Source organism: Microbacterium sp., assembly GCF_031178445.1.
Lineage (GTDB): Bacteria > Actinomycetota > Actinomycetes > Actinomycetales > Microbacteriaceae > Microbacterium.
Window position 1 is genome coordinate 331237 of sequence record NZ_JAPSIY010000001.1, and the last position, 115343, is coordinate 446579.

Annotated in this window: 105 protein-coding genes and 3 tRNA genes (1 of these 108 running past the window's edge); 49 read left to right on the top strand and 59 right to left on the bottom strand. The window is 68.7% G+C overall.

What is annotated here, in order from left to right:
* A partial coding sequence (locus tag RIN43_RS01610) for a chaplin family protein (RefSeq protein ID WP_309127121.1) occupies positions 1–665 on the top strand: 665 nt, incomplete at its 5' end.
* Between the two features lie 65 nt (positions 666–730).
* Here the strand turns inward: RIN43_RS01610 and rplI are convergent.
* The 9 genes from rplI to RIN43_RS01655 form a co-directional block, all read right to left on the bottom strand.
* On the bottom strand, positions 731–1183 hold the full coding sequence (gene rplI / locus RIN43_RS01615; protein ID WP_309127122.1) for a 50S ribosomal protein L9: 453 nt from the start codon (positions 1181–1183) through the stop codon (positions 731–733).
* 12 nt (positions 1184–1195) lie between these two features.
* Entirely contained in the window at positions 1196–1450 is a 255-nt protein-coding gene (gene rpsR, locus RIN43_RS01620) for a 30S ribosomal protein S18 (RefSeq protein WP_045257356.1), read from the bottom strand.
* A gap of 49 nt (positions 1451–1499) precedes the next feature.
* Entirely contained in the window at positions 1500–1991 is a 492-nt protein-coding gene (locus tag RIN43_RS01625; RefSeq protein WP_309127123.1) for a single-stranded DNA-binding protein, read from the bottom strand.
* A 5-nt stretch (positions 1992–1996) separates the two neighbouring features.
* On the bottom strand, positions 1997–2362 hold the full coding sequence (rpsF, locus tag RIN43_RS01630) for a 30S ribosomal protein S6 (protein WP_222446529.1): 366 nt from the start codon (positions 2360–2362) through the stop codon (positions 1997–1999).
* 491 nt (positions 2363–2853) lie between these two features.
* Positions 2854–4182 (bottom strand): DUF6716 putative glycosyltransferase, encoded by a 1329-nt coding sequence (locus tag RIN43_RS01635; protein ID WP_309127124.1) that lies wholly within the window; start codon positions 4180–4182, stop codon positions 2854–2856.
* Entirely contained in the window at positions 4179–5051 is an 873-nt protein-coding gene (locus tag RIN43_RS01640) for an N-acetylneuraminate synthase family protein (RefSeq protein WP_309127125.1), read from the bottom strand. The genes RIN43_RS01635 and RIN43_RS01640 overlap by 4 nt, the downstream gene beginning before the upstream one ends.
* Before the next feature lie 139 nt (positions 5052–5190).
* Positions 5191–6552, bottom strand: a complete 1362-nt coding sequence (locus RIN43_RS01645; protein WP_309127126.1) for an acylneuraminate cytidylyltransferase — start codon at positions 6550–6552, stop codon at positions 5191–5193.
* Entirely contained in the window at positions 6549–7904 is a 1356-nt protein-coding gene (locus tag RIN43_RS01650) for a polysialyltransferase family glycosyltransferase (protein WP_309127127.1), read from the bottom strand. The genes RIN43_RS01645 and RIN43_RS01650 overlap by 4 nt, the downstream gene beginning before the upstream one ends.
* A complete protein-coding gene (locus RIN43_RS01655; protein ID WP_309127128.1) occupies positions 7901–8878 on the bottom strand; it encodes a glycosyltransferase family 2 protein in 978 nt (325 codons plus the stop codon). Before RIN43_RS01655 ends, RIN43_RS01650 begins: the two co-directional genes overlap by 4 nt.
* 220 nt (positions 8879–9098) lie before the next feature.
* Here RIN43_RS01655 and RIN43_RS01660 point away from each other — a divergent pair, with 220 nt between their 5' ends.
* Together RIN43_RS01660 and RIN43_RS01665 are read left to right on the top strand one after the other, a co-directional pair.
* Positions 9099–10061, top strand: a complete 963-nt coding sequence (locus tag RIN43_RS01660; RefSeq protein ID WP_309127129.1) for a hypothetical protein — start codon at positions 9099–9101, stop codon at positions 10059–10061.
* Positions 10058–11269, top strand: coding sequence for a hypothetical protein (locus RIN43_RS01665; protein ID WP_309127130.1), 1212 nt, complete (start codon positions 10058–10060; stop codon positions 11267–11269). Before RIN43_RS01660 ends, RIN43_RS01665 begins: the two co-directional genes overlap by 4 nt.
* 80 nt (positions 11270–11349) lie before the next feature.
* Here the strand turns inward: RIN43_RS01665 and RIN43_RS01670 are convergent, their stop codons facing one another.
* Entirely contained in the window at positions 11350–19149 is a 7800-nt protein-coding gene (locus RIN43_RS01670; protein ID WP_309127131.1) for a GEVED domain-containing protein, read from the bottom strand.
* Positions 19150–19388: 239 nt separating this feature from the next.
* Here RIN43_RS01670 and RIN43_RS01675 point away from each other — a divergent pair, with 239 nt between their 5' ends.
* Together RIN43_RS01675 and RIN43_RS01680 are read left to right on the top strand one after the other, a co-directional pair.
* Positions 19389–22127 carry a LuxR C-terminal-related transcriptional regulator gene (locus RIN43_RS01675; protein ID WP_309127132.1) on the top strand — a complete coding sequence of 913 codons (2739 nt, stop codon included), beginning with the start codon at positions 19389–19391 and terminating at the stop codon, positions 22125–22127.
* A 115-nt stretch (positions 22128–22242) separates the two neighbouring features.
* The gene (locus RIN43_RS01680) at positions 22243–23277 is read left to right on the top strand and encodes an NAD(P)-dependent alcohol dehydrogenase (RefSeq protein ID WP_309127133.1); all 1035 of its coding nucleotides are present in this window, start codon (positions 22243–22245) and stop codon (positions 23275–23277) included.
* A gap of 6 nt (positions 23278–23283) precedes the next feature.
* On the opposite strand, the gene RIN43_RS01685 is transcribed toward RIN43_RS01680, so the two are convergent.
* Both RIN43_RS01685 and RIN43_RS01690 read right to left on the bottom strand, forming a co-directional pair.
* Complete coding sequence (locus tag RIN43_RS01685; RefSeq protein WP_309127134.1) at positions 23284–24741, bottom strand: CCA tRNA nucleotidyltransferase; 1458 nt, start codon at positions 24739–24741, stop codon at positions 23284–23286.
* A gap of 53 nt (positions 24742–24794) precedes the next feature.
* Positions 24795–25349 carry a small multidrug efflux protein gene (locus tag RIN43_RS01690; protein WP_309127135.1) on the bottom strand — a complete coding sequence of 185 codons (555 nt, stop codon included), beginning with the start codon at positions 25347–25349 and terminating at the stop codon, positions 24795–24797.
* 166 nt (positions 25350–25515) lie between these two features.
* Between RIN43_RS01690 and RIN43_RS01695 the strand changes: the two genes are divergently transcribed.
* Positions 25516–26691: a histidine kinase gene (locus tag RIN43_RS01695; protein WP_309127136.1), complete on the top strand. Its 1176-nt coding sequence runs from the start codon at positions 25516–25518 to the stop codon at positions 26689–26691.
* Positions 26688–27290, top strand: coding sequence for a response regulator transcription factor (locus RIN43_RS01700; protein ID WP_309127137.1), 603 nt, complete (start codon positions 26688–26690; stop codon positions 27288–27290). The genes RIN43_RS01695 and RIN43_RS01700 overlap by 4 nt, the downstream gene beginning before the upstream one ends.
* A 12-nt stretch (positions 27291–27302) precedes the next feature.
* Here RIN43_RS01700 and RIN43_RS01705 read toward each other — a convergent pair whose 3' ends face one another.
* A complete protein-coding gene (locus RIN43_RS01705; protein ID WP_309127138.1) occupies positions 27303–27911 on the bottom strand; it encodes a TetR/AcrR family transcriptional regulator in 609 nt (202 codons plus the stop codon).
* 76 nt (positions 27912–27987) lie between these two features.
* Between RIN43_RS01705 and RIN43_RS01710 the strand changes: the two genes are divergently transcribed.
* Entirely contained in the window at positions 27988–29208 is a 1221-nt protein-coding gene (locus RIN43_RS01710) for an NAD(P)/FAD-dependent oxidoreductase (protein WP_309127139.1), read from the top strand.
* Between the two features lie 30 nt (positions 29209–29238).
* Positions 29239–29712, top strand: coding sequence for an ASCH domain-containing protein (locus RIN43_RS01715; RefSeq protein WP_309127140.1), 474 nt, complete (start codon positions 29239–29241; stop codon positions 29710–29712).
* On the opposite strand, the gene RIN43_RS01720 is transcribed toward RIN43_RS01715, so the two are convergent.
* Complete coding sequence (locus tag RIN43_RS01720) at positions 29709–30764, bottom strand: LLM class flavin-dependent oxidoreductase (RefSeq protein ID WP_309127141.1); 1056 nt, start codon at positions 30762–30764, stop codon at positions 29709–29711. The two genes, RIN43_RS01715 and RIN43_RS01720, sit on opposite strands and share 4 nt — an antisense overlap.
* Positions 30765–30793: 29 nt before the next feature.
* A complete protein-coding gene (locus tag RIN43_RS01725) occupies positions 30794–32308 on the bottom strand; it encodes a methyltransferase (protein ID WP_309127142.1) in 1515 nt (504 codons plus the stop codon).
* Positions 32309–32396: 88 nt separating this feature from the next.
* Between RIN43_RS01725 and RIN43_RS01730 the strand changes: the two genes are divergently transcribed.
* The 3 genes from RIN43_RS01730 (at position 32397) to trxA (ending at position 35934) form a co-directional block, all read left to right on the top strand.
* Positions 32397–34487, top strand: a complete 2091-nt coding sequence (locus tag RIN43_RS01730) for a DUF6049 family protein (protein ID WP_309127143.1) — start codon at positions 32397–32399, stop codon at positions 34485–34487.
* Positions 34488–34574: 87 nt separating this feature from the next.
* Positions 34575–35549 carry a thioredoxin-disulfide reductase gene (gene trxB / locus RIN43_RS01735; RefSeq protein ID WP_309127144.1) on the top strand — a complete coding sequence of 325 codons (975 nt, stop codon included), beginning with the start codon at positions 34575–34577 and terminating at the stop codon, positions 35547–35549.
* 61 nt (positions 35550–35610) lie between these two features.
* A complete protein-coding gene (gene trxA, locus RIN43_RS01740) occupies positions 35611–35934 on the top strand; it encodes a thioredoxin (protein ID WP_309127145.1) in 324 nt (107 codons plus the stop codon).
* An 81-nt stretch (positions 35935–36015) separates the two neighbouring features.
* Here trxA and RIN43_RS01745 read toward each other — a convergent pair whose 3' ends face one another.
* The 10 genes from RIN43_RS01745 to rpmH all read right to left on the bottom strand — a co-directional run bounded on the left by RIN43_RS01745 (position 36016) and on the right by rpmH (position 44483).
* Positions 36016–36348 (bottom strand): tryptophan synthase subunit alpha, encoded by a 333-nt coding sequence (locus RIN43_RS01745; protein ID WP_309127146.1) that lies wholly within the window; start codon positions 36346–36348, stop codon positions 36016–36018.
* Positions 36349–36357: 9 nt separating this feature from the next.
* Complete coding sequence (locus RIN43_RS01750) at positions 36358–37797, bottom strand: sugar porter family MFS transporter (RefSeq protein WP_309127147.1); 1440 nt, start codon at positions 37795–37797, stop codon at positions 36358–36360.
* Positions 37798–37861: 64 nt separating this feature from the next.
* Positions 37862–38848 (bottom strand): ParB/RepB/Spo0J family partition protein, encoded by a 987-nt coding sequence (locus RIN43_RS01755; protein WP_309127148.1) that lies wholly within the window; start codon positions 38846–38848, stop codon positions 37862–37864.
* On the bottom strand, positions 38848–39729 hold the full coding sequence (locus RIN43_RS01760) for a ParA family protein (protein ID WP_309127149.1): 882 nt from the start codon (positions 39727–39729) through the stop codon (positions 38848–38850). The genes RIN43_RS01755 and RIN43_RS01760 overlap by 1 nt, the downstream gene beginning before the upstream one ends.
* Before the next feature lie 1608 nt (positions 39730–41337).
* Positions 41338–41964 (bottom strand): 16S rRNA (guanine(527)-N(7))-methyltransferase RsmG, encoded by a 627-nt coding sequence (gene rsmG / locus RIN43_RS01765; protein ID WP_309127150.1) that lies wholly within the window; start codon positions 41962–41964, stop codon positions 41338–41340.
* Positions 41965–42059: 95 nt separating this feature from the next.
* On the bottom strand, positions 42060–42554 hold the full coding sequence (locus tag RIN43_RS01770; RefSeq protein ID WP_309127151.1) for a R3H domain-containing nucleic acid-binding protein: 495 nt from the start codon (positions 42552–42554) through the stop codon (positions 42060–42062).
* Positions 42554–43624 carry a membrane protein insertase YidC gene (gene yidC, locus RIN43_RS01775; protein ID WP_309127152.1) on the bottom strand — a complete coding sequence of 357 codons (1071 nt, stop codon included), beginning with the start codon at positions 43622–43624 and terminating at the stop codon, positions 42554–42556. The genes RIN43_RS01770 and yidC overlap by 1 nt, the downstream gene beginning before the upstream one ends.
* Positions 43625–43627: 3 nt before the next feature.
* Positions 43628–43978: a membrane protein insertion efficiency factor YidD gene (gene yidD / locus RIN43_RS01780; RefSeq protein WP_309127153.1), complete on the bottom strand. Its 351-nt coding sequence runs from the start codon at positions 43976–43978 to the stop codon at positions 43628–43630.
* Complete coding sequence (rnpA, locus tag RIN43_RS01785) at positions 43975–44325, bottom strand: ribonuclease P protein component (protein WP_309127154.1); 351 nt, start codon at positions 44323–44325, stop codon at positions 43975–43977. Before rnpA ends, yidD begins: the two co-directional genes overlap by 4 nt.
* 20 nt (positions 44326–44345) lie before the next feature.
* Complete coding sequence (gene rpmH / locus RIN43_RS01790; protein ID WP_022879826.1) at positions 44346–44483, bottom strand: 50S ribosomal protein L34; 138 nt, start codon at positions 44481–44483, stop codon at positions 44346–44348.
* Positions 44484–44812: 329 nt separating this feature from the next.
* Here rpmH and dnaA point away from each other — a divergent pair, with 329 nt between their 5' ends.
* The 14 genes from dnaA to RIN43_RS01860 all read left to right on the top strand — a co-directional run bounded on the left by dnaA (position 44813) and on the right by RIN43_RS01860 (position 61418).
* Complete coding sequence (dnaA, locus tag RIN43_RS01795) at positions 44813–46210, top strand: chromosomal replication initiator protein DnaA (RefSeq protein ID WP_309127155.1); 1398 nt, start codon at positions 44813–44815, stop codon at positions 46208–46210.
* 468 nt (positions 46211–46678) lie between these two features.
* Positions 46679–47821, top strand: a complete 1143-nt coding sequence (dnaN, locus tag RIN43_RS01800) for a DNA polymerase III subunit beta (protein WP_309127156.1) — start codon at positions 46679–46681, stop codon at positions 47819–47821.
* Positions 47822–47882: 61 nt separating this feature from the next.
* Positions 47883–49100, top strand: a complete 1218-nt coding sequence (recF, locus tag RIN43_RS01805; RefSeq protein WP_309127157.1) for a DNA replication/repair protein RecF — start codon at positions 47883–47885, stop codon at positions 49098–49100.
* On the top strand, positions 49078–49563 hold the full coding sequence (locus RIN43_RS01810) for a DciA family protein (protein ID WP_309127158.1): 486 nt from the start codon (positions 49078–49080) through the stop codon (positions 49561–49563). The genes recF and RIN43_RS01810 overlap by 23 nt, the downstream gene beginning before the upstream one ends.
* Before the next feature lie 117 nt (positions 49564–49680).
* Positions 49681–51750 (top strand): DNA topoisomerase (ATP-hydrolyzing) subunit B, encoded by a 2070-nt coding sequence (gyrB, locus tag RIN43_RS01815; protein ID WP_375163691.1) that lies wholly within the window; start codon positions 49681–49683, stop codon positions 51748–51750.
* 192 nt (positions 51751–51942) lie between these two features.
* Positions 51943–54477, top strand: a complete 2535-nt coding sequence (gene gyrA, locus RIN43_RS01820; RefSeq protein WP_309127159.1) for a DNA gyrase subunit A — start codon at positions 51943–51945, stop codon at positions 54475–54477.
* A 21-nt stretch (positions 54478–54498) separates the two neighbouring features.
* Positions 54499–54903, top strand: coding sequence for a DUF3566 domain-containing protein (locus RIN43_RS01825; RefSeq protein ID WP_309127160.1), 405 nt, complete (start codon positions 54499–54501; stop codon positions 54901–54903).
* 138 nt (positions 54904–55041) lie between these two features.
* Complete coding sequence (locus tag RIN43_RS01830) at positions 55042–57507, top strand: PEP/pyruvate-binding domain-containing protein (protein WP_309127161.1); 2466 nt, start codon at positions 55042–55044, stop codon at positions 57505–57507.
* A complete protein-coding gene (locus RIN43_RS01835) occupies positions 57500–58126 on the top strand; it encodes a TetR/AcrR family transcriptional regulator (protein ID WP_309127162.1) in 627 nt (208 codons plus the stop codon). The genes RIN43_RS01830 and RIN43_RS01835 overlap by 8 nt, the downstream gene beginning before the upstream one ends.
* 69 nt (positions 58127–58195) lie before the next feature.
* Positions 58196–59644, top strand: coding sequence for a sensor histidine kinase (locus RIN43_RS01840; RefSeq protein ID WP_309127163.1), 1449 nt, complete (start codon positions 58196–58198; stop codon positions 59642–59644).
* A complete protein-coding gene (locus tag RIN43_RS01845; protein ID WP_309127164.1) occupies positions 59632–60318 on the top strand; it encodes a response regulator transcription factor in 687 nt (228 codons plus the stop codon). The genes RIN43_RS01840 and RIN43_RS01845 overlap by 13 nt, the downstream gene beginning before the upstream one ends.
* A complete protein-coding gene (locus RIN43_RS01850; protein ID WP_309127165.1) occupies positions 60315–61112 on the top strand; it encodes a DUF4097 family beta strand repeat-containing protein in 798 nt (265 codons plus the stop codon). The genes RIN43_RS01845 and RIN43_RS01850 overlap by 4 nt, the downstream gene beginning before the upstream one ends.
* A gap of 119 nt (positions 61113–61231) precedes the next feature.
* Positions 61232–61305, top strand: a tRNA-Ile gene (locus RIN43_RS01855).
* Positions 61306–61342: 37 nt separating this feature from the next.
* Positions 61343–61418: transfer RNA gene (locus RIN43_RS01860), tRNA-Ala, on the top strand.
* Between the two features lie 68 nt (positions 61419–61486).
* Here RIN43_RS01860 and RIN43_RS01865 read toward each other — a convergent pair.
* Positions 61487–62560 (bottom strand): 3-deoxy-7-phosphoheptulonate synthase, encoded by a 1074-nt coding sequence (locus RIN43_RS01865; protein WP_309127166.1) that lies wholly within the window; start codon positions 62558–62560, stop codon positions 61487–61489.
* 275 nt (positions 62561–62835) lie between these two features.
* Here RIN43_RS01865 and RIN43_RS01870 point away from each other — a divergent pair, with 275 nt between their 5' ends.
* Both RIN43_RS01870 and RIN43_RS01875 read left to right on the top strand, forming a co-directional pair.
* Entirely contained in the window at positions 62836–63768 is a 933-nt protein-coding gene (locus RIN43_RS01870) for an AraC family transcriptional regulator (RefSeq protein ID WP_309127167.1), read from the top strand.
* Between the two features lie 109 nt (positions 63769–63877).
* Positions 63878–64234, top strand: a complete 357-nt coding sequence (locus RIN43_RS01875) for a hypothetical protein (protein ID WP_309127168.1) — start codon at positions 63878–63880, stop codon at positions 64232–64234.
* A gap of 26 nt (positions 64235–64260) precedes the next feature.
* On the opposite strand, the gene RIN43_RS01880 is transcribed toward RIN43_RS01875, so the two are convergent.
* Positions 64261–64713, bottom strand: a complete 453-nt coding sequence (locus RIN43_RS01880) for a DUF1801 domain-containing protein (protein ID WP_309127169.1) — start codon at positions 64711–64713, stop codon at positions 64261–64263.
* Positions 64714–64818: 105 nt separating this feature from the next.
* Here RIN43_RS01880 and RIN43_RS01885 point away from each other — a divergent pair, with 105 nt between their 5' ends.
* Both RIN43_RS01885 and RIN43_RS01890 read left to right on the top strand, forming a co-directional pair.
* Positions 64819–65241, top strand: coding sequence for an NUDIX domain-containing protein (locus RIN43_RS01885; RefSeq protein ID WP_309127170.1), 423 nt, complete (start codon positions 64819–64821; stop codon positions 65239–65241).
* A 21-nt stretch (positions 65242–65262) separates the two neighbouring features.
* Positions 65263–66450, top strand: coding sequence for an amidohydrolase family protein (locus RIN43_RS01890; RefSeq protein ID WP_309127171.1), 1188 nt, complete (start codon positions 65263–65265; stop codon positions 66448–66450).
* A 9-nt stretch (positions 66451–66459) separates the two neighbouring features.
* Here RIN43_RS01890 and RIN43_RS01895 read toward each other — a convergent pair whose 3' ends face one another.
* Together RIN43_RS01895 and RIN43_RS01900 are read right to left on the bottom strand one after the other, a co-directional pair.
* Entirely contained in the window at positions 66460–66942 is a 483-nt protein-coding gene (locus RIN43_RS01895) for a YbaK/EbsC family protein (protein ID WP_309127172.1), read from the bottom strand.
* A gap of 2 nt (positions 66943–66944) precedes the next feature.
* Positions 66945–67433 carry a DNA helicase gene (locus tag RIN43_RS01900; protein WP_309127173.1) on the bottom strand — a complete coding sequence of 163 codons (489 nt, stop codon included), beginning with the start codon at positions 67431–67433 and terminating at the stop codon, positions 66945–66947.
* A gap of 137 nt (positions 67434–67570) precedes the next feature.
* Here RIN43_RS01900 and RIN43_RS01905 point away from each other — a divergent pair, with 137 nt between their 5' ends.
* The gene (locus RIN43_RS01905) at positions 67571–68128 is read left to right on the top strand and encodes a peptidylprolyl isomerase (RefSeq protein ID WP_309127174.1); all 558 of its coding nucleotides are present in this window, start codon (positions 67571–67573) and stop codon (positions 68126–68128) included.
* A gap of 59 nt (positions 68129–68187) precedes the next feature.
* Complete coding sequence (locus tag RIN43_RS01910) at positions 68188–69072, top strand: rhomboid family intramembrane serine protease (protein WP_309127175.1); 885 nt, start codon at positions 68188–68190, stop codon at positions 69070–69072.
* A gap of 148 nt (positions 69073–69220) precedes the next feature.
* On the opposite strand, the gene RIN43_RS01915 is transcribed toward RIN43_RS01910, so the two are convergent.
* A complete protein-coding gene (locus RIN43_RS01915; RefSeq protein WP_309127176.1) occupies positions 69221–69463 on the bottom strand; it encodes a cell division protein CrgA in 243 nt (80 codons plus the stop codon).
* Positions 69464–69500: 37 nt separating this feature from the next.
* On the opposite strand from RIN43_RS01915, the gene RIN43_RS01920 reads away from it, so the two are divergent.
* The 3 genes from RIN43_RS01920 to RIN43_RS01930 are packed head-to-tail and all read left to right on the top strand — an operon-like array spanning position 69501 to position 71065.
* Positions 69501–70286, top strand: a complete 786-nt coding sequence (locus tag RIN43_RS01920; RefSeq protein ID WP_309127177.1) for a class E sortase — start codon at positions 69501–69503, stop codon at positions 70284–70286.
* 9 nt (positions 70287–70295) lie between these two features.
* Entirely contained in the window at positions 70296–70451 is a 156-nt protein-coding gene (locus RIN43_RS01925; RefSeq protein WP_309127178.1) for a hypothetical protein, read from the top strand.
* On the top strand, positions 70448–71065 hold the full coding sequence (locus RIN43_RS01930) for an aminodeoxychorismate/anthranilate synthase component II (RefSeq protein ID WP_309127179.1): 618 nt from the start codon (positions 70448–70450) through the stop codon (positions 71063–71065). Before RIN43_RS01925 ends, RIN43_RS01930 begins: the two co-directional genes overlap by 4 nt.
* Here the strand turns inward: RIN43_RS01930 and pknB are convergent.
* From pknB to RIN43_RS01965, 7 genes are all read right to left on the bottom strand, one after another.
* On the bottom strand, positions 71047–72753 hold the full coding sequence (pknB, locus tag RIN43_RS01935) for a Stk1 family PASTA domain-containing Ser/Thr kinase (RefSeq protein ID WP_309127180.1): 1707 nt from the start codon (positions 72751–72753) through the stop codon (positions 71047–71049). The genes RIN43_RS01930 and pknB overlap by 19 nt on opposite strands.
* Before the next feature lie 61 nt (positions 72754–72814).
* On the bottom strand, positions 72815–74569 hold the full coding sequence (locus RIN43_RS01940; protein ID WP_309127181.1) for a protein kinase: 1755 nt from the start codon (positions 74567–74569) through the stop codon (positions 72815–72817).
* Positions 74566–76020: a penicillin-binding transpeptidase domain-containing protein gene (locus tag RIN43_RS01945; RefSeq protein WP_309127182.1), complete on the bottom strand. Its 1455-nt coding sequence runs from the start codon at positions 76018–76020 to the stop codon at positions 74566–74568. The genes RIN43_RS01940 and RIN43_RS01945 overlap by 4 nt, the downstream gene beginning before the upstream one ends.
* Positions 76017–77399 carry an FtsW/RodA/SpoVE family cell cycle protein gene (locus tag RIN43_RS01950; protein WP_309127183.1) on the bottom strand — a complete coding sequence of 461 codons (1383 nt, stop codon included), beginning with the start codon at positions 77397–77399 and terminating at the stop codon, positions 76017–76019. The genes RIN43_RS01945 and RIN43_RS01950 overlap by 4 nt, the downstream gene beginning before the upstream one ends.
* Entirely contained in the window at positions 77396–78703 is a 1308-nt protein-coding gene (locus RIN43_RS01955; RefSeq protein WP_309127184.1) for a protein phosphatase 2C domain-containing protein, read from the bottom strand. Before RIN43_RS01955 ends, RIN43_RS01950 begins: the two co-directional genes overlap by 4 nt.
* Positions 78704–78719: 16 nt before the next feature.
* Entirely contained in the window at positions 78720–79211 is a 492-nt protein-coding gene (locus RIN43_RS01960) for an FHA domain-containing protein (RefSeq protein WP_309127185.1), read from the bottom strand.
* Complete coding sequence (locus tag RIN43_RS01965) at positions 79208–79891, bottom strand: DUF3662 and FHA domain-containing protein (protein WP_309127186.1); 684 nt, start codon at positions 79889–79891, stop codon at positions 79208–79210. The genes RIN43_RS01960 and RIN43_RS01965 overlap by 4 nt, the downstream gene beginning before the upstream one ends.
* Before the next feature lie 299 nt (positions 79892–80190).
* On the opposite strand from RIN43_RS01965, the gene RIN43_RS01970 reads away from it, so the two are divergent.
* A tRNA-Leu gene (locus tag RIN43_RS01970) sits at positions 80191–80274 on the top strand.
* A 54-nt stretch (positions 80275–80328) separates the two neighbouring features.
* Here RIN43_RS01970 and RIN43_RS01975 read toward each other — a convergent pair.
* The 3 genes from RIN43_RS01975 to RIN43_RS01985 all read right to left on the bottom strand — a co-directional run bounded on the left by RIN43_RS01975 (position 80329) and on the right by RIN43_RS01985 (position 81813).
* Entirely contained in the window at positions 80329–81015 is a 687-nt protein-coding gene (locus tag RIN43_RS01975; RefSeq protein ID WP_309127187.1) for a cation transporter, read from the bottom strand.
* Positions 81012–81371 carry a metalloregulator ArsR/SmtB family transcription factor gene (locus tag RIN43_RS01980; protein ID WP_309127188.1) on the bottom strand — a complete coding sequence of 120 codons (360 nt, stop codon included), beginning with the start codon at positions 81369–81371 and terminating at the stop codon, positions 81012–81014. The genes RIN43_RS01975 and RIN43_RS01980 overlap by 4 nt, the downstream gene beginning before the upstream one ends.
* Positions 81372–81435: 64 nt before the next feature.
* Positions 81436–81813, bottom strand: coding sequence for a hypothetical protein (locus tag RIN43_RS01985; protein ID WP_309127189.1), 378 nt, complete (start codon positions 81811–81813; stop codon positions 81436–81438).
* A gap of 172 nt (positions 81814–81985) precedes the next feature.
* Between RIN43_RS01985 and RIN43_RS01990 the strand changes: the two genes are divergently transcribed.
* The 4 genes from RIN43_RS01990 to RIN43_RS02005 all read left to right on the top strand — a co-directional run bounded on the left by RIN43_RS01990 (position 81986) and on the right by RIN43_RS02005 (position 84962).
* Complete coding sequence (locus tag RIN43_RS01990) at positions 81986–82912, top strand: LuxR C-terminal-related transcriptional regulator (RefSeq protein WP_309127190.1); 927 nt, start codon at positions 81986–81988, stop codon at positions 82910–82912.
* 114 nt (positions 82913–83026) lie between these two features.
* Positions 83027–83434: a GntR family transcriptional regulator gene (locus RIN43_RS01995; protein WP_309127191.1), complete on the top strand. Its 408-nt coding sequence runs from the start codon at positions 83027–83029 to the stop codon at positions 83432–83434.
* Positions 83431–84141 (top strand): ABC transporter ATP-binding protein, encoded by a 711-nt coding sequence (locus RIN43_RS02000; protein ID WP_309127192.1) that lies wholly within the window; start codon positions 83431–83433, stop codon positions 84139–84141. Before RIN43_RS01995 ends, RIN43_RS02000 begins: the two co-directional genes overlap by 4 nt.
* Positions 84138–84962 (top strand): hypothetical protein, encoded by an 825-nt coding sequence (locus RIN43_RS02005; RefSeq protein ID WP_309127193.1) that lies wholly within the window; start codon positions 84138–84140, stop codon positions 84960–84962. Before RIN43_RS02000 ends, RIN43_RS02005 begins: the two co-directional genes overlap by 4 nt.
* 32 nt (positions 84963–84994) lie before the next feature.
* Here RIN43_RS02005 and RIN43_RS02010 read toward each other — a convergent pair whose 3' ends face one another.
* The 3 genes from RIN43_RS02010 to RIN43_RS02020 form a co-directional block, all read right to left on the bottom strand.
* Complete coding sequence (locus RIN43_RS02010) at positions 84995–85816, bottom strand: shikimate 5-dehydrogenase (RefSeq protein WP_309127194.1); 822 nt, start codon at positions 85814–85816, stop codon at positions 84995–84997.
* A gap of 44 nt (positions 85817–85860) precedes the next feature.
* Positions 85861–86922 (bottom strand): YbdK family carboxylate-amine ligase, encoded by a 1062-nt coding sequence (locus RIN43_RS02015; RefSeq protein ID WP_309127195.1) that lies wholly within the window; start codon positions 86920–86922, stop codon positions 85861–85863.
* A gap of 163 nt (positions 86923–87085) precedes the next feature.
* On the bottom strand, positions 87086–87292 hold the full coding sequence (locus RIN43_RS02020; protein WP_375163692.1) for a CsbD family protein: 207 nt from the start codon (positions 87290–87292) through the stop codon (positions 87086–87088).
* Positions 87293–88001: 709 nt separating this feature from the next.
* Here RIN43_RS02020 and RIN43_RS02025 point away from each other — a divergent pair.
* The gene (locus tag RIN43_RS02025; RefSeq protein WP_136034351.1) at positions 88002–88208 is read left to right on the top strand and encodes a cold-shock protein; all 207 of its coding nucleotides are present in this window, start codon (positions 88002–88004) and stop codon (positions 88206–88208) included.
* Between the two features lie 150 nt (positions 88209–88358).
* Here the strand turns inward: RIN43_RS02025 and RIN43_RS02030 are convergent, their stop codons facing one another.
* The 3 genes from RIN43_RS02030 to RIN43_RS02040 all read right to left on the bottom strand — a co-directional run bounded on the left by RIN43_RS02030 (position 88359) and on the right by RIN43_RS02040 (position 91139).
* A complete protein-coding gene (locus tag RIN43_RS02030) occupies positions 88359–89027 on the bottom strand; it encodes an HAD hydrolase-like protein (protein WP_309127196.1) in 669 nt (222 codons plus the stop codon).
* A gap of 183 nt (positions 89028–89210) precedes the next feature.
* Entirely contained in the window at positions 89211–89906 is a 696-nt protein-coding gene (gene nucS, locus RIN43_RS02035; protein WP_309127197.1) for an endonuclease NucS, read from the bottom strand.
* Positions 89907–89915: 9 nt separating this feature from the next.
* Entirely contained in the window at positions 89916–91139 is a 1224-nt protein-coding gene (locus RIN43_RS02040) for an MFS transporter (RefSeq protein WP_309127198.1), read from the bottom strand.
* Positions 91140–91198: 59 nt separating this feature from the next.
* Between RIN43_RS02040 and RIN43_RS02045 the strand changes: the two genes are divergently transcribed.
* Entirely contained in the window at positions 91199–92296 is a 1098-nt protein-coding gene (locus RIN43_RS02045) for a LacI family DNA-binding transcriptional regulator (RefSeq protein WP_309127199.1), read from the top strand.
* Here RIN43_RS02045 and RIN43_RS02050 read toward each other — a convergent pair.
* Positions 92284–93786 (bottom strand): hypothetical protein, encoded by a 1503-nt coding sequence (locus RIN43_RS02050; RefSeq protein WP_309127200.1) that lies wholly within the window; start codon positions 93784–93786, stop codon positions 92284–92286. The two genes, RIN43_RS02045 and RIN43_RS02050, sit on opposite strands and share 13 nt — an antisense overlap.
* A 99-nt stretch (positions 93787–93885) precedes the next feature.
* Here RIN43_RS02050 and RIN43_RS02055 point away from each other — a divergent pair, with 99 nt between their 5' ends.
* From RIN43_RS02055 to mnhG, 6 genes are read left to right on the top strand one after another with little or no spacing between them, the layout of a single operon-like run.
* Entirely contained in the window at positions 93886–96816 is a 2931-nt protein-coding gene (locus tag RIN43_RS02055; RefSeq protein WP_309127201.1) for a Na+/H+ antiporter subunit A, read from the top strand.
* Positions 96816–97391, top strand: coding sequence for a Na(+)/H(+) antiporter subunit C (locus RIN43_RS02060; protein ID WP_309127202.1), 576 nt, complete (start codon positions 96816–96818; stop codon positions 97389–97391). The genes RIN43_RS02055 and RIN43_RS02060 overlap by 1 nt, the downstream gene beginning before the upstream one ends.
* Positions 97388–98944 carry a Na+/H+ antiporter subunit D gene (locus tag RIN43_RS02065; RefSeq protein WP_309127203.1) on the top strand — a complete coding sequence of 519 codons (1557 nt, stop codon included), beginning with the start codon at positions 97388–97390 and terminating at the stop codon, positions 98942–98944. The genes RIN43_RS02060 and RIN43_RS02065 overlap by 4 nt, the downstream gene beginning before the upstream one ends.
* Positions 98941–99546, top strand: coding sequence for a Na+/H+ antiporter subunit E (locus RIN43_RS02070; RefSeq protein ID WP_309127204.1), 606 nt, complete (start codon positions 98941–98943; stop codon positions 99544–99546). The genes RIN43_RS02065 and RIN43_RS02070 overlap by 4 nt, the downstream gene beginning before the upstream one ends.
* Positions 99547–99554: 8 nt before the next feature.
* Positions 99555–99812 carry a monovalent cation/H+ antiporter complex subunit F gene (locus RIN43_RS02075; RefSeq protein WP_375163697.1) on the top strand — a complete coding sequence of 86 codons (258 nt, stop codon included), beginning with the start codon at positions 99555–99557 and terminating at the stop codon, positions 99810–99812.
* Positions 99809–100207: a monovalent cation/H(+) antiporter subunit G gene (gene mnhG, locus RIN43_RS02080; RefSeq protein ID WP_309127206.1), complete on the top strand. Its 399-nt coding sequence runs from the start codon at positions 99809–99811 to the stop codon at positions 100205–100207. The genes RIN43_RS02075 and mnhG overlap by 4 nt, the downstream gene beginning before the upstream one ends.
* Position 100208: 1 nt before the next feature.
* Here mnhG and RIN43_RS02085 read toward each other — a convergent pair whose 3' ends face one another.
* From RIN43_RS02085 to argG, 6 genes are all read right to left on the bottom strand, one after another.
* Entirely contained in the window at positions 100209–100970 is a 762-nt protein-coding gene (locus RIN43_RS02085; RefSeq protein WP_309127207.1) for an alpha/beta hydrolase, read from the bottom strand.
* A 55-nt stretch (positions 100971–101025) separates the two neighbouring features.
* Entirely contained in the window at positions 101026–103722 is a 2697-nt protein-coding gene (locus RIN43_RS02090; RefSeq protein WP_309127208.1) for a penicillin acylase family protein, read from the bottom strand.
* 111 nt (positions 103723–103833) lie between these two features.
* Positions 103834–105672, bottom strand: coding sequence for a YhgE/Pip domain-containing protein (locus RIN43_RS02095; RefSeq protein WP_309127209.1), 1839 nt, complete (start codon positions 105670–105672; stop codon positions 103834–103836).
* Positions 105672–106412, bottom strand: coding sequence for a hypothetical protein (locus RIN43_RS02100; protein ID WP_309127210.1), 741 nt, complete (start codon positions 106410–106412; stop codon positions 105672–105674). The genes RIN43_RS02095 and RIN43_RS02100 overlap by 1 nt, the downstream gene beginning before the upstream one ends.
* Positions 106409–107035: a helix-turn-helix domain-containing protein gene (locus tag RIN43_RS02105; RefSeq protein WP_309127211.1), complete on the bottom strand. Its 627-nt coding sequence runs from the start codon at positions 107033–107035 to the stop codon at positions 106409–106411. Before RIN43_RS02105 ends, RIN43_RS02100 begins: the two co-directional genes overlap by 4 nt.
* 118 nt (positions 107036–107153) lie before the next feature.
* Positions 107154–108596 (bottom strand): argininosuccinate synthase, encoded by a 1443-nt coding sequence (gene argG, locus RIN43_RS02110; protein WP_309127212.1) that lies wholly within the window; start codon positions 108594–108596, stop codon positions 107154–107156.
* A 154-nt stretch (positions 108597–108750) separates the two neighbouring features.
* Between argG and RIN43_RS02115 the strand changes: the two genes are divergently transcribed.
* The gene (locus tag RIN43_RS02115) at positions 108751–110304 is read left to right on the top strand and encodes an FAD-dependent oxidoreductase (protein WP_309127213.1); all 1554 of its coding nucleotides are present in this window, start codon (positions 108751–108753) and stop codon (positions 110302–110304) included.
* Here RIN43_RS02115 and RIN43_RS02120 read toward each other — a convergent pair.
* The 6 genes in view from RIN43_RS02120 to RIN43_RS02145 are tightly spaced (at most 12 nt apart) and all read right to left on the bottom strand, a layout consistent with a single transcriptional unit that may run on beyond the window.
* A complete protein-coding gene (locus RIN43_RS02120) occupies positions 110289–111419 on the bottom strand; it encodes a hypothetical protein (protein ID WP_309127214.1) in 1131 nt (376 codons plus the stop codon). The two genes, RIN43_RS02115 and RIN43_RS02120, sit on opposite strands and share 16 nt — an antisense overlap.
* On the bottom strand, positions 111413–112192 hold the full coding sequence (locus tag RIN43_RS02125) for a hypothetical protein (protein WP_309127215.1): 780 nt from the start codon (positions 112190–112192) through the stop codon (positions 111413–111415). The genes RIN43_RS02120 and RIN43_RS02125 overlap by 7 nt, the downstream gene beginning before the upstream one ends.
* Entirely contained in the window at positions 112189–113220 is a 1032-nt protein-coding gene (locus tag RIN43_RS02130) for a VWA domain-containing protein (RefSeq protein ID WP_309127216.1), read from the bottom strand. The genes RIN43_RS02125 and RIN43_RS02130 overlap by 4 nt, the downstream gene beginning before the upstream one ends.
* Positions 113217–114203 carry a VWA domain-containing protein gene (locus RIN43_RS02135; RefSeq protein ID WP_309127217.1) on the bottom strand — a complete coding sequence of 329 codons (987 nt, stop codon included), beginning with the start codon at positions 114201–114203 and terminating at the stop codon, positions 113217–113219. The genes RIN43_RS02130 and RIN43_RS02135 overlap by 4 nt, the downstream gene beginning before the upstream one ends.
* A gap of 12 nt (positions 114204–114215) precedes the next feature.
* Entirely contained in the window at positions 114216–114704 is a 489-nt protein-coding gene (locus tag RIN43_RS02140) for a hypothetical protein (protein ID WP_309127218.1), read from the bottom strand.
* On the bottom strand, positions 114691–115343 hold the 3' portion of the coding sequence (locus RIN43_RS02145; RefSeq protein WP_309127219.1) for a DUF58 domain-containing protein. The gene runs 211 nt beyond the window's last position; 653 of the gene's 864 nt are visible here — the last part of the coding sequence; its start codon lies off the right edge, out of view — the gene reads right to left on this strand; it ends in the stop codon at positions 114691–114693. The genes RIN43_RS02140 and RIN43_RS02145 overlap by 14 nt, the downstream gene beginning before the upstream one ends.

Here is a 115343-nt window from a genome sequence, read left to right on the forward strand (position 1 = left end):
ACGCCATCACCGTCATCGGAGACAGCACAGCCAAGAACACCAGCGGCAACACGACGAATGCACCCGCATCCACCGAGACCAACGCGCACACCGACGGAACCAACTCGCTCCTCGGAGGCACCCAGGTCCTCGCACCCATCACCGCACCGGTCAACGTCTCAGGCAACGCCATCACCGTCATCGGAGACAGCACAGCCAAGAACACCAGCGGCAACACGACGAATGCACCCGCATCCACCGAGACCAACGCGCACACCGACGGAACCAACTCGCTCCTCGGAGGCACCCAGGTGCTGCTGCCGATCACCGCACCGATCACCATATCGGGTAACGCGATCTCGGTGATCGGTGACAGCACGACCACCGGTCCTGGCACTGTTCCTGGCACCGATCCGGGCGCGGACCCCGGTACCGACCCGGGCACGGACCCCGGAACCGACCCCGGAACCGACCCCGGAACCGACCCCGGTACCGACCCCGGAACCGACCCGGGCACGGACCCTGGAACCGACCGGCATCCGACGATGATGTCGCGCACGTCCACGACAGGCAGCGGAACGCTGGCTGCGACGGGTGCGACGTTCGACCCGGCTGCGCTGGCGCTGGCCGCCGTGCTGCTGGCGTTCGGGGGCGTGCTGCTTCGCCGCCGAACGCGTCGGAGCTGATCCGCTGATACAAGCGGAAAGCCCCGGATCAAACGATCCGGGGCTTTCCGACAGGCGCGCGAGAGTTACTTTGCGGCGATCACCTGGAGGGTGATCACGGCGGTGACGTCGTCGTGCAGACGGACGGTCGCCTCGTGCTCGCCGACCGACTTGATCGGAGCGGCGAAGTGCACCTTGCGCTTGTCGATGGAGCCCAGGCCCTCAGCGGCGACGGCGTCGGCCACGTCGGCCGTCTTCACCGAGCCGAACAGGCGACCCTCGGCGCCGGCCTTGACGGCCAGGCGCACCTTGGTGCCCTCGAGCTTGTTCTTCAGAGCCGTGGCCTCATCGAGGTCGTGGATCGCGCGAGCCTTGCGGGCGGCCTGAATCGACTCGACCTGCTTGGCGCCACCGCGGGTCCATGCGACCGCGTAGCCCTGGGGGATGAGGTAGTTGCGGGCGTACCCGTTCTTGACCTCGATGACGTCACCGGCGCTTCCGAGCCCGGCGACCTCGTTCGTGAGAATCAGCTTTGCCATTGTCGGTACCCCTTAGCGGCCAGCGCCGGCGTAGGGCAGGAGAGCCATCTCGCGAGCGTTCTTGATCGCACGGGCGATCAGACGCTGCTCCTGCACGGAGACACCGGTGATACGACGGGCGCGGATCTTGCCGCGCTCCGAGATGAACTTGCGAAGCGTGGCGACGTCCTTGTAATCAATGACGCCGACCCGGATCGACTTCGCGGGAGCGGTGGGCTTGCCACCCTTCCGCGGCTTGCGGCGGTCGCCGCTCGACTTTCCAGCCATGAGTTTTCCTTAAGAGATGAGGTCGGATGCTGATGGCATCCGGAATTCCTTAGAACGGGGTGTCGTCGCCGAAGCTGCCCGGAGCACTCCAGGCGTCAGCGCTCAAGGAGCCGGGGGTCGACCACGGCTCATCAGAGACCTGCTGCTGCTGCGGGCGCGACTGCCCACCGCCGCTCGATGCGGCCCGCGTGACCTGTGCCGTCGCGTATCGCAGCGACGGACCGATCTCGTCAACCTCCAGCTCGATCGCCGTGCGGTTGTTGCCTTCGCGGTCCTGGTAGGAGCGCTGACGCAGACGGCCCTGCGCGATGACGCGCATGCCCTTCGTCAGCGAGCCCGCCACGTGCTCGGCGAACTCACGCCACACCGACGCGCGGAGGAACAGCGCTTCGCCGTCCTTCCACTCGTTGGCCTGGCGGTCGAACGTGCGCGGCGTCGAAGCGATGGTGAAGTTCGCCACCGGCAGGCCGTTCTGCGTGTAACGCAGCTCGGGATCTGCGGTGAGGTTGCCCACCACGGTGATGACGGTTTCGCCGGCCATGAGCCTTAGGCCTTCGCGACCTTGGGCTTGCGGGCGGCCTTCTCAGCAGCGCGCTTGGCCTCGGCGGCGACCATGGCCTGTGCCTCTTCGGCACGGAGGACCTTGGTGCGGAACACGAGTTCGCTCAGCTTCAGCTGGCGGTCGAGCTCCTGGGTGGCCTCGCTCGTCGCGGTGAAGTTGACGACGGCGTAGATGCCCTCGTTCTTCTTGTTGATCTCGTAGGCGAAACGGCGCTTGCCCCAGATGTCGACCTTGTCGATCGAGCCACCATCGTTAGTGATGACCTTCAGGAACTTGTCGAGGTTGGGGGCAACCTGGCGCTCGTCCAGCTCGGGGGTCAGAATGACCATGAGCTCGTACTGGTGCGTCACTTACCCACCTCCTTCGGACTAGAACGGCTCCCGGGACTTTCCCGGAAGCAGGAGGGTGTGTGCACGTCGTCCGCCCCGAGCGGATGCCGGAGGGCAGACAACCTGAACAGTCTAGCGGAGATCCGGGCGTGTCGCGAACGACGACGCCGCCACCCCCGCTCGCCGTCCTGTCCGCCACCCGTGCGCTGGTTTCCGCCGGGTGAATTTCTCGGAACGCTCTTGTATTCCAATATATTGCGCGTCAGGATGAGAGCGCGCTCCGGCGCATCTCCCCAACCACGGGCTACCGCCCAGCTAACGAAGGAATGAAAATGGACGCGATTCTCGGCCTCGTCTCCGGTCTGCTCAGCACCATCCTCGGCCTCCTCGGCGGTCTCGGCCTCTGAGCCGGTCGCAGCCGGAGATGCACCGCATCCCGGCTCCCTGAAGAACTCAGCACGAAGCGAAGCCCTGTGGGACGCCACAGGGCTTCGTCGTGTTCGGGGCGAGTCTCAGTCGCGGACGGAGGAGCCCGCGAGCCGTCGCCCGACCGGCTCCGCCAGCGGGCTCGGGGCGAGCGTGAACTCCTCGGATGCCGTCGACGCGGAGGCTCGGCCACGGCGGCGCTTGACCGCGATGAGCGCCGCCACTACCGGGGCGCCGAGGGCGTGGGCGAGTGCGCCGACGGCGGTGCGGTCCTCAGCGCCGAGCACGCTCTTGCGGTGCCAGGCCGCGTGCAGCGCCCCGCCACGCGGGCGCGGCACAGTACGGGCCGGCAGCATCCCGCGTCGACGCAGGGCGACGAGTCTGCGGGTCTGCTCCCACCAGGTCGACTCGCGACGGTCATGGAAGTAGTTGGCCGCCGCCCAGCGCGGATCGGGATGCCGGAAGCGGCGGGTCACGACGTCGTCCGCGCTGCCGAGCAGCCCGCTGCCCTCGAACACCTGGTTCAGCAGCTCGGGACGCACCCCGAACTCGTCGAGCGCGATGACAGGCACTCCGGCGGCCAGCGCTTCGACGGCGGCCGTCGAGCTCACCGTCACGAGCCCCTCCGCAGTCGCCAGTGCCTCTGACATCGGGGCGAAGGAGAAGACGAGGTTCTCCGGCGCGTGATCGAGCAGCTCGGAGTAGCCGTCGCGCTCCTGATGCGCCTCCACCTCGCCGGGCCGCGAGCGCAGCTTGATCACCACTCGCCGCGAGGGGTCGGCGACCGCCGCCAGGCGGAGGATCTCGGCGATGCGCCGTCGCTCTTCACGATCACCGGGAACGAGCGCCTGAGCGGCGAACACGAGATCGGTGCCCCCGGGGCGCTCCGCACCGCCGACCGCGAACGGCAGCGTCGCGAGTGCGACCGGCACCGTCACGCCCAGTGCCCGGCCGAGACGCGAGTACGCAGCCACCTCACGACGCGAATGCACCACGAGCAGGTCGCTGTAGCGGCGGTACTCCAGGGCGCCGCGCAGCGCCGGCACCGACATGCCCGGAAGTCCCGTCACGACGACGGGCCGGTGCGCAAGCCTGTCGATCTCCCGCGAGAGCAGCCTGACGAACGGCGCGCGCCCCGCCAGCACCACCACGTCGGGGCGGTCGCGCGCCAGCCAGTCGGCGACATCCGCGAAGGCGATGCGCGTCACCGATCGCGGGTGCTCCGCGAACCGGGTGCCCGCGACCGCGGCATCCTTCTGAGCATCACTGACGGTCAGCGGGGTGCGCACGAGCAGCAGGTGCTGGCTGACCTCGTCGACCCTGTCGACGAGGTGCGCCGCCCACTTCACGAAGGAGTCGGCATCGCCGACGACGACCACTCGCAGCCGCCGCGGCCTGCTGCCCGGGTAGGTCATGCCCCCACCCGGCGCAGTTTGGCCATCGGCGCGAGCTCACCGGGATAGACGCGCTTCACGCCGTCGCCCAGTGCCTCTTCGATCACCCGGATGTCGCGCACCAGGCGCTCCAGCCCGCCGGGCTCCAGGGAGGCGGCGTGATCGGAGCCCCACATGGCCCGGTCGAGGGTGATGTGCCGCTCGACGGCCACGGCGCCGAGTGCGACGGCGGCGAGCGAGATCTGCAGGCCGCGCTCGTGACCCGAGTACCCGACCGGCACACCGGCGTATCGATCGCGCAGCGCCGGGATCATCTTGAGGTTCGCCTCGCCCGCCTCCATCGGATACGTCGAGGTCGCGTGCATGAGGATCGTACGATCGGTGCCGAGCGCGTCGAGAGCGCGGTCGATCTGCTCGATCGTCGACATCCCGGTCGACAGGATGACGGGCTTGCCGGTCTCACGCAGGGCCTGCAGCAGCTCCGTGTCGGTGAGGCTCGCCGAGGCGACCTTGTGCGCGACGACGTTCAGGTCTTCGAGGAACTCGATGCTCGGCAGGTCCCACGGAGAGGCGAACCAGTGCAGGCCCGCCATGGTGGCGTAGTCGCCGATCTCGATGTACTGATCGCGGTCGAACTCGACGCGATGACGGTACTCGAGGTAGGTCATGGTGCCCCAGGGCGTCTCTCGGGGCACGTCGCGCATGTGCTCGGGAGTCGCGATCTCGGGTGTGCGCTTCTGGAACTTCACGGCATCCGCACCCGCTGCGCAGGCGACGTCGATGAGCTGCTTGGCGATCTCGGCGTCACCGTTGTGGTTCAAGCCGATCTCGGCGATGACATAGGTGGGGCGGCCTCCGCCGACCACTCGTTCTCCGATGCTGACGGTCATGATGACGCTCCGTTCGTGCGGGTACCGCTCTGGTTCTCCGGTCGTTCTTCCCGGTCTACGCGCGCGAGATGAACCGCCGGAGGCGATCGGGTGACGCCTCGCGGAAGCACGTCGGAACGCACGTGCGGGGCCCGGTGTGTCAGCGCGGGAGCATCCGCTCGATGACCTCGCGCACGGCGCCTTCGCCGCCGCGCCGGGCGAGCACCACGCGGGCGGCGGCCTTCACCGCCGGATGCGCATTCGCGACCGCGATCGGCCAGCCGACGAGCTCGAGAGCGCCGAGGTCGTTCACGTCATTGCCGACATAGGCGATGTCGGCGAGCGGGATGCCGTTCTCACCCGCCCACGCGGCGAGCGCCGCCGCCTTGTCGTCGATGCCGTGCAGCACCGGCACCCGCAGCTTCTCGGCGCGCCGGGCGACCACCGGGTTCTGCTCGGTCGACAGGACGAGCATCGGGATTCCCGCTCGGCGCATCCGTGAGACGCCCATGCCGTCCTCCCTGCTGACGCGCACCGATTCACGGCCGTCGCTGTCGACCGTGGCGCTGTCGTCGGTGTGCACGCCGTCGAAATCGGTCACCAGCGCCGCGGCGGCGATGCGGCCCCCCTCGGCGGCGAACAACGGCGCGATCGCACCAGCGAGACGCAGCTGGTGCTCATCGTCGATCTCGATCGCAGACGACTCGGGCACCTCGACGATGCCGACCAGCCCGAAGAACCGGTGCTGGAAGCGCCGGAACCCCGCGGCCGAGAACGCGTAGAACGCGCCGGTCTCGAGGTAGTGGGGTTCGCGGTCCTGCCTTCGCTGGCGCCGCGCGGCGTCGTGGTTGATCGAGTCAGCCCGCCCGTCGGCATCCCTGCGCCAGAGGAAGCCGTAGGTCTCGTGCGCCGAGAAGACGCTGTCGAAGCGGCCCTCCGCGATGTGCGCCACGGCTTCCGCGATGCCGGCGCTCGGCACGAACGGCGAGGTGGCCTGCACGAACACGACGACGCCCACCCTGACGCCGTCAGCCTCGAGGGCGTCCAGTGCGTGCAGCAGCGCACTCTCGGACGAGGCCGTGTCGCCGGCGATCTCAGCCGGGCGTGCGACCACCCTGGCACCCGCGGCCTCAGCGACCGCGGCGATCGCCGCATCGTCGGTGCTCACCACCACGAGATCCACACCGGATGCCGCCGACGCCGCACGCACAGCCCGCTCGACGAGCGGCATTCCGCCCACCCGGCGCAGGTTCTTTCCTGGTACGCCCTTCGAACCTCCGCGTGCGGGGATGATCGCGACGTTCAGTTCGCGCGCCCGCCGTTGCGCGCTGCTGTTCTCCGCAGCATCCACCCTCGCGCGGCTGTTCTCCACAGCCTCCGCCCTCGCGCGGCTGTTCTCCACAGCCTCCGCCCTCGCGCTGCTGTTCTCGTCGCGCGCTGCGTCGATTCGCGCAGCGCGTGCAGAATTCTGCAGCGCGGAAAGCCGCCCACCGGCGAGATTCTCGTCGCGGATATCGGTCATCGGCCTGTCGCCGCCTTCCACACTCGACGCGCCCGCCGCCGCGCGCCCGCGGCCGTGAGACGCAGCTCCTCCAGGCGGCCCACTCCCCCGGCCGGTTCGATGATGCGCTGCAGCGGCGTCGCAGAGGGGGCGCCGGGCAGATCGAGAGCGCGCAGCCGCGCAGCCGGCACGTAGCGCTCCCGTTCCTCTGCGCTCAGTGTGCCGAGCAGCTCGACCGCGCGGGGCCGCAGCTGCCCCACGATCTCGGGCTGCATGGCGTAGCCGACGGTGTCGATGAGCTGCTGCATCCGACCGGGTTCCCGCCAGTCGTCGCGGGTCATGGCGTCCACGATCGTGGCAGGGATCCGGTTGCTGTTCTCGTACGGGGTCAATCGCGCCAGCACATCCGCGGTGCCGACGGCGTGGATGCGCGTGCCGAACAGCGTGTGTGCGGTGGGCAGCGCCGTCGAGAAGCCGGCGACCATGTCGCTCGCCCCGAGCCGGCGGGCGACATGCTCAGCGGGCTGGTCGCCGGTGTAGGTCGCGAAGGCCACACCTCTTCGCATCGCTCTGGCGGCGAGCGCTTCCGTGAGCCCAGGCGGCGCCGACGGATGCGGCTTGAAGACCACCCGCTCGGCACCGGCATCCGCGGCGCCATCGATCATCGCGGCCTGCATCTCGTGCTCCTCCTGAGTGGTGACCAGCCCGAGCGCTGCGAGGTACTGGCCGATCACGACGGCGGTGCGGAGGTCGTCTTCGCCCAGCCTGTCGAGCTCGGCGTCGGGCGCGGCATCCCCGACCTCGCCGAGCACGGCGCCGAACGCCGGCACCGGCACCGCGACTCGGCTGGCCCCCGTCTCGACGAAGACGAGTGGCTCGGCACCGGGCACGACATCGGGGTACACCACGCGCGCGACGCGCTCGGTGAGCTGCCGCGGCAGCCGGCTGCGAATAGGCGAGTAGGTCATCAGGCCGTCGCCGATCACGCCGAGCCGGGCACTGCGGAACACCTGCATCAGCGTGCGGGAGGGCGCCACCTGCGGCGACTGCACGAACAGTTCGATGTCGGCGTCGCCGAGGGCCCACGCCCTGCGGAGCAGCCGCTCGATCATCGGGAGGTCCTGCTCGTCGGGCTCCCACGTGGTGGGGTGCTTCGGGTCGATGAGGGGGTTCAGCGGCTCGGCCTCGTCGAAGCGAGCCCTCAGCGTCGCAAAGCGGGCGGCCGACGCGAGATCGATCGCGGTCTCCGGCACGGCGGCCGTGTTCATCGGCACCAGGATGCGCCGAGAGGCCTCACCGAGCAGCCCGGCGTCCAGAGCAGCCGCGGCGGTCATCAGCCCGTAGCCGCTGTGCAGGGCGAACAGCTGGATCACGTGCGGTCCGCCTCTCTCAGCACCCTGGCCAGCACCCGCCGCCGCGGTCCGCCGATCTTCGTGATCGCTGCGGCCGCCTGATCCCGCGGAAGTCGGGCGAGCAGCGAGCGGATTCCGGCGCGCAGCTCACGGCGCACGGCGGGATGCATGCGGCGAGCGCGCACGAGGTGGTGAGAGCTCAGGGCAAGCACCGTGAACGCGGCCTTCGGCAGCATTCGTTCGGCCTCGGGGTCGGCTTCAACGAGGTCGAGCACCTCGCCAAGGGCACGGGTGAAGTGCAGCTGCCGCCGATCGAGCGTCTTCGACAGCGAATCGGCCAGCCCTCGCCGGTAGAGGATGTGCGGCGCATCCACCACCGCGAAGGATGCCGCCTCCAGGTGCAGGCGCCAGACCCACGGCCGGTCCTCCGCGGTGAACAGCCCGTCTCGGAACCCGGCGAGACCCGCGTCGAGCACCCGACGGTGCAGCAGGCCGGCCCACGCGTAGGGGTAGTCGACCATGCTGCGGTCGTCGGCGGGCAGGATCGCGTCCCGCGGGGCGGCGGCCACGCCGCGGCACGTGAACGGCGCCCGTACCAGCCGGCGCTCCGCGCCCTTCACGGTGACATGGTCGGTGCGCACGAAATCGCAGCGCAGCTCACGCAGCGCCCCGGCCAGCACCTGGAGTCGGCCCGGCTGCATCCAGTCGTCGCCGTCCAGGAAGCAGAACGTCTCGCCTTCGACCCGGGCGAGACCCTGATTGCGGGCCGTGGCGAGCCCCCGCGGCCGCGGGTTGACGATCACCTCGGCGTTGTCGAAGCGCTCTGCGTACCGGCGCATGATCTCGCCGGTGTCGTCGCGGGAGCCGTCGTCGATCGCGACCAGCTTGAGCGCGGCTGCGTCGTCGAACTGCCGGGTGAGCGTTTCGAGCGTCGTGCCGATGAACCGGCCTGCGTCCTTCGCCGGCACGATCACGGTCACGAGCGGGGCGGTCACCGAGTCATCGTGCAGTGCCTCGTTTACGCGGCGGCGACGTCGGGATGAACAGCGGGTGACGAGGCCTTCGCCTGCGGCGCTGAACCACGAAGGTCACCGAAGACCACGTCGTCGGCGGCAACAGCGTGGTCTTTCGTGAACAACGTGGTCGTTCGTGCCGGCATGCTTCGCGGCGCAGCGCCCTCCGCGTCGCGTCAGCGGGCGCGGGTAGCGTGGGTGCATGAAGTGGATCGCCGACCCGTCCGCGGGGTCGTGGCTGCGTGAGCGGCTGGATGACAGGCACGAGACGATGCACGGTGTGGTCCCCCGGGGGTTCCCCGCGTACGCGCGGGTGTTCCATCCGGCATCCGTCCGGTCACTGCCCGGTCGGGCCGTGCCGAGCTGGGACGAGCTCGATCGGATGCCGGATGCCGACCGCGACGCCCTGTTCGGGCAGTACGTCGACGAGCCTGCAACCTGGGCCGAGACCGCCGCGGCGTACGGCACCGTGCTGCATCCGCAGGCGCAGTGGGGTCGGATCGTGCGCACGCCCGCCGGGGGCGACTGGCGCAGCCGGGTCGCGCCGGACGGGCGGCAGTTCGACGCACCCGTCGAGGGCGAGATGGAGCCGAGGCTGCTCGCGGCGATCGCGCGCCATCTCGTCGCTCACACCTCGACGCCGGATGCCGGGTGCGCGGCGGTCTGGGAGGGCTGGGGCGGACTGACCGGCTACCTGGGCCACCCCGCCACCCCTGCCGTCATGAGCGACGACCCGGCGCACCTCGAGATGCTGCAGCGCAGCATGCACGATCCCTTCAACAACGCGTTCCGAAAGCCGACCTGGCAACCAGGGATCCTCCCGGACGAGGTCTCCAACGGCCGGCGACTGGAGCTTCCCGACCGCGCTTACGTGCTGTTCTCGGCCGCGCCGTCGGCGTTCGCCGATCCCGATTGGACCCTCTATGCCCCGTGGCGCGACGTCGAGTCCGAACGACAGGGCTTCCCGCCTTCGGCACATCATCCGAGCATTCTGTGGCCGGCCGATCGAGCCTGGGTGCTCGTGAGTGAGATCGACTTCGACTCCACGGTGATCGCGGGCTCGCCAGCGCTCGTAGCCGCGATCTGCGCGGACCCGGACATCGAAGCGCTCCCGCTGCCCGAGAACGCATGCCTGACCTGGGATGCCGACGAGGTGAACCGATGACCGTCCCCAGCGAGACGCCGCGCTATCCGTTCGACACACGCCCCTTGACGGATGCCGTGGATTCGCGAGCGGTGTCGGAGTTCTGGCGCCAGATCAAGGCGAAGCATCCGACGTCGATCGGCAGCGTGATCGCCTGGGTCGTCCTGGGCATGGTCGGCGTCGTCGTCGTGGTGCCCGTGCTCGGCAGCGCCGTCTTCGGCATCATCCTCGGCACCACCGGCGGCGGACACGGACCGCTCGGTGCGGCGTTCAGCCTGCCGCTGATCCTGATCGCCGTCGGCCTGGGTGTCGGCATCCCGCTGTCGGTGGTCACCTCGCGCCGCAGGCGCCTCTCCACCTACCGGATCGCGCGCTTCGCCCAGGCCAACGGCATGGCCTACGAGCATCGGGTGGACGCCCCCGGGCTGCCGGGCGTGATCTTCCAGAACGGATCGGCCCGCACGTCGACGGCACTGGTGCGCGGCTTCCAGCCGCGGTTCGTCGAGTTCGGCAATTACCAGTACACGACCGGCTCGGGGAAGAACCGCACGACCCACCATTGGGGCTACGTGGCCGTGCGCCTCGACGTGCCGCTGCCGAACATCGTGCTCGACGCGCTGGGCAACAACGGCCTGGGCAGTAACCTTCCGGCTTCGTTCTCGCGCGATCAGCGCCTGTCGCTCGAGGGCGACTTCGACCGCTACTTCACGCTGTACTGCCCGCGCGGGTACGAGGCCGACGCGCTGTACCTGTTCACCCCCGACATCATGGCGCGGTTCATCGACCATGCCGCGCAGCTCGACGTCGAGATCGTCGACGACTGGATGTTCCTCTACATGCAGCGCCCCGCCTCGACGACCGACCCCGCGACCTGGGCGTGGCTGTTCGGGGCCGTCGGCGCCCTGATGACGAAGTTCGATCAGTGGGCGCGGTGGCGCGACGAACGGCTGCGGGCTGCGCAGGCTGAGGGGTCCGCGGGCCCCGCGGCCGTGAGCGCAGGAGCAGCTTCCGCGGCCGATTCAACCGGTGCCACCGCACCCGTCCCACCGGCACCTTTGCCCTTCGCGCCTCCCGCGGGGATGGTCGTTCCGCCGCCGGGTGTGGCTCCTCCGGGCCGGCGGCTGAAGAAGGGCGTCTCCTGGGTGACGATCGTGGTGTTCATCGTCGTCTTCCTCTTCGCCGTCGTCCCGCAGCTCTTCGGCGGACTCCTCAGCCTGTTCCTGCGCTGAGCGCAGTCGGCGATGCCCTCCCGTCCGGGTGGGACGGGAGGGCATCATGCGACCTGCGGCTCAGTCGCTCAGATCACCGTTCAGACCAGCTCGCGCCGACGCCTGCTGACGACGGCCAGCAGTCCACCGCCGAGCATCAGTGCGAGTGCCGCGAGGAGCATCGACCAGTTGGCCTCCGCACCCGTCGTCGCGAGCGGCGGCGGGGGCGTGATCTCGTGCGTGGTGCACAGCGGGCTGTCCGGAGCGCAGACCGGGTCGGTCCCGGTGACGGCGAGGACGTTGCCGAGCACGTGGTCGCCCTGCTCGTCGTACGCCTTCGGCGCGACGATGTAGCGCACCGTCACGACCTCACCGGTGGCGACCGCGCCGGTGATCCGGATGGTGTCGCCCTCGAGGACCGCTTCGACGCTCTGGTCTGACGGAATCGGGCCGAGCAGGAGCTCAGCGTCATCCAGCACGCCCGCCATGTGGTCGGTGTAGTCAACCGGTACGGCCGCGGCACCCGCGTTGGTTCCGACGTTGCGGAACGTCAGCGTGTACTCGACGTTCTGGTCGTGGTCGATGGCCGTGCCGGATGCCGGGTCGGCCGACTTCGAGACGACCACATTCGAGACGTAGTTGATCGTGCAGTCGGGACGCTCCCCGTCCGTCGGAGCGCACTCGGTCGGGGGCTCCTCGCCCGCGCCGACCAGGAAGTTGCCCAGCTGGTCGTCTCCGCGCTCTCCGTCGGCGTTCACGGTGACCGTGTACGTGACGGTGACCTCCTGGCCAGCGGCCAGGGTTCCGGTGACGCTGAAGCGTCCGTCCACGATCTCCGACACCGTCAGGGCGGCGTCGGACGCGGCCGGTGCGGCCGTGACCGTCGCATCGTCCAGGACCATCGTGAGCACGTCGTCACGGGCGACGTCCACGTCGGCCTCGCCGGTGTTGGCGAAGTGCAGCGTGTACGTCATCTCGTCGCCGGAGCGCACGGTCGTGCCGGATGCGGGGTCGACGGTCTTCCAGTCGTCGAGCTCGCCCAGCGGGTGGGTGGTGCTCGGCGGCACGAACGGGTCGCACTCGGTGTCGCCTTCGGCGCACTCGAACGGGGGCACATCCGAAGCCAGGACGTTCGAGGCGATGTTGTCGCCGCGGTCGCCGTCGGGCCGGATCGTGGCCTGGTAGGTCACCGTCACCGTCTCGCCTGCCGCAAGCTCACCTGTCACCCGCAGGGTGCCGGCGTCGGCGTCGAGCTCGAGGCCGATGTCGTCGCGGTCCGCCACCGGAGCGCTGGTGATCTCGGCGTCGTCGAGCACACCCGACAGGTCGTCCGTCGAGTCCAGCGGACCCGGCGCCTGTCCGTCGTTCGTCCACGACAGGGTGTAGGTCACGACGTCGCCGGCCTGAAGCGCCTCACCGGATGCCGGGTCGGACGTCTTCGACGGGGTGATGCTCGGCAGCAGGATCTCCACCTCGGCGGGCGGAGCGCACGGCACGCCCTGAGCGCAAACCGGGCTGGCGACGTTCACCAGGTCGTGGTCACCGAGATTGGTGACGGTGACGCTGTAGGTGATCTCCATCGACTCGCCGACGGCGAGGGCGCCCGACCAGGTGAGCATCGGCGAGGCGAAGTCCGGCATCGGAGCCACGGACCCGTCCGATGCCACCGCGATCGCATCGCCGTTGTAGGCGGCGTCGTCGAGCACGTCGGTCAGGTCGTCGGACACACGCGCCGGCTGCCCGGTGGTGTACGCGGCATCGCCGTCGTTCGTCACGGTCACCGTGTAGGTGATGGTGTCGCCCGTCTGCACATCCTCGACCACGTCGGCGGTCTTGGTCACCGAGAAGTGGCGGATCGGGTTCTCCGTCTCCTCACATCCTCCCGGCGGGCAGCTGCCGTCGGCGTTGCTGAGCACGTTGCCCAGCGTGTGATCGGCCTGATCGTCGTAGGCGTTCACCGTCACGGAGTAGCTGACGGTCCGCACCTCGCCGACCGGCACCTCTCCGGTCACCGTGAGCCGGTTGCCGTCGACCTGCGCCTCGAGACCGTCGTCGACGATCGGGCGATCGGTCATCAGAGCATCGTCCAGCACACCGGAGAGGTCATCGAGGGCATCGACGGTCGCCGGGGCCTGCCCGACGTTCTCGAAGGTGAGCGTGTAGGTGACGACCTGTCCGGCCTCCACGGCGGTTCCGTCCGCCGGGTCGACGGTTTTGGTCATCTCCAGAGCCGCAGCCGGCACCCGTGCGAAGTCGCACGCCTCGTCGGGGTCGAGGGCATCCTCGGCCGGGACGCACACGGTGTTCAGCAGGATCTGGTCGCCGTCCGGCGAGTTCGCGTCATAGATCACGGTGTAGCTGATCTCGGCGCTCTCGTCGACGCCGAGCGGACCGCTCCAGGTCAGCTCCGCGGCATCCTCGTCGTACGAGGCACCCGAGGCGGGGAGGGTGATCTCGCCGAAGGCGCCGTCGTCGAGGACCTCCGAGAGATCGTCGGTCACGCGCGCCGGCGCGTCCGCCGTGAAGACGCCGGGGCCTTCGTTGCGAACGGTGATCGTGTAGGTGACGACCTCGCCGTCCGCCGGCAGATCGGTCCGGTCGGCGGCCTTTTCGACCGTCAGCTTCGGCAGCTCGCCCTCATCGGATGCGCAGGCCTCGCCGGTCACCGGGTCGATGCCTTCATCCGTCGCGGGGTCGCACGTGGGCACCTCGGTCGGCGGGTCGCCGGGTGTCGGCGGCACGTTCGGCTCCCAGGCCACGTTGCGCACCGTGCCGTCACCGCCACCCCTCAGGGTGACCGAGTACTCGATCGTCACCGTCTCGCCGGCGGCGAGCTCTCCGGACCACGACAGGAACGTGTCCGGCACGAAGCCCACCGCGCCTGCGTCCGCGCCGTCGATCGTCGCGGTCGCGTCCCTGTTGTACTCGGCATCGTCGAGCACGCCGGCCAGGTCGTCGAACACGACGGCGGGGTCCGCCTCGGTGTAGTCGGCCGTTCCGGTGTTCTCGGCGGTGAGCGTGTAGGTGATCGTGTCACCGGGGCGCGAGTCCGCGCTGAAGTCCGACGTCTTCGTGATCGCCATCTCGCGATCGATCACGTCTGCAGCGTAGTCCTCGACCTCGCCGGCCGCTGCGGCGCCGGTGGGCAGCGGGGCCGCCACCTCGCCGGGGAACAGCCGGAAGCGGGCGAAGGTGTCCTTCAGCGTCGTCCCCGCAGGGAAGGTCAGCTCGTACTCGGCGGTGCCGCTGTCGGCGGGAACCGCCACGGTGACGAGTTCGCCGGAGTCGAAGGTGCCGTTGCCGTCGAGGTCGATCCAGCCGGCCAGGGTCGCGATCGCGTCCGTCGTGTTCGTCGCGCTCACGGTCACGGTCGTCTCGTCACCCTGGGTGACCACGATCTCGTCGGCGACGCCGTCCTCGTCGGCGATGCCGGACTCGTCATCGGCATCGGCCGACGGCGAGGCGACGCCTTCCTCCTCGATGTCGATGCTCGAACCGAGCATCAGCGGAGCGCTGTCCGTGGCCTCGTCGAAGCCGAGGACCTGGTGTCGCGAACCGTCGTTCGCGATGGACGTGCCGTACGTGTCGGGTGCGTCGCCGAAGTCCTCACACGGCTGACCGAAGTTGTCGAACGCGGTGCGATCCGCACCGGTGCGTCCTTCGATCGAGAAGGTGAAGCGGTCGACGTTCTCGAGCGCCGCGAGGAAGTCGTCCTCGGACGGTGCCGCGCCGAACGGGCCGGTGTTGTTGTTGAACTGGGTGTGCCACTGCGCGGCCTCCAGCGGAACGATCACTCGGGTCCACTGCGTGGAGTCGACGATCTGGTCGCGGAAGTTGTACCAGTAGTGCGCACCGTTCGCGCCCACGATGCCGACGTAGACGTCATAGGACACGCCGGTGTCGTTGCGGTAGTCGAACTGGATGTTCTCGCCTGCGGATGCGGAGTAGTCCGTCGCGTAGCCGCTTGCCACCAGCGGCGGCGTCCAGAGCTCGGTCCAGTTTCCGTCGAGGTCGTCCTCGATGATCGCGCCACCGGGGTTGCCGGCCGTCGCGCTCCACTCCACGGGGCGCGGCTGCATCACGACGCTCGTGCCGCGTGCGGTGGTCGCCGCGCGCCATCCGCCGTTGTCCTCGTCGAAGGTCGTCAGCGCCGAGCAGCTGAGGAAGATCGGCGCGCCCTGCACGAAGGTCGTCGCGTAATCCTCGACCTCACCCCCGGCCGCGGCACCCGTCGGCAGCGGCGTCGCCACCGCACCGGGGAACAGACGGAACCGCGCGAAGCCGTCTCCGCCTGCGGTCGGCGCCGGGAAGGTCAGCTCGTACTCCGCGGTGCCGGTCTCAGCCGGCACCGCGATGCTGGCCAGCTCGCCGGCGTCGAAGGTGCCGCTGCCGTCGAGGTCGATCCAGCCCGCGAGGGTCGCCGCCTCAGCGGTGTCGTTCGTCGCCGTGACGGTGACGGCGGTCTCCTCGCCCGCGGTCACCTTGATGTCGTCCGTGACGCCGTCCTCGTCGGCCAGGCGGTTCTCGTCGTCGCCGAGCGCGTCGTCCGACGGCTGCCCATTGGCGTCGAAGTCGATCAGCGAGCCGAGCGTCAAACCCGGGGCGATCTCGTGCTGCGCCCCGCCACTCTCGAGCAGTGTGCCGTAGCTGTCGGGGGCGTCCCCGAAGTCGGAGCACGCGGGCGGCTGCACGGAGTAGTCGCCGTCGCCGTCGAATCCGAACCCGGAGCCGTTGCCTCCGTGCCAGTCCACCTCGAACGAGCTCTCGCCCTCGATGACGAACTGGAACCGGGAGCCCTCCGCGCTCTCGCGTCCGGAGCCGGTGAACGTCACGGCGCCCGCGGTCTCCGTGATGGTGACCAGGCTGCCCTTGCTGACGGCGTACCCCGCCAGGTCGGAGGCGTTGAACGTCGCGGTCTCGCGGTTGCTCGGGATTCCGTCGAGGTCGTTCACGGTGAAGACGGCGTTCACCTCGATCGGCGTCGACGTTCCCGCCTCGAAGAACTCGTAGCGGAACGAGGCATCGTTGACGATCTGCCATTGCGCGTCATCGCGGTCGATGATTCCGGGAATCGTTCCGGAGCCCATGCCGTTGGGCGGGAGCTGACCGGCATTCGCCCGGCCGTCCACCAGCGTGATGACCATGTCGACTGCAACGCCGTCGACGACGGCCACCTCACCGAACCGTGTGGTGCTGCCGACGCCTCCGGTGCCCGTCTTGCTCACGACGCTGTTGAAGGTGAATGCATAATGCGGGGTGTCATCCGCCACGCAGGAGTCGGGCGCGATCAGTCGCGTGACGAGGGCACGGTAGTCCTCGACCTCGCCGTCGGCCGCAGCGCCGATGGGGTCGGCGATGGATTCTGCATCCGTCGAGTACCGCACGCGCACGAACGTCTCGATGCTCGCCGGGTTCGTGCCCCGCGAGAACGTGATGTCGTTCGACCCGGACGTCACAGGCTGCGCGTTCGCCACCCGCTCGCCCTCGTCGAGGAAGTCACCGTCCCCGTTCCAATCCACCCAGACGCTCGCGAAACCGTCGGCGGACACCTCGACCTCGAGGGTGTTCTCCACCGGCTGCTGCGAATTCGGGTCCAGTCCCGTGCGCAGCGTCGGCACCGCGTAGGCGAGGTCCGGGTTGAACTCCACGCCGTCCTCGTCGGCCTCGGCGTTGTCGTCATCGCCGACGGCGGTCGCGCTGGGCTGGCCATCATCCTCGGGGTCGATGCTCGCTCCGAGCATGACCGGCGCGGTGTGGGAGTCCTCGTCGTAGCCGAGAATGCCGTGGCGGGCGCCGTCGCCGTTCAGCGTGGTGCCGTACGTCGCCGGAGCGTCGCCGAAGTCCAGCAGGATCGACGAGGCCGAGCAGCGCGCGCCGTCGTTCGAGTTCGATGCCGGTCCCTGGGCGAACACCTCTGCGCTCACGTCGCCGACGTCGATGCGGTAGATGGTACCCGTCGGATTGTTCGACGCGTAGAGGTAGCCGTTGGCGTCGGCGTACACCGCGCCGAACGTCCACGTTCCGGTGCCGAGGCCCAGCGTGCCGACGACCGCGCGCACGCCGGTGGCGCGATCGAAGCGGATCAGCGAAGCCTCTCCGGTGGTGCTCTGACCGACCGAGTAGAGGTAATCTCCGGCTCCGGGGACATAGGCCCAGTCGGCGCCGGCATTGGCCAGCCCGGCCGGCACGACGCTCGTGCCGCTGTCGACCACGGTCATGTACGTGGAGGAGCCGGGCTCGAGGTCGATCCTGTTCCAGGTCGTTCCGTTGAGAACCCAGTACTGGCCGTCGGCATCGACGTCACCGACCACCGAGCCGTTGACGGAACCGGTCGGGGTGCCGAGCGACGTCACCGTGCCATCCGCAGCGACGCGGACGATGCCGGTGGCCCCAGCGGTGAGGTCCCACCCGTACACGTAGTCGTCGAGGACGTTGTAGCCGATGGCATTGATCTGACGGCCCTCGATGGTGTTGGCCGTCTCGTACGCCCCGGTGACCATGTTCACGTTCTGGACGAGCGTGGGGCCGGTGGGGTACTGGAACAGCAGACCACCCGCTCCGGACGTGCAGGTGAACGCCGGCGGCACGAAGAACTCGACGGTGGAGGTGGCGGGAAGGTCGATGCCGCTCTCGCCGGTGATGTTGTCTGCGCCGTTCGTGTAAGCGCCAGCCGTGTTAGATGTCACGGGCACGGTGATCGTGCAGGACTCGCTGCCGGCGGCAAGCGTGCCGTTCGCGACAGCGATCGAGTCGGAACCGGCGGCCGCGGTGACGTCGGCCACGCAGGTGCCGCCGACGGTGGAAGGCGACGCGACCGTGAGGCCTTCGGGCAACTCGTCGGTGAAGCCCCAGCCGTTCTTCGCGGCGAGCTCGCTGGTGTTCGTCACGGTGAGCGTGAGGGTGGACACGCCACCGACCGGCACGCGCGCGGGCGCGAAGCTCTTGTCGAGCTGCGGCGTGACGTCGAGGATGCGGATGTTGTCGAAGGCGGCGTCGTTGCCGATGCCGCTGCCGTTCGCGTTGACCATGCGGATTCCGAGGGAGGAACCGTCGAAGAGGACCGAGCCGTTCGAAGTGTAGGTGCCGACGCTGATGTCGGTCGCTCCGACACCGCCGACCGTCGGCGCGGGAACGGCCTGTCCGGACGTGCAGGCGTTGATCTGCCCGCCCACGGGAGTCGCAGCGCCGCCCTCCGAGAGGAACGAGAACTGATAGCGCGGCGGGGAGACGGCACAGTTCTTCGCCGCCGCGTCGACGCTGAAGGTGAGGAAGCGACCGGACGCACTCGTCAGCGGGATCGGGTTCACGGTCTCGAACTCGCTCTGGTTCACGCCAGGGTTGTTCTCGGTGTAGGCGGATACCGCGTCGTTGGCCTCAGCCGCGTTGCCGCCATGCACGCCCAGCGCGTACGCCAGCTGACGCAGGTTGGCCGAGCTGACCGGCGAGCCGCAGTTGCCCAGTGTCGTGTAGGGGATGCCGAAGTTGACGATGACGCCATTGCAGGCCGTGAGCCAGGACGCGGCCGCTGTGTAGGTGTGACCGTCGACGCTCTCATAGTCGTCGAGCACCACGGGCGCGGTGCCGTCGGTGTTCTCGAAGTCCTCCTCGAAGAGGACGACCGGGTCTCCGGGGACCCCCGGGTTGCCGGGAGCGTTGGCCAGGGCCAGCTCACCGGCGCTCTTCGCGCTCTGACGGGCGAGGGGGGAGTCCGCCGCCTGCGCCGTCGCCGCCCAAGGAGCGGAGGCGGCCGCCGCCGGTGCGGCGGCGGCGATGCCCGTGCTCGTGACGAGGAGCGCGGTCACGAAGCCTGACGTGAGTCGGCGGCGCATCGTGGCGCCACCGTCGACGCGGCGACGCGGCGAGCGTCCTTTCGCGATGCGAGCACTCTTCAAGCTGGACATCCGACCCCCTCAGGTACAGCACGAATGCGCGCGGAAGCTGCAGCTGCCGCAACGTGTCACCTCAATATGTATCGGCTGTGAAGGCGCTGCGCAGGCGAAGGTACGGAAACTCACCCCCTTTTTCACCCCTAGCGCTCGGGTGAAGCCAACACCGCGGGCGTGTGCTTGACTGGCGTGGGGACGCATCGGCGGATATGGGGCACGGACCGCCGATCGGATCACGCATACTTGACGGGCCAGTGACTCAGGACACAGATCGACGACGCACCGTAGCGTCCCCCGAGGCGGCACAGGCGTTCGCCCTGCTCGACGGGCGAACCATCGCTCCCGTGCGGCCGCTGCGCTTCGGCGTTCCGCGGGTCTCCCCGCACCTGCTTCACCGTGAGCGGCTGTTCGCGAGACTGTGCGCGGACGAGGAGGCACCGCTGACCGTCGTGCAAGCAGGGTCGGGCTTCGGCAAGACCTCGCTGCTCGCTGATTGGGCGCGCCGACGCTCTCCCGTTCTGCCGACAGTCTGGGTGACGGCGGACGCATCCGTACGCGACGCTCTGGCATTCTGGCGCGAGGCCCTGCATGGACTCGCACGCGCGGGCCTTCTCACCGGAACGGGACTGGAAGACCTCGATGTCCGCGGTGACATCGCGGACACGCTGATGTCGTCGCTGCGTCGTGGCCTTGCATCGATCGACCTGCCGGTGACCCTGGTCATCGACGGCTTCGAGCGGCTCGCCGGCACCGCCCTCGAACGCGACCTCATCGAACTGTTGACCCGCACCGACAACCTGCACCTCGTGGTCGCGACGCATGTCGCGTCCGAACTGACCAGCGTGACGACCGCCGCACGCCTCGACACCGTCACCATCGACGCCTCCGCACTGCGCTTCAGCGGTGAGGAGGTCCGCCGTCTCGCCGACCGCCTCGGCGTCGATGCTTCGGCCGGAGAGCTGGAGGAACTTCGCGAAGAGCTCGACGGATGGCCGTTCGGCATCCGCGCGGTACTCGAGAGTCGACGCCGGGAGGAGTCGGCCACGCTCGGCGAAGCGCAGCACGCGCTCTTCGGCGTGCCATCGGGTGCGCGCAGGCGCCTGGACACCGGCTCCGCCCACCGCCATCTGCTCGCCTCGCTCGATGGGATCGCCGGCCTGGAATCGTTGGCCCCGACCGCGGTGCTCGATTCGTTCACGATGGAGCAGGCGGCGGCGATGGGCGCAGAGCTTGACGGCCACCCGATACTAACCGAGCTCGAGTCCCGCGGCCTGGGAACGTGGCATCCCGATGCCGATCCCGACGAGTACCGGCTGCACCCCGTGCTGCGTCGCGCCCTGCGAGAACGCCTGGATCGCGAGCCCGAGTCGACCAGGACGGCATACGAGCGTCTCGCCGGGTGGCACGTCGACCGCGGTGATTTCGCCCAGGCCTTCGAAGCCGCCATCCGGGCGGGCGACTGGTCGCTGGCAACTCGGTGCGTGCGCTCGGACCTCTTCGAGATCCTCGTGCGGCTCCGCCTGCATCCGGATCTTCTCGACGTTGTGCCGCGCCCGGTGCTGCGTCGGGAGCCACTGCTGATGCTCGTGCACGGCATCGCCCGTTACGGAAGCGGCAACCAGGCCAGAGGGGTGCGCACGCTCCTGGCGGCTGTGGCGGCGTGCGAGAAGCAGCGCGTCGTGACGCGCGGAGCGCCGTCACCGGATCAGGTGTGGGTGCAGGGGGTCCTCACGATCGCCCTGCGGCTGGCAGGGCGATATGAGACGGTGCCGGCTGCTGTTCGGCGCTTCTCGCGGATGCTCGATGCGGTGGACGACCCGAACGGGCACCTCGATGCGGCGATGCCGCTGTTCCGCACGCAGACCGTCATCACACTCGGCTTCATCGACCGACTGACCGAGGCCGAGCAGGTCGCCCTGAGCACGCTGCACGAGCATCATCGGATGTCGCCGCTTCAGCAGGCGAACCTGCACGGGCTGATCGCTCTCACCCACGCCCGCCGTGGCGACCTGAGACGGGCGAGCGCCGCTCTCGAGACACTGCAGGAGCTCGGCAAGCCTCAGCAGTTCGACGAGAGCTTCTTCGCCGTGAGCTCCCACATCGCCGCCGCCTGGGTCGCCCTCGAGAACTTCGATCCAGACGCCGCCGCCGAGCGACTCGGGCTGTCGGACCGCCATTGGCCGACGATGGAGTACTGGCCGTTCGTGCTCGAGGCGCGGACGCACATCGCGTGGCAGCGCCACGGAGCGCATGCGGCTCTCCTGCTGCTGCGAGAGGGACGCGCTGAAAAGCGGTCCAAGGTGCCGATCGGCGACGCCATGGGGATGCTGCTCACAGCGCTCGAAGCCGAACTCCTCATGGCCGCCGGTCTCGGCGCCGAGGCCTCGGCTCTGATGACGCCGAACCGTCTGCGCCGATCGCCGCGGATGACGATCCCCAAGAGCCGCTCGCTGCTGCTCGGCGGCAACTGGGACCAGGCGGCAGGGCTGGCCGACCGGAATGCGCTCAGCGAAGCCCAGCCATGGACCGGCAGCGTCGACCTTCTGCTGATTTCGGCTTCCGCCAACCTTCGAGCGGGCGATCGAGATGCCGCCCAGCAGCGCTTCGATCAGGCGGCCTCCCTCGCCGCACGCATGTCGATCCGCACGCCCTTCGCCGCCATGCCCCGTGAAGACCTGCTGGCGCTGGGAGACGCACACCGGGAACTCACGGAGCAGATCTCGTCCCGTCCCGCACGCTACGCCGAGCCAGGGATCGCCATCCTCCTCTCCAAAAGGGAACAACTCGCCCTCGCCGAACTGGCCAGCGACAGGACGCTGGCCGAGATCGCGCAGCGGCTCTCGGTTTCGCCCAACACGCTCAAGTCGCAACTGCGCTCGGTGTATCGCAAGCTCGGCGTCGGAGGACGTCAGGAAGCCGTGCAGGCCGCGCGCCGGTCGGGGCTGCTGTTCATGTCGGGCGACGAACGCTCCGGGCGCGACTCAGGCCGGTAAGCATGCACCACCGCCTCCGCCCTCACAAGGGGTTGGCGATCCGCGCACGGCGAGAGAAGGCTGGGCAGCGGGCGGTCGCGCTCGGCGGACGCCCCTGATTCCAGGAGGATGCACGATGAAGGCCATCCAGTACCGCACCGTCGGCGAAGGACCGGAGCTCGTGGAGATCGACACTCCTGAGCCGGGGCCGGGGCAGATCCGTCTGAAGGTCACGGCCGCCGGTCTCTGCCACTCGGACTGGTTCGTCATGGGCCTGCCCGCCGAGCAGTACACCTACGGCCTTCCGCTCACTCTCGGGCACGAAGGAGTCGGGGTCGCTGAGAAGCTCGGCGACGGTGTGGAGGGCATCGAGCTCGGCGCCACCTATGCGATCTACGGCCCGTGGGGATGCGGCCAATGCCACGCATGCGCGCAGGGCGCCGAGAACTACTGCGCCAGGGCCGAGGAGCTGGGAATCCACCCTCCCGGTCTCGGCGCTCCGGGGGCGATGGCGGAGTACGTGATCGTCGACGACGCCCGTCACCTGACGCCCCTCGGCGACCTGGATCCGGTGGAGACCGTGTCGCTCACCGATGCCGGACTCACGCCGTATCACGCGATCATGTCGTCGAAGGACAAGCTCTTCGCCGGCTCCACGGCGGTGGTGATCGGCACCGGAGGTCTCGGACATGTCGGCATCCAGGTGCTGCGGGCCGTCTCGCCCGCCACGGTGATCGCGCTCGACATCACGGAGGAGAAGCTGGCACTCGCCCGCGAGGTCGGCGCGCATCACGCTCTCATGTCCGACGAGTCGGCGATCGGCGAGATCCGGAGGCTCACCGGCGGCCGCGGCGCCGAGGCCGTCTTCGACTTCACCGGCGTGCAGCCCACACTCGACATCGCGCGCCAGGTCGTGGCGACCGACGGCGACATCCAGATCGTCGGAATCGGCGGCGGCCTGCTGCCGACGGGGTTCTTCTCGACTCCGTTCGGGGCATCGGTGCGCGCGCCGTACTGGGGCACCCGAAGCGAGCTGATGGAGGTGCTGGCGCTGGCACGCACCGGTTCGGTGGGAGTGCACGTCGAGCGGTACTCGATCGACGAGGCCGTCGACGCGTACACCCGCCTGCACGACGGGAAGGTCCAGGGCAGAGCCGTGGTGGTCCTCTGACGAAGGTCAGCCGCGCGCGGCCCACCACCCGCGCAGGCGCTGCTCGGCGGCATCCGGACCGATCACGCCCTCGTCCAGGCGCACCTCGAGCAGGAAGCGGTACGCCTCGCCCACCTCGCGGCCGGGCTTGATGCCGAGGATCTCCTGGATCTGATTTCCGTCGAGTTCGGGGCGGATGCTGTCGAGCTCCTCCTGCTCGCGCAGTTCGACGATGCGGCGCTCGATGTCGTCGTACGCGCTCGCCAGGCGGGCCGCCTTGCGCTTATTGCGAGTCGTCACGTCGGCGCGCACGAGGATGTGCAGCCGCTCGAGCACGTCGCCGGCGTCACGCACGTACCGGCGTACGGCGCTGTCGGTCCACGCCCCTTCTGCGTAGCCGAAGAAGCGCAGGTGCAGCTCGATGAGCCTGGCGACGGCATCCGTCGTCTCACCGTCGAACCGCAGCGCCTGCATGCGCTTGCGTGCCATGCGAGAGCCCACGACGTCGTGGTGGTGGAAGGTGACCCCTCCCCCTGGCTCGAGCTTGCGCGTGCGCGGCTTGCCGATGTCGTGCAGCAGGGCCGCGAGGCGCAGCGCCACATCGGGCGCAGCGCCGGGATTGCGCTGCTTCTCGAGGTCGATCGCCTGCCGCACGACGGTGAGCGAATGCTCGTAGACGTCCTTGTGGTGGTGGTGCTCGTCGACCTCGAGGCGCAGCGCACTGACCTCGGGCAGGAACTCCTCGATCAGTCCGCTGTCGACCAGCACCCGCAGGCCGCGCACCGGGTCGTCGGTCTGCATGAGCCGCACGAGCTCACCCTGCACGCGCTCGGGGCTGACGATCGTGAGGGTTTCGCGCAGCCGCTCGATCGCCGCGAATGTCGCGGGGTCGACCGTGAAGTCGAGCTGGGCGCTGAAGCGCGCGGCGCGCAGCATGCGCAGCGGGTCGTCGCCGAAGCTCACCGCCGGGTCGATGGGCGTGCGCAGGCGGCCCGCGATGAGGTCCTCCACGCCGCCGGTGGGATCGATCAGCTGCGGGCCCGAGGTGGATGCGGGCTGCTGCGCCGGAGCCGTCACCCGCAACGCCATGGCGTTCACGGTGAAGTCGCGTCGCAGCAGGTCGCCGTCGATGCTGTCGCCGAACTCGACCACCGGTTTGCGGGTGACGCCGTCGTAGCTGTCGGCGCGGTACGTGGTGATCTCGACCTGCTCGCCGCGCACCCGGGCGCCGATGGTGCCGAACGCGCGGCCGATGTCCCAGTGAGCGCTGGCGATCGGTGTGACGATGCGAAGAATGTCGTCGGGCTGCGCGTCGGTGGTGAAATCCAGGTCGTGCGTCTCGCGGCCGAGCAGCGCGTCGCGCACCGGACCGCCCACCACCGCGAGCTCGAAGCCCGCATCGGCGAAGGCGGTCGCGAGGGTGGCGACGACGGGACTCGCGGCAAGGGCGCCGAGTCGATTGAGGCCGTCGGCCATGTTGAGCATGGGTTCCAGGTTACCGGGGCGACCGCAGGGCCGGCGGCCGCCCCCGCGCCGGATCAACCGGCCGCGAAGCGCAGCACTCCGGACACGAGCAGAGCGAGAACGGTCGTCCACCCGACGATCGCGACGGCCTGCCACACCAGCACGCGCACCTTGCCCACGCCGACGGCCACGAGCATCGTCGCGGTGAACATCGTGGGCAGCAGCAGCGGGCCGAGCAGGCTCACGCCGGGCACGCCGTAGCGCTCGAACGCACGCTGGAACTTCTCGAGACGCGCGGCCTTGCGCGAGCCGTCGTGGTGCTCGGTCCCGACGACGTCGGACCCCGGCAGCACCGTGCCGTCGGCTGCCACGAGCGCCTTCGCACGCCGGCGGTTGACGATCGCGCTGCGCGCGCTCGAGCTGGCGAGCACCAGGATCGCGACGCAGAGGAAGTTGCCGACGATGCCGGCGATCGCCGCGATGACCGGGTGGATGCCGCCGATGATCCCGATCGTGGCCGCCCCCTCCCCCTCGATGAACGGCACGGCGCCGGCCAGCGCCACGATGAGCGGCTGCACCAGCTCGGGCACCTGGGCGACGAGGTTCTGGAAGGTCTCGATGAGATTCATGGTTCTGCTCCGTGTGTGTTCGGCGGATCGTTTCGGCGGGACGTCGTCCCGGCATGACTACAGTCCATCGGGTCGCGGGTCGCCGCAGAAGTGTCGGTCCGTCACCTGCCGGCATGCGGTTCGCACGGCCGATGGGTGACAGATGTCACGCCCGTAGGCTGAAGGCATGAGCACGATCAGCAGGGGCATCACGGCCACGTGGTGGTACACGTTCAGCGGCGTGCTCATGTTCCAGCTGGTCGTCGCCTTCGTCTGGACGACCGTGCTCTTCAATGCCGTCGACAACGCCGCGATCGGCGCCGTCGTCGGCGTCGGCGGGCTGATCTGGTGCGGTTCCGCTGTGCCCCTGCTGCTGCAGTACCGTCACCGCGACGATGCGGCCGGTCTGACCGCGGGCTGGCGCGGAACGCTGCTGCCGCTCACCATCGCCGTCGCGTACGGCGCGGCGTGCGGCATCCTCGCCGGTTTGTGGATCGCGGCCTTCGTTCCGGTCGTTCAGTCGCTGATGCTGTTGAACTGGCCCGCCGGCGTGCGCGTGCGCCTGGTGATAGTGGTGAGCGTCGTGCTCGCGGGTCTGTGGTTCATCGACATGCGCACTGCGGACGTCATCTCACAGGAGGCGCTCATGCGCACCTGGTGGGTGTTCGGCGTGTTCTCGATCATGTTGCCGCCGATGACGGTGCTGTCGCTGTGGTGGTGGGACGTCGTGGTCACGCTCGACCGCGCTCGCGTCGCCGAGGCACGCTTGAGCGCGACCCAGGAGCGTCTGCGAGTGGCGACCGATGTGCACGATCTGCAGGGCCACCATCTTCAGGTGATCGCTCTGCAGCTCGAACTCGCTGAGCGCCTGCTCGCCAAGGGACAGGCGGATGCCGCGCTGGAACAGCTGCACCTGGCGAGGACGAGCGTGAGCGAGGCTCGACAGGGCACCCGCGATCTGGCGACGCGATTCCGGGGCGTGCCGCTGCCCGATGAGATCGCTAACGCCGTCGATCTGCTGCGGGCGGCCGGCACGACGGCGGAGGCGACCGTCGATCCCGGAGCCGCCGCTGCGGGGGCCTCGGTGCTCGGTCCCGTGATCCGCGAGACGACGACGAATGTGCTCAAGCACGGCGGTGGGAAGTGGGCGCGGCTCTCCCTCGCCCGCGAAGGGGACGCCTGGCGGTACGAGATCTCGAATGACGCGGCATCCGACGAGGCGGCGAGCGACGACGGCGCTGGTCTCGACGGCGTGGGCAGGAGGGTGTCGGATGCCGGCGGTCGCGTCGAGGTGCGTCGTGGAAGGCACGAGTTCGCGGTGGTCGTCACGGTGCCCGCGGTCGGTGGAGGAGAAGCGCGATGATCAGGGTGGTGATCGCGGACGATGAGGCGATGATCCGTTCTGCGCTCGCGGCATTGCTGCGACTCGAAGACGACATCGATGTGATCGGCGAGTGCGCGGACGGCGTGCAGGCCGTCGCCCTGGCCGAGAAGCTGCAGCCGGACGTCTGCCTGCTCGATCTCGAGATGCCAGGGTTGGACGGCGTGCAGGTGGCCGAGCGTCTGCGCCGCAGCGTGGCGACGCGCTGCGTGGTCGTGACCCGACATGCACGACCGGGCGTGCTGCGACGGGCTCTCGCGTCCGGCGTCGCCGGATTCCTGCCGAAGTCGCGCAGCGCCGACGAGGTGGCGGAGGTGATCCGCCGCGTGGCAGCAGGTGGCCGCTACGTGGATCCCGAGATCGCCGCGGACGCCCTGAGCGATCAGCGCAGTCCGCTCAGCGACCGCGAGCTCGACGTGCTGCGCGCGGGGCGGCGGGGCGAGACCACGGGACAGATCGCGAAGGCCCTCTCTCTCGCTCCGGGTACGGTGCGCAATCACGTCTCGGCCGTGCTCTCCAAGCTGCACGTCGCCACGCGGCAGCAGGCGGTGCTCATGGCGGAGGAGCAGGGCTGGATCTGAGCGCGGCAGGACTCAGCCCGGCGTCGTGAGCATTCCGCGCAGCAGCAGGCCGGGCGCGGATGCGGCCTCGCCGACCTTCCCCGTCGAGATCGACGTCGTCGCGGTGCGGAGCGCCCATTCGTCCAGGCCGCGCAGCATCCCGAACGCGGCCGCGGCGAGCGCGTCGACGGGCACGTCGTCGCGTACGGCACCGGATGCCGCCCCGACGCGAAGCACCTCGCCGACCCACGACCGCATCGAATCGACCAGTGCGCTGCGCGCGTCTGCCGCGCCGGTCGCGGGCAGGTAGAAGATCCGCCCGAGCAGGCGGAGGGCCGGGTCGGTCACGGTGAGCGCCAAGAGGTCGGAGAGGACGCGATCGACCTGAGGCCAGAATTCGTCGCCGGCGAAGACCGCGGGCGCCGGCGGAGTCCAGCGGGAGCGCACGTCGGCGACGAGCGAGGAGACGACCGCGTCGAGCAGGTCGGACTTGGATCCGACCGCGTGGTAGAAGGAGCTCTTGCTCAGGCCCGCGGCGCGGATGATGCGGTTCAGGGAGGCCCCGTCGTATCCCGCGGAGGCGAACTCGGCCACGGTCGCCTCGATGAGGCGGTCGCGATGGGGTCCGGTGAGTTCAGCCATGCGACGAGCCTACCGGACCACCTGGTCCAACCGAGGTGTATCGTCGAGAGTGGACCAGGTGGTCTACAGGAGGATCATGCTCATCGAAACCCCGCTCTCCACTCAGCTCGAGGCGCAGCGCGACGACCGGCTGCGCGTACTCGTGGTCGGCGCCGGCATCGCCGGCATCACGATCGCGCAGTCGCTGCGCCGCGGCGGCCTGCATCCGGTGCTCGTCGACCGGATGCCGCGGATGGAGCATCCCGGGTACATGGTGGCGCTGATGCCCACCGCCGACCAGGCATTCGTCGACTTGGGCGTGCAGGAGCAGTATCGTGCCGCCAGCACGCCTCTTGAGCGGTACCGTTTCCGCTCTCATCGTGGCCGGCCGGTGCGTACCGACGCACTGGGCGAGTTGCTCAGCGTCTACGGCGACTACAACGGCATCTCCCGCGGCGAGCTGATCGACGTGCTCACCGACGCCGGGTGCCCGGTGACGTACGGCACGACGGTGGACGGCGTGGATGCGAAGGGAGCCCGGTTCACCGATCGGGACGGGTCGCCGATCGGTGAGGGGTCGTTCGATCTGGTCATCGGCGCCGACGGCATCCGCTCGCGCATGCGCGGCGTGCTCGGCGCGGGGGATGTCGAAGCGGTCGAGACCGGCTGGTCGGGGTGGGTCGCATGGGCGGACTCAGTGGGTGATCCGGCGCTCGGTGAGGAGCTCTGGGGTGACGGGTTCTTCCTGGGGGTCTACCCGGTGAAGGGCCGTCTCGGAGTGTTCCTCGGCGGGCCGGATGCCGATATCGGGGCCGGTCCGGCCGCTTTCGCGGCATCCGTCCGCCGCCGCGTCGACGAGCTCGGCCCCCGTCTGGCGGCATCCCTCGAGGCGGTCGCAACCGATCGCGACCCGTACCTGTGGCGTCTAGACGATGCGCGCGTTCCGCGCTGGGTGCTGCCACGGGGTGTGCTGGTCGGCGACGCCGCCGCCGGATTCCTGCCCACCGCCGGCGTCGGGGCCGGAATGGCGATCGAGGCGGCATGGATGCTGGCACGCATGCTCTCCCACGCCGACCGCGGCTCACTCGCCACGGTGCTGGCGGCGTGGGAGGCGGTGGAGCGTCCGCGCGTCGAGGCGGCGCAGTCGAACTCGCGGATGCTCGCGCGCATGATGTTCCGCCGCGGCGCCGCGATCGCCTGGATCCGCGAGGTGGTGATGCGGATGCTGAGCGTGCGAGCCGCCCTCGGGCCGATCGTGAAGCTGGTCGCCGAGCTCCCCGACCCGGACGCCGTGGCGCGGGAAGCGCTGCGGGACTGAGGAGGTCACCGGCGCGGATAGGCTCGTCCGGTGACCAACGCCCTCACTGTCGAAGAGTTCTGGCGGGAATGCCGCGCCGCCGTTCCCGGTCTTCCGGAGGAGACGCCGGAGGCGTGGGCTTTCGGAGCGACCCCCGAGCACGCCGACGGACTTCTCGCCCTCGTGCTCGCCGGTACGAAGACCGCGACGGCGTCGTCGCTGTGGGACTACGAGCACACGGGCGAACCCCTCCCCGAGGTCGGCTTGCTGAACATCATCCTCGACGGGCGCGGGGTGCCTCGTGCGCTTCTGGAGACCACCGCCGTCGACGTGATCCCGTTCGACGAGGTACCCGAGTCGCACGCCTTCGCCGAAGGCGAGGGCGACCGGTCACTGTCCTACTGGCGCGACGTACACGAGCGGTACTGGCGCGAGCACTCCGACAGCCCGAGAGGGTTCGACCCCCGCATGCCTGTCGTCTGCGAGCAGCTGCGGCTACTGCACCGCAGCGAGCACACGGTCTAAGCGGGGTCGCCCTGCACCGGTCCTTCGGTGTTCGGCTTCCATCCCAGTGCCGGCGCGACGTGCTCGGCGAACGCCTGCAGCACGTGCAGGTTGTAGTCGGGGCCGAGCTGGTTGGGGATCGTCAGCATCAGTGTGTCTGCCGCCATCACGGCCTCGTCCGCCTTGAGCTGCTCGATCAGCACGTCCGGCTCGGCGGCGTACGTCTTTCCGAAGGTCGAACGGTAGCCGTCGATGATGCCGATCTGATCGTTCGACTCCTCAGAGCGCAGACCGAAGTACGCGCGATCCATGTCGCTGACCAGAGGGAAGACACTGCGACTCACCGAGACCCGGGGCGACCCGGTGTGGCCGGCTTGCCGGTAGGCGGAGCGGAACAGCTCGATCTGCTCGCGCTGCAGCTCATGGAACGGCTGACCCGTGGCTTCGGTCACCAGCGTCGAGCTCATCATGTTCAGGCCCATGCGCCCGGTCGCCTCGGCTGTCGCGCGGGAGCCGGACCCCCACCAGATGTGGTCGCGCAACGTCGGCGACTGCGGCTCGATCGCCAGGTAGCGCCCCTCGCCGACCATGCGCGGGTCACCGGGCGCGACGCGCTCGCCGTCGATCGCGCGCAGGAACAGCTCGAACTTCTCGCGCGCCATGAAGCTTCCGCGCTCGGTGTCTTCGCTGTCGTGGAAGCCGAAGGTCTCGTAACCGCGCAGCGCCGTCTCGGGTGATCCGCGGCTGACGCCCAGCGCGATGCGGCCATCGGCGATGAGGTCGAGGGCTGCCGCTTCCTCCGCGAACTGGTACGGGTTCTCGTAGCGCATGTCGATCACGCCGGTGCCGACCTCGATGCGCTTCGTGCGAGCAGCCATCGCCGCCAGCAGCGGCATCGGCGAGGCCGCCTGGCGTGCCCAATGATGCACGCGCACGTAGGCACCGTTCACGCCGATCTCGTCGGCGCCCTCCGCGATCTCGATCGTCTGACGCAGCATGTCACCCGCGGTCCGCGTGACAGAACCCGGCACATCCGCGTAGTGCCCGAACGAGAGGAACCCGAAAGCCTTCATGTCCTATGCGAACGCATGCATGCCGAGGGCTATTCCGCCGGCAGCAGCAGGCCGTCGAGCACGAGCGTGCGGATGCGGGGCTCGAGGTCGGCCCAGAGCTCTGCGAGGGGCACATCGAACAGATCTGCCAGCGCCGCCACGATCTGCGAGACCGTGAGCTCGCCGTCGCACGCACCCACGAAGCCGGCGAGCGCCGGGTCGACCCCGACGGTGCGGCCGAGGCCGCCGCCCTGGCGCAGCTCGATCACACTGGGGTCGTCATCGCCGGGCATGAAGTGCCGCGCCTCAGTCACGTCGGGCGCGACGGTCAGCCTCGCGGGCAGGCCGGTGACGAGCAGGTCGTGCGCAGCGAGCCCTGCACCGAGTGCGCGCCCCAGGTTCGACACGGGCTGCGAGATCTTCTCGAAGCGGCGCAACCGCGCCGCGGCATCCGGCGAGCGCCGCAACAGGATGTATCCGAACCCGACCGCGTCAACGTCGCGCTCGTCGAAGTCATCGAGCCAGGCCGACAGCATCCGCGTGAATGCCGCATCGCGGGGAAGGGTTCCGCCGTCGCGGATCCACAGCTCGGCGTAGCCGAGCGGAGTGAGCTCTTCGCGCTGGATGACCCAGGCGTCGAGGTCTTCGCGCACCCAGCCGCGCAGGCGGTCGAGGCCTGCGAGGCCGCCGCGGGACTCCCAGTTGCCCAGCAGCTGCGCCATCCCGCCCTCGGTCAGGTGCGCGGGCACGGTGCGCACGAACTGCTCGACCAGCGCGTCGCCCACCAGCCCGCCGTCGCGGTACTCGTACTCGGGCACACCCGACACCCGCGGCGTGATGACGAACGGCGGGTTCGACACGATCAGGTCGAACGCCTCCCCCGCCACGGGTTCGAACAGGCTGCCGAGCCGGAACTCGATGTTGCGCACGCCGTTCAGCTGCGCGTTGATCTCGGCGAAGGCGAGCGCGCGCTCCGAGATGTCGGTGGCGACGACCCGGCCGGCGTGCCGCGCCACGAGGAGGGCCTGGATGCCGCACCCGGTGCCGAGATCGAGCGCGCGGTCCACGGTCGCCGGGATCACCAACTCGGCGAGCGTGCGAGAGGCGCCGCCGACTCCCAGCACGTGATCCCCTGGCAGGGCGGCGCCGAGAGCCACCTCATCGAGATCGCTCGCGATCCACCATTCGCCGACGCCGTCGGCATCCACGAACGACTGCGGCCTGATCAGCGCCTCGGGAATCACCCTGGCACCGTCGACGCGCGCCAGACCGAGCGCGATGAGCCCGTCCACTCCCGCACGCGGAAGCGCGCGCTGCACAGCGGACAGCGGCTGCGGCATCCCGAGCACGAGCAGGCGCCCGAGAGTGGGCAGCGGGTCGTCCTTCTCGGCCAGCGCACGAAGGATCGGCTCGAGCAGACCACGGGCGAGCGCGTCGTCCGCCTCCTCGCCCCACAGCCGCCGCAGAGGATCCGAGCGGAAGTCGGCGTCGTCGAGGTCGGCGGCGAGAGACTGCGCAACGGGCAGGTTCGGATGAGGCTGAGATCGGTCCGGCACGGCGGTCACTCTACGCGCCTTCAGGCTTCGGCATCCCTCGCCACCTAGAATCAGTGGCGTCGGCACGACCGCGATCCCGGCCGGTCCGACACGACTTATGACTGCGTCCCTCCCCCGCATCGGCATCCGTCCGCGTGCGCAGCGGCTGCTGAGCCGACTCGCCGCGGCGCTCGTCGTCGGCTCCGTCGCCGTGGGCGCCGCGCTCACGACGGGCGCGAGCCCGGCATCCGCGGCGACGGACGAGCCGACCGAGACCGGCGGTGCCGTGACGCTCGCGCTGTCCACGGGCTCCGGCGCCACGGTCGCACCGGGCAGCTCACTGCTGAGCTCGGTCGCCCTCGACAATGACACGGATGCGGCGCTGAGCGCCGGTACGGTGACGATCGAGCTCAGCACCACCCGACTCCCCGACAGTGCGAGCCTCGACGCCTGGCTCGACGGCGGCACGTCGCCGGGGAGATTCCGAGCGGTGGCGACCGAAGCGACCCCCGCCGTCGATGGTGGTTCGACGGCCACGACAGAGGTCATCGTGGACGCCGCCGACCTGGGTGCGCTCACACCGGGTGTGTACCCGTTGCGCGCGACGCTGAACGGCGCCACCAGCGAAGGCGAAGAGGGCGAGCCGGTCGCGCAGCAGGCATCCGCCACGACCGTCCTGGTGGTCGCCCCCACCGGCGATCATCGCACCGGCGTGATCGTGCCGATCACCGCAACCCCTGCCGATGGGTCACTGCTCACCTCCGACGAGCTCAGCACCCTGACCGCGCCGGATGGCGCGCTCACCGGCCAGCTCGACGCCGTCACGGGCACCACCGCGCTCCTCGCCGTCGACCCCGCGATCCCGGCGGCCATCCGGATGCTCGGCACGCGCGCGCCGGCCGGCGCGATCGCGTGGCTCGATCGCCTGGAAAACCTGCCGAACGACATCTTCACGCTCCAGTTCGCCGACGCGGATGCCGCCACCCAGGCACACGCCGGCCAGTCGACCCTCCTCGCACCGCAGGAACTCGCCCCCCTGCTGCAACCCGCCGACTTCCCGCTCCCGGAGGCGCCACCGACGCCGACTCCGACGCCGACACCGGGCCCGACCGCCGCCGCCGATCCTGCGCTGCCCGACAACGCCGCACTCTCCGCGATCCGCGGCGCGCAGGGCGGCATCCTCTGGCCGCGCGGCGACCTCACCGACGCCGACATCGCGCACTTCGGCGAACAGCTCGGTGACGGCGCCACCATCATCGTCCCGTCCAGTTCCGTGAACCGCCCCGGTGTCACCCGCGGAACCGTCGGCGGACAGGACGTGCTCGTCACCGACACTCCGGCATCCGCCCGCCTTTCCGCGGCCGTCGAAGCCGCCGACGAGGGCGCACGCCAGCGCGAGATCGCCGCCGTCGCGGGTCACCTCTTCTACGCCCAGCAGCGGTCGCCTCTAGTGCTGCTCGGCCTGGAGCGTTCGGAGACCCGTTCGCCCATCGCGCTGCGCGCCGCGCTGAGTGCCTTCGCCTCGCCAGACGTGCGGCTCCTCACGGCCCTGACCGCCCCCGCCGCGCCGGTGACGCTCACCGGCACACCAGACGAAGGGCGCGCAGCCGCCTATGAGGCCATGCTGCAGGACGAGCAGCGCATCGAGACGTTCTCGTCGATCCTCGAGGCGCCCGCTGTGCTGCTCGTGCCCGAGCGGATCCGCATCCTGCGTGCGATCGGCGTCGGCCTCGACGACGAGGAGTTCGCCGAGTCCCGCGCCGCGCGAACGGAGCGGGTGTCGACGACACTGCGTTCGGTCAGCATCCAGCAGCCGCAACCCGTCCAGCTGTTCACCTCGGCCGCTCCCCTGCCGGTATGGGTGCGCAACGATCTTCCCTGGCCGGTCACGGTCACGCTGAGCAGCACTCCATCGGACCCGCGGCTGGACATCCAGCCGCTCACCGAGGTCACCGCGCTGGCCGCGAGCAGCACGCGCGTCAACGTGCCGATCGAGGCGCGCGTAGCCAGTGGCGACGTGCGGGTGGCTTTCCGTCTCATCGGCCCGAACGATGCGCCGATCGGAGAGCCGGCCGTCGCCGACGTCACCCTCCGCGCCGATTGGGAGAGCATCGGCCTCGTGATCCTCGGCGGTGTGATCGTCGTGCTGTTCGTCCTCGGCCTGGCGCGCACCATCGTGCGCAAGCGCGGCGCCGCTGCTCCGTCGTGAGGGAATGCACCGCGGTTACCATTGGTTTAAGCAGTCGAGGCAGGTTCGCCGCGCTCCCGTGGCGCACCGGCCGACGAAGGAGAGCACATGCGTCAGGTCATCATCATCGGTTCGGGTCCGGCCGGATTCAGCGCCGCCATCTACGCGGCACGCGCCAACCTGGAACCGCTCCTGATCGCGAGCTCCGTCGAGGTCGGCGGTGAGCTGACGAAGACCACCGATGTCGAGAACTTCCCCGGGTTCCCCGAGGGCATCCAGGGCCCCGATCTCATGGTGAAGATGCAGGAGCAGGCTGAGCGCTTCGGCACCGAGGTCGTCTACGACGACGTCGTCGAACTCGACGTCGCCGGCCCGGTGAAGAAGGTCACCCTCGGCAGCCGCGCCGTGCACGAGGCCTCCACGATCATCTACGCCACGGGATCCGCATACCGCAAGCTCGGCATCGAGGGCGAAGAGCGCCTCTCCGGCCACGGTGTCTCGTGGTGCGCCACGTGCGACGGCTTCTTCTTCCGCGAGAAGACGATCGCCGTCGTCGGCGGTGGCGACTCCGCCATGGAAGAGGCGACGTTCCTGACCCGCTTCGCCTCGAAGGTGTACGTGATCCACCGCAAGGACAGCCTGCGTGCATCGAAGATCATGCAGGAGCGTGCCTTCGCGAACGAGAAGATCGAGTTCATCTGGAACACCGAGGTCGAAGAGATCCTCGGCGAGTTCGAGACCACCGGCGTCCGACTGCGCTCGACCGTCGACGGTTCCACCCGTGAGCTGGCCCTGAACGGCGTCTTCGTCGCGATCGGCAACGACCCTCGCACGCACCTCGTGCACGACAAGCTCGAGCTCACCCCGGCGGGAACCATCTGGGTCGACGGCCGCTCGTCGCGCACCTCGGTACCCGGCATCTTCGCCGCCGGTGACGTGATCGACCCCACCTACCGGCAGGCGGCGACCGCCGCTGGCTCGGGCGTCGTGGCCGCACTCGACGTCGAGCACTTCCTCGCAGATCTCGAGGACGCCTCGGTCGAGGTTCCGGCCGCAGAGGCGGCCGAGGTCATCGTCGGCTGACCTCGGGAACACTTTTCCCGCATCCGACGTTTCACCAGGTGACACCGAACAAGGAGAATTCATGACTGCCAAGGCAACCACCCAGGCCACCTGGGAGCAGGACGTACTGCAGGCCGACGGTCCGGTGCTGGTCGACTTCTGGGCCGCATGGTGCGGACCGTGCCGTATGGTCGCGCCGGTGCTGGATGAGATCCAGGCCGAGAACCCCGACAAGATCACGGTCCTCAAGCTCAACGTCGACGAGAACCCCGAGCTCGCGATGAAGTACCAGATCACCTCGATCCCCGCCATGAAGGTCTTCCAGGGCGGCGAGGTCAAGACGACGATCATCGGCGCCAAGCCGAAGTTCGCCCTCGAGAAGGATCTCGCGGCCTTCATCGGCTGAGTCCGATACAGACGCTGGAAGCCCGCCACCTCGACCGAGGTGGCGGGCTTCGTCGTCTTCGGGTGCCGACGGCGGCGCGGCTCAGGAGGCGTCGGCGATCGTCGGGTCCCAACGGCGGTGACGCTGCTCGCCGAGCAGGCCCCAGACCGCCTTCGTCAGTTCCGGGTACTCCAGCGCGATCTGGCGCAGCACGCGGTAGTGTCGTGCCGCGTTCGGGCGCACGCTGTCGTTCGCGGCGATGTTGTCGGCCCGCAGCAGGTAGACGACCAGCTCGTCAATGCTGGGCAGGTCGTCCATGAAGTCCCACGGATCCTCGCCCGCGCGCAGCCGCTCCTGGATCAGCACGGCGAGTTCGTCCGACGCCTCAGCGCGCAGCACTTCCAGGCTGGCTCGGCGAGGCACGGACTCGGTCATCCCCCAAGCCTACGCGCGGTTCACCCGCCTGCGGCGCTCGACCACCGCATCGTCCGTCATCGACTCCAGCTCTCTGCCTTTCGTCTCGGCGACCTTGAAGTACACGAAGAAGAACGACAGCAGGGCGAAGAAGGCGTAGAAGCCGTAGGCGAAGGTGAGACCGATCTCTGCGAAAGCGGGGAATGTGGTCGAGATGAAGAAGTTGGCCACCCACTGCGCTGCGGCCGCCACCGCCAGCGCGCCGGCGCGGATCGAGTTGGGGAACATCTCCCCCAGCAGCACCCAGACGAGCGGACCCCAGGTGGCTCCGAAGAACACCACGAACGCGTTCGCGCACACCAGCGCCACGGTCGACCAGGGCTCGGGAAGCACGACGTCGCCTGCGGCATCCAGCGTGCCGAACGAGAACGCGAGAGCCATGAGGCCGAGGGTCACGGTCATCCCCACCGAGCCGACCAGCAGCATCAGGCGACGCCCGACACGGTCGACCAGGAGGATTGCGACGATCGTCACGACGATGTTGGTCACCGAGGTGATGACGGTGATGGTGAGCGCATCCGATTCATCGAAGCCGACTGACCTCCAGAGCGTCGTGGAGTAGTAGAAGATGACGTTGATGCCGACGAACTGCTGGAAGATGCTGAGCAGGATGCCCACCCACACGATCGGCTTCAGGCCCAGCCGGCTGCCGCGCAGGTCGCTGAGCGACTCCTTTCGCTCCGTGTTCAGCGTGCCGGTGATCTCGCGGATCTTGCCGTCCACGTCGATCTCACCCGTCACGCCGGTGAGCACCTCGGAGGCCTTCTCGACGTCGCCCCGCGCGACAAGGTAGCGCGGCGACTCGGGCAGGCGCAGCGACATGATGCCGTAGACCAGAGCAGGCACCGCCTCGGCGATGAACATCCACCGCCAGGCGTCGAGCCCCCACAGTGGCGCGGCGGCACCGCCCGCCGCGCCGGCGAGCATGGCATCCGACAGCAACGCCACGAAGATTCCGGTCACGATCGCGAGCTGCTGCAGCGAACCCAGTCGGCCGCGGACGCGCGCCGGCGACACCTCGGCGATGTAGGCGGGGGCGATGACGGACGCGGCGCCAACACCGAATCCGCCGACGACGCGCCAGACGATCAGATCGATGACGCCGAACGCGAGTCCCGAGCCGATCGCTGAGATGAAGAACAGCACCGCTGCCGCGACCATCGTCGGAACGCGTCCGAAGCGATTGGCAACCGGCCCCGCGAACCACGCGCCGATTGCGCAGCCGATCAACGCGGAGGAGACCGCGAAGCCCTTCAGGCCGACACCGAGATCGAACGCGCCGGCCAGTGCATCGACGGCGCCGTTGATCACCGCCGTGTCGAAGCCGAAGAGGAAGCCGCCGAGCGCGGCGGCGATGCTCACCCCGATGACGCGGCCTCGGATCGAACTCGTTCTGGCTGAGCTGCTCATCAGGTACCCCCCGGTCGTCTGCCCGGGAGCCTATCGGACGAGAGCATCGCCGTGAAGGGTCGGCTCAGCGCGCGCCGAACTCTTCCCCGCCGAGATCCGCCAGGATGCGGTTCAGGTCCTGGATTGAAGCGAATTCGATCTTGACCTGGCCTTTACGAGCACCGAGCGTGATCTGCACCCGTGTGTTGAGACGGTCGCCGAGCTTGCTGGCCACCTCGTCGAGATATGCACGGCGTGCGCCGGGCTGTGGCCGGGGCGATCGGCCGGGGGTCGCAGGGACGTCCTTCGCCGCCTGCTCAGTGGCACGCACGGAGAGGTCTTCGTTGACGACCTTGTCGGCGAGGCGCTGCATCTGCTCGGGATCTTCCACGGAAAGAATGGCTCGAGCGTGGCCGGCCGAGAGCACGCCCGCGGCGACGCGCTGCTGCACCGGCATGGGCAAGCGAAGCAGGCGGATGGTGTTGCTGATCTGCGGACGCGACCGGCCGATCCTGGTGGCGAGCTCCTCCTGTGTGATGCCGAAGTCCTCGAGCAGCTGCTGGTAGGCCGAGGCCTCTTCCAGCGGGTTCAGCTGCGAGCGGTGCAGGTTCTCGAGGAGTGCATCGCGAAGCAGGTCCTCGTCGGCGGTCTCGCGGAGGATGGCGGGTATGGACTCGAGTCCGGCCTCGCGGGCGGCACGGGTGCGCCGCTCCCCCATGATCAGCTCGAACTCACCGTCGCCGTTCCTGCGCACCACGACCGGCTGCAGCACGCCGAACTCGCGCACACTGTGCACGAGCTCTGCGAGGTGATCCTCGTCGAAGTGCGTGCGGGGCTGGCGTGGGTTCGGAACGATCCGCTGCGGGTCGACCTGGATCAGGCGGATGCCGGGGATCGCCGCTAATTCATCGGCAGAGACGGCGTCCTGCTCGAGCTCCGCCACCTCGGCCGGAGCGGCATCCTGCTTCGCCTTCGATGCCCCGGGGAAGAAGACGTCCACTGGACGCTCGGCCTGATCGGCCGTCGGGATGAGCGCGCCGATCCCCCGTCCGAGTCCCGTACGTTTGGCCATCATTTCTCCTTGTCCTGCGAGGAGTCCTGGCCTCGCTGAGCGATCTCGACTGCTGCCTCGCGATAGGCGATGGCACCTGCTGACGTGCCGTCGTAAGCGATGACGGTCTGACCGAAGCTCGGCGCCTCTGAGACGCGGACCGAGCGAGGGATCACGGTCTCGAGCACCTGCTCCGGGAAGTGATTGCGCACCTCGTCGGCCACCTGCTGCGCCAGACGCGTCCGCGCGTCGTACATGGTGAGCAGGATCGTCGAGAGGTGGAGCTGGGGGTTGAGATGCTTCTGGATCATCTGGATGTTGCCGAGCAGCTGGCTCAGGCCCTCGAGCGCGTAGTACTCGCACTGGATCGGGATGAGTACCTCGGATGCTGCAGTGAACGCGTTGATCGTCAGAAGGCCGAGCGACGGCGGGCAGTCGATGATGACCACGTCGAACGGCTGCTCGGCGAGGTATGCCTCGAGCGCGCGGCGAAGCCGGAACTCACGAGCGACCTGCGAGACCAGTTCGATCTCCGCACCGGCGAGATGGATCGTGCTGGGCGCGCACATCAGGTTCGGCGACTCGGGACTCGGCTGCACGATGTCCGACAGCGCGGCGTCGCCGATCAGCACGTCATAGATACTGTCGGTGTCTGCGGTGTGGGTGACACCGAGGGCGGTGGAGGCATTGCCCTGCGGATCGAGATCGACGACGAGAACCCTTCCTCCGAGCTGCGCGAGAGCCGAGGCCAGGTTCACGGCGGTCGTCGTCTTTCCGACGCCACCCTTCTGGTTCGAGATCGTGAAGACGCGAGTATTCCCGGAGAACTGGACATCCACGCCTTCGAGAGCCTTGCGCCGGGACGACAGGTCGGCGAGCTCGCGTGCGAGCGGCGTATCCATCCCGAAATCGTTGTTCGGCGATGCCTTGTCGGATAGTTTCACGTGAAACATCGACTCCTTCCGGGACCGTCTACCACTCTAACCGCCGCGCCCGACATGGCGAACTCCCCCGGCTCTTCATTGAGAGATGCGGAATGCGAGCGAACACGTCCGGTGGGCCCTGGCGCCGCCTCATCGCTCGTCGTTGGGTCGCCACTAGAGGACCGTGGTTCCACGTGAAACATCACCCGAGCCCGCCGGTCGTTCCCGACCTGAGGCATTCGGTGACATCCCGAACTGTTCGGGGGGCGCGATCAGGTTCGTCGGGGGGCGGATGCCCCCCCAGAGCCCGCGCCCCGACGGGATGGCAGCTTCTCGCATCATTCGGAGAGTCCGGTCGGGGAACAAGCCGTGGATAGGCGGCGCCTATCCCTCGGAGCAGTCGGTTGCCGGACCGCTCCGAATGCGTCGGATTCTGCGGGTCACGAGCTGCAGGATGGGATCACTTTGACGCGCCTCGATCGGCGCACCTCCGGCCAGAAACGCGCAAGGTTGTTCGAAGAGGGCGGATGTTTCACGTGAAACGGTCGGGAGGAGCTTCTCCACCCACGCCGTGCCGCCGGCAGTGGCTCGATCGGACGACACGGAGGCCTGTTGCCCGCAATGGCGCCGTGTGGTGCATCTGTCCCAAGTGAGCCGCCGCCATGTCCTGGTGCGGGGGGTGCTATCGGGTAGACGGCGATGAGATTCCGCTCCCCGGCCACCGTGGGTCGCCCGACGCTGCGCCACGCCCTGCATGTTTCACGTGAAACACGCGGCGACCCAATCTCCGTCTGGGTGCGCCGGAGCAACGAACATGATCACTTAATTTTGGCGTATTATCGGCCGGGTGCTGGTCGCCGTGCTGACGCATAGGTCGGGCCCCTGATCGCATCCTCGACGTCCGCCGGAACGTCCGGTGGCGAAGCCACGAACCGCTGCCGTCGCGGGGTGGACGCCGGGTCTACGTATCCCTCCGCGCCGCAGGCCCATGTCTCCCTCACACTCTGGGACGGTGACCGCGCCGGCGGCGACGAGCGCATACATCACGCCCAGGCGTTTCACGTGAAACACAGGCGCCTCGCATCCGACCTGCCTGAATCAGCTCCTCTCGACAGTTGAATCCCGCCCTGCAGCGTCACCAACGGCACCGCAAGATAGCGAAGAATGCGCCTGCCGCCGGGGCGAAGATGGCTCTCGCGGAGGGCCTATCTGTCGATCAATGAGCGTCTCGCGGGCCTGTGATCGCGCGACGAGATCAGTGACAGACCGCAGCGTCCGCACGCTCGCGCCGTGCCGGCCTCGCGCACGGTGACTGGCGGTGTGCGACTAATGCGCTGAGGGAACTCCGCCGGCACTGTTTCACGTGAAACATCAAGCGCGCTCGTACTCGAGCTTCGAGATTGACCGGCCGACGTGACGCCTGTGCCGCGGCGGAAGCGGGATGCTCGTCGTGTGTGTGGTACCGCGACCGGTCAGGCCCGTGCTCGGCTCGCGAGTGCGGCGTCGAGCAGGAAGTGATGGACAGCCGTACGCTGCATCCTGACAAACCGCCGCCGATGTTTCACGTGAAACACCGACTCTCTGAGATCAGGCGCGAACCCGAGCCTGGACCACGCGCGTCGTCTCGGTCAGCACGCCCTCCCCCAGGATGTCGACCCTCACATCGCTCACCTTGTGCTTCTTCAGCACCTTGGCCGCGGCGTCGATCTCGGCCGGGACGTTGTGCCCCTTCAGGAGTATCAGCTCACCACCATCCTTCACCAGCGGAGCGGTGATCGGCACCAGGGTGCGCATCGCGCTGACGGCGCGTGCGGTGACCACGTCGAACTCGAGTCCGACATCCTCGGCCCGAGCGCGCATGACGCGAACGTTGTCGAGCTGCAGAGCATCCACCTGCTCGTTCAACCAGGTGACGCGACGGTCCATCGGCTCGATCAGGGTCCACTGCACGTCCGGCCGAGCGATCGCCAGCACCAATCCGGGAAGTCCTGCACCCGACCCCACATCGGCGACCGAGCCGTGAAAGAGCGGCGCGGCGATGGCGGAGTTCAGAATGTGCCGCGTCCATAGGCGAGGCAGCTCGAGCGGACCGATGAGGCCTCGTAGCTCACCCTCCGCTGCCAGCGCGGCCGTGAATCGTCGCACCGATGCGATGCGATCACCGAAGAGGTCGGTTGCGACCGACGGTTCCTGCTCGACGCCCGGATCAGACACGATGCTCCGACTGCTGGACCCGCATCTCGACTCGTTTCGCTCGCTGGCTACCGTGCACCATGGCTGTTGCGCGCATCAGTGTTTCACGTGAAACATCAGTGCCGGGAGATCACCGTGTGCCGGTCGGCGCCCTCGCCGTAGGACTCGGAGACGAGACCGCGCTCCGAGACGATGTCATGCACGAGCTTGCGCTCGTAGCTCGACATCGAGGGCAGCGATGCCTGGGTCGCACCGTCATCGAGCTTGGCCACGGCAGCATCCACCAGCGCTTCGAGCTGACGCCGGCGGGTGTCACGCGACCCGCCGATGTCGAGGATCAGTCGCGAGAAGGAACCGGTGCTGCTCTGCACAGCGAGGCGCGTCAGCTCCTGGAGCGCCTGAACGGTGTCGGGCGCGGAAAGCAAGGACAATCCTTCGCCCTCCGCCTCGATGGAGACGTAGGCGCGACCCTGCCTCACATCGAGAGTGAGGTCTCCATCGATGTCGGCGATGTCGAGCAACTCCTCCAGGAAGTCCGCTGCCACATCGCCCTCGTGCTCGAGCTGTTCCACTGTCGACTCGGTCGACGCCTTCAGGTCCTGCGCGGTCATCAGTTCGAACCCTTCTTCTTCGCCCGCTTCTTGCTCATGGGCTGCTCACGCTTCGGCGCTTCGGCCTTCGCGCGCTCCGCCTCTTCGAGCTTGCGCTGCTGCTCAGCCTCGAAGACCGTGAGCGGAACGACCTTGCCCTCAGCGTTCACCGCCTTGCCTTTGCGCGCCAGCCGCTCCTCGCGGGCCTTGGCCGCCTCGGACCCCGGGGTCGGCATCTCGCGGATGACCAGGAACTGCTGGCCCATCGTCCACAGGTTCGAGATGAACCAGTAGATGACGACGCCGAGCGGGAAGAAGACGCCCGAGAAGATGAAGCCCAGCGGCAGCACGTAGAGCATGATCTTCTGCATCTGGTATGCCTGGCCGGTCTTGGCCTCCGGAGACAGGTTCTTCGAGATGATCTGCAGCTGGGTGATGAACTGCGAGACGATCATCAGCACGACCAGCACCACGAGGATCGTGATGGCGAGTCCGTTCTGGTTCTCCCAGGCGACGCTGAGGGTCTCGTGCAGCGAGACGCTGCCGAAGAGCTTGGCGTCGTAGAACTCCTGGGTGAGCTCGTTGTTGAGCAGACCGACGCCGCTGAAGCTCGGGTTGTCACGGATCTTCTGCACGTCTACGAGCACGCTGTAGAGGGAGAAGAAGATCGGCATCTGGATGAGCAGCGGAAGACAGCTCGACATCGGCGTCGTGCCGTGCTTCTTGTAGAGCGCCATGGTCTCGCGGCTCATGGCCTCGCGGGAGAGCTGGTCGCGCTTGCCCTTGTACTTCTCCTGAACTTTTCGCAGCTCAGGAGCAATTTCCATCATCTTGCGCTGGCTCTTGATCTGCTTCACGAACAACGGGAACACCGCAGCGCGCACCACGATCACGAGACCCACGATCGACAGCACCCAGGTGAGTCCGGCCGCGGCCGGCATCCCGATCAGCGTGAACAGGGAGTGCCAGGCGACGAGGATGAGCTCCACGACCCACTTCAGCGGCCAGAGGATGATGCCGAACAGATCGAACCCGCCGCCGGATCCCGACGCGGGCGTTGAGGTGCTTGCGAGCAGAAGGTCAAGACCCACTGTTCAGTCCTTTCGAGCAGGTACGACGAACCCGCGCGGGGTCAGGTCGTATTGGAAGTGAGCGTGCGGGCGGACGTCGTCGACGCCGCCTTTGCTCCACGGATTGCATCGCAGGATGCGCCAGGCCGAGAGCAGTGCTCCCCGCACAGCGCCATGCTGCTGAACCGCCCCTACAGCGTACGCGGAACAGGATGGGTAATAGCGACAAACGTCCCCGTACAGCGGGGAGATCACCGCGCGGTACGCCGTGAGAAACGCCAGCAACAGGTTGCGGGGCAGGACCGGGATGCTCCGCAGCGCATCGGAGGCGCGGAATCGCGCGGTGCCGAACGCGTACGAGGGTAGGGCGCTCATGAGCGCACCGGACCGGAGACCAGCCGGTTCAAGCATCGCGCCACGTCGCTGCGCAGCTCGGTGAAACCGGCGGTCGCGGATGCAGGAAGGGCACGGATGACGACATCCGTGCCCTCGGGAACCGTGTCACGGAACTCCGCGCACACGGCCTTGAGCCGCCGTCGCACGGTGTTGCGGACGACGGCGGATCCCACCTGCTTGCTGATGATGAAACCGAACCTCGGTGCGCGCGCCTCAGATGTCGGCAGCACCGAGGTCACCAGGCGCGCCCCTCCGCATCGCGTGCCGCGTCGGACCACCATGCGGTAGTCGGCGCCGCGGGTCAGTCGATACGGCCGGGCGAGCACGGCGTGGTCCGGGCGACGGCTTACGCCGAGAGCTCGGTGCGGCCCTTCGCACGGCGGGCCGACAGGATGGCACGGCCGGCGCGGGTGCGCATACGGGCACGGAAGCCGTGCTTCTTGGCACGACGACGGTTGTTGGGCTGGAAGGTGCGCTTGCTCATGGAATCACTCCGGGAATGGTGTCACCGGGCTTTGATCATCCGGGGACGGGGGGTACTGCCAATAGGCATAAGTCAACCGATTAAGGGTACGACCTGCCGAGGCGCAGGGCAAATCCGCCGCCGGGTGCCACTGTGCACCCCTTGCGTTGCGCACACCCATTATCCACAACTGTGGACGGACCGCCGCCCACCGACACACCCGCGTGTTTCCGGGGGCGGCTTGCTGTACTTGGTCCTGCTGACTACCGTTGCACACGACGTTATCCACAGGGGGAGATCACGCCGGACGGCGGGCTTTTCCACAACCTCCCGAGATCACCCGGAGCACAATGACCACTGCAGCCCAGCCCGACGTGCCCATCTGGTCCCTGGTGCAGGAGCGTCTCACCGCGGACTCGCGCGTCACCCCGCAGCTGCACGGCTTCCTGAGTCTCGTGGTGCCTGCGGGCGTCATGGGCGGCGTGCTCTACCTCGATGTGCCCAACGATCTCACCGCCGGTCAGATCAACAAGCGGCTGCGCATCCCGATCATGGAGGCTCTGTCCTCGATCGGCGAGGAGGTCACCTCATACCGCACCGTGGTGAACCACGAGCTGGCCGACCAGCCGGCCCCGTCGATCGCGGTACCCGACTTCGCCTCCTCGGAGCAGGTGCGCGTCGAGTCGCCCATGGAGCAGCAGCATCCCACTCCCCTGCGTCACGAATCGCGCCTGAACCCGAAGTACACCTTCGACAACTTCGTCATCGGGCAGTCCAACCGCTTCGCACACGCCGCAGCGGTCGCCGTCGCGGAGGCGCCGGCGAAGGCGTACAACCCGCTGTTCATCTACGGCGACTCCGGCCTCGGCAAGACCCACCTGCTGCACGCGATCGGCGACTACGCGCAGTCGCTGTACGCCGGGGTGAAGGTGCGGTACGTGTCGAGCGAGGAGTTCACCAACGACTTCATCAACTCGATCGCGAACAACCGCGGTGCCGCCTTCCAGAGCCGCTACCGCGAGGTCGACATCCTGCTCATCGACGACATCCAGTTCCTGCAGGGGCGCGCGGAGACGCAGGAGGCGTTCTTTCACACCTTCAACCAGCTGCACGATCACAACAAGCAGGTCGTGATCACCAGCGACGTGGCCCCCAAGCTGCTCACCGGCTTCGAGGATCGGATGCGCAGTCGCTTCGAGTGGGGTCTGATCACCGATGTGCAGGCGCCCGACCTCGAGACGCGCATCGCGATCCTGCGAAAGAAGGCGCAGAGCGAATCGCTGCACATCCCCGATGAGGTGCTCGAGTACATCGCGACGGTGGTGTCGTCCAACATCCGCGAACTCGAAGGCGCCCTGATCCGGGTGTCCGCCTTCGCGAGCCTCAACCGGTCGTCGCTGGACATCTCCCTGGCGCAGACCGTGCTCCGCGACATCGTCGACACCGCAGAGGACAACATCATCTCGCCGACGGACATCATCACGGCGACGGCGGCGTACTTCAAGCTCACGGTCGATGATCTGTACGGCTCGAGCCGTTCGCAGCAGATCGCAACCGCACGGCAGATCGCGATGTACCTGTGCCGTGAGCGCACCAGCCTCTCCCTGCCCAAGATCGGTCAGCTGTTCGGCAACCGCGATCACACCACCGTCATGTACGCGTACAAGAAGATCAGCGAGCTCATGAAGGAGCGTCGGTCGATCTACAACCAGGTCACCGAGATCACGACCCAGATCGGTCGCCGCTGACACGCCGGAGACTCCGCATCACGCGGATACGGCGGAGCGATCTCCCCGCGGCCCCGCCTCGCCTGTCATCGACTGCGATCGCGGGACTTTCCGCAGGGGTTGTGGATAACTTGTGGAATCACGCGTCCGGAACGGCCGGCGCTCCGGGTCGTCTGTGGATAACTCTCTGAAGCGGGTCGGACGCCAGACCCTCGGAAACCCGCGGATTCCTCAGCACATCCACATCTCACACAGGTGTAGTTTCCTACTCGCGACTGATATCCACCGAGTTATCCACAGTATCCACAGCTGTTAACACCATTAAGAGATCAATCTTCATCGAGGGTTCTCCGATGACCGGATGGATGTGGACGAGCGAAACCCCGACGTGCGAATCCGGGGTGGTGAGCGCTTCGCGGTGTACGACTAGCATGGGATGGCCTGTAGCGGGTCATGTGCGCTGCAGGGACCGACAACGAGGGAGCGCCCGTGAGGTTCCAGGTCAATCGCGATGTGTTCAGCGAAGCTGTGTCCTTCGTCGTCAAGCTGCTGCCGCAGCGCAACCCTCAGCCGATCCTCGCTGGTGTGCTCATCGAGGCGTCCGCTGACGGGCTGACGCTCTCGGCGTTCGACTACGAGGCGTCCGCTCGCACCACCATCGAGGCCACGGTCGATGACCCTGGCACGATCCTGGTGCACGGCCGGCTGCTCTCCGACATCGCCAGCCGTCTGCCCAACGCTCCGATCGAGATCGCTGTCGAGGAGGACGGCGGTATCGCAGTCACCTGCGGATCGGCACGGTTCACCCTCGCCTCCATGCCTGTCGAGGAATACCCGTCGATCCCCGAGGTGACGGGTTCGACCGGGGTCGTCCCGGCCGAGGACTTCGGCACCGCGATCGCGCAGGTCGCATTCGCCGCATCCCGTGACGACGTGACCCCCGTGCTCACGGGCGTGCAGCTCGAGGTCTCGGGCACCGAGCTCAGCATGGTCGCCACCGACCGCTACCGGGTCTCTCTCCGTGACGTACCGTGGGACGGCGGAGGCGCGGAGCAGACGGCACTGGTGCCCGCTAGGACTCTCACCGAGGTCGGAAAGACGTTCGCGCATGCCGGGAACATCGAGGTCGCGTTCTCGGGCGCCGGTGATCGCGAGATCATCGCCTTCACCGCGGGGAACAAGACCGTCACATCCCTGCTCATCAAGGGCAACTTCCCGCCGGTGCGCCGGCTGTTCCCCGAGCAGACCGACCACTATGCGGTCGTGAACACCGCAGACCTGATCGAGGCGGTGCGCCGCGTGTCACTGGTCCTCGACCGTTCGGCGCCGCTGCGGTTCACGTTCGGAACCGACAGCGTCACCATGGATGCTTCGGGCAGCGAGCAGGCGAGGGCGTCGGAGTCGGTCGACGCACACCTGAACGGCGGCGAAGAGGTCACGCTCGGACTCAACCCCCAGTACCTGCTCGAGGCACTCGGCGCCGTGAAGAGCGAGTTCACCCGCGTCACCTTCACATCCAGCGACAACGCGAACAAGCTCAGCCCGGTGCTGATCACGAGCCAGACCTCCGTCGACCAGGCGGGACTCGATTCGTTCAAGTACCTGCTGCAGCCCAATCTGCTGCTTCGCTGAGCTCGCGACGCCTCGGTCGGGCTGCCGGACCGGTGTCAGACCCGAAAGGTAGGCTGATGCGGTGATCGTGGAGCAGCTGAACCTGGTCGACTTCCGCAATTACGCGACCGCCGATCTCGCCCTGCATCGCGGTCCGAACGTCCTCGTCGGCAGCAACGGCCAGGGCAAGACGAACCTCGCCGAGGCGATCGTGTTCCTCGCGACGCTCGGCTCCCACCGGGTGTCGACGGATGCGCCGATGGTGCGTGACGGCAAGGACTTCGCCGTCATCCGCGCGCGTCTCGCGCACGGCACCCGCAACGTGCTGACCGAGGTCCAGCTGAACAGGCAGGGGTCGAACAAGGCGCGCATCAACGGCTCCCCTGCCAAGACGAACGAGCTGCCCCGCTACGCGCACGTCGTGCTGTTCGCCCCCGAGGACCTGCAGATCGTGCGCGGCGACCCTTCCTCGCGCAGAAGGTTCGCCGATCAGCTGCTGATACAGCGCACACCCCGACTCGCCGGCGTGCTCGCCGACTACGACCGGGTGCTCCGTCAGCGCACCGCGCTGCTGAAATCCGCCAGGGCGCGCGGCATCCGGGGCGAAGGCCTGTCGACGCTGGATGTGTGGGACGACAAGCTGGTCGCACTCGGTTCCGAGATCATCCACGCGCGCATCCGGCTGGCCGCTGATCTGCAGGGCCCGCTCGCCGAAGCCTATGCGGCGATCGCCGGCGCCGACCATCGACCGCAGCTCGAATGGGCGCTCTCCGTGCGCGGGGGCGACCCGGAGGAGGGGGAAGCGGAGGCGGAGGACGCACGCGGTGAGATCGCCGACCTGTTCCGCGCCGCCCTGCAGCAGAAGCGCGCCAAGGAGGTCGACCGGGGTCTGACTCTCGTCGGCCCGCACCGCGACGATCTGGTTCTGCGCGTGCGCGATCTTCCTGTGAAGGGCTACGCCTCGCACGGCGAGTCGTGGTCGGTGGCGCTCGCCCTGCGGCTGGCCTCGGCCGAGTTGCTGCGCGCCGAATCGCCCGCCGGCGACCCGGTGCTGATCCTCGATGACGTGTTCGCCGAGCTCGATTCCGATCGCAGACAGCGCCTCGCCTCGCTCACAGCGGGATACGAACAGGTGCTCGTGACCGCCGCCGTCGAGGGCGACATTCCTGAAGCGCTGCATCGGCACGTGGTGCGCATCAGCGCGGGTACGATCAGCGATGAACGAGATGGGACGGATGCCGGCGACGATGTCTCAGCCGATGGAACGGAGGGTGCCGATGACGGACCCGCAACCACCTGAGACGGTCGCGACCTACCTGCGCCTGCGCGGTCTGAAGCCCAGCTCGAAGAACTGGAAGCGCAAGAAGCGGCTGCTCGCGGATGACGACAACGCGCCGTTCACGAAGGGCCGCGATCCCGGAATGCTGGGCGACGTGCTGGCGAAGCTGACCAAGGATGCCGGGTGGGAGAAGACGCTCGCCGCAGAGGATCTCGTGCGTCAGTGGGCAGATCTGGCGGGAGCCGACACCGCCAAGCACTCCGAGCCTGTCTCGCTGCAGCGCGGGGTGCTCACCGTGAAGTGCGATTCGACGGCATGGGCGAAGAACCTTCAGTACATGCGGGCGGTCATCATGACCCAGATCGGCGAGCGCTATCCCGATGCGGGGGTGGAGAACATCCGATTCATCGGGCCAGACGTCCCGTCGTGGAAGTGGGGACCGAGGGTCGTCCCGGGACGGGGTCCGCGAGACACCTACGGGTAGGGCACCATACCCGCACCCTCAAGCGCTCAGAACGCCACACATGGCGTTTGAGGGCCACATCGCGTCGCGGAACCCGATAGAATGACAGGGAACTTTCGATGTGGAGAACCCTTACTGATGACGCCTGAATCCCCCGCTGACGACAACGACCCTTCGACGAGCGCAGCGAACCAGGAGGGGATGGAACCGCAGACCTCGAACAAGGTCCCCGGCGACTACGGCGCCGACTCGATCCAGATCCTCGAGGGCCTCGAGGCGGTGCGCAAGCGCCCCGGCATGTACATCGGATCGACCGGCCCGCGCGGTTTGCACCACCTGGTCTACGAGATCGTCGACAACTCCGTCGACGAGGCGCTCGCAGGCTACGCAGACAGCATCGACGTGACCATCCTCGAGGACGGCGGCGTACGGGTGGTCGACAACGGCCGCGGCATCCCGGTGGACCCGCACTCCTCAGACCCGACCAAGTCGACGGTCGAGGTCGTGCTGACGATCCTGCACGCCGGCGGCAAGTTCGGCGGCGGCGCCTACGCCGTCTCGGGCGGTCTGCACGGCGTCGGCTCATCGGTGGTGAACGCGCTCTCCACGCGCTTCGAGGTCGAGGTCAAGCAGAAGGGTCACGTCTGGCGCCACAGCTTCGCCGACGGCGGCGTGCCGCAGCAGTCGCTCGAGAAGGGCGAGGCCACCGATGAGACGGGAACGGCCATCACGTTCTGGCCGGACTCCGAGATCTTCACCGAGACGGTCGAGTTCGACTACGACACGCTGCGCACCCGGTTCCAGCAGATGGCGTTCCTGAACAAGGGACTGCGCATCGCGCTGCGTGACGAGCGCCCGGCGTTCGCCCTCGAGATCGAGGAGGAGGGCACGGTCATCACGAAGCAGCCGGCAGACGTGTTCCTCTACGAACGCGGCCTGGTCGACTACGTCGAGTACCTCAATCGCGTGCGTCACGCCGATGTCGTGAACGACGAGATCATCGCCTTCGAGTCGGAGGACACGGATCGCAAGATCTCGCTCGAGGTCGCCATGCAGTGGACGACGTCGTACACCGAGAACGTCTTCACCTACGCCAACACCATCAACACGCATGAGGGCGGCACGCACGAGGAGGGATTCCGCGCTGCGCTGACCAGCCTGGTGAACCGCTACGCCCGGGCCAACAACCTGCTCAAGGAGAAGGACGACAACCTCTCCGGCGACGACGTGCGCGAAGGTCTCACCGCGGTGATCTCGATCAAGCTCGGCGAGCCGCAGTTCGAGGGTCAGACGAAGACCAAGCTCGGCAACACCGAGGCGAAGGCGTTCACGCAGAAGATCGTGAACGACCAACTCGGAGCATGGTTCGACCGCAACCCTGTGCAGGCGAAGAACGTGATCCGCAAGGCCATCGACGCGGCCACGGCGCGCATCGCGGCCCGCAAGGCGCGCGAGACCGCCCGTCGCAAGAGCGTGTTCGAGTCGGCTGCGATGCCGGACAAGCTCAAGGACTGCACCAGCAAGGACCCGTCGATCAGCGAGATCTTCCTCGTGGAGGGCGACTCGGCCGGCGGCTCCGCCGTGCAGGGTCGCGACCCGCACACCCAGGCGATCCTGGCGCTGCGCGGAAAGATCCTGAACGTCGAGCGCGCGCGGCTGGACAAGGCGCTGGGCAACAAGGAAGTCCAGGCGATGATCCAGGCCTTCGGCACGGGCATCGGCGAGGACTTCGACATCGAGAAGGCCCGCTATCACAAGATCGTGCTGATGGCGGATGCCGATGTCGACGGCCAGCACATCACGACGCTGCTGCTGACGATGCTGTTCCGCTACATGCGAGGGCTCATCGAGGCCGGTTTCGTGTATCTCGCGATGCCGCCGCTGTACCGCCTGAAGTGGACGAACTCCCCGCACGAGTACGTGTACTCGGATGCCGAGCGCGACGCGCTGCTGGAGCACGGCCTCGCGAACGGCAAGCGGATCCCGAAGGACGCCGGTATCCAGCGGTACAAGGGACTCGGCGAGATGAACGCCAAGGAGCTGTGGGAGACGACGATGGACCACACCACGCGCACCCTGCGTCAGGTGACCATCGACGATGCCGCGGCCGCCGACGAGATCTTCAGCGTCCTGATGGGCGAGGACGTCGAGTCGCGCCGCACGTTCATCCAGCGCAACGCCAAGGACGTCCGCTTCCTCGACATCTAACCCACACACCACCGCTGCATCGCGGTGAACAGATGACAGACATGACAGCGACAGAGGGCGGAGGAATCTCGTCGGAGTGAGCATCGGGAGGGGCCCGCGAAGCGGGAGGGAACCCGCTCTGCGAACGAAGACGAGATTCCGTAGCCCGGCCCCACCAGACTCTGGTGGTCAAGGCAGACGAAGAGAAGACACATGACTGACGAAGAACGCCCCGACATCAACGAGGGTCACGAACACGGCCGCATCGATCAGGTCGACCTGCAGGCCGAGATGCAGCGGTCGTACCTCGACTACGCCATGGCCGTCATCGTGGGCCGCGCGCTTCCCGATGTGCGCGACGGTCTCAAGCCCGTGCACCGACGGGTGATGTACGGCATGTACGACGGCGGGTTCCGGCCCGACAAGTCGTTCTCGAAGTGCGCCCGCGTCGTCGGCGAGGTCATGGGTCAGTACCACCCGCATGGTGACACGGCGATCTACGACGCGCTCGTGCGCCTGGTGCAGCCGTGGTCGATGCGGTACCCGCTGGCGCTGGGCCAGGGCAACTTCGGCTCCCCTGGCAACATGGGCGCCGCCGCGCCGCGGTACACCGAGACGAAGATGGCTCCGCTCGCGCTCGAGATGGTGCGCGACATCGAAGAGAACACTGTCGACTTCTCCGACAACTACGACGGACAGACCCAGGAGCCCGACGTCCTGCCGGCGCGGTTCCCCAACCTGCTGGTCAACGGCTCGGTGGGCATCGCGGTCGGCATGGCCACCAACATCCCGCCGCACAACCTGCGTGAGGTGGCGGATGCCGCGCTGTGGGCACTCGACCACCCGGGCGTCTCCCGTGAGGAGCTGCTCGACGGACTGATCAGCCGCATCCCCGGTCCTGACTTCCCGACCGGTGCCCAGATCCTGGGCACCAAGGGCATCCACGAGGCATACCGCACCGGTCGCGGTTCGATCACGATGCGCGCAGTGGTCGAGGTCGAGGAGATTCAGGGCCGCACGTGCCTGGTCATCACCGAGCTGCCGTACCAGGTCAACCCCGACAACCTCGCGGTGAAGATCGGCGAGCTGGCTCGTGACGGCAAGATCACCGGTATCGCCGACATCCGCGACGAGTCCTCGGACCGCACCGGTCAGCGCCTGGTGGTCGTGCTCAAGCGCGACGCCGTCGCGAAGGTGGTGCTGAACAACCTGTACAAGCACACCTCGCTGCAGGAGAACTTCGGCGCGAACATGCTCGCGATCGTCGACGGTGTGCCCCGCACGCTGGCGCTCGACGGATTCATCACGAACTGGCTCGACCACCAGCTCGACGTGATCGTGCGGCGCACGAAGTTCCGTCTCGCCAAGGCCGAGGCGCGCATGCACATCCTGCAGGGCTACCTGAAGGCACTGGATGCTCTCGATGAGGTCATCGCGCTGATCCGCCGCTCCCCCACGGTCGAAGAGGCGCGTGAGGGATTGAAGTCGCTGCTCGACATCGACGATGACCAGGCACAGGCCATCCTCGACATGCAGCTGCGCCGTCTGGCGGCGCTGGAGCGGCAGAAGATCGTCGACGAGGCGACCGACCTCGAGGCGCGCATCGCCGACTACAGGGAGATCATCTCCACCGAGTCGCGTCAGCGTGACATCGTGCGCACCGAGCTCACGGAGATCGTCGATCGCTACGGCGACGAGCGCCGCACCCACATCCTGCATGGCTTCGACGGCGACATGTCCATGGAGGACCTCATCCCTGAAGAGGAGATGGTCGTCACCGTCACCCGCGAGGGGTACATCAAGCGCACCCGCAGCGACAACTACCGTTCGCAGCACCGCGGAGGCAAGGGCATCAAGGGCGCGCAGCTGCGAGCCGATGACCTCGTCGAGCACTTCTTCGTCACCACGACGCACCACTGGCTGCTCTTCTTCACCGACAAGGGTCGCGTGTACCGCACGAAGACCTACGAGGTGCCCGAAGCGGGGCGCGATGCGAAGGGCCAGCACGTCGCGAACCTGTTGGCGCTGCAGCCCGACGAGAAGATCGCGCAGATCCTCGACATCCGCGATTACGGCATCGCCGAGTACCTGGTGCTCGCCACTCGTGGCGGTCTGGTCAAGAAGACGCGCCTGACGGAGTACGACACCAACCGCCAGGGCGGCGTGATCGCCATCCGCCTGCGCGAGGAGGATGAGCTCGTCGGCGCGCTGCTGGTCGACAAGGAGGACGACATCCTGCTGATCAGCCGGCGCGGCATGTCGGTGCGATTCCAGGCGACCGACGAAGCGCTGCGCCCGATGGGCCGCGCCACCGCCGGCGTGACCGGGATGAAGTTCAAGGGTGACGACAGCCTGCTGTCGGCATCGGTCGCAGCACCGGGCCAGTTCGTGTTCGTCGTGACCGACGGCGGCTTCGCCAAGCGCACCGCGGTCGAGGAATACCGCCTGCAGAACCGTGGTGGAACGGGCATCAAGGTGGCCAAGCTGAACGACGATCGAGGTGTGCTCGCGGGCGGTCTGATCGTCGCCGAGGACGACGAGGTCTTGGTGGTTCTGTCCAGCGGCAAGGTGGTACGCTCTGCCGTGGCCGAGGTGCCCGCCAAGGGCCGCGACACCATGGGAGTCGTGTTCGCCCGCACCAAGGGTGATGACCGCATCCTCGCGATCGCGCGCAACAGCGAGCGAGGCCTCGCAGAAGAAGACGAGGCGGAGACCGGCACCTCAGAGCCCGAGACCCCCGAAGCCTGATCCCCGAAAAGAGCAAGACGCATGAGCACAGTAGCCGACAAGCTGGCCAGGAAGTCCACGCGCAAGACCGGCGGCAAGCAGGTTCGCCTGCGTCTGGTCTACGTCGACTTCTGGTCGGCGGTGAAGCTGTCGTTCCTCGGCGCGGTGGCCCTGGCGATCGTGACCATGGTCTCGTTCTTCCTCATCTTCATGGTGCTGCAGGCGACCCAGGTGCTCGCGCAGGCGAGTGACTTCCTCGACACGATCACCGACGGTGCGATCAACCTGCAGAGCCTCATCGGGCTGCCGCAGGTGATGGCGTTCGGCGCAGTGGTCTCGATCCTGAACCTCATCGTCTTCACCGTGCTCGGGGCAGTGGTCGCGGGGATCTACAACCTGGCGGTGAAGGTGACCGGCGGGCTGCTCGTCGGCTTCATGTCGAACTGATTCTCGTTCTGGGGCGGGCGTGGGGATGTTCCCTTCGTTCGCAGAGTGGGGCCCTCCGCTTCGCGGCATCCGCCTTTCTCTTGCACGGCGACAAACTCGGCGTAGCATAAGGAACGGAGCGTTTCTTATGGAGGCGTCATGGGCAGCATCGCGAGTGGTCTCGCCGTCGTCGGGATCAAGGAGCTGGGCAAGGGTGATCTGGACATAGCGGGCGGAAAGGGCGCGAACCTCGGCGAGCTGCTGCGCGCCGGTCTGCCGGTGCCCGACGGGTTCGTCGTCACGACCGACGCCTACGCCGAGGCCGCGGACGCGGCCGGCCTTCCGGAACGGATCGACACCGCCGAGCCCGCCGAACTGCGCGGCATCCTCGAGCAGGCACCGATCCCCGACGAGCTGCGTGCAGCCGTCACCGACGCCTACGCGCGGCTCGGCGAGGACGTGCCTGTCGCGGTGCGCTCCAGCGCGACCGCCGAGGACCTGCCGGGCGCGGCCTTCGCCGGTCAGCAGGACACCTACCTGAACGTGATCGGCGCGGACGCCGTGCTCGACGCTGTGCGCCGCTGCTGGGGTTCGCTGTGGACCGATCGCGCCGTGTCGTACCGGAGGGAGCGCCGTATCGACCCGGTCGGGGTGCGGATCGCCGTTGTGGTCCAGGTGCTCATTGACGCCGACGTGGCCGGGGTGATGTTCACCGCCGACCCTGTCAGCGGCGCAAGGGACCGGATCCTCGTGGATGCGGCCGCAGGGCTCGGTGAGGCCGTCGTGTCGGGCTTGGTCGACACCGAGCACTACGAGCTCGACCAGGACGGGGCGCTGCTGCGATGGTCGCCAGGCCGAGCCGATGTCGCCATCAGGTCGTCCGCCGGCGGCGGTGTCCACAACGACGTACCGCGTCCCACCGGGAGCAGGCTGCTTCGTGCCGGGCAGCTCGGGACGCTCGCCATGCACGCCCGGGCGGCTGCGGCGCACTTCGGTCGTCCGCAGGACATGGAGTGGGCGGTGGCCGACGGTGAGGTCTTCATCCTGCAGGCCAGGCCCATGACCGCACTGCCGCCTGAGCCCATGAAGCTGAATCGCCGACAGCGCGTGCAGAGCATGATCTTCAGCGAGTACCTGCCGGTGCGCCCCTATCCTCTGGACGTGACCACCTGGCTCGGTCGCGGTCCGGCGGAGATGATGCGTCAGATCACGCAGTACTACGGGCTGCGCGGCGCGTTCACCGACTTCCTTCTCGAGGAGGACGGCGTCGTCACGCGCTTCGTGCCTCCCAACCCGCATCCGGGGCCGGGCATCCTGCTCGCACCCATCAGGCTGATCAGGAAGACGCGGCGCTTCCGCCCCGAGAGGTGGCAGGAGGATCCGCGCCTGGCGACGCTTCTCGCCCGCGCCGACGAGCTCGACGAGCTCTCCCTGAGCTCGCTCGAGTGGCGGGAGCTGCTGCAGGTGCCCGAGAGGGCGCTGCGTCTGATCGACATCAGCCGTGACCTGCGGATCGACTACCTTCCCGGCGCGGCGATCGCCATCGTCCGCCTCATCATGGTGGTCACGCTGCTCGGCCGGCGCCGGCTGCTCACCGAACTCCTCGGCGGTGCGCCGACCCGCACGGCCGCGGCCGAGCGTGAGCTGGTGCGCCTGGCCGGCATCGTGCGAGAGGACGCCGCCCTGCGCGCGGTGTTCGCGGAGGCGACCCCGACGGACGTGCTCGCCGAACTCGACACGGGCCGCTTTCCGGATTTCGACACGGCGCTGGATCGGTTCCGCCGCGAATACGGTCGCAAGGAGACCGTGTCTCCGCTCCTGGTGAGTCCGCCCACGCTCGCAGAGTCACCGGACGTGATCCTCGGGATGGTGAGTGGATTCGTCGACAGCCCGCCACAGGGCGACAGACGCTCGGAGGACGCCCTCGCACGGTTGCTCGAGCACCGTCTGCTGCACGCGGGCCGGGCCCGCGCGGCGGTCTCGAGATGGGTACGCGCAGCACAGGCGGGAGTCGCGTGCCGCGAGGACAGCCACTTCTACTTCACCGCTTCCCTTCCCGCGCTGCGCCGCTCGCTGCTCGAAATCGGACGTCGCCTGCAGCTGACCGGAGCGATCGACGAGCCCTTCGACGTCTTCCACCTGCGCTGGGAGGAGATCGTCGCCATCGACGAGGTCGCGCAGCTGACCGAGCAGGCCGTCGCGAATCTGCGTGGCCGGGTGATCGCCCGTGCGGCGCGCAGGGCAGAACTCGCGGCGCTGCCCGTCGTGGACGTTCGCGGCGTGTATCGCGACCGGCGCGACGGTGATGCGGTCGTCACCGGAACACCCGCGGGCGCGGGCGTGGCCAGCGGCCCGGTGCGGGTGATCCGGGAGGTGGCTGACTTCCACCGACTGCAGCCGGGCGATGTGCTGGTCTGCCCGTATACGAACCCCGCGTGGACCCCGCTGTTCCTGAGGGCGGTGGCGGTGGTTGTCGACACCGGATCCATGGCATCGCATGCCGCGATCGTCGCACGCGAGTACGGCCTTCCGGCGATCATGGGCACCGGTGACGGCACGAGGGTGCTCTCGGACGGCGACGCGGTGACGGTCGACGGATCGACCGGCAGGGTGACGCGTGCCTGATTCCCCGGATGCCGCACCGCGCGCCCGCCGTCGCGGCAGGGCGCTGATCGACGCCATCCATGACGCGGTGCTGGCCGAGCTCGGCGAGCACGGCTACGCGGGGATGACCATGGAAGGCGTTGCGGAGCGGGCCGGCGCAGGCAAGGCCTCGCTGTACCGCCGATGGAACTCCCGGGCAGAGCTCGTGCGCGACACCGTCTACCATCTGATGCGCGATGCCGAGGGGCTGCCCGACACAGGGAACCTCCGCGAGGATCTGCACCAGCTGCTCAGCCAGACCGTCCGGCTGCTGAACGGGCCGCTCGGCGATGCGCTGCGCGCCGTTCTCTCCGAGGCGCTCGCCGACCGCGGCCGCGCTGCCGAGATCTCGTCGCTGTCACTGGGAACGGGCCGGCGGCTGATGGCCGAGATCGTTGGTCGGGCGGTGGCGCGCGGTGAGGTCGAAGCCGCCTCCGTCACCGATACCCGCCTCGATGTGGGGCAGGCCCTGCTGCGCGACCGCTTCCTGTTCCGCAACGTGACTGCCGACGATGTCACCGAGATCGTCGACACCGTGCTGCTGCCGCTCTTCGACACTCCGGCGGAGGCCGGACGTGGGGCGAACGCGCGCGACCGGTAGGGAAAACCGGAACAGAGCTGTCCGGATCCCCCCGTGTCGCGCACCCGCGGCCGGCCGTAGCGTTGAGCCATGACCACGAATCCGACATCCCCGCTTCCCGCGGACGGCACACCGACCACGCCGTCGGATGCCGTCGCGACCGCGGCGGTGCCCCCGGCGCCCACCGGGGCGACGGCACCGGCATCCGGCATCACGCCGCCGCCCGCGCCGCCGGCACCCGCCCCGCCCGCGCCTCTCGCGCCATCCCCGCACGCCGCGTCCGCGCACACCGCCGATGCGCCGAAGCGTCCGCTGCGCATCGTGCTGACCATCCTGCAGCTCGCCGCGCTGGGCGCGCTGGGGGCTGCCGTGTTCGGCATCCTCACGGCGGTGCTGGGTGCCGGACTCGCCCTGCTCTTCGTCTTCGGGGTCGGCCTGTTCGTGCTGCTCGGCCTCGTCTACGGCCTGTTCGGTGTCGCCTGGTTCGAGGTGCGCCGAGTGGCGGGACTGTACGGCGACGACCTCTCCGATCTGCGGTGGCGTCCGCGCAAGCCGGGCTTCGGAGGGTGGCTCGCCGGTGTGGCCAGGCAGTCGGTCGACGGCCGCATGTGGCGCGCGCTGGTGAACTTCATCCTCGCCTGCATCGCGGGAGCCCTCGTGCTGCGCCTGTTCTGGGGCATGATCTGGTCGGCCGTGTTCGCGTTCGCCCCGCTCGGTGGCGAGGGCGAAGTCGACGGCCCGTTCGGCAATGTCATCGCCGTCGGCTGGGCTCCTGTCCTCGGCATCCTCGGCGTGCTCGCCGCGGCGGCCGGCATGGTGGGACTCGCCCTGCTGCACCGGCTGCTCAGCCGCACCCTCGTGGTGCCGAGCCGCGAGGCCGAGCTGAGCGCCCAGGTGCGAACGACCTCCGCTCAGCGTGCCGGCGCGGTGCGCGCCGCCGATCTGGAGCGCACCCGAATCGAGCGCGACCTCCACGACGGCGTTCAGCCGCGACTGGTCTCGGTCGGCATGACCCTCGGCCTCGCACAGCAGAAGATCGACACCGACCCCGCCACGGCCAAGGCGCTGATCGGCGAGGCGCACACCTCGACGAAGGCGGCGATCACTGAGCTGCGTCAGCTCGCCCGCGGCATCCACACTTCGGTTCTCGACGATCGCGGACTCGACGCTGCGCTTTCGGCGCTCGCCGGACGCTCGCACATCCCCGTGCACCTCGACGTGCGCATCGATTCCGCGACGACCGGCGCGAACGCCCGGTGCCGGGATACGGAGGCCGCGGTGTACTTCGCCATCGCGGAGTCGCTGACCAACGCCGCCAAGCATTCCAGGGCGAGCGAATGCCGCGTCGTCGTGCGCACTCGTGACGGCGCCCTGTGGGCGCGGGTCGAGGACAACGGCATGGGCGGTGCGCAGGTGCAGCCCGGCGGTGGCCTCGACGGCATCACCAATCGGGTGCTGGCGGCCGGCGGCACGTTCCGTCTCGACAGCCCGGCCGGAGGGCCGACCAGCCTGGAGGTGTTGGTGCCATGCGCATCCTGATCTGCGAGGACTCCGTGCTTCTGCGCGAGGGCCTGGTGCGTCTGCTCGAGGATGCCGGGCATCAGGTGGTCGCCGCCCTCCCCGACACCGACGAACTCAGCGAGGCCGTGGACGCCGAGGCACCCGAGCTGTGCATCCTCGATGTCCGTCTGCCGCCGACGTTCACCGATGAGGGCATCCGGTCCGCGTTGGGATTGCGGGCATCGCACCCGTCGCTTCCGCTGCTCGTGCTGTCGCAGTACGTCGAGGAGCGTTATGCGAGCGATCTGATCGCGGCGCAGGGCGGCGCGCTCGGCTATCTGCTGAAGGACCGGGTGGCCGATGTGGCTGAGTTCGTGGAGTCGGTCGAGCGCATCGCAGCCGGTGCCACGGTGCTCGACCCCGAGGTGGTCGCCCAGCTGCTCACTCGGCGCAACCGCGACGAGCGGATGCTCCGTCTCACCGAGCGCGAGCGCACCGTTCTCGCGCTGATCGCGGAGGGCAAATCCAACAGCTCGATCGCCTCGCTGCTGTTCCTCAGCGAGGCCAGCGTCGAGAAGCACATCACGGCCATCTTCCAGAAGCTCGGCCTCGAGCCCGAAGACGGCAACCGACGGGTGCTCGCAGCACTCGCGCACATCGAGAACTCCGGCGCGGCCGGAGACGCACGAGACAACCAGGGAGGCGTGCGATGAACGGCACGACGAAGAAGAGCATCACGGCGACGACGATCGCGGTCGCGGCGGTGGGTGGCCTGGTGCTGCTGGGCACCGGTGCGGCCGCGGCGAGCACGGGGCTGTACTCGATCGGTCCCCAGTCCGGTTCGACCGAGGTCGACGGCAGCGGCATCACCGAGATGGACCTCGAGGTGCGCGGCGCGGAGGTGACGGTCGAGTTCCACGACGGCGATCAGGCCGAGCTGCGCGTGGAAGGTGGTTCCTTGCGGGGGTGGTCGCTGAACCGCGACGAAGGCGAGCTCGAGGTGCGCGGCCCGAAACGTGGCTTCGACTGGTGGAACCCCGACTGGCTGCGACCGGACGAGCAGCGGGTCACCCTGCTCCTGCCCCAGTCCGCGGCCGGACTGGACGCCGACCTCAGCCTGGACGCCGGCTCCCTTCAGGTCGACGGCGAGTTCGGAGAGCTCAGCGTGGACATGAGCGCCGGTTCCCTCTCGCTCGACGGCTCCGCCCGCTCGCTGGATGCGGAGTTGAACGCGGGGCGTGCCGACATCAACTTGTCCGGCGTGACCGAGGCGTCGTACCAGGTGTCGGCGGGCCGGGTCGTCTCGGAGCTGACGGGCGACGCCCCGGATGTGGCGATCGAGGTCTCGGCGGGCGCGCTGACGCTCACCCTGCCCGAAGGCGGCTACGACCTGCGTCGCAACGTCTCGGCGGGCTCGCTCAACAGCGATCTCTCCGAAGAGCCGGGCAGCCGCCACACCATTACGGCGTCCGTGTCGGCAGGCACCGTGAACCTGCACGAGGGATGACGAGGAGGTGAGGGGTTCCCGCACGCGGGAACCCCTCACCGGCCTGGACCGGCGCTGAACTCGCGCCGCGCTCGATTCGCTTTTCGCCCATCGGATCGGGTAAAGTCTTGGAGGTTGACGGGGCTATAGCTCAGGCGGTTAGAGCGCTTCACTGATAATGAAGAGGTCCCAGGTTCAAGTCCTGGTAGCCCCACTCCGTTCGCGGAAATCCCGCGGTGTCCGCACCGTGCGGGGCCTTAGCTCAGTTGGTAGAGCGCTTGCTTTGCAAGCAAGATGTCAGGAGTTCGAATCTCCTAGGCTCCACCAGAATCGGAAGGGCCCGGGTTCATACCCGGGCCCTTCCGCTGTTCTTCCCTCGCGTTCTCGGCGGCTCGTCAGCTCCGCGAGCGCACAGCCGCGGCCAGCTGTTCGAGCACGTCCGTCGTCGCCTCCCATGACATGCACGCATCCGTGACGCTCTGTCCTCGCACCAGCCCGGCCGGACCCTGAGCCACGTCGAGCTTCTGCGCACCGGCGACGATGTTGCTCTCCAGCATCACCCCCGCGATCGCCGACCCGTCCGCAGCGACCTGCGCGGCCAGCTCGGCGGCGACCTCGGCCTGGCGCACGTGGTCCTTACCGCTGTTCGCGTGGCTCGCGTCGACGATCACGCGCGGCGTGAGACCGGCCGCGCTGAGTCGGGCGGACGCGCGCCGGACGTGCTCGGCGTCGTAGTTCGGGCCGTCGGCTCCGCCGCGCAGGATCACCGATGTGTCGGGATTGCCGGTCGTGGTCACCAAGCTCGCTCGGCCGTCGGCGTCGATCCCCAGGAACGCCTGCGGAGCCGAGGCGGCCGCGGCGGCATCAAGCGCGACCTGCAGCCCGCCGTCGGTGCCGTTCTTGAACCCGATCGGCATGGAAAGGCCGCTCGCCAGCTGGCGGTGGATCTGGCTCTCGGTCGTCCGTGCCCCGATGGCTCCCCAGGTGACGAGATCGGCGGTGTACTGCGGGCTGATCGGCTCGAGGAACTCGGTACCGCACGGCATCCCGAGAGCGGTCACGTCCCGAAGGAAGGTGCGCGCCATCCTGAGGCCCGCACCGATGTCGTGACTGCCGTCGAGGTGGGGATCGTTGATCAGGCCCTTCCAGCCCACGGTCGTGCGGGGCTTCTCGAAGTAGGCCCGCATGACGATGAGCAGCTCGTCACGGTGACGTTCGGCGGCGCGAACGAGACGGCCCGCGTACTCGAGCCCGGCAGCCGGGTCGTGGATCGAGCAGGGTCCCGTGATGACGAGCAGCCGGTCGTCCTCGCCCGCCATGATCGCCCTGACCTCATCACGCGTGCGCGCGATAAGGCGGGCGCGCTCCTCACCGAGCGGGAGCTCCTCGATGACGTCGGCCGGTGAGGGGATGCTGGTGAAGGCGGCGACATGAAGGTCAGCGGTCGACTCTGCGGCGGTGATGTGCATGGGTCCTGTCCTGATACGGGCGGACCCCGTGCAGAGCCCGCCGAAACGGCGAAGGGCAGAGCGGATGCTCTGCCCTGTCGGCTCTGAAGGTGTCGGTGCGCGCTACTCCGGCGCCGGCCCCTCCAGAGCCGACTCGAAATACGCATACCAACGGGTCATGCACTCGACCATAGCGCATGCTCCCCACGTCGTGCGCGGCATGACGCCCCCCGCTGCGGAATCCGGATTACGCTGGGGAGAGGCGGCCGGCCGGCCCGATTCATCCGGAGGTGCGCGTGGCTGACGTCATCCGGGTGGAATCGCGCGACGCCGCCGACGTCGAGCAGATCTGGCGGAAGCACGTCCCCTCGGCTCGACTGCAGCGCATCGATCCCGAGCGCTTCGCCTTCCACTGGCTCTCGGTGGGGATCAGCGGCATGACGATCATCCGCTACACGCTCACCGCCGCGGTGTACTCGGCGGTGCAGCCGGAGGGGCAGCTGCTCGCCTGCCGGGTCGCCACGCCGGAGGGATGGGTGCGGTGCGGGCGATCGGAGCTCGATGTCTCCCTGCCCTGGGCCACCGACGGAGCGCAGGTGGAAGCCCACTGGGACGTGACCGCCGACGTCACGGCGCTCCTCTTCGATCGTGCGCACGCACAGGAGCTGGCGCGCACGATCACCGGGGACGAACTGCTCACACTTCGCCTCACGGGCGCGTCTCCGCGGACCCCGATCGCGGGCCGGCACTGGAACCGCTCGTTCGAGTACATGCTCAACGCGGTCGGCCACCTCGAGGACGACCCGCTGCTCGAGGCCAGCCTCATGCGCCACGCCCTGGTCACCACACTGAGCTCGTTCCACTCGACCTTCCTCGACGCCGCGGCCAAGGACCCGCACACCGCCGGCGCGTCCACGATGCGTCGCGCAGTCTCGTACATCGACGAGAACGCGCACACGGCGATCACCGTCGACGACGTGGCGCGGGCAGTGCACATGTCGACGCGGGGGCTGCAGTACGCCTTCCGTCGTGGACTCGACACCACGCCGGCCGCGTATCTGCGCCGAGTACGACTCGATGGGGCTCACCGAGACCTGAAGAACTCGAAGTCCGACGTCACCGTCGCCGAGATCGCGCGCCGGTGGGGCTTCGGCAACACCTCGCGCTTCGGCGATCTGTATCGGCAGACCTACGGCCGCAGTCCGCGCGAGACCCTCGAACGCGACTGACCATCCGCCCGGCGAGCCCGTGCACCGGGCGCACATTCGTTGCGCCCTTTGTATCGTCGCGAGTCCCGGGGGCGGCGGAAACGGCCGGTATGGCCTACGGTCTAGCAGTATGGGATCCCTCTTCTACGGCGACGCCACGGACGCGATCACGATCGACGACCGTACGCTCGCCCACCTCAAGGTCGTGATCGCGACCAAGCTGCGCCGCAACGAGAGCTTCACGCTGTCGTGGCGGCACCCCGAGGGTGAGGATTCCGGGCGCTCCACGCTGTGGCTGCACCCCTCGATCCCGCTCCGGTTCGTGTTCGAGGAGCCGGTGGCGCCCACGCTCAGCCAGCAGTGGCTCGCAGAACTCTCCACCTCCGCGAACACCAGCGGCGGCATCCTGCTCACGGAGGAGCACATCGATCCCTCCGAGGACGGCGAGAATGACGACACCCCACCCGGCGGGGTCCGGGCGGCCTGAGAGCCGGAGCGGTCCTCGACGAGACGTCAGGACGCGGCTCTGCGCACCAGCTCCGCGAGGAAGGCGAGGTCCTTCTCGCCGAGCTTCGTCACCGCGAACGACGTCGGCCAGACGTTGCCGTCATTGAGGTTCGAGATCGTCTCGAAGCCGAACGTCGCGTAGCGAACCTTGAACTTCGACGCGGGCTGGAAGAAGCACAGGACCTTGCCGTCCTTACCCCATGCCGGCATGCCGTAGTACGTGCGCGGGATGAGGTGCGGGGCGTTCTCGGTGACCAGCTTGTGCAGCGCCTCTCCGATCTCGCGGTCGTCACCAGAGAGCTCGGCGAGCTTGCCGAGCAGTTCGGCCTCACCTTCCCGGCGCACCGTCTCGGGATCCTTCTTCGCACGCGAGCGCGCCGTGCGCTTCTCGCTCGCCGCCGCCTTCATCGCCTCACGCTCTTCAGCCGTGAAGTTCGCGGTCTCTCCTGCCTTCGCCATGTCGGCCTCCTTCTTGTCTGTGATCACAGTACGAGCGGTCGCCGCCGGTGCGCTTCTCGATTCCTGACCGGATGCCGGCAAGCGGGCGCACACTACTGTGGACGCATGGATCTCCGCGTCGCCGCCTACGCGGTCGTCACCGATGACGACGGCCGGGTCCTGCTGGCGCGGTGGACCGAGGGCAGGCGCGTCGCCTGGACCATGCCCGGCGGCGGTCTCGAGTCCGGAGAGGATCCTGAGCAGACGGTGCGGCGAGAGCTGCGCGAGGAGACCGGATTCCGCATCGAGACGACGGAGTTGCTCGGCATCCACTCCCGGGTCATCCCCGGCTCGCAGCGGGTGCGCAAGGCCGGCGTGCCGTTACACACGCTGCGCATCGTGTATCGCGCGCGCATCACCGGCGGCACTCTGCGCTTCGAGCAGAACGGCTCGACCGATATGGCCGGCTGGTTCAGTCTCGCCGAGATCGCCGACCTGCATCGGGTCAAGCTCGTCGACATCGCCCTGCGGATGGCAGGAATCATCTGACGGTCGGGCCAGGATGGAGAGATGGCCGAAATCCTCTCCCCCGTGACCTCCGTCCGCAACGTCCGCCCGTGGGGCGGAGCGCTCAGCGACATCGTCATCGACGGTGACACGATCGCGCAGGTCGCTCCGGCCTCGGGCGCTCTCCTCGCGGACGGAGAGGTCGACGGCCGCGGCATGCTCGCCATTCCCGGCCTCGTCAACACACATGCGCACGTCGACAAATCGTGGTGGGGCCACCCGTGGCAGTCGTACGGCGGCGAGGGCGGCACCGAAGGGCGCATCCGACATGAGCGCGCACGCCGTGACGAGCTCGGCATCCCCGGCCTGGAGGTGACGTCTCGCGTGCTGGGGGAGTTCGTCAGACACGGCACCACAGCGGTGCGCACGCACGTCGATGTGGACCTCGGCCTGGGCCTGCGTGGCATCGAGATCGTGCGCGAGGCCGTCGCCGCTTACGGCGGAGCACTGTCGTGCGAGATCGTCGCGTTCCCGCAGGACGGCGTGCTGCGCCGGCCCGGTGTGCTCCAGCTGCTCGCGAAGGCCGCCCGGGCCGGTGCGGACCACATCGGCGGGCTCGACCCGGCCGGCATCGACCGAGACCCCGTGGGCCAGATCGACGCGATCTTCGCGATCGCCGCCGAGCACGGATGCGGCATCGACATCCATCTGCACGACGGTGGCTCGTTGGGCGCGTTCCAGTTCGAGCTGATCATCGATCGCACGCGCAGACTAGGACTGCAGGGCAGGGTCAACATCGCGCACGGCTTCGCGATCGTGCAGGTCGAGCCCGAGCGCCGACGGGATCTGCTGCAGCAGATGGCCGAACTCGACATCACGATGACCACGGTCGCTCCGCTGCGCATGCCGCAGCTGAACCCGCACGAGTTCGCAGAGGCGGGCGTGCGCTACGGGTTCGGCACCGACGGCATCCGCGACCTGTGGAGCCCGTACGGCACCGGCGACCTGATGGGCATCGCCTGGCAGTACGCGCGCAGTTCGGGCGTCGTGCGCGATGAGGATCTTCTTCGAGTGGTGGAGTCGGCGACGTCGCGGGCGGCCCCTTTCGCGGGCGTCGAGCGCAACGACCTGACCGTCGGCTCGCGCGCCGACATCGTTATCATCGACGCCGAGAACCCGATGGATGCGTTGGTGCGCACTCCCCCTCGCGAGGCGACGATCGGCGGTGGACGTATCCTCTTCCAGCGCTGAGCGCGAGGGTCAGCCGCGCGGCTTCTCGGGCTCCGAGATGTCGGCCACCGTCGCCCCGTAGGCGCGGATCAGGTCGTCGGCCTCGACGAACAGGCTGTAGCCGTGCGAGCCCGCACCCATGGCGATGCGCCGACCGGCGATGGTTTCGTCGGCGTACACGGGCCAGTCGGTGGTGCTGCCGATGGGCACGATCGTGCCTCGCTCGTAGCCGGTCGCGGCCAGCGCCAGCTCGGGCTCCGGCAGGCGCAGCCTGTTCGCACCGACCAGCGCGCGCAGCTTGGGCCAGGAGATCGACCGGCCACCGGGCACGAGGGCGAACAGATAGGAGTCGTCGGAGCGCTTCACGACCAGCGTCTTGACGATGTCGGAGGGTTCGAGGCCGAGCAGCGCCGCAGCCTCGTGCAGGCTTCGCGCGACGGGACGCTCGCGGATCTCGATCTCGAGACCGCGAGCGGATGCCGCCGCGCGAACCCGCTCGTGCGGGTCGCTCACGTTCAGGCGTTCGGCGCCGACAGCGGGTCGTCCGCGACCCAGAGCTCGTCGTCGGCGCGCAGCGCCTGCCAGGCTGCGGCGATCACGCCGATCGCCGCAGCGGCGCCGAGTACGATCGCGACGACGGAGCCGAGACCCATGCTCTTCTTCTTGGGTGCTGCCTTGTGGACCAGACCGTGACGCTTCGCGTTCGCCACATCCCAGGCCGACAGCGCCGTGCCGACGACGCCGCCCACGATCGGCACGACCTTGTCGTCGACGACGTGCTTGCCGATCTTGATGCCGCGGTCGACCGTCGGGGCCACTCGCCTGCTGTAGGCGTCCTGCACGACGGGGACCACCTGCTCACGATTGAAGTGGCCGAGCTGGCGACCGGCCTCGCGTGCGATGTCGGCGGCGTGGCCGACGATCACCTGCTGCGCCTCCCACAGCTGTCCGGCATCGTTCTGAAGCTTGCGCAGTTCCTTCTTGCGCTTGCGGCTGAGATTCACGTTGCTCTCCCGTCGGTCGGAGTCCGATCGTGATCATCTTGCCAGACGAGACTGGATGGCAGCAGTGACCTGGCGCCGCCTTTCGTTGTGTGCGAACATACGCGTCCCGTGCAGTATCGCTCTGCGAGAATGTCAGCATGCCTCACGCTTCCCACGTCGCAACTCTGCACACCAACCACGGTGACATCGTCATCAACCTGTTCGGCGACCACGCCCCGAACACTGTCGCGAACTTCGTCGGCCTCGCCGACGGCTCGAAGGACTGGACCGATCCCGCCACCGGCAAGCCGGGCCAGGGTCCGCTCTACAAGGACGTCATCTTCCACCGCATCATCCCCAACTTCATGATCCAGGGCGGTGACCCGCTCGGACAGGGTGTCGGCGGCCCCGGCTACAACTTCAACGACGAGATCCACCCCGAACTGAACTTCAACGAGCCCTACATCCTCGCGATGGCGAATGCCGGCCTGCGCCGCAACGCCATCACGGGCCAGCTCGAGGGCACCAACGGCTCGCAGTTCTTCATCACGACCGACCCGACCCCGTGGCTGCAGGGCAAGCACACCATCTTCGGCGAGGTGGCCGATGACGCGTCCAGGGCCGTCGTCGACGCCATCTCCGCTGTTCCGACCGCCGCGGGCGACCGTCCCGTCGAGCCGGTCGTGCTGCAGTCGGTCGATATCGTCGCCGCCTGAACGACCCACTCCCCTGACGGGCGCCTGAGCGGCGTCCGAGAGAGCACGAGCCGATCCGGATGACGACACCTGAGTTCACGAGTAATCGCGACAACTTCTGCTACCGCCATCCGGATCGGCAGAGCTTCGTGCTCTGCCAGCGCTGCATGCGCACGATCTGCCCCGAGTGCCAGACACAGGGGCCCGTCGGGGTGATCTGCCCCGAATGCATGAAGGCGCAGCGTAAGGGTGAGACCACTGCGCAACGCCGCGCCCGTCGTTCCTGGGCCGGTGGCACGATGGCCATCACCCGCGGTGGACGGCCGATCGTCACGCTCGGGATCATCCTCATCACATCGATCATCAGCCTGCTGCAGATGGTGCCGAACATCGGCGGCGGCATCGGTCTCACCCTGCGGTTCGCAGCCGCGTATCTCTACCCCGAGCTGTCGGGCGCCCCGTTCGAGCCGTGGCGTCTGCTGACGACCGCGCTGGTGCACGGCGGCTTCATCCACCTCGCACTGAACATGTTCGCGCTCTGGATGATCGGCCAGAGCCTCGAGCCCATGCTGGGACGGATCCGCTTCCTCACCCTCTACGTGGTCAGCGCCATCGGCGGATCGATCGCGGTCGCCGTGCTCAATCCGGGCGCCGCCACCGTGGGCGCCTCCGGCGCTGTGTTCGGGCTCATGGCCGCGCTCCTGATCATCGGACGCCACATCGGCGCGAACGTCACCGGCATCCTGGTCGTGCTCGGCATCAACTTCGTTTTCGGCTTCATCGTCGGCGGCATCGCGTGGGAGGCGCACCTCGGCGGCGCGATCGTCGGCGCGGCTGTGGCGTTCATCTACACCCGCACCCGCCGCCGCGAGCAGCGCACGCTGCAGATCATGCTGCTGGTCGCGCTGGTGCTGCTGTTGACGGCGATCACGATCATCGTCCCGCCGGCGCTGATTTTGGCCTGATCGCACCTTGTTAACAGGGTTCTCCACCCCTGTGAATAACATCCGTGTGATTCTCCCCACCCTGTGGACAACTCTGTGGAGAACCCGCCCGCCACAGAAGAAGGCCCCCCGCAACAGCGAGAGGCCTTCAGAGAGAGGATGCCGGCGTTCAGCGCCAGCGCGTGGTCATGAGGAATCCGATCAGTGCGATGCCCAGCCCGATCGCCAGGTTCCATGCGTCGATGCCGGGGATCGGGTACTGCGAACCCGAGATGTAGTAGACCAGGATCCAGACCAGGCCGAGCAGCATGAAGCCGACCATGACGGGCTTGAACCACACGGCATTGGGGGCGGCGTCGTCGACGCCCTCCGGGCGGTCGACGGGCTCTTCGGGTACGCGAGATCGTGCCATGAGCTTCAGTGTAGCCGGGGACAATAGACTTCCCCTCATGCACGCCGACACAGCGATCCGCCGTGCGCCGCGACGGAAGAAGCCGCGGTCGCGCGCGACCGTCACCAGCGTGCTCGGCGAGCTGCTGCTCACAGCCGGGGTGGTCGTGATGCTGTTCGTGGCCTGGCAGCTGTGGATCGGCGACATCATCATCGGCGCGCAGAACAACGAGAAGGGCGCCGAGCTCTCGCAGCAGTGGGCTCAGGCACCGGCGACCGAACCGCCGCCGCTTGCGACCACCGAGGACGGCGCCACCGAGTACACCTTGCCTGTGCTCGAGCATCCCGCCGACGCCGAGATCTTCGCGAACATGCTCATCCCCCGCTTCGGCGACGACTACAACGTCAACATCGCCGGCGGCACCAGCCGTGCGCGCACGCTCGACAAGCTCGGCATCGGCCTCTACACCCAGTCGAAGATGCCCGGTGAGATCGGCAACCTCTCACTCGCAGGGCATCGCACCACGTGGGGCAGGCCGTTCAACAAGATCGACAAGCTCAAGCTGAACGACGCGATCGTGATCGAGACCCCCGAGGGCTGGTTCACGTACCGCTTCCGCACGCTCGAGTACGTCACCCCGACCCAGGCCGACGTGCTGCTCGACGTGCCGCAGATGCCCGAGATGCAGGCCACCGAGCGATACATCACCCTCACCGCGTGCTCCCCGCTCTACTCGCTGGCCGAGCGCATTGTCGCGTACGGCGTGTTCGAGGGGTTCCAGCCGCGGTCCGAGGGTCCCCCGGACTCCCTCGCCCCCATCGAAGTCGCACGTCCCTCACTCTAGGAGCCCCGTATGTACGCAGCCCTCTGGCGTCTGCTGCCCGGCCCGTGGTGGGTGCGGGTGATCATCCTGCTCGCTCTGGCTTCGGTCGTGCTGTACGCGCTGTTCTTCTACGTGTTCCCCTGGGTGAGCCCGCTCATCGCTCCCGGCGAGGTCGACCTGGAATGAGCATCCGCGTGCTCGTGGTCGACAACCACGACAGCTTCGTGCACACACTGATCGCCTACCTGCACGAGCTCGGCGCCGAGGTGACGATGATCGAGGCCGACGCCATCGACGCGGTCTCGTTCGACGAGGCGGCGTCGCGCCACGACGCCGTGATGATCTCCCCCGGTCCCGGTGCCCCGGCAGATGCCGGCGCATCCGTCGCGGTGGTGAGGCTCGCGGCCGGCAAGCGGATGCCGCTGCTCGGCGTCTGCCTCGGTCACCAGGCGATCGGCGAGGCATTCGGGGCGGTGGTCACCAATGCGCCGGAGCTCATGCACGGCATGGTGTCGCAGGTCGAGCATGACGGCTCGACGCTGTTCGACTGCATTCCCTCTCCGTTCGCCGCCGGCCGCTACCACTCGCTCGCTATCGACGACGCGACGGTTCCGCCGGAGCTGATCGTCACCGCCCGGGCCGAGCACGGCACGATCATGGCCGTCTCCCACCGCGAGCTGCCGATCCTGGGCGTGCAGTTCCACCCCGAAAGCGTGCTCACCGAGGGCGGCCATCGCCTGCTGGCGAACTGGCTTGCGGGCGTGCGACAGGCGGATGCGGGTCAGCCGGCGACGCAGTAGCGCAGCTCGACCGCGGAGCGGATCTTCACCTCGCCGGGAGCGACTGACATCGAGATCACCGCGTTCGGCACCTGACCCTCGGTGCAGGCACCCAGTTCGGCCGGTGTCGCCGTCAGCCCGAGGCTCTCGAGCTGCTTGGTGGCGGCATCCATCGTCCATCCGGTCATGTCCTCGACCGTGACCCTGCCGTTCGCGACCACCAGATTCACGACCGTGCCAGGTGCGACCTCCGACTCCGCCTCCGCGCTGGCCTGCAGCACGGTTCCGGCCGCGGCATCCGGATCGTTCTCCTGACGCACTGTGCCGAGCTCGAGTCTGGCGTCTTCGATCGCGTTTCTCGCGGCTTCCTGCGACAGGCCTTCCAGCACAGGCACGGTGACGGTGTTGGCGCCGGTGGAGACGTAGACGATCACCGACTCGCCCTTCGATACCTTCGCACCGGTGCCGGGCGTCGAGCGGATCACGTGATCCTCCTCGAAGTCGGCACTGGTCTCCTCGCGCAGGTCTACGGAAAGACCGAGGTCCTCGAGTTCCTCCTTCGCGGCGCTCTCGGTCATGTTCACCAGGTTGGGGACGGTGATCGAGGTCGTGGGGGTGTCCGGCGGGCGCATCGCGATGGTGACCACCCAGAACAGCACCGAGATCAGCAGAACCGCGAGCAGCGCGACCCCGGCCCAGATCCAGGCGACCGGGGGCCCGGACTGCGTGCGCGTCATCGTGGTATCGGTGCTCAGCTGGCGCAGGGATCGCGCGGTCTCCTGCGCGTGCCGAGGGTTGGGTCCGTAGAGTTCGCTGGTGAGCGCACCGATCTGCTTCTTGCTGGGCGCATGTCCGGCGGTCGCTCCGGCGAGGGCGGTGCGGAAACTCGCCGAATCCGGGAAGCGCTGGTACGGGTCCTTCGCGAGAGCGCGCAGCACGATCGCATCGAGCGAACGGGGAAGCTCCTCCTCGATCTCGCTCGGCGGCACAGGCGTCTCGCTGACGTGCTGGTAGGCGACGGCCACCGGCGAATCCCCGCGGAACGGCGTGCGCCCCGTGAGCATCTCGTACAGCACCACTCCGGTGGAGTACAGGTCGGTGCGCGCGTCGACCGATTCGCCCTTCGCCTGCTCGGGCGAGAAGTATGCGGCCGTTCCGATGATCTGCGTCGTCTCGGCGACCGTAGACGACGAGTCCGACACCGCACGCGCGATGCCGAAGTCCATCACCTTCACCGCGCCCTTGTCGGTGATCATCACGTTGCCTGGCTTGATGTCGCGGTGCACGACGCCGGCGCGGTGCGAGTAGTCCAGCGCCTCGAGGATGCCGTCGGTGTAGCGCACCGCGTCGTCCACCGGAACCGGGCCCTGTGCGATGACGTCTTTCAGCAGGGTGCCGTGCACGAGCTCCATCACGATGTACGGCTCATCGCCCTCGCCGACGCTCGATGCCGCAGTGCCGGCGGCAGGGTCGCCGGCGTCGAAGACGCGCACGATAGACGGATGCGACATGCGCGACGCCGCCTGCGCCTCGAGGCGGAACCGGGTGCGGAACGTCGTGTCGCGGGCCAGCTCGGGGTCGAGGATCTTGATCGCGACTTCGCGCCCGAGCGTCAGGTCGTAACCGCGGTGCACCTTCGCCATGCCGCCCTGGCCGATGACCTCATCGACGCGGTAACGGCCCGCGAGAATGCGCGGCTCTGTCGACACGTTCCCTCCCCCTGGAAAAGCAGCTCTGTGGTGTTCTGCCAGGTTACCCGGCCCTTCCTGACTACTCGCCGTCGGCGGGAGGCGGAGTCACCCCTTCACCCGGATCGGGGACGACCGAGGCCTCCTGGATCGTGGTGGACGTGCCCGAGCCTGAGGGAGCCGATGCGCGGTCGCCGCAGAACGCACGGTAGGTCGCCGTGACCGTCTGCCCTGCGGTGCCCTCGGCGACGGTGATGACGGCCGAGTTCTGGCCGGGAGAGAAGCTCATCTTGGGCTGGCCGTTGCTGAACGTCGCGTTCGTGAGGGAGACCTCGTACGAGCTCAGCGAGTCTGCGCCGGAGGGGCAGGTGTAGCCGTTCCAGCTGACCGTCGCCTCCTGGCCCTCGGTCACGGTGCCGGGGATGCTCGGGGCCGACTGCGGGGCGGGGATGGCGACCATGTCGGCGTAGTAGATCAGCTCGATGGTGGAGCCGACCTCCTGGTTGCCGGAGTCGGTCACCTGGTAGATCTTGCCCTGCTCGGCCTCGGAGCCCGCCGGGTCGCCTGCCACGCAGTTCGCCTCGAGTCCCTCTGCGTCGAGAGCGGCGGTCGCCTGATCGCAGGTCATGCCGACGAGGTTCAGCGCGTCGACGTTGACCGTCTCCGGCTCGGCCTGGGTGGGAGTGTCCTTCGGCGTGCTCACCGTGCTCCTCGGCGCGGTCGGCGTGTCCTTCGGGTCACCGCCGGCGTCCTGATTCGCGAACAGCGCCCACAGCGTGCCGCCCAGCACTATCAGCAGCAGCACGATCAGCGCGATCAGCGGCCACGTCCACGGGCTGCGCTTCTTCTTCTGCGGCTCCTCCTCGGCCTCCGCCTCAGCGGCGGGGAGCTGCGCTGTGGTGGGCAGGATGCGGGTGCTGGCCTCGCTGCCCATTCCGGTCAGGATGCGGGTCGCGTCGTCGGCATCCGCCACCCCGAGTCCCGCGATGGCGGGCACGGCGATGGCGGCGGAGTTCAGGTCGCCGCGGCGCAGCGCCTGCGCGGCGCGGGACACGGTCGCGGCCGACGACGGCCGATCGGCCGGCTTCTTCGCGATCATCGCCATGACGAGGTTCTGCACGGGTACCGGCACCCCGGCCGGCAGCGGCGGAGGCTGCTCGTTGATCTGAGCCATCGCGATCGCCACCTGCGACTCACCGGTGAACGGTCGCTTGCCCGCGAGCGACTCGTAGGCGACGATGCCCAGCGAGTAGATGTCGGTGGCCGGCGATGCCGGGTGACCCGAGGCCTGTTCGGGCGACAGGTACTGCACGGTGCCCATCACCTGCCCCGTCGCGGTCAGCGGCACCTGGTCGGCGATGCGGGCGATGCCGAAGTCGGTGATCTTCACGCGCCCGTCGGGTGTGATCAGCAGGTTGCCGGGCTTGATGTCGCGGTGAACCAGCCCGGCCGCGTGCGCGGCCTGCAGGGCCGACGCGGTCTGCGCGACGATGTCGAGCGTCTTGTCGGCGCTCAGGGCGCCGTCGCGCTCGAGAATGGTCGACAGCGCCTCACCGGGGACGAGCTCCATGACGAGGTAGGCCGAGCCGTTCTCCTCGCCGTAGTCGAACACGCTGGCGATGCCCTCGTGGTTGACGAGCGCGGCGTGGCGGGCCTCGGCGCGGAAGCGCTCCAGGAAGCCCGGATCGCCCATGTACTCGTCCTTGAGGATCTTGATCGCGACGGTACGCCCGATGACGTGATCCGTCGCCTCCCACACCTCGCCCATGCCGCCGATCGCGATCCGCGACTGCAGCTCGTAGCGACCACCGAACGACACACCCTGCGTCGGCCTCATCTGCCCAGCACCGCCTCTATGACCTTCTTCGCAATCGGGGCGGCGATGCCATCGCCGGACCCTGATTGACCCTTACCACCGCCGTCTTCGACGACGACTGCCACTGCCACCTTCGGATTGTCCGCTGGTGCGAAACCTGTGAACCACAGCGTGTGCGGCCGGGACCCGTTCTGCGCGGTACCTGTCTTCCCGGCGACCTCGACGCCGTCTATTCTTGCACCCGTCGCCGCACCCGAATCGACGCCGGCCACGAGCGCCTCCGTGAGGGCGGCCGCAGCATCCTCGTCGATCGCCTGATCGAACGCCTCGTCCTGGAACTCATGGTGCACCGCGAAGTCGTCGCCGATCACCCGATCCACCATCCGGGGCTTCATCACCGCGCCGCCGTTGGCGACACCCGCCGCCACCATCGCCATCTGCAGCGGGGTCGAGGTCACCTGCCCCTGGCCGAAGCCGGTGAGCGCGGTCTGCGCGTCGTCGAGAGAGGTGGGGTAGCTCGAGGCAGTGGACTTCAGCGGCATCTCGAACTCGCTGTTGAACCCGAACTTCTCGGCGGTCTCGCGGATCGCCTTGTCGCCGAGCTCGACCGCGAGCTCGGCCATCGGGATGTTGCAGCTGAGCTCCAGCGCCTGGCGGATCGTGGTCGTCTCGCCGTCGCCGCACGTGCCGCCCCAGGCGTTCGAGATCTGCGTGGTCGAACCGGGCAGCTTGTAGCGGGCCGGGTTGGGCAGCGTGGAGTCGATGGTCCACTCGCCCGACGCGAGCGCGGCGGCCGCGACGACGACCTTGAACGTCGAACCCGGGGGGTTGAGCCCGCCAGCGATGGCGCGGTTGTAGAGCGGGTTCGCCGGGTCCTCCACGAGACGGTCGTACTCGGCGTTCACCGCTGCGCTGTCGTGCGCGGCCAGCTTGTTCGTGTCGAAGCCGGGGGTCGAGACCATGGCGAGGATGCGGCCGGTCGACGGTTCGATCGCGACCACGGCGCCCTGCAGGCCCTGCAGCGCTTCCCAGGCGGCACGCTGCGCCTTGGCGTTCAGCGTGAGCTCGACGCTCAGTCCCTGTTGCGGCTGGCCCGACAGGATGCGCTCGATCTCACCGAAGAACGCGTTCGAGCCGGTGCCCGAGAGGTCGCCGTTCAGCGCCTTCTCGATGCCCGTCGCAGACCCGAGCGCAGGGTTGTAGTACCCCGTCACCGGCGCCCACATCGCGGCATCCGTGTAGACCCGCTGATACTGGTAGCGGTCGTCGGAGGGCACCGACGAGGCGATCGCGTTGTCGTCGACGATGATCGCGCCGCGCTGGATCTGGTAACTGTCCAGGCGCGTGCGGGTGTTCGCCGCGTTCTGCGACAGCTGGTCGGCGCCGAGCACCTGGATCCAGCTGGTCGCGACGAACAGCGACAGGAACATCGCGAGGATCACGAAGCTCAGGCGTCGCAGTTCCTTGGTCATCCGATCACCACCCTCGGCTGGCGGCGCACGCCGTCGCTGATGCGCAGCAGCAGCGCGACGATGAGCCAGTTCGCGACGAGCGACGATCCGCCCGCCGCGAGGAACGGCGTGGTCAGGCCGGTCAGCGGGATGACCCTGGTCACGCCGCCGACCATGATGAACACCTGCAGGGCGATCGTGAACGACAGGCCGGTGGCGAACAGCTTGCCGAAGTCGTCCTGCCCAGCCATGCCGATGCGAAGGCCGCGGCTGATGAAGACCATGTACAGGCAGAGGATCGCGAACAGCCCGACGATGCCGAGCTCCTCGCCGAGACTGGGGATGATGTAGTCGCTGTGCGCGAGCGGCGTGATGTACGGCCTGCCCTGGCCCCACCCGGTGCCGATCAGCCCTCCGTGCGCCAGACCGAAGATGCCCTCGACGAGCTGGTAGCTGCCGCCCTGCTTCTCGATGATCTCGGGATTGAACGCGTCGAGCCAGTTCGTGAACCGGCCGCGCACATAGGCGAGGATGCGGGTCGCGAGGAAGGCACCGGCTGCGACGCCGGTGAGGCCGATGAGCACCCAGCTGGTCTTGCCGGTGGCCACGTAGAGCATGGCGACGAACATGCCGAAGATCAGCACCCCCGTGCCGAGGTCGCGCTGCGTGACGATGATCAGCAGCGACAGCAGCCACACCACCAGCACGGGACCGAGTTCGCGCATGCGCGGCCAGGTGAGCCCGAGGAACCTCTTGCCCACCGAGCTCAGGCTCTCGCGGGTGCGCACCAGATAGCCGGCGAAGAAGATCGCCAGGCAGATCTTCGCCAGCTCGCCCGGCTGGAACGAGACGAAACCGCCCAGCGACACCCACACGTCGGCGTTGGAGCCCCGTGCCTTGAGGAACGGGATGAACGGCAGGATCAGCAGCACCAGACCGGCGAGGCCCGAAAGGTACGTGAACCGGTAGAGGACGCGGTAGTTGCGCAGGGCGATCACGAGGGCGATGGCGCCCGCGATGGAGATCGCCGTCCAGGCGAGCTGCTTGGTGGAGAACGCGTCCCAGCCCGTCAGCTGTTTGGCGATGTCGATGCGATAGATCATCGCGATACCGAGCCCGGTGAGCAGAGTGGCGATGGGCAGCACGAACGGGTCGGCGTCTGACGCCACGACGCGCAGCACCACGTGCAGCGCGAACACCAGCACGGCGAGCGCGCCGCCGATCACTAGGAGCATCGGATCGATCGCGTTCAGGGCGCCCAGCTGCACCAGGGTGAGCGACGCTCCCGAGATCGCGCAGGCGAACAGGAGCAGCCAGAACTCGCGGTTGCGCTGCTTCTGCGGCATCCGAATCTTCTTCAGCGCCTTCATGACGCTGGTGTCGGCGTTCACGGCGGTCATGGGGTGGGCGCTTCCGTCGTGGGCGCCGGGGTGGGCGTCGCAGAGGGCTCGGGTGTGGGCTCGGGTTCGACGGGGGGCAGGACGCTGGCACGCAGCCGCTCGGTGATGGCCGTCGCGTCCGACAGCGACCGGGCATTGATCGTGCGCTCCACGGCCGAGCGCTGGTACGAGGGCAGGTCGGCGAGCAGGATGTCGGTGTCCTCCACCTCGGTGGACAGTGAGATCGGGCCGAGGCTCTGCTGCACGCCGCGGTAGATCACCACGCTGTCGTCGTCGGCCCCCACGAAGTAGCGCGTCTGCGTCCAGTTGTACGCGAGCACCCCTCCAGCCGCGAGGGCGATCAGGGCGAGCAGCAGCGCGGCGAGCCAGGCGACGCGGCGGCGCCTGGCGCGGCGGCGATCCTCTTCGATGATCTCCTCGAAGTAGTCGGCATCGGGCTCGAAATGCGTCGGCTCGTTCGCAGCCTGGCGCACGGGGTGCAGCCAGCCGGTGAGCGACGGGCGGGCGGTGGGGACGGGCAGGTCGGACGGGTTGGATGCCGCGCCGACAATCGTCGCGGTTCCGGACGAGAGCGGATGCGCGCCGCCGACGTCGACCAGCACGACCGTGACGTTGTCGGGGGCGCCGCCGTCGAGGGCCTGCTTCAGCAGGTTGTCGGCGGTGCGGCCGGGGGCCAGACCCAGGCGCATGGCGCGGGCGATGTGTGCCTCGTCGACCACGCCCGAGAGGCCGTCGGAGCACAGCAGCCAGCGGTCTCCGGGGAGCGTCGGCATGACGAACATGTCGAGCTCGGGGTCGATGTCCATGTCGCTGAGGACGCGCATCAGCACAGAGCGGCGCGGGTGGTACCTGGCCTCCTCGAGGGTGATGCGGCCGGAGTCGACCAGGCGCTGCACGAAGGTGTGGTCGGTGGTGATCTGGGTGAGCGCATCGTCGCGGAACAGGTAGATGCGGGAGTCGCCGATGTGGCCGATGACCGCGTACTCGTCGACCATGACGATCGCGCTGAGGGTGGTGCCGAGACCGGCGAGCTCCGGACGCTCCTTCGATGCGCGCACGAGGTCGGATGCGGCAGTCGTGGCCGCCGCCTGCAGAGCGGCTTGCGCGTCGTCGGTGGTGGCGTACGTGTGATCGAGTGCCTGCATCCGCTCGATCGCGAGCGTCGATGCGACGTCGCCTCCGGCGTGCCCGCCCATCCCGTCGGCGACGACGAACAGGTTCGCTCCGGAGTATCCGGAGTCCTGGTTGTTGGAGCGGACCTTCCCGGTGTGGGAGATCGCGGCGCTCGAGCCCTCGAAGACCATCTCGCGGCGACGCCCTCTACGACCGCAGCTCGAAGGTCGTGGCGCCGACCTTGATCGGGGTGCCGATGTGCACCTGGGCGGGCTTGTCGCTCAGGCGCTCGCCGCCGAGGAAGGTGCCGTTCGTCGAACCGAGATCCTGGATGAGCCAGGTGTCGCCTCGCTTGCTGAGGCGAGCGTGATGACTGGAGGTGTAGTCGTCGCGGATGACGAGGCCGGATTCGCTCGATCTGCCGATGGACATGGGCTCGGAGCCGAGCGGCACTTCGAGCCCGGTCTTCGGGCCCGACGTGATGACCAGGCGCGTGGGCGACTTGCCTGAGCCTCCCGACGCGCCCGTCGCGGGGCGCGCGGCCTGCGGGGCGGGGGAGGCCGCTGCAGCTTCGGCCGGCATCTTGCGCACCCGCACGCCGAAGAGGTCCGAGCGCAGGGAGTAGACGACGCCGAACACGAAGAACCACAGCAGGATCAGGAATCCGATCCTCAGCAGCAGGAGCACCAGTTCACTCATCGGCGGGACTCCTTGCTGCTGACCGGCATCACGCGGAACACGAGTTCTGTGCGCCCGATGGTGAAGGAGGTGTCGGGCGCGAGCGCCGCCTCGCGGATCTTCTGTCCGTCGACCTTGGTCCCGTTGGTGGAGCCCAGGTCGCGCAGCATCCCGCGCTCGCCATCCCAGAGGATCTCGGCGTGGCGGCGGCTGGAGCCGGCGTCGGAGATGGTGATGTCGGCGTCGCTGCCGCGGCCGATGACGGTGCGGGCGCTGGTCAGCGGATGCCGTCGGCCGTCGACCTCGATGACGCCCTGCCACGAGACGCTGCTCTCCGTCGATCCCGAGCTGATGCGGACGGTGCCGGTGGCGACGCGCTCGTCGGCCTCCATGGCGATGTGCAGGGTGCCGCCGAAGCTGTAGCCCTGAGTGCGCGCATGCTTGGTCAGCAACGCGAAGAGCTCCTCGTGCAGAGCGCGGCCGAGCCCCTGCATCCGCTCGTGATCGTCGGGGCTGAGCCGAACCAGGTAATCGCTGGGGGTGATGATGCGGTCGCGGCTGACCACAGCCGCCTTGGTGTCGGCCTCGCGGCGCAGTGCGGAGGCGATCTCGACGGGCTGGATGCCGCTGCGGAAGGTCTTCGCGAACGCGCTGTTCACGGCGCGCTCAAGACCTTTCTCAAAGCTGTCAAGTAGTCCCACAAGGTTCCTCTGGCAAGCCGACGGGTAGGCCCATCGTAGCCAGCCCGGCTGAAAGTACGCCTCCGCGGGTCTCTGCGGGTGTCGCCGATGGCCGTCGATTCGGGGTTCTCACGGCGCGTGTGGACCCGTGGACATGCATCGAGAACAGGCGATTCACCGGGCGCAGGACGATTCGCCGGGTACCGTCCTGTCCCGGGTGATCGTCCTGTTCTCGACGAACGGATGCCGCTCGCCCGTGTTCAGTGCGCGCTGAATCCCGTGTTAGCCTTGGGAGGTTGAGTTCTTCGGAACGCGACACTGCGCGAGTGGCGGAATAGGTAGACGCGCTGGCTTCAGGTGCCAGTGCCTGCAAGGGCGTGGGGGTTCAAGTCCCCCCTCGCGCACAGAATGCCGAAGGCCCCGGATCATCCGGGGCCTTCGGCGTTTCCCGGCACAGCTCAGGTGTTCGCGCAGCATCCGTCGGCGCATCCGTCGGGTTCGCGCTCCCCCGTGAGCACCGACACCGGCGCCGCGCAGCAGGCGTCGCCGCGCCATGCCTCGATGCCTTCGCGCACCGCGAAGCCCGCGATCACGAGGGCGGCGAGCGAGTCGGCCCAGGCCCAGCCGAGCAGGCTGTTCAGAACGAGCCCGACCAGCAGGGCGGCGGACAGGTAGCTGCAGATGAGCGTCTGCTTCGAGTCCGCGACCGCCGAGGCGGAACCGAGCTCGCGACCGGTGCGCTGCTCGAACCAGCTCAGGAACGGCATGACCAGCAGGCTGAGGGCGGCCAGCACGATGCCGACCGGCGAGTGCTCCGGCTCGCGCAGGCCCGCCAGCGACAGCACCGCGTCGACCGAGACGTACGCGGCCAAAGCGAAGAACGACAGCGCGATCACGCGGAGCGCGGTCCGCTCGCGGCGTTCGGGATCGGGTGCGGCGAACTGCCAGGCCACCGCCGCCGCCGAGAGCACCTCGACGATCGAGTCGAGGCCGAACCCGATCAGCGCCGCAGACGAGGCGGCGCCACCCGCCGCGAGGGCCACGACCGCTTCGATGACGTTCCAGGTGATCGTGACGCCGACGACGATGCGGATGCGGCGACGCAGGATCGTCGTCCGCTCCGGCGAGCGCAGTGCGATGGTCATCGGGCGGCCTCGGCGTCGCAGCATCCTTCGACCGCGCACGCGGGATCGAGGCAGGGCTCGTTCGCGTCGACGGCGAGGGTGACGTCCAGCAGTGCGGTGAGTGCGGCAGTGAGGTGCGGATCCGCGATCTCGTACCGTGTCTGCCGCCCCTCCGGCTCGGCGACGACGATGCCGCACCCGCGCAGGCAGCCGAGGTGGTTCGACACGTTCGTGCGACTGAGCCCGAGATCCTCAGCGAGACGGCCCGGGTACGCCGGGCCGTCCAGCAGCGACAGCAGGATCCGCGAGCGGGTCGCGTCCGCCATGGCGCGACCCAGGCGGTTCATCGCGTCGACGCGTGTGGCAAGAGTCAGCATCCACTGACTATACAGCGTTCACTGACCTATTGCACAGCGGTGGTCCGGCTGACCGCCGTGCGCGTCATCGCCGCGACGGCGTCAGCAGCAGGATGCCGACGGCCGAGACGATGCCGAGGATCGCATCGGGAAGCCAGGTGCCCAGCGCGGCGACGTGCCAGACGAAGAACAGCGGCAGTGCCCAGAGCGCCACACGTACTGCCCTGGAGTGCATTCCGCCCCAGACGGCGGCGACGCCCAGCACCGCGGCGAGCGTGCCGAACGACGCGATCAGCACGACCGCCGATGCCTCGAAGGGGTCGTCGGCGAAGGCCGTGCTGATGGCGATGACGCCGCACAGCGCGAACACCGCCGTCAGCAGTGCCTGCCCGGTCCTGTTGCGAACGCGGTTCAGCCGCGTACCGGTCGACGGTGGCTCTGCGTGGGTGAGGGAGATGCTCATGGGATGTCCTTCCGTTCGGAGCTGAGTTGCCACGAACGTAGGGCCACCACGCCGTGAGCGGGGATGCGGCCAGCCCTACGTTCGCAAACCAAGGGGTGGGGTTGACCGCATTTCCGCCTCCCGGGAGCCAGACCCCTGTGCTCGCCGCCGCGGGAACCGGATACTGAGAGGCATGGCCGAGGTGCTCATTCCGCTGCTGTTCGTGCTGGCGGGCGTGCTCGGTCCGCTCTGGCAGGCGGCTCGCTTCACCACGCTGCTGCTCGCGGCCGTGGGCCTGCTTCATCTCTCCGGGCTCGCGATGTCGCTCGCGGCCCTCGAAGGCGAGAACGCGGTGCTGCACACCGGGTCACAGGTGCTCTTCGTCGCAGGATTCGCCGCGCTCCTGCCACTGGCGTGCGGCTACCCCTCCGGGCCCGCGCCGCGCTGGTCGTGGCTCGCCGGGTCGGCGGCGGTGCTGGTGCCGGTGGCCTCCGGATTCTCGGATGCGACGCCGACGGTGCTCTCGCGGGCGGATGCTGCCGGGCGGCCGAGCACGCTCGGACCGATCGTCGCCGCCCTGCCGCCCGAGGTGGCCGCGTCTTCGGGGGTGGTGTTCAGCCTCCCGGTCCTCGCTGCAGCGATCCTCATGATCCGTCTTCTTCGCGGCGACCGCGAGTTGCGCGGCCGGCTCACGCTGCCGCTCGCGGCGCTCGCCGCGTTCGCGGTCATCATCGCCGTCGCGGCGCTGCTGCGCCCGCAGGCGGAGCCCCTCACGACGACGCTCTTCCTCGTCGCGAGTCCCCTCGTGCCCGTCGCGCTCGTCGCGGGGAGCCGTCCGCTGGCGCGGCCCCTCGACGACCGGAGCACTCTCAGTGCGCCGAGTGTCGACGCGACGCCGGCCGATCCCCGCGTCCAGGCGCTCTCGCCACGGGAGCGCGAGGTGCTCGCGCTCATGGCCGCCGGGGCCAGTAACGCGGCCATCGCGCGGGAGCTGTTCATCTCGCTCTCCGCGGTCGAGAAGCACACGACCGCGATCTTCGCGAAGCTGGGCCTGGCATCGGAGCCGCAGACGCACCGCCGCGTGAGTGCCGTCGTGGCGTACCTGCGCGCGACGAACTGAACGCCGCGAACACGTCTGTGCACGGTCTCGGGTTTGCGCGCTGTACTACTGTCGTAATACAGTGAGACAGCCGCGGAAGTAGGCCCACGGACCCGATCTCAGGAAGGTGCCACGATGCGGATCGACGACTCCCGCCCGATCTGGGCGCAGCTGGTCGATGAGTTCCGGCGCCGGATCGCCGCCGGCGAATGGACGCCGGGATCGAAGGTCTCGTCCGTGCGCGAACTGGCGCTCGAGATGGGCGTCAATCCGAACACCGTGCAGAAGGCTCTCGGCGAGGTCGACCGTCTGGGACTCACCACGACCGAGCGCACCGCCGGACGCTTCGTCACCGAAGACGAGCGCGCAGTGGCTCGCGATCGCGCGGTGCTGGCCGAGTCCACCGCCGACGGATTCGTCGTCGCCGCCGCCGGCCTCGGCATGACCCTTGCCGAGGCGCACGACCTGCTCGCCCAGCGGTGGGACGCACACGACTCCCCCGTCACCATGAGTACTCACAGCGAAAGAGAGGATGCCCGATGAGAACCCAGGCCCCGCCGGCGGTCGAGATCACCGGCCTGACCAAGGCGTATCGCGGACGCCCCGCCCTCGACGGACTCGACCTGAGTCTGGCTCCCGGTCAGATCGTCGGACTGATGGGCGACAACGGATCCGGAAAGACCACACTGCTGAAGATCCTCGCCGGCCTGCTGTCGGACTGGGAAGGGACGGTGCGGGTGGACGGACGCGAACCGGGCGCAGAGTCGAAGGCGCACGTCTCCTTCCTCCCCGACGCCTCGTTCCTCCCCGATGCGCACAGGCCCGCCGACTCGGTGGCCCTCTACGCCCGGTTCTTCGCCGACTTCGACGAGGCCAAGGCGAAGCGGATGATCGACTTCTTCGGGCTCCCCTGGGACCGCACCCTGAAGGAGATGTCGAAGGGGATGCGCGAGAAGCTGCAGATCTCGCTCGCGATGTCGCGGCGGGCTCGGGTGTATCTGCTCGACGAGCCGATCTCCGGCGTGGATCCCGCGTCACGTGACGTCATCCTGCGCGGCATCCTCTCGAACTTCGAGGAGGACGCGCTCCTGCTCATCTCCACCCATCTCATCCAGGACGTGGAGCAGATCGTCGATTCCGTGCTGTTCCTGCGTGCGGGCAGGGTTCTGCTGCACGGGGGCGCTGACGATCTCCGCGCCGAACACGGCGTCAGCCTCGACGCTCTCTTCAGAAAGGTGTACGCAGCATGATCGGTACGCTGTTCGCGCAGGAGTACCGCGCGACCCGCAAGAACCTGTTCACCGGCGTCGGCATCGCACTGCTGGTCGCGGTCGGGTCGTTCGCCGTTGCCGCGCTGCGGGTGCCTGTGGTGGGCGACCTCGGCCTCGCACTGGGCTTCGTCACCACCGCCGCGATCACCCCGGCCGTTCTGGGGATGCTCGTCGAGAACTACTGGCGCACGATGTACGGCCGCGAGGGCTACTTCACGATGACGATCCCCGTGCGCGGGCGCACGCTGTTCACGGTGAAGGTGCTCTACGCGATCGTCGCGGCCTTCGTCGCTCTGGTCGTGACCGGCATCGGCCTGCTCGGCGGGATCGTCGCCTTCTCGCTCTCGCAGGGCCGCGCGCCCGGGCAGACGCTGACCGATATCGCCACGGGCGTGCAGCCCTGGATGGTGTGGTTCGTCGTCGCCGCCCTTGTTCTTCAGATCGCGTTCCTCGTGATCGTCGGGGCGGCGCTCATGTCGATCGGCGCGGAGGCGCGCTTCAACCATCTCGGCTTCGGCGCCCCGGTCCTCGGCGGGATCCTCTTCTACGTCGTCGCGCAGATCGTCACCTTCGCGGCGATCCTGCTGATTCCCGTCGGCATCGTGTTCACAGGTCCCGAGGCGGGGCGTCTCGTACCGCAGAGCATGCTCGCGGACTTCATCGACGCGCTCGGTGCGCCTGCGGGCACGGCGACGCCACACGTGCTGGGACTCGGCTTCGTCATCACGAGCATCCTCATCGCGGCACTGATGGCGTGGCGCGGCGGCCGATCGGTCGAGCGGCACACCTCACTGCGATGAGCCGATGGCCCGCCGGATGAACCGGCGGGCCATCACCGTCCGGCGCGCATGAACGCCTCGGCCGCGCGAACCTGCTCGTCCGAGGGGCGGATGCCGGTGTAGAGCACGAACTGCTCGAGCGCCTGGAGGGTGGCGACCTCGGCGCCGGTGATCACGGTCCTGCCGGCGGCGCGACCCGCGGCGATCAGCGGTGTCTCGGCAGGCAGGGCGACGACGTCGAACACGACGGAGGCGGCATCCACGGTCTCCGGCGGAAACGACAGTGTCCGTTCCTCCGCTCCCCCGGCCATCCCGATCGGCGTGACGTTCACGATCACGTCGGCGGTCGCATCGCCGAGCGATGCCCGCCAGCCGAAGCCGTACAGCTCCGCCAAGGCCCGCCCGTTCGCCTCGTTGCGCGCGACGATCGTCACCTCCCGGAATCCCGCGTCGCGGAAAGCGGCCGCGGTCGCCTTCGCCATGCCGCCCGATCCTCTCAGCAGCACGGTGCCCGCCGGATCGAGGGCGTGCCGATCGATCAGCTGTGCGATCGCCGCGTAGTCGGTGTTGTACGCGGTCAGCACGCCGTCGTCGTTGACGATCGTGTTGACCGAGTCGATGGCGGATGCGGTGGCGTCCATGCGGTCGACGAGGGCGATCACGTCCTCTTTATAGGGCATCGAGATCGCGCACCCACGGATGCCGAGGCCTCGCACGCCGGCGATCGCCTGCGCCAGATCGGTCGGCGCGAACGCCTTGTAGATCCAGTTCAGACCGAGCGCCTCGTAGAGGTGGTTGTGGAACCGCGTGCCGTTGTTGCTCGGCCTCGCCGACAGCGAGATGCACAGCGTCATGTCCTTGTTCAGCATGGTCACGGCATCAGGCTACCGAGCAGCCATGGGAAAGGGCCGCCCCGCCCTCACCATCGCCGATACAGCTGGGCGAGCCCTTCCGCGCCCTGTGACGCATGGGCAGCGAGCTGGCGCTCCGCTCCCGTCCCCTCGGCCCGGATGCGACCGAGGTGCTCGTCGACGAACGCGGTGTCGCCCAGCTCGTCGAGCACGGGGCGGATGCTCCCCAGCATCCTCTGCACGGCTGACCAGGCATCCTCCTCTCCGCCGTCGGGGGCGAACAGGCGAGCGCGCATTCCGTGACGTGCGGCGAGCCACAGCCCGGCGTCGAGCAGGTCGTGGCGGGTGCCTTCGACGTGCAGCTCCGTCGCGCACACGATCCCACGGATCAGGGCGGTCAGCAGCAGGGAATCGTCGACGAGCAGCTGCGCGTCGGCCACCCTCGTCTCCACGGTGGCGTAGTGCTCCGAGAGTCGCACCGGCCAGGACACCGACGCTCGAGAGGGCAGTGCGCCGGCTCGCACGTGCCGGTCGAGCGTGCGGTGATAGTCGTCAGCATCGTGGAATGCCGGGGGACACTCCGACACCGGCATCCGCCCGACCAGCGTCGTGCGCCAACTCGCCAATCCCGACGGCATCCCATGCACGAACGGTGAGTTCACGCTCAGCGCGAGAAGGGCGGGAAGCCACTCCCGCACGCGACGCAGCGCCCGCACTCGCTCCTCGTCGTCGGTGACCTCGACGTGCACGTGCAGGCCGTTGACCTCGTGGTCCGCGGTGAGCCTGCCGATGAGGTGCATCACGTCGTCGTAGTGCGGGTCGGGTGAAATCTGCTGCGCCCCGGCAAGCGCGAACGGGGCACCGGTGGCGGCGACGACCGTCCCGTCCGGCGCGTGATCCGCGAGTGATCGGCGCAGGGTCCTCAGCTGCTCCCGGGCCTCCACGAGCGTGCTGACCGGGTCGGTCGCGGTCTCGACCTGACAGGTGAGGAACTCTCGCGAGATGCGGCCCCTTCCGTCGGCATCGCGCGCCACCCGTCCGTGCAGTGTGGCGGCAGACACGGGCACGAGTGCCGCGTCGTCGAGCAGGACGTACTCCTCCTCCACGCCGAAGCGCCGGGTGAGCGGCATCCGATCCTCCTCGATGTTCGACCTGCGGCTGCGGGCGGCGTCGCGCTCATGTGCGACGTCACGCCCCTGCGACGAGAGTGCGCCGCCGACCCCGAAGGGCCGGCGGCGCACCGATCTGCGACCGGATGGCCTGGTTCAGGCCGATCACGAGCCGCAACGGCTGTCATTTCTCGTCGTCGAAGGCGTCCTTGACGTCGTCCCCGAGCTTCTTGGCCTCGGCCTTGGCCTGATCGAGCTTGCCCTCGGCCTGGAGGCTCTCGTTGTCGGTCGCGTCTCCGATGCCTTCCTTCGCCTTACCGACCAGCTTCTCGGTGTTGTGCTTGGCGTCGTCCATGGCTCCCATGTCACTCCCTTCGTCGGGGACGGTCACTGACCGTCCTGGGGAATGACAGCGTGTCACCGAGCGCGCACAGGGGCCAAGGGATTGACAGGCGCGCTGGGACCGCGCTAGACGAGGGAAGGGGTGCGGAGCGCTGCGACCGACTGCCGGACGGGGCGGGTCTCGCGGATGCTGAGAGCACGCGGTCGGAGGGGGACCTCCGCCTCACTGTGCTTTCGTCCCCGCTCCGACCTGCAATCCCCTGTTAACCCTTCACTCTCGGAATCGCAAGCCCCATGGGCTCGGCTCATCCCCTCCTCTAGGGGTGAAGGTGCATGCATGGGGGATCGATCGCGTCCGCTGATCCCCAGTCAGCGCAGGCCCTCCCCAGTGGCCCGACGATCCACGCATGCGCGTGGCCCTCTTGTTTAGTTCAGTCCCCGATGTGCTATACGAGGGGGCCGCTCTCATCATCGCACCGATTTGCGATTTTGTCCCCCAAACGGGGGACAAATTTTTGAGATTCCATGTATGCTGATTCCGACGCACCCTCCGGTCGTCTTCGGCCCCCACCGCTCCCCCCGCGGTGGGGGTCATCAATTTTCGGGCGCGGCACGGTTCCGCCCCCACCTCCACCGACCCGTCTGCAACATTTGTGTCACCATCTGCATCGCCCTATTGCCTCCCCGGCGCTCTGGGATAGCGTTAGCGGCAGTCGGTGCGTCCTGCGTCGGCGTAGCAATCAGCAGAACGGCAGTAAATGAGCACCCAGGGCACGGTCAAGTGGTTCAACTCGGAGAAGGGCTTCGGCTTCATCTCCCCCGATGACGGAGGCGCCGACGTGTTCGCGCATTACTCCGCGATCCAGTCTTCCGGCTACCGCTCGCTCGACGAGAACCAGCGCGTCGAGTTCGATGTGGCGCAGGGCCCCAAGGGCCTGCAGGCTGAGAACATCCGCCCTCTCTGAGGCGGAATGGGGAACCCCGTCGGAAGCTGCCAACGCAGAACCGGCGGGGTTCTCTGCATCCCGGGCCGCGCCCGGCCTCGTGCCGTGCGCGGATGCCGGCCTGCAGAAAGTCGGACGGCGTTCGGCCGCGCCGGGTCAGCCGCGTCCGGGTCAGCCGAGCAGCAGCGTCTGCAGCGCGGCGGCGTCGGGCGCCCTGAACTCGGCTCCCTCCGCTTCGCGCGGATCTCCGAAGCCCCATTCGGCGAAGATGACCGGGATGCCGTATTCGGCAGCTCCGTCGATGTCGTGGTGCCGATCGCCGACCAGCACGGGGTACGAAGTGTCTGCGCCGGCTTCCCGCAGCCGTTCCAGTGCACGGCCGATCACGTACGCCTTGTCGTCGCTCATGCCATCCACCCCGGTGCGGGCACCCGAGATGGCGGTGAAGCCATCGATCAGGCCGTGGTGCTCCAGGATCGCGCGCACCTGATTCTCGGGCTTGGTGCTCGCGGTCGACTGCGGGATGCCGGCGCCCTGCACGGCGCGCAGCACCTCGGGCACGCCGGGGTAGATCGCGACGGATGCGGCATAGCCGTCGGCTGCCGCAAGGGCGCGGTAGCGGGAGACGGCGTCCTCCGCCTGCACGGGATCCATCCCCGCGCGCAGCTGGAACGACTCGAACATCGGCGGGCCGATCCAGAGCGCAAGCTCCTCGGCGTCAGGCTCGCCGAGTCCGTACGAGGCGAACACCCGACGCAGCCGGGGGAGGATGCCGGCCGAGGCATCGGCGATCGTGCCGTCGACGTCCCAGAGGATGCAGGAATAGGGCGACGCGGGCATGTGTCCAGCCTACGCACCGGATCGGCAGCATCCGCGCCCTGCATCCCGCGCCGCACTGACCCGCGCCACGTCCGAGACCACCAAGTTCACGGATGACCACCTTGTTCGCGTGAAGAACGTGGTCATCGGTGAACAACGTGGTCATCGACGCACAGTCGCAGGGCGGGCGCGCGCCCGCCCTGCTCAGAAGAGCCGAGGGACGCCCGACTCGATGCCCTTCATGTCCTCGTAGTCGAGCACGAGGCACCGGATGCCGCGATCCTCCGCGAGCACCCGTGCCTGCGGCTTGATCTCCTGTGCCGCGAACACCCCGCGCACGGGCGCGAGGTGGGGATCCCTGCCGAGGAGCTCGAGATAGCGGGTCAGCTGCTCGACGCCGTCGATGTCACCGCGCCGCTTCACCTCCACCGCGATCGCCGCACCCGCGGCATCCCGCACCATCAGGTCGACAGGACCGATCGCCGTCGGATACTCGCGGCGCACCAGCGTCGCGCCCTCGCTGATCAGGTCGACCTGCTCGGCGAGCAGACGCTGCAGGTCCGCCTCGACGCCATCCTTCTGCAACCCCGGATCCAGGCCGAGCTCGTGATTCGAGTCGTGGATGATCTCGTAGATCTGCACGCGCAGTGCGTCGCCCGTCTTCTTGTGGGTGACACGCCACACCTCGACGACACCGGCGCTCGATTCGTCCTCCCCCGGCTCCTCGTGCGCGAGCGAGCACGGCGGGCTCATCCAGTTCAGCGGCTTGTAGCTGCCGCCGTCGGAGTGCACCAGCAGACTGCCGTCGCCCTTGTGCACCAGCAGGCGCGTGGCCAGAGGGAGGTGGGCGTTGAGCCGACCGGAGTAGTCGACGGAGCAGCGGGCGATGACGAGACGCACCCGACGAGCCTACTTCGTCACCGGCGCCTCGGCCGTCTTCAACGGGCGCGCGGCACCGGAGAACAGCCCGGACGCGATCACAAGGGCGACCAGGATGAAGAGCGTGTTCAGCAGCCCGATGTGCGTGCTGATCATCCCGAGCACGGGAGGACCGCCGAGGAACGCGACATACCCGATGGTGGCCGCGGCACTGACGCGGGCGGCGGCCTTCGCAGGGTCGTCCGCGGCGGCGGACATGCCGATGGGGAATCCGAGCGATGCGCCGATCCCCCACAGGGCGGCACCGACCAGTACCAGCGGCAGGGTGGGCGCGAGGATGAACAGCAGGATGCCGCCCGCGGCGGCCACTGCCAGCACCCGCAGCACCGGCACGCGCCCGAACCGGTCGACGACCGGCCCGCCGAACAGGCGGACGACGGTCATGCCGACCGAGAAGACGGCGAGGGCCACCGCACCCATCCCGGCGGGCGCACCGTGCCCCTCTTCGGCCCCCAGAGCGATCCAGTCGTTCGCCCCGCCTTCGGCGAACGACATGCCGAGCATGACGACGCCGAGCATGTAGGTGCGCGGTTCGCGCCACGCCTCCAGCGCCACGTGCATCCGCTCGCGCCAGTGCGGCTTCTCGTGATCCGCCGGGTCGAGCGCTGCTTCGCGCACGGGCACCTGGAAGAAGCAGACGACCGCGATGACCGCGATCATCAGGCCCATGACCGCCGTGTGCGAGCCGACCGACAGGCCGAGGCCTGCGGCGAGAGCGCCGATGCCGGCGCCGATCACGGTGCCGAAGCTGAAGAACGCGTGGAACACCGGCAGGATCGTCTTGCCCATCTGCTGCTCGATGGCGGTCGCCTCGACGTTCATCATCACGTCGACGCTGCCGTTGCCGAATCCGAAGAGCACCATGCCGATCAGCACCACTGGCACGGAGCCGAGGACGCTCGACCCGAGCCCGACCAGCGCGATCCCGGCGGCGAATGTCAGCATGGTGAGCAGCATCCCGCGGCGGGCGCCCGTGCGCGCCATCACGGCAGAGCCCGTGGAGATGCCGATGATCGACGCGACGCCCATGCCGAGCAGGATCAGTCCCACCTGGGAGTTGTCGAGGCCGAGGTCGTCCTTGATGCCCGGCACCCTGGACGCCCAGGTCGAGATCGACAGGCCGCTCGACAGGAAGATGGCGAAGATCGCGGTGCGCCAGCGCACGAACTGCGAGCGAGTGAGGGCGGTATCCATCCGACGATGATATCGAATCGTTTCGATGATGCACAGCCGGGGCGGGTTATCCTCGGTTCATGAACAGCAGCGCACGCCGGGCGACCATCGCCGACGTCGCTCGCGCGGCCGGCGTCTCGACCTCGACGGCATCGGTCGTCTTCAGCGGCAAGGTGAACGTCGCCGAGGCGACGCGCCAGCGGGTGCTGGCAGCGGCTGCCGAGCTGGGATACGCCGGGCCGGATCCGCGCGCTGCCTCCTTGCGCCTGGGTCGAAGCGGCATCGTCGGTGTCGTTCTCGGGGGAGAGCTGCGGCACGCCTTCCTCGACCCGGTGACGACAGTCATGATGGACGGGCTCAGCGACGCGCTCGCCGAGATCAGCACCGGTCTGCTGCTGCTGCGCGACGACCCACGCCCGGGCGAGGCGCCCGCGATCGCCGAGGCGCCGGTCGACGCCGTCGTGCTCATCGGCTGCACCCCGAGCGTGCGATCCTCGCTCGAGATCGTGCGACAGCGCGGTCTGCCCGTCGTCGTGATCGAGGGGGATGCCGGAGAGGATGTTCCCCGGATCACCTTGGACAACCGGGAGGCGAGCGCGGCGATCGCCCGGCATCTCCACCAGCTCGGGCATGTGCGGGTGGCGACGGTGACGCTGGCGCCCGACGTCGGCCGGGAGCGCGGCCCGCTGACACCGGCACGGCTGGCGGCGGCCACGGTCGATGTGACTCTCGACCGACTGGCCGGGTTCCGGGAGGTGTACCCCGACGCGCCCGCGGTCGCAGCAACGGGAAGCCTGATCGACGAGGGCATGATCGCCGGCCGAACGCTGCTGACGGATGCCGACGGCGCTCTGCGCGACGACCGTCCCACCGCGATCGTCGCGCAGAGCGACCTGCTCGCGGTCGGTGTGATCCACGCCGCGGAGGAGCTCGGCCTGCAGGTGCCCGATGACCTCTCCGTGGTCGGCTTCGACGGCATCGCGGCGGACGGTCTCGGCTCGCAGAAGCTGACGACGATCGTGCAGCCCGCCGTCGAGAAGGGCCGTGCCGCGGGGGAGCAGGTCACCCGGATGCTCGCGGGGGTGAAGGGCGAGTCGGTGCACTTCGTGTGCAGGTTCCAGGAGGGCGAGACCACGGCCCCGGCACCGGCGGGATCGACGGGTCGTCAGGACCGCTGAGGGCCGATCGGCAGCGGGTGCGACGAGTAGTCGAGGATGCGGTATCGACCGCATTCGACGATCGAGTCCGGAACGGGTTGGCCGGTGATGTCCCATGGCGCCGACTGCAGGTCCTCGACCAGGAAGGTCACTCTCTCAGCGGCGAAGTCCGACCTGTTGACCAGCCAGGCGTAGCCGCGCAGGGTGTGGTCGACCTGTACCAGCCGCGCCGCGTCCTCGAGCATCAGCTTCGGCAATCGCACCGTCCAGAACTGCCCTCCGCCGGTGCGATCCGATGCGTCCACCCAGTCGCGCACGCAGGCGGCGTCGGCGTCCGGCGCGGTCGCAGCCGCCTGGATGCGCGGAATCGAGAGCACCGTGCCGGCCAGCAGCAGCACGGCGGCGACCGCGGTGACGAGACGCGTGAGCGCGTGCGGCAGCGGGCGACGGACTGACGGCAACGCGAGGAGCCCGAGCACAGGACCGAACGCGATCGGCTCCAGGTAGCGCGACGCATTCGTCCCCAGCGCGATCACCCCGGCGACAACCGCCAGCGGCGTGAACCAGCCGAAGGCGGCCACCAGCCGAGCGCCCCGCTCGACGGGAATGCGGATGCTGCGCAGAACGCACAGTGCGATCAGAGCGGTCATGAGGGTCACGGCGATCAGGCCGCCAGGGGTGGCGAGCCGGGCCATGGCCAGCTGACCGTAGTACTCGGCGGCCCCGACCCACCGATCGGGCCTGGCGTAGCCGACACCGGAATTGGCGATCCATGCCGAGAACGGCATGCGAGCTGCGAGGCCGAGTAGCGCACCACCGACGAGCACCGCCAGAGGAAGCAGTGCGGCGTGTCCGAGCAGGCGGGGGATCGCCGCCACCGCGAGCAGCACGACCAGCGGTGCGACCGCCCACACAAGGAACAGCGGGTTCGTCATCGTCGACGCGAGGCTCACGATGCCGAGTGCGGTGGGCAGCGCGACCCGCGGCCGATCGAGATGCCTGCGCACGAGCCCGACCGCCAGGACCGTGCCGACGACGGTCGCCGAGTAGTACGTGGTCGTCAACAGCAACGACGCGGGTTCGAGTGCCTCCCTCGACGCCGAGGTCTCGGTCACAGCCAGCACGCCGAAGGTGCCGTGGGCGACCAGCGACCACGCCACCGGCGACCGGCCCTCGTCTCGCCGCCCGGCGGCGAGGCGCAGCGCCCCGTAGAGCGCCAGGAGGTTCAGCACGGCGTTGACGGCGAGCAGCCCCGCCACCGAGAGGGCGGGAAGCGCCGCGCGCAGCAGCAGGAGCAGCGCCGTCTCCGGCAGGAAGAGGACGCTCGACAACGCCCAGTCCAGACGATCGCCCTCCGCGATCGAACACGAAAGGAGCGCGACGACGAGCGAGTCCGCATCGCGGAACAGCAGCTGCGATCGCGCGGTCGACGCCACCTGTCCGACGACGACGATCGACAGCGCGAGTGCCGCCGCCCAGCCGGCCCCCTCACGCCATGCCGCGCGCGTCATGAAACCACTCTCGCACGCCGGGCAGCCGTCTCGCCCGGTAGAATGGGCTCGAACCCGCCCGCCGCGCCGGAAGGCCCCGACGAGCCAGAGGAGCCGCTTATGCTGTTGCTCCTCGCGGTGTTCCTGGCGGGATCCCTTCTCCTCCCCGTTCTGGTGCGCTGGCTGGGAGCCCAGGCATTCGCGATCGGAGCGCTGGTGCCGGCCGCGGCGTTCCTGCACGCGGTGATGCGCACCCCGGAGGTGCTCGACCCCGACACAGTCCCGTTCCAGGACTACGAGTGGATTCCCCAGCTCGGTCTGCATCTCTCCATGCGCATGGATGTGCTCGGCTGGGTCCTGACGCTGATCGTTACCGGTGTCGGCGCACTCGTGCTGCTCTACTGTCGCTGGTACTTCCACGACGAGGGCCGGGAGGTCGGCCAGTTCGCCGGCGTGCTGCTCGGCTTCGCGGGCGCCATGTACGGTCTGGTGCTCACCGACAACCTCATCATGCTCGTGATGTTCTGGGAGCTCACGAGCATCCTGTCGTACCTGCTGATCGGCCACTACCGCCGCCGCGCGGCCAGCCGACGCGCAGCGTTGCAGGCGCTCCTGGTCACCACCCTCGGCGGTCTGGTGATGTTCGTAGGGGTCGTGCTCCTGGTGGTGGACGCGGGCACCGCCAGCATCCGGGAGCTGCTCGAGCTCGCGCCGACCGGTCCGATCGTCGAGGCCGCGATCGTCATGCTTCTCGTCGGCGCCGTGACGAAGTCGGCGCTGTTCCCGTTCCACTTCTGGCTCCCGGGTGCCATGGCCGCTCCGACGCCCGTGAGCGCGTACCTGCACGCCGCTGCGATGGTGAAGGCCGGCATATACCTCATCGCGCGATTCGCACCGATCTTCGCGTTCTCGGCCACGTGGCGTCCGATCGTCATCGCGCTGGGCGTGTTCACGATGCTGCTGGGCGGCATCCAGGCGCTGCGGGAGACCGACCTCAAGCGCATCCTCGCCTTCGGCACGGTGAGCCAGCTCGGCTTCTTCGCGGTCGTGCTCGGATACGGAACGCAGGCCGCCGCGCTCGCAGGGCTGGCGCTCGTGATCGGGCACGCCCTGTTCAAGTCGGCGCTCTTCCTCATCGTCGGCATCATCGACCGCCAGCTCTCCACGCGTGACATCACGGAGCTGTCGGGTGTGGGCAGGCAGGCCCCGGTGATGGCGACGACCGCCTTCATCACCGTGGCCTCGATGGTCGGCATCGCCCCTACGATCGGCTTCGCAGCGAAGGAATCCACGCTCACCGCTCTGCTCGACGATGCGCTCGCTGGATCAGTCTGGGGGTGGGTCGCCCTGATCGGCGTCCTGCTGGGCGCAGTGCTCACCGCGGCATACGGGGCGCGCTTCCTCTGGGGCGCGTTCTGGCGGAAGAAGGACGCCGCCGGCGCATATATGCCGCGGACGGAATGGCCTGATCCCCCGGTCGGGTTCCTGTCCGCTCCGATCCTGCTCGCCGGGGCGACCATCGCGCTCGGCATCGGGGCAGGCGCTGTCGACATCCCGCTTCAGCAGTACGCCGCGGATGCGGCGCCCGGTCTGGACGGCGCGCACGCCGGGCACCTCGCCCTCTGGCACGGCCTCGAGCCGGCGCTGGGTCTTTCGGTCGCCGCCATCGTCTCCGGTTTCGGCTTCTTCCTGCTCACGACCCGCAGCGGCTGGGACAGGCGACCGCGCCTGCTGCCCGGCACCGCATCGGACGCCTACTACCTCGTGATGCGCGGCGTCGATCGCCTGTCCGTGATCACCACCAGCATCACGCAGCGCGGTTCGCTGCCGGTGTACCTGGGCACCATCTTCGTCGTGCTGCTCGCCGCCGAGGCGACGGTGCTGTTCTCCGCGACGCCGGCGCGCATGGAGCTGTCCGGCTGGCACACGCCGACGCAGGTGGTCGTCGCCCCGGTGATGGCCGCAGCCGCGGTCGTGGCCGTGCGGGCCCGCAAGCGCTACACCGGCGTCGTGCTGGTCTCGGTCACGGGCCTCGGCATGGTCGTGCTGTTCGCTACCAGCGGGGCTCCCGACCTGGCGCTGACGCAGATCCTCGTCGAGACGGTGACCCTGGTCACCTTCGCACTGGTGCTGCGCCGGCTGCCGTCGCGCATGGGCGAGCACAACGCCTCGGTGGGGCGAGCGCCCCGCGCCGTCCTCGCCGTCGGCGTGGGCCTGGCGATGGCGCTGATCGCGATCGTGGCCACGCAGGCGCGCATGTTCGACCCGATCTCGACCGACTTCACCGATCTCGCCTACGACCTCGGACACGGCAAGAACGTCGTCAACGTCGCGCTCGTCGATCTGCGCGGGTGGGACACCATGGGCGAGTTGAGCGTGCTGGTGCTCGCCGCCACGGGTGTGGCGTCCCTGGTGTTCGTCACGCATCGCGCGGACCTGCTCTCGGCGACCAGGGACCTGCCGCAGACCGTGCGCCGCGCCACCGCACGACGGCCCATGGTCGAGACCATCGAAGGCGCTCGCTTCCAGACCGCCGAGAATCGCGGGGCTCCGCGCGCATGGCTCGTCGGCGGGCACCAGATGAAGGCCGAGAGCCGGTCCATCCTGCTCGAGGTGATCGTGCGGGTGCTGTTCCACACGATCATCGTCGTCTCGATCTACCTGCTTTTCGCGGGGCACAACAACCCAGGCGGCGGCTTCGCGGGCGGGCTCGTCGCGGGCATGGCCCTCGTGATGCGCTACATCGCCGGCGGGCGGTGGGAGCTGGGTGCCGCCGCTCCGACCGACGCCGGGCGCCTGCTCGGCTACGGTCTCGTCATCGCGGTCGGCACCGCGGTGGTGCCGCTGTTCTTCGGCATGAGCGCTCTGCAGAGCACGGTATGGGCGGCCGAGGTGCCTGTGCTCGGCCACCTCGAGCTGGTGTCGTCGACCTTCTTCGACATCGGCGTCTACCTGGTGGTGATCGGCCTTGTGCTCGATGTGCTGCGCAGCCTGGGCGCCGAAGTCGACCGCCAGGCCGCCGACATGCGAGCGAGGGGGGCGCGCACCTGATGGACGTATCGCTCACCCTGATCGTGATCATGGCCGTGCTGTTCGCCTGCGGCGTCTACGCCATGATGGAGCGCAGCCTGACGCGGGTGCTGATCGGCTTCCTGCTGCTGGGAAACGCGACCAACCTGCTGCTTCTGATCGTGATGGGAGCGCCGGGTGATGCCCCCTTCTACGGCGAGGAGGGCGAGGTCAGCGATCCCCTGCCGCAGGCGCTGACTCTCACCGCCATCGTGATCACCTTCGCCGTCTCGGCGTTCCTGCTCGCGCTGATCTACCGCTCCTGGCAGCTGGGCCAGGCCGACACCGTCGAGGATGACGAGGCGGACGTCGCGCTGCGCGCCCGCACGGATGCAGAAGAGGACGTCATCGACGACGAGGCCACCGCCGACGTCACCGCCACCACCGACTTCGTGGGCCTGCAGACATCGCCGATCACCGTGCTGCACATGCGCGACCACGCCGCCATCCACGACGATGCCCCGGTCGATCGCCCTCTTGGGCGCACGAACACGCACGACGATGACGGGCACGCGCCCGAGCGCCCGCAGCCGGACGAAGGGGAGGGCCGCCCATGAGTGCCCTTGTACCCCTGATCGTCGCGCTGCCATTGCTCGGTGCGGCCGTCACGCTGGTGTTCGGCCGCAATCCTCGGCTGCAGATGCTCGTCTCGGCGGGAACCCTCACCGTGGTGTCGATCATCGCCGCCGTATTGCTGGCCGCAGTCGACGGGAATGACAGCCCCATCGCGGTATCGGTCGGCGGCTGGCCGGTGCCGTTCGGTATCGTGCTGTACGTCGACCGCCTCGCCGCACTGCTCGTGCTCGTCTCGAGCATCGTGCTGCTCGCGGTGCTGCTGTTCTCGATCGGCCAGGGCGCGGCCGACGGCGCCCAGGAGACCCCGATCTCCATCTTCAACCCGTCGTATCTGATCCTGGCGGCCGGCATCTTCGATGCCTTCATCGCCGGCGACCTGTTCAACCTCTACGTCGGGTTCGAGATCCTGCTGGTGGCGTCGTACGTGCTCATCACGCTGGGCAGCACCGAGTCTCGCATCCGCACCGGAGCGGTGTACATCGTCGTCTCGCTGGTGTCGTCGATCCTCTTCCTCTCCGCGATCGCCATGATCTACGGCGCGGTGGGCACGGTGAACATGGCCCAGCTCGCCGAGAGGGTGGCGCAGCTGCCGCAGGAGACGCAGCTGGTGCTGCACCTGCTGCTCGTCATCGCGTTCGGTATCAAGGCGGCCGTCTTCCCCGTGTCGTTCTGGCTGCCCGACTCCTACCCGACCGCGCCAGCGCCCGTGACCGCGGTGTTCGCCGGCCTGCTGACCAAGGTCGGCGTCTATGCGCTGATCCGCACCGAGACGCAGCTGTTCGCCGAGAACAGCATCGACACGCTGCTCATGATCGTGGCGCTCGCGACCATGGTGATCGGCGTGCTCGGCGCCGTCGCGCAGGCCGAGCTGAAGCGGATCCTGTCGTTCACGCTGGTCAGCCACGTCGGCTACATGATCTTCGGCCTGGCGATCGTGACCGAAGAGGCCATCGGCGCCACGGTGTACTACATCGTGCACCACATCATCGTGCAGACGACACTGTTTCTCGCGGTCGGACTCATCGAGCGCAGGGCGGGCAGCACGTCGATCCTGCGGGTGAGCGGCCTGATGAAGGCCGCGCCGCTGCTGGCGGTGCTGTACTTCGTACCGGCGATCAACCTGGGCGGTCTCCCGCCCTTCTCGGGATTCCTCGGCAAGGTCGGGCTGTTCTCCGCTGCGGCCGACGTGGGCACGCCGCTCATGATCGTGCTGATCTTCGGCGGCATCATGACCTCCCTCCTCACGCTGTACGCCCTCATGCGCGCGTGGAACCTGGCCTTCTGGCGAGAGGACGACACGGCCGACGATCCCGATGGCAGGATCTCCTACCTCGACAGCGCCCCCGCCGCCGACGAGCAGGGCCGCACCCGCCGCATCCCTGCGATCATGACCGTCTCCACCGGTGGTATGGTCGCGGTCACGCTCGCCCTCACCGTATTCGCGGGACCGCTCTATGCGATCTGCGATCGGATCGGCGCGGGTCTGCTGCAGCCGGTGAGCCTCGTGCAGATCGGTGAGGAGGTGGACCGATGAGACCCGACTCCAAGCGCGGAATGGCGCGCGACATCGCACTGCAGCTGCCCTTCATGCTCTGGCTGGTCGTGCTGTGGATGCTGCTGTGGCACCAGTTCACCGTGCTCGCCCTGATCACGGGCCTGCTGGTCGCGATCTTCGTGACGCGGGTGTTCCGCCTGCCGACCGTCGAGCTCGTCGGCCGGGTGAACGTCTGGTACGTCCTGGTGTTCGTCGTGCAGTTCCTCGGCGCGGTGGTCGCGGGCGCAGTCAGCGTGACGATCCAGGTGTTCGATTTCCGCCGACTGCCGGGATCGGCGATCATCGAAGTCCCGCTTCGCTACGCCGACGACATCGTCATGACCCACGTCGCGGTGACTTCCTCCCTCATCCCCGGCTCGCTGGTGGCCGAGAGCGATCGCGATCGCCGCATCCTGTACCTGCATGTGATCGGCGTGCACGATCGCGCGCAGATGGACGCGTTCCGCCAGGGCGTGCTGGGCTGGGAGCGGCGCATCGTGCGCGCCGTCGGTACGCCTGAGCAGTATCGCGCCCTCAAGGCCGACGAGGCGCGCGGCGCGGTCGGGAGCCACGGCGGCCGCGGAGACGGAGGCGCACGGTGAACCCGCTGATGATCCTGATCATGATCCTGTTCGGCCTCGCCGCGCTCCTCAGCGTCGTCCGGATCGTGCGGGGCCCCTCCATCCTCGACCGTACGGTCGCCGCCGACGTTCTGCTGACCGAGGTGATGTGTGTGCTGGGCGCCGACATGGCCATCGGCGGGCACACCCGCAACATCCCGGTGATGCTGATCATCGCGGCCGTCGGCGTGTTCGGGTCCATCTCGGTGGCCCGCTACGTCGCACGAAGGGACAACACGACGACATGAACGTGAACGACCTTCTCGCCCTGAGACTGCCCGATCCGATCGCCGATGCGATCGTCCTCGTCCTCGTCCTCGTCGGAGCGTTCCTGTGCCTGTCGGCAGCAGTCGGACTGCTGCGCTTCAGCGACGTTCCCAGCCGGCTGCACGCGGCCACGAAGCCGCAGGTGCTCGGTGTGGTCCTGATCTGCCTGGCGGTCGCGGTGGGGCAGCGCACGCTCGGCGGCATCCTGCTCGGGCTCGTGCTCGTCGCCCCTGTCGTGCTCATGCAGTTCGCCACGGCCCCGCTGTCGGCGCACATGGTGGGCAGGCAGGCCTACCGCAACGGTGCGATCCCGCGCGGCAGTCTCGTCGCCGACGAGTACGCCGAGTCGAAGCAGACGCCTCCCGCAGCAGGCTGAGTCACACCTCGCGGAGGAACTCCCGGATCTTCTCCGCGGCAGCCCAGGAGTCGCTGATGAGCGTGCCGTGACCGTGATCGGGGATCTCTTCGTAACGGGCGCCAGGGATGGCGTCGACGATCTCGCGGCACCAGGTCATCGGCGCCATCGGATCACGCTGCCCGCGGACCACCAGCACGGGCTTGCGCACTCGCGAGTACGCCTCCCTGGCGTCATGGACGATGGTCGCGCGCATCTTGCGGATCAGGTTCGGGCCACCGCGCAGGTACTCACGAGCGCCGCGCAAGAGCACCTTCGGGCGCTCACCGATGAGATCGACGAGCAGGTAACCGGCCTGGGCGCGGATGCTGCGCGCGGCGCTGTTCACCGTCGGGCCGGCGAGTACCAGCCCGGAGACGACATCGGGATGCCGCGCGGCGAGTTCGGCGGCGATCTGGGCCCCCATCGAGTGGCCCAGCGCCACCGCATCCGTGATGCCGCGGTCGCGCAGGAAGGCGGCGACCAGATCGGCGTGGCGCTCCATCGTGAGCGTGCGCCTCGGTTCGGGCGCCTCGCCGAAGCCCGGAAGGTCGAGGCCGACGATCCGTCCGCTCAGCCGTCGGATCAGGTCGATATACACGCTGCGCCCCATGCCGATGCCGTGCAGCAGCACGATCGGCTTCGTGCCGGAGCCGAAGTCCTCGTACACAAGCGTCGCCCCGCCGTGCACGAATTCGCCGATGTCGGCGCGGCTCCCGTCGGGTGCGAGCAGTCTCTCCGGCATACCTCAACGCTATCGGGGCTCGCGCCCGTCGCCGTGTCGTCCAGACGCGCGGGGCTCAGCCTCCCGGGGTCAGGCGGAGCGTGTCGACGCTCGCCTTCGTCACCGCCTTCGCGGTGAACGGCCATGGTCGCTGGACGCCGTTCGCCCAGTCGAGCGTCTGATCCGTGTAATGGGCGTGGAACGGGTGGCCGCTGGAACCGGTGAGCTGGATCCACGTCGAGTCGTCGAAATCGGCCAGATCGACCACCATCCGCATGGAGGGCACGGTCGTCGTGGCATACGACGCGCCGATCTGCCAGCCGGTCGCGTTGACGACCGACGATCCACCGCCCACCGGGTAAGGGCCGCGGTTGAACAGCATCTCGATGGGCGCGACGCCCGAGGTGCCGAGCGTCGCGTGAGTGAGCGGCAGTGCGTGCAACGCACCCCAGTTCCACCGCGTGACGTCGCGTCCCTGCAGGTCTGCGAGCTCCTCGTACGCCTGTTCGGCTGAGAAGGCCAGCATCTCGTTCATACCGGAGACGTCGATCCTGTCGTTCGTCCACAGCGGGTCGTCGGCATCGTCGAGCATCGTGCCGATGACGGTGAACAGGCGCGCCTGGTCGTTCACCGGCAGCGGCACGTCGCGGTCGGCGAAGACGTTCTGCACCAGGTTCGCCCAGAGCACGTTCGCGAAGGCTGCGGCCGCCGAGTCGGCGCTGTTCTGCGCGTCCCAGGTGCGCAGCAGCTCGACGGCGGACGTTGGTCCCTTCCCTTCGAGCTCGATCGCGTCCAACGCCACGGCGAGCTGCTTGCCGATCCACATCTGCTCGTCCGCTTGGATGTCGCGCAGGTCCTGCGCGACGAGCGGGCCCGCGGCGGCCTTGCGCTCGATCAGGTGCGCGATGCGTGAGGCGCGGTAGCCGTGATCCCAGTCGCGCGAGAGGAAGTGGGAGTACTGCTCATCGACGATCGCGTTGTTGGCCGTGACGATGTAGCCCTCGGGTGGATTGAACGAGACGGGCAGCTCATCGAACGGGATGAACCCCTTCCAGTCATAGCTGCTGTCCCAGCCGGGCTGCGGCAGCCAGCCGTCGCCGGCACCGCGGATCGGCAGGCGCCCCGGCGCCTGATAGCCGATATTGCCGTCGGTGTCGGCGTAGACGAGGTTCTGCGCGGGCACGTCGAACAGTGAGGCCGCCGCGCGGAAGCCATCGAAGTCCTGGGCGGTGCCGAGCTCGAAGATCGCGCGGGCGGTGGTTCCGGGGTCCAGGGCCGTCCAGCGCAGGCTGACCGCGAACTCGCCGGAGGGGATCTCGGGGGCGTCCTGCAGGGGCAGCACCTCGTCGCCGCTCGCGGCCACGGGGTCTTCGGCGATCGCCGTGAAGTCGTCGGTGAGTCCCGAGATGATCGGTCCGTGCACGGTACGGCGGATCGTCAGAGGCACGTCCTCGCCGCCGGCCACCTTGATCACGTCGTGCTCGATTTCCAGGGGCTGCAGCGTGCCGTCGCGCCAGTACTCGTCGCCCTCGATCTTCTCGATGTAGAGGTCGGTGACGTCAGTGGTGAGGTTGGTGAAGCCCCACGAGATCTTCGCGTTGTGACCGATGATGATGCCGGGCAGACCCGAGAACGAGAATCCTCCGACATTGAACGGGCAGCTCTCGCTCACGACCTTGCACTTCAGCTGCATCTGGTACCACACCGACGGCAGCGACGAGCCGAGGTGCGGGTCGTTCGCGAGCAGCGGCTTGCCGCTCTCGGTGAGATCGCCCGACACGACCCACGAGTTCGAGCCGATGCCTTCGCCGACTCCGCCGACCAGCATGCCGGCCGCCTCGATCACACTCGATGCCTCCTGCCACTCCACGGTGGCCAGGGCGGCGGCCGTGTCAGGCTCCTCGGCGGATCCCGGGACGGGGAAGGATGCTGTGGCAGCATCCGTCTCGGTCGTCGGTACGGGGTTCACGGGGGAGATCGACGGGACGATGACGGGATGGCGATCGAACGGATACCCCGGGTACAGCTTCTCGAGGAGCGATTGCGTGTCGGTCTCGGCGGGCCCAGCGCCCGCCGAGGCGCCTGCGCTCGCCGCCGCATGCGGACCCGCGGCGTCGAGTGATGCGGCGAGCCGTGCGCGATCGGTCTCGGCTCCGAGATTGGTGCGCAGGTCCCAGGCCATCGCCTTCAGCCAGGCCACCGAATCGGCAGGCTCCCACGGCTCGGGGGTGTAGTCGGGCGCGAGCACACCGAGAACCGCGTGCTCGAGCGAGAGCTCGGCTCCGGAGCGCGAGGAGAGATAGGAGTTCACGCCGTCGGCATAGGCCTCGTAATACGACCGCGTGGTCTCGTCGAGCGCTTCGACCTCCTGCTCGGCGACCTCGCGCCAGCCGAGGGTGCGCAGGAACTTGTCGGTCTCGACCTGCGATTCGCCGAACATCTCGGCGACGCGCCCCGAGGTGACGTGCCGGCGGAAGTCCATCTCGAAGAAGCGGTCCTGCGCGTGGGTGAAGCCCTGGGCGAAGAAGAGGTCGTGCGCGGAGGACGCCGTGACGGTGGGGATGCCGCGCTCGTCGCGCTGCACGGTCACCGGCTCCTCGAGTCCCGTCAGCGCGACCTCGCCCGAGGTCTGCGGGAAGGAGCGCTGGATGGTGCAGGTGAGGAAGAACGCCGCCGCGACCGCGATCACCACGACGCCGGCGAGGACGAGGAAGGCGATGCGGCCGATCCGGCCCGCGAGCGGTCGGCGGGAGGCCGGATTCTCTGACGTCATCAGCAAAGGACTTTCGATCAGGGTGCGGGACTCCGTCTCACGGAGCTCGGTACGCGTCTCGGGAGTACGCGCGCCCTGGCATCCTATCCACTCGTCCGGCCCCGGACGAGGTCATCCGATCAGACTGGGCTGGAGGTCGCGCAGCGTGCGCCGATGCGTCATGCGCGTCACCCCGACACCCGCGAGCAGCAGCGCGCCGACCAGCCAGAGGGAGAGCACCGCGAGATCCCAGAGCGCGCGGCTCAGATCTCCGCCGTACATCAGCTGGCGCATCGCGTCGACGACGTAGCCCATCGGCAGCACGTGGTGCAGTGCGGCGAGCGGCTCCGGCAGTGTCTGCCACGGGAAGGTGCCACCGGCCGTCACGAGCTGCAGCACCATCAGCACCAGTCCCATGAACTGCCCGACCGAGCCCAGCCAGACGTTCAGCGCCAGGATGATCGCGGCGTAGGTCGCCGAGGCCATCACCATCACGCCGAGCGAGCCCCACGGATGCTCGAACTCGAAGCCGAGCATGAAGCCGAGCACCCCGATCAGGCCCACCATCTGCAACGCGCCCAGCGCTGCCGGGGTGACCCAGCCCGCCAGGGTGATTCGGATGGGGGAGTGCAGGGCGGTCACGGCGCGCCGGGAGACGGGTTTGACGATGAGGAACAGCGCGTAGATGCCGATCCATCCGGCCAGAGCCGCGAAGAAGGGTGCGAGCCCCTGCCCGTAGTCCTTGGCGGCCGCGACCTTGTCGCTCGACACCTGCACGGGATCGGCGATCGTGTCGGCCTGCGCTTCGCGCAGATCGGGAGTCGAGGCCGGAATCGCCTCGACCCCGCGGGAGAGCCCGTCGCGCAGGGTGCCGATGCCGTCGCCAAGCGTGCCGAGACCGTCGTGCAGCTTCGCGGCGCCGTCACGGGCGGATGCTGCGCCCGCGGCGGCGCTGCTCGCGCCGTCGGCCAGCCTGGCGGCACCGTCGGCCACCGATCTCGCACCCGCGGCGAGCTGGTCGATGCTGTCGACGGCGCCCTGAGCCGCAGCGTTCCCCTGGCGGACCTTGTCGGCGAGCGGATCGAGCCTCGCGAGCACGGTGTCGATCTGCTCGGGGGTGAGGCCCTGCTCGGCCATCGCCTGGGCGAGGTCGGTGCGGGCCGTCGGCAGCGCCTCCGTTGCCTGCTGCATGAGGTCAGCCGCGTGATCGGCCGTTCCGGCGAGTTGTCCGTTGCCGGCGCTCACCTGCGAGGCGCCGTCGGCCAGGGAGCGGGCTCCGTCGGCGAGGGTCTTCGTACCGGTGGCGAGTGTGCTGAGCCCGTTCGCGAGGGTGGATGAGCCGCTCTCCGCCGTCCCGGCGCCATCGTGAAGCTGCGTGGCGCCGTCGGTCGCCTCTGACAGTTTGTCGCGCACGTCGCTCAGTCCGGTCAGCAGCCGCTCCGCCGCCTCGGAGCCCACCATTTCGGCGACCGAGCGGCGGATGCGCTCGACGGTCTGCGACCCGATGGTCGACGCCAGGTAGTTGTTGGCGTCGTTGGTCTCGAGCTCGATGCGCGCCTGACGGGGGTCATCGCCGGCGGCAGAGGCGAGAGCATCCGAGAAGTCGGCGGGGATGGTGACCGTGAAGTCGACCGTCCCCTCCTTCAGCGCCCGCTCCGCGTCCGACGCCGTCATCTCCTGCCAGGCGAACGAGCCGTCTTCGAGCAGGTTGCCCGCCACTCTGTCGCCGTAGTTCTCCGCGTGCTCGTGCGTGGTGCCGTCGGCATCCGTCGTGGTGGTCGTGACGCCGGCGTCGTCGACGACCAGCGCGACGGGCACTTCGCTGAACTTGCCGTAGGGGTCCTGGTTCGCCCAGAGGTACAGGCCGCCGTACAGGATCGGCACGCACATCAGCGCGATCAGGGCGATCACCGCCATCGGGCTGGCGGTCAGCCTGCGCAGCTCGGCCGCGATCATGGACGGCACCTTCATCAGCTCGCCTCCTCGTCGTGCCGGCTGTCGGCGCCGAGACGGTGGGGCGGCGAAGAAGGGGCGGGAGCGGTGGCCGCTGTATCGGCGATCACCGTCTCGCTGAGGTCGACGGTCGCAGCGTCGGCGAGGTGGTCCGCGCCGAGGGTCTCCGGCATTCCGGCGATGACGGCGGCGGCCGCACCGCCGACGATCACGAGCACCGCGTATCCGCGCTCGGCGAACTCGGCCGAGATGCGCCACCAGCCGTCCGGGCGCCCGCCGTGCCGGTCGGGAGACACCAGTACGATGCCCTCCACGCCCTCACGCAGCACCGCCAGTTCGCACAGGATCCGCACCCGCGCTGCGGGGTCGACCGTTCCGACCGGCGAGTCGGCGATGTCGGCGAAGCCGAGGCCGGCCAGCCAGCGCCTGGCATGCAGCGGAGTGGCGCCAAGGCCGGCGAACATCAGCTCCTCACCGACGACGGCGGCGACCGTGACGCCGGGGTGCGGGTCGCTCACATCCAGGGCGTCGACCAGCGCGACCCGCCGACGGAGGCCAGCGGCATCCGTCCGCGCGTCGATGGTGACGCGACCGGCATCGGGCTTCATCCGTCCGGAGGCGATCAGTCCGAGCACGGTGGGTCGCTGCTCTGTCTCGGCGCGCACGAACCGGGCATGACCAGTCTCGAAGCTCAGTGTCGTCTCGGGCAGCGTTTGCCCTCTGCGCCCCTTCGAGACGCCGTCCAGCACGACTCTCATTCGGACTCCTTCACGGAGGTGCGCACATCGGGGTGTGCTCGCAGCAGCTCGTCGACTTCGCGCCACGACAGCCCCGCGATGCTCAGCAGCGTCCGCACGGCCAGGTCGGCGGCAGAAGGCGATGACGCGTCGACGCGCGCCACGACGGTGCGTGAGACCTCTTCGATCAGCCGGGCGAGGGTGGGCGCCGCGAGATCGGTGCGGAAGCTGCCGTCTCGCTGACCGCGTTCGACCAGCTGCGCCACGGTGCGCCGCAGGGGCGCGAGAGCTTCGGCGGTCTGCGCGACGTGCGCCTCGTCGAGCGCGAGTGCCGCGGCGACCTGCACATGAGCGGCTTCGTGCCAGAGCCGTACGGCCAGGCGCGCCAGAGTCAGCCGGGCGTCGGCGTCGTCGACGGAGGCGGCGATGTCGTTGAACCGCTGCGCGCCAGCGACGATCAGCTCGCGGATCAGGGCATCCCGGTCGTCGAAGTGGCCGTACAGGGTGCGCCGCGAGAGCCCCGCGCTGCGGGCGATCGCGTCGACGGAGGCGTGCGGGTCGTTCGCCAGTGCGCTGCGGGCGGCGTCGAGAATGCCGGCACGATTGGCGCGGGCGTCGGAACGGGGTGCGCGGGCGGTGGTCATGCTCCAATTATATTGCACACGATTGTGCAATATAGCTGGGTGTGCTCACAGCATCCGCGACCCGGACACGCAGAAGCCCCCGGGCCGACCAAGCGGACCGGGGGCGTGCGGGATGTCGTCAGTCGGTGCCGGAGTCGAAGGCGGCGCCCTCGGATGCCGCATCCACGGCGTCCGTCAGCGTCTCGTCGGCCTGCGAGACCGAGCCCTCCACGAACTCGGTGATCTCGCCCGCCTCGCCGGCGGTCACGCGGCCGACGAGCTCGCCGGTCGCGCCACCCACCAGGCCAAGGCCGGCGTACTGCTCGAGCCGCGAGCGCGAGTCGGCGATGTCGAGGTTGCGCATGGTGAGCTGCCCGATACGGTCGACCGGGCCGAAGGCGGCGTCGCCGACCCGCTCCATGGAGAGCTTCTCGGGGCCGTAGGACAGGTTCGGCGACACAGTGTCGAGGATCGTCCAGTCGTCGCCGCGACGCAGGCGGATCGTGACCGAGCCCGAGATCGTGGAACCCACCCAGCGCTGGATCGATTCGCGCAGCATGAGCGACTGCGGCTCGAGCCAGCGACCCTCGTACATCAGCCGGCCGAGGCGCCGGCCCTGCTCGTGGTAGGTGGCCAGGGTGTCTTCGTTCTGGATGCCGTTGACCAGGCGCTCGTACGCGATGAAGAGCAGCGCCATGCCGGGGGCCTCATAGATGCCGCGAGACTTGGCCTCGATGATGCGGTTCTCGATCTGGTCGCTCATGCCGAGGCCGTGGCGGCCGCCGATCGCGTTCGCCTCCTGCACGAGCGCGACGGCGTCGTACTCGGTGCCGTTCAGAGCGACCGGCCGGCCGCCCTCGAACGTGACCGTGACGTCTTCGGTGTCGATCGCGACAGACGGATCCCAGTACTTGACGCCCATGATCGGGTCGACCGTCTCGAGCGAGACGTCGAGGTGCTCCAGGGTCTTCGCCTCATGGGTCGCGCCCCAGATGTTGGCATCGGTGGAGTAGGCCTTCTCGGCTGAGTCGCGGTAAGGGAAGTCGTGGGCGACGAGCCAGTCGCTCATCTCCTTGCGGCCGCCCAGCTCGGTGACGAAGTCGGCGTCGAGCCAGGGCTTGTAGATGCGCAGGCGGGGGTTCGCGAGCAGACCGTAGCGGTAGAACCGCTCGATGTCGTTGCCCTTGTAGGTGGAGCCGTCGCCCCAGATGTCGACGCCGTCCTCGCGCATGGCCCGGACGAGCAATGTGCCGGTCACGGCACGGCCGAGGGGAGTGGTGTTGAAGTAGGTCTTGCCGCCCGAGCGGATGTGGAAGGCGCCACATGACAGCGCGACGAAGCCCTCCTCGACCAGGGCGGACCTGCAGTCGATCAGGCGCGACTTCTCCGCCCCGTACTCCAGTGCGCGGCCGGGAATCGACTCGATGTCGTCCTCGTCGTACTGGCCGAGGTCACCGGTGTACGTGAAGGGCACGGCTCCCTTGTCGCGCATCCACGCGACGGCGACGGAGGTGTCGAGACCCCCGGAGAAGGCGATGCCGACGCGCTCGCCGACGGGGAGGGACTGGAGGACCTTGGACATGGTGTCAAGTCTATCGGCGCGGCGTGGCGCGCCATTCCGGGTGACGGCGCGACCAGCCGCGCCGGTGCCCGACACCACGGGACGAAGTCAAGGCCCCTTCGCCGACGACGAGACTTCGATGTACTGATCGCGACCCCTGCGAAGGAGACCCATCGTGACCTCTCTCTGGCTCGACGCTCAGCCCGAGCGCATTCCCTGCGACACATTCGAGCCCGGTGCACGCTACGACGTCGTCGTCGCCGGTGCCGGGCTGACCGGACTCACCACCGCGCTCCTTCTCGCACGAGCGGGCCTCACGGTCGCCGTGCTCGAGGCGCGGTTCGTCGGGGCGGTCACCACCGGGCACACGACGGCGAAGCTCAGTCTGCTGCAGGGCGGCGTGCTCTCCCGCATCCGGTCGCGGGGGTCGGATCGTGTGCTGCAGGCATATGTCGAGGGCAACCGCGAGGGGCAGGCATGGATGCTGCGCTACCTCGAGGAGCGCGGCGTCGATGTGCAGCGCCGCGACGCCTTCACCTACGCCGGAACGGAAGACGGCGTCAGGAGTCTGGATGCCGAGTACGAGGCGTGCCGCCAGGCGGGTCTCGACGTCGAGCGAATCGAAGACGCCGACCTGCCCTTCGAGACCCACGGATCCCTGCGACTGCGGGATCAGGCGCAGTTCGACCCGATGGACGTGCTGCGTGCGCTCGCCGCGGACGTGCGCGACCGCGGCGGCACGATCGTCGAGGGTGCCAGAGTGAAGGACGTCGACACCGGCGAGCCGAGCCGCGTGATCACGTCACTGGGAGACGTCTTCGCGGGCACCGTGGTGATCGCCACCGGCATCCCGGTCCTCGACCGCGGCCTCTACTTCGCGAAGGTCAAGCCGGCGCGCTCCTACGCGCAGGCGTTCCGTGTGCCCGGTGTCGCCCTGCCGCAGGGGATGTACCTCTCCATCGACTCGCCCGCACGCTCACTGCGCACCGCCCCCGTCGGGGGCGAGCAGCGGCTGATCGTCGGCGGGAACGGCCACACCGTGGGCCGTGCGGACGACACCCAGCAGCTCGTCGACGACCTCGAGAACTGGACGAAGCGGCACTTCCCCGGCGCCGAGCGCACTCACCAGTGGTCGGCGCAGGACTACGAGTCGATGAACCTGGTGCCCTTCGTCGGATGGATGCCGCGCACAGGCAAGCACGTCGCGCTGGCCACCGGCTACAACAAATGGGGCATGACCAACGCGGTCGCCGCCGCGCTCAGCATCTCGGCCGATGTGCTGGGCGGCGACATCTCCTGGGCGAAGACGCTGCACCACCGCATCACGCTGCCGCAGGACGTCGCACACAGTGTGGTCGCGAACGCCGAGGTCGCGCGCGATGTGGCGACCGGCTGGGTCTCGGCCGAGCTGCACGCCCTTCCCGACGACCCGCCTGCAGAGGGAGACGGCATCGTCGGCAGGGACGGCATGCGGCCGACCGCGGTCTCGACGGTCGACGGCACGGTGTGCCGCCTGTCTGCGGTGTGCACGCACCTCGGCGGCATCGTGACGTGGAACGGCGCGGAGAAGTCGTGGGACTGTCCGCTGCACGGTTCCCGTTTCGACGCGCAAGGGCGTCTGCTCGAAGGCCCGGCGGTCGAGGACCTGCGTGCTGTCGACGAGCCCGAGCTTCCGGGTGACGAGCACGAGCCCGTCGATGATCGACCTTCTGGTCAGAACCCGGGGTAGTCCTTCAGTCGCTCCTCGAACTCCGCGCGGTCGCTCTCACTGAGCAGCTGACGGGCGTAGATCGTGAACTGAAGCCCCTCGAGGGGTTCCCCGGTCTGATCGCTGATCGCCTGGCGCTGGGTGCGGAACTCGCCCGTGGCGTCCTTGGACAGGTCGTAGAAGTCGGCGTAGAAGCGCAACGGCTCGGGATAGTTGTCGCTGTACCACTCCCAGGTGTGCTGGCGTTCCACGTTCGCAGAGCCGTAGAGCTTGGCGAGCATGTCGTCGGAGATGCCGGACTGCGAGCCGTTCAGCTCCCACAGCGCGTACATGCCCTGCTCCGCGAGCACCTGCTCGATGATCAGGCGGATCTCGCGCTTGCGGGCGTTGTCGTGGATCGGCTGTTCGGTCGTCCACGATGTGGACGTGTAGTTGCGCAGCATCGATTCGCCGCCGTAACCGTTGCGCTCGGGACTGATGTCGCGTTCACCGGACTCCACCCAGGTGTAGCCGTATTCGGCGGTGATGCGCTGTCGCAGGTCGCTCATGAGCTCATCACCCTGCCGCTGAACCTGTTCCAGTGAAGACTGGGCCAGCACGTCGTGATTCGCCACATCCTTCATGCCCGGGTATGCCGCCGCATGCTGTTGTTCTTCCGACTTCGTGCCGTCGTACGCGTGGGTCGCGGCCGACCGGAGCGCCCCCATCGCCCCGACGGTGGCCACGTTGAAGACCAGCGTCGTCGCGAGCGCGATCGAGCCGAGCGTCCGTCCCCGGGGTGTGAGCAATGCCCACACGATCAGGCCGAGGATGACGAGCTGCAGCACCAGCATCGAGGGGCCGTAGAGCGCATCGGTGCCGCCCGCACCCATCATCAGCAGAAGCACCAGCACGAACAGCGCGGTCACGACGATCGCGACCAGTCCGATCGCGTTCGCCGATCTCCTTCCGGCCGTCGTCCCGGGAGCGGTGTAGGTCACCGGCCCCGTAGCGGATGGGCCGGACGCCCGCCCAAGGCCCGCGGCCGCATCCAGTCCCGCAGCGATGCGGCGTGCACCGTGGTACCCGCCCGGCGGCGGCAGCGGGGGTGCCCCCTCGGAGCCGCCCACGTACTTCGAGCGCCGCTTGTCTACCATGGCCTGTCCGTCCCGCCGCCGCCCTCGTCGCCGCGTCCGTCGAGTTCGTCCTCGCGCTCCTGCTGCCCCTGATTGAGCTTGTCCTCGATCGCGTCGAGGTTATCCGGTGAGGGCTGCGGCTCCTCCGGCTGCGGGGGCTGCTCCTCTTCGTCCTGGCCTTGTTCCGGATCCTGCTGCTGCTGGCTCTGCTGCTGCTTCTCCTGCTGGCGCTGCTGGTTCTGCTCGAGCGTCTCGCTCATGTCGCGGTTCGGGTCGGGTGAGGAGTTCTGCGCCTCGTCGCTGTTGCACTCCTCGGGGGTCTCGACGGTGATCTGCAGCGCCTCGCCGTAGAGTTCCGCCGCCGAGGCGGGTTCGGCGTCGGCGAGGGCGGCGTCACCCATGCGCTCCACGACGAGCGAAAGGTTGATGCGCACGTAACAGACATCCAGCCCCTGGGCCTGCGGCAGCGCTTCCTCGAGCTCGGCCCGCGCCTCACTCAGCTGCTCGGCGCCGGCCAGCGCGGTGCCGATGTTGTACGGCGACTTGAACGGCTCGAACCAGTTCAGGAAGTCCTGTCCCCGCGCCGCCGCCTCCGCCTCGGCATAGCCGCTCGCGACGAACGCGCTGATCGACTGATGCGCGAACGCGTACATGCTGAGCAGCTTGCCCACGAGCAGCAGTGCGGCGAGGGTGAGCGGCAGCGTGCCGACCGCGATCCAGCGACGGAGGCGCCGCCGCCTGCGGTTCACGGCGAGCAGCGCGGCTGCGGCGTCGGAGCCGGCGTGGTTCGTCATCGGTCACCTCCGTCCCGAGGCGATGGCCGAGGGGCCCGCGTTGCCGAGACGGTGAGGCCGCGCAGGCGGGTAACCTGCATGGCGGCGCGAGCGAGCTCGACGCCGACGAGCACGACGAGCAGAAGCGCTGCGATCCAGTAGAGCTCGATCACCGTGCCGACCTCGCCGGATGCCGAATAGTCGGTCGTGCTGGTGGGCGCCTCGGGCAGTTCGATCGCGGCGTCGGCCGACCGGCTCTGGTACTCGATGCCGAGCTCCTCGGAGATGACGCGCAGATTGTCCTCGTCGATCACCGACATCGCGGGTTCGCCCTGGTACTCGATGTACTCACCGGCTTCGCCGCCCCGGCCCGTCGTCTTCTTCATGGGCCCGCCCTCGGCGGTGCCGTAGCCGAGCACCGAGCCGCTGTCGACGTACCGTGCGCTCGAGGCGAACGATTCCGGGTCGTGCGATGCGGTCTGCTCGCCATCGCCCAGGTAGAACACCATCCGGCTGCGATCAGGTGCGGCCTTCGCGGCGGCCGACAGTGTGTCGGCCAGCATCCGGTTCGCGATGCCGATCGAGCTGCCCCGCGACTGGTCGGTGACTTCAGGGCGCATGACGTCGAGAGACGACATCAGTGCCGTGGCGTCGGTGGTCAGCGGCAGGCGCAGCTGTGCCGACGCGTCGAAGCTGATCAGCGCAAACCGCGCGCCGGGATACTCGTCGACGATGGCCTGCACGTCGGCACGGACACCGTCGAGGCGAGGCCGGTCGCCTTCCCAGTCCTCGGCGACGATGCTGGCGGTGGTGTCGACGACGATCACGACATCGGTATCGGTCGCGAGGGTCTGCGACGTGCCGCCGGGGATGCCGGGGCGCAGCAGCATGACGAAGACGACGAGAAGCATGAGCAGGCGAAGGACGAGCTGCCAGACGGGGCTCTCACCACGGGCGCTCCGCTTCACCATCGCGCGCACCAGGAGGAAGGCCACCGGCGCGCAGAGCAGCACGAGCAGCACGGGATGCAGTACGGGCTGGAGGATCACAGTCGCACCCTCCCGACCAGCACCAGGAACGCGAGCACGCACACCAGTGTGAGGGCGATCCAGAGGTTCGGGGTGTCGACCTCGACGATCTGCGCCTGACCCTTCAGGGCCGTCGCCTCCCGCTTCTGGATCTCGGTGATGATGTCGGAGACCGTCGTGGTCTCCCGCAGCGCGTACGACTGGCCGCCGGTGAGCAGTGCGGCGTTCGTCAGCTCCGCGCTCACGTCTGCGTCCTTGCCCTGCACAGGGTTGAGGGCGTACACCTGCACGCCCTTCGACTTGGCGTAGCCGGCTGCCTCCTCGAGCGTGAGGATCGATGCTCCCGCCAGCTCGTTGTCTGTCGCGAGGATCACCGAGCGGCTCCGCTCGTCATCCTGGTGGTCGAACCGCATGGTGCAGGCGGCGAGGCCGTCTCCGATGAGCGAGGCGCCAGGGCCGTTGAGCGTGCCCACCCAGTGCTCGGGCGTCTCGTCGACGTAATCGAAGCTGCGTCGCACGTTCTGCAGCTGCTGCTCGACGAACGTGTAGTCGTCGGTGAGGGGGAACACCTGAACCGGTGAGCTGTTGAAGATGGTCAGGCCGATGCGTTCGCCCTCGAAGCCCTCGAGCAGTTCGAGGAACACCTCGAGCACCTCGACGTCGACATCGGACATCGAGCCCGACACGTCGAGACACAGCATGATGTCGCGGCTGGTGTCTGTGGGCTGGATGGTCTTGGCCGACATGGGTCGTGCCGCCACGACCCCGCCGAGCAGCACGGCGACGGCGCCGAGGGCGAGGATGCCGGAGAGCAGGGCCATGCGACGGTTCACCGAGGAGCGGAACGACGGGAGGGTGCGCAGTCGCTCGGCGCGCGAGACCAGCGCCGCGGGACGCGCGTCCTCCCGTCCGCGGGCGCGCAGACCCAGCAGCACGCCGATGACCACGGCGACGACGAGTACGCCGAGGGCGACCAGGACGAGCCACCAGATGTTCAACGCCATGTCATCACCCCCTCAGTGCCAGCTCTTCACGACCGTGCGGGCTGCCTCGGCGCCGTACACGGGATCGATCGCGGGACCGCGCTGGAAGATGCTCGGGTAGTAGTGCCGGCGGATGGCGTCGATGAGTGCGGGGTCGACGCCTCTGGCCACGAGATCGTCGAGGGCGAGGACGGGTGCCTCCAGACCGGAGTACTCGTTGACGAACTCCCGGACCAGTCGGCTGAGCTCGAGATTGGCCCTGCGAGGGTCCATATTCCTCGAACGGTATGCATCCTCGATGTGCTGGATCTGGTCGAGGTACTCGACGCGGAGCTGCGACAGCACATCGGCGGTGATCGGTGTGTGGGCGGTGGCGCCTGGCAGCGTGATGCTGCGACGAGGCCGGGTGAGTGCGAGCACCAGCCACACCGCGGCGGCGATCAGCAGAAGGATGCCGATGGCCAGCAGGATCCAGCCCCAGCCGTACTGCACCGGAGGATAAAGCTCGTCAGAGGCGGGCATGCGACCTCCGATTCAGCATCGTCAGCAGCGTCGGGACGGCGGCATCCTGCCCGCCGAACTCCGCGTGCGTGATCTCGAGCCGGCGCAGCACGTCATGCCGGTGCGCGGTTTCGGCCGCCTCCTGGGCGGCGAGCTCAGCCATCACCTCCGCGTCGCCGTGCACGAAGTCGGGCACCGCCCAGCTGCTGTCGACATCACGGCGATGCGCGCCGGAGCGGCCGACGACCGGGTCCGCGTCGCGCAGCGTCAGCCAGAGGAGGTCGTGCTGCACGCCCAGCCTGCGCAGCATCCGCTCCGTCTCGTCGGTGACGGGGGCCTCGTCGGTGACGATCACGACGATCATGCGTCGCGCGATGTTGCGCGCCACGTAACGCAGCAGGCTCTCGCGGTCGTTCGGCGCCGAGCTCTCGCCGATCGCCCGGTCCAGGGCGCGAAGGCCGTGCTCGAGCGCCCCTTCGCTGCCGCCGGGGGCGAGCCGGCGAACGCGCGCCGCGTCTCCGTAGACGATCCAGAAGTCGTCGCCGTGGCGCACGGTGAGGAAGCCGAGCGCACCGGTCACGAGCACGGCGAGCTCGCGTTTCGTCCCCTCGTCCTCGGCGAGGGCGTTCATGCTGCGGCCGGTGTCGACGACGAAGAGCA

Coding starts and splice junctions, on each gene's coding strand:
- rplI (WP_309127122.1), bottom strand. CDS start 1,183: ATGGCAAAGCTGATTCTCACGAACGAGGTCGCCGGGCTCGGAAGCGCC.
- rpsR (WP_045257356.1), bottom strand. CDS start 1,450: ATGGCTGGAAAGTCGAGCGGCGACCGCCGCAAGCCGCGGAAGGGTGGC.
- RIN43_RS01625 (WP_309127123.1), bottom strand. CDS start 1,991: ATGGCCGGCGAAACCGTCATCACCGTGGTGGGCAACCTCACCGCAGAT.
- RIN43_RS01635 (WP_309127124.1), bottom strand. CDS start 4,182: ATGACCTACCCGGGCAGCAGGCCGCGGCGGCTGCGAGTGGTCGTCGTC.
- RIN43_RS01640 (WP_309127125.1), bottom strand. CDS start 5,051: ATGACCGTCAGCATCGGAGAACGAGTGGTCGGCGGAGGCCGCCCCACC.
- RIN43_RS01645 (WP_309127126.1), bottom strand. CDS start 6,552: ATGACCGATATCCGCGACGAGAATCTCGCCGGTGGGCGGCTTTCCGCG.
- RIN43_RS01660 (WP_309127129.1), top strand. CDS start 9,099: ATGAAGTGGATCGCCGACCCGTCCGCGGGGTCGTGGCTGCGTGAGCGG.
- RIN43_RS01665 (WP_309127130.1), top strand. CDS start 10,058: ATGACCGTCCCCAGCGAGACGCCGCGCTATCCGTTCGACACACGCCCC.
- RIN43_RS01670 (WP_309127131.1), bottom strand. CDS start 19,149: ATGTCCAGCTTGAAGAGTGCTCGCATCGCGAAAGGACGCTCGCCGCGT.
- RIN43_RS01680 (WP_309127133.1), top strand. CDS start 22,243: ATGAAGGCCATCCAGTACCGCACCGTCGGCGAAGGACCGGAGCTCGTG.
- RIN43_RS01685 (WP_309127134.1), bottom strand. CDS start 24,741: ATGCTCAACATGGCCGACGGCCTCAATCGACTCGGCGCCCTTGCCGCG.
- RIN43_RS01690 (WP_309127135.1), bottom strand. CDS start 25,349: ATGAATCTCATCGAGACCTTCCAGAACCTCGTCGCCCAGGTGCCCGAG.
- RIN43_RS01695 (WP_309127136.1), top strand. CDS start 25,516: ATGAGCACGATCAGCAGGGGCATCACGGCCACGTGGTGGTACACGTTC.
- RIN43_RS01700 (WP_309127137.1), top strand. CDS start 26,688: ATGATCAGGGTGGTGATCGCGGACGATGAGGCGATGATCCGTTCTGCG.
- RIN43_RS01705 (WP_309127138.1), bottom strand. CDS start 27,911: ATGGCTGAACTCACCGGACCCCATCGCGACCGCCTCATCGAGGCGACC.
- RIN43_RS01710 (WP_309127139.1), top strand. CDS start 27,988: ATGCTCATCGAAACCCCGCTCTCCACTCAGCTCGAGGCGCAGCGCGAC.
- RIN43_RS01720 (WP_309127141.1), bottom strand. CDS start 30,764: ATGAAGGCTTTCGGGTTCCTCTCGTTCGGGCACTACGCGGATGTGCCG.
- RIN43_RS01730 (WP_309127143.1), top strand. CDS start 32,397: ATGACTGCGTCCCTCCCCCGCATCGGCATCCGTCCGCGTGCGCAGCGG.
- trxB (WP_309127144.1), top strand. CDS start 34,575: ATGCGTCAGGTCATCATCATCGGTTCGGGTCCGGCCGGATTCAGCGCC.
- trxA (WP_309127145.1), top strand. CDS start 35,611: ATGACTGCCAAGGCAACCACCCAGGCCACCTGGGAGCAGGACGTACTG.
- RIN43_RS01745 (WP_309127146.1), bottom strand. CDS start 36,348: ATGACCGAGTCCGTGCCTCGCCGAGCCAGCCTGGAAGTGCTGCGCGCT.
- RIN43_RS01750 (WP_309127147.1), bottom strand. CDS start 37,797: ATGAGCAGCTCAGCCAGAACGAGTTCGATCCGAGGCCGCGTCATCGGG.
- RIN43_RS01755 (WP_309127148.1), bottom strand. CDS start 38,848: ATGGCCAAACGTACGGGACTCGGACGGGGGATCGGCGCGCTCATCCCG.
- RIN43_RS01760 (WP_309127149.1), bottom strand. CDS start 39,729: ATGGATACGCCGCTCGCACGCGAGCTCGCCGACCTGTCGTCCCGGCGC.
- RIN43_RS01770 (WP_309127151.1), bottom strand. CDS start 42,554: ATGACCGCGCAGGACCTGAAGGCGTCGACCGAGTCGACAGTGGAACAG.
- yidD (WP_309127153.1), bottom strand. CDS start 43,978: ATGAGCGCCCTACCCTCGTACGCGTTCGGCACCGCGCGATTCCGCGCC.
- rpmH (WP_022879826.1), bottom strand. CDS start 44,483: ATGAGCAAGCGCACCTTCCAGCCCAACAACCGTCGTCGTGCCAAGAAG.
- dnaA (WP_309127155.1), top strand. CDS start 44,813: ATGACCACTGCAGCCCAGCCCGACGTGCCCATCTGGTCCCTGGTGCAG.
- RIN43_RS01810 (WP_309127158.1), top strand. CDS start 49,078: ATGACGGACCCGCAACCACCTGAGACGGTCGCGACCTACCTGCGCCTG.
- gyrB (WP_375163691.1), top strand. CDS start 49,681: ATGACGCCTGAATCCCCCGCTGACGACAACGACCCTTCGACGAGCGCA.
- gyrA (WP_309127159.1), top strand. CDS start 51,943: ATGACTGACGAAGAACGCCCCGACATCAACGAGGGTCACGAACACGGC.
- RIN43_RS01825 (WP_309127160.1), top strand. CDS start 54,499: ATGAGCACAGTAGCCGACAAGCTGGCCAGGAAGTCCACGCGCAAGACC.
- RIN43_RS01830 (WP_309127161.1), top strand. CDS start 55,042: ATGGGCAGCATCGCGAGTGGTCTCGCCGTCGTCGGGATCAAGGAGCTG.
- RIN43_RS01840 (WP_309127163.1), top strand. CDS start 58,196: ATGACCACGAATCCGACATCCCCGCTTCCCGCGGACGGCACACCGACC.
- RIN43_RS01845 (WP_309127164.1), top strand. CDS start 59,632: ATGCGCATCCTGATCTGCGAGGACTCCGTGCTTCTGCGCGAGGGCCTG.
- RIN43_RS01850 (WP_309127165.1), top strand. CDS start 60,315: ATGAACGGCACGACGAAGAAGAGCATCACGGCGACGACGATCGCGGTC.
- RIN43_RS01865 (WP_309127166.1), bottom strand. CDS start 62,560: ATGCACATCACCGCCGCAGAGTCGACCGCTGACCTTCATGTCGCCGCC.
- RIN43_RS01875 (WP_309127168.1), top strand. CDS start 63,878: ATGGGATCCCTCTTCTACGGCGACGCCACGGACGCGATCACGATCGAC.
- RIN43_RS01880 (WP_309127169.1), bottom strand. CDS start 64,713: ATGGCGAAGGCAGGAGAGACCGCGAACTTCACGGCTGAAGAGCGTGAG.
- RIN43_RS01885 (WP_309127170.1), top strand. CDS start 64,819: ATGGATCTCCGCGTCGCCGCCTACGCGGTCGTCACCGATGACGACGGC.
- RIN43_RS01890 (WP_309127171.1), top strand. CDS start 65,263: ATGGCCGAAATCCTCTCCCCCGTGACCTCCGTCCGCAACGTCCGCCCG.
- RIN43_RS01905 (WP_309127174.1), top strand. CDS start 67,571: ATGCCTCACGCTTCCCACGTCGCAACTCTGCACACCAACCACGGTGAC.
- RIN43_RS01910 (WP_309127175.1), top strand. CDS start 68,188: ATGACGACACCTGAGTTCACGAGTAATCGCGACAACTTCTGCTACCGC.
- RIN43_RS01915 (WP_309127176.1), bottom strand. CDS start 69,463: ATGGCACGATCTCGCGTACCCGAAGAGCCCGTCGACCGCCCGGAGGGC.
- RIN43_RS01920 (WP_309127177.1), top strand. CDS start 69,501: ATGCACGCCGACACAGCGATCCGCCGTGCGCCGCGACGGAAGAAGCCG.
- RIN43_RS01925 (WP_309127178.1), top strand. CDS start 70,296: ATGTACGCAGCCCTCTGGCGTCTGCTGCCCGGCCCGTGGTGGGTGCGG.
- RIN43_RS01930 (WP_309127179.1), top strand. CDS start 70,448: ATGAGCATCCGCGTGCTCGTGGTCGACAACCACGACAGCTTCGTGCAC.
- RIN43_RS01940 (WP_309127181.1), bottom strand. CDS start 74,569: ATGAGGCCGACGCAGGGTGTGTCGTTCGGTGGTCGCTACGAGCTGCAG.
- RIN43_RS01945 (WP_309127182.1), bottom strand. CDS start 76,020: ATGACCAAGGAACTGCGACGCCTGAGCTTCGTGATCCTCGCGATGTTC.
- RIN43_RS01950 (WP_309127183.1), bottom strand. CDS start 77,399: ATGACCGCCGTGAACGCCGACACCAGCGTCATGAAGGCGCTGAAGAAG.
- RIN43_RS01955 (WP_309127184.1), bottom strand. CDS start 78,703: ATGGTCTTCGAGGGCTCGAGCGCCGCGATCTCCCACACCGGGAAGGTC.
- RIN43_RS01960 (WP_309127185.1), bottom strand. CDS start 79,211: ATGAGTGAACTGGTGCTCCTGCTGCTGAGGATCGGATTCCTGATCCTG.
- RIN43_RS01975 (WP_309127187.1), bottom strand. CDS start 81,015: ATGACCATCGCACTGCGCTCGCCGGAGCGGACGACGATCCTGCGTCGC.
- RIN43_RS01980 (WP_309127188.1), bottom strand. CDS start 81,371: ATGCTGACTCTTGCCACACGCGTCGACGCGATGAACCGCCTGGGTCGC.
- RIN43_RS01985 (WP_309127189.1), bottom strand. CDS start 81,813: ATGAGCATCTCCCTCACCCACGCAGAGCCACCGTCGACCGGTACGCGG.
- RIN43_RS01990 (WP_309127190.1), top strand. CDS start 81,986: ATGGCCGAGGTGCTCATTCCGCTGCTGTTCGTGCTGGCGGGCGTGCTC.
- RIN43_RS01995 (WP_309127191.1), top strand. CDS start 83,027: ATGCGGATCGACGACTCCCGCCCGATCTGGGCGCAGCTGGTCGATGAG.
- RIN43_RS02000 (WP_309127192.1), top strand. CDS start 83,431: ATGAGAACCCAGGCCCCGCCGGCGGTCGAGATCACCGGCCTGACCAAG.
- RIN43_RS02005 (WP_309127193.1), top strand. CDS start 84,138: ATGATCGGTACGCTGTTCGCGCAGGAGTACCGCGCGACCCGCAAGAAC.
- RIN43_RS02015 (WP_309127195.1), bottom strand. CDS start 86,922: ATGCCGCTCACCCGGCGCTTCGGCGTGGAGGAGGAGTACGTCCTGCTC.
- RIN43_RS02025 (WP_136034351.1), top strand. CDS start 88,002: ATGAGCACCCAGGGCACGGTCAAGTGGTTCAACTCGGAGAAGGGCTTC.
- RIN43_RS02030 (WP_309127196.1), bottom strand. CDS start 89,027: ATGCCCGCGTCGCCCTATTCCTGCATCCTCTGGGACGTCGACGGCACG.
- RIN43_RS02040 (WP_309127198.1), bottom strand. CDS start 91,139: ATGGATACCGCCCTCACTCGCTCGCAGTTCGTGCGCTGGCGCACCGCG.
- RIN43_RS02045 (WP_309127199.1), top strand. CDS start 91,199: ATGAACAGCAGCGCACGCCGGGCGACCATCGCCGACGTCGCTCGCGCG.
- RIN43_RS02050 (WP_309127200.1), bottom strand. CDS start 93,786: ATGACGCGCGCGGCATGGCGTGAGGGGGCCGGCTGGGCGGCGGCACTC.
- RIN43_RS02055 (WP_309127201.1), top strand. CDS start 93,886: ATGCTGTTGCTCCTCGCGGTGTTCCTGGCGGGATCCCTTCTCCTCCCC.
- RIN43_RS02060 (WP_309127202.1), top strand. CDS start 96,816: ATGGACGTATCGCTCACCCTGATCGTGATCATGGCCGTGCTGTTCGCC.
- RIN43_RS02065 (WP_309127203.1), top strand. CDS start 97,388: ATGAGTGCCCTTGTACCCCTGATCGTCGCGCTGCCATTGCTCGGTGCG.
- RIN43_RS02070 (WP_309127204.1), top strand. CDS start 98,941: ATGAGACCCGACTCCAAGCGCGGAATGGCGCGCGACATCGCACTGCAG.
- RIN43_RS02075 (WP_375163697.1), top strand. CDS start 99,555: ATGATCCTGATCATGATCCTGTTCGGCCTCGCCGCGCTCCTCAGCGTC.
- mnhG (WP_309127206.1), top strand. CDS start 99,809: ATGAACGTGAACGACCTTCTCGCCCTGAGACTGCCCGATCCGATCGCC.
- RIN43_RS02085 (WP_309127207.1), bottom strand. CDS start 100,970: ATGCCGGAGAGACTGCTCGCACCCGACGGGAGCCGCGCCGACATCGGC.
- RIN43_RS02090 (WP_309127208.1), bottom strand. CDS start 103,722: ATGACGTCAGAGAATCCGGCCTCCCGCCGACCGCTCGCGGGCCGGATC.
- RIN43_RS02095 (WP_309127209.1), bottom strand. CDS start 105,672: ATGAAGGTGCCGTCCATGATCGCGGCCGAGCTGCGCAGGCTGACCGCC.
- RIN43_RS02100 (WP_309127210.1), bottom strand. CDS start 106,412: ATGAGAGTCGTGCTGGACGGCGTCTCGAAGGGGCGCAGAGGGCAAACG.
- RIN43_RS02105 (WP_309127211.1), bottom strand. CDS start 107,035: ATGACCACCGCCCGCGCACCCCGTTCCGACGCCCGCGCCAATCGTGCC.
- argG (WP_309127212.1), bottom strand. CDS start 108,596: ATGTCCAAGGTCCTCCAGTCCCTCCCCGTCGGCGAGCGCGTCGGCATC.
- RIN43_RS02120 (WP_309127214.1), bottom strand. CDS start 111,419: ATGGTAGACAAGCGGCGCTCGAAGTACGTGGGCGGCTCCGAGGGGGCA.
- RIN43_RS02125 (WP_309127215.1), bottom strand. CDS start 112,192: ATGACGAACCACGCCGGCTCCGACGCCGCAGCCGCGCTGCTCGCCGTG.
- RIN43_RS02135 (WP_309127217.1), bottom strand. CDS start 114,203: ATGGCGTTGAACATCTGGTGGCTCGTCCTGGTCGCCCTCGGCGTACTC.
- RIN43_RS02140 (WP_309127218.1), bottom strand. CDS start 114,704: ATGCCCGCCTCTGACGAGCTTTATCCTCCGGTGCAGTACGGCTGGGGC.